Origin of the sequence: Comamonas sp. NLF-1-9 (assembly GCF_019195435.1) — a bacterium.
Classification (GTDB): Bacteria; Pseudomonadota; Gammaproteobacteria; order Burkholderiales; family Burkholderiaceae_C; genus Comamonas_C.
Window position 1 is genome coordinate 720,964 of sequence record NZ_CP078069.1, and the last position, 110,717, is coordinate 831,680.

The window sequence follows — 110,717 nt, forward strand, 5'->3', positions numbered from 1 at the left end:
GAATGCGTTCGGCCGCGGTCTGCGCCACACCCAGCAGCGCGTCGAAATAACCCGGGAAGGTCTTGGCCACGCAGCCCGGCTCCAGGATGCGCAGCGGCAGCCCGGCCGGGTTGAAGGCGGCAAGCGACAGACACATCGCCATGCGGTGGTCGTCGTAGGTGTGGATGCTTGCGGCGCGCCAGTGCGCCGCGTCACGGGGCGGCGTGATGCGCAGATAGTCTTCGCCCGCCTCGCAGTGCGCGCCCAGGCGGCCGAGCTCGGCCGCCATGGCGGCGATGCGGTCGGTTTCCTTCACGCGCCAACTGGCGATGTTGGTGAGCTCGGTCGTGCCCTCGGCATACAGCGCCATCGCAGCCAGGGTCATGGCGGCGTCGGGGATGTGGTTGCAGTCCAGCGAGATCGCCTTGAGCGGCCAGCGCCCGCGGCGCACCTGCAGGCTGTGGGCGTCGCCGGTGATCTGCGCGCCCATGGCCCGGGCTGCGTCGATGAAGCGGATGTCGCCCTGGATGGAGGAAAGCCCCACGCCCTCGATTTTCAAGCCATTTTGGCCTGCATCGCTTGCTGCTATTGCGCCAGCAGCTATGAAATAGCTAGCTGATGAGGCATCTGCCTCCACCTGCAGCACCCCGGGCGAGCGGTAGCGGCTGCCCGCAAGGATGGTGAAGCGTCGGTAGCCATCGCGCTGCAGCGCGATGCCAAAGCGTTCGAGCAGCGCCAGCGTGATGTCGATGTAGGGCTTGGAGATGAGCTCGCCGACCACTTCGATGCTGAGCGCGCGCTGCTGCGCACGCTGGGGCAAGGCCATGAGCAGGGCGGTGAGGAACTGGCTGGACACGTCGCCGCGCACGCGAATCGGCCGATCGAGCGCCAGCGGCGCGGCCGCGTCCTGGCGGATGCGCAGCGGCGGAAAACCGGGCGTGCCCAGGTATTCGATGGCGCAGCCCAGTTGCTGCAGCGCCTGCACCAGGTCGCCGATGGGGCGCTCATGCATGCGCGCCACGCCCGACAGCTCGTAATGCCCGCCGCGCAGGGCCAGCGCCGCTGCCAGCGGGCGCATGGCGGTGCCGGCATTGCCGAGAAAGAGCTTGACGGGCGCGCCGCCGTGCGCCGGAGGCGGACTTGCGCCCAGGCCGCCCAGGCACAGGCGGTCGGCATCGGGCTCTTGCACGGTGCAGCCGAGCTGGCGCAGCGCGTCGAGCATGACGCGGGTGTCGTCGCTGTGCAGCAGGCCGCGGATTTCGGTACTGCCCTCGCTCAGCGCGGCCAGCAGCAGCACGCGGTTGGAGATGCTCTTGGAGCCCGGCAGGCGCACGCAGCCGGCCACGCCCTGCAGCGCGGGAATGTCCAGAAAAGCCGGGTAGCCCATCAGCCGCCCGTGCTGCGCCGCTGCGCGCCCATGCGCCACTTGGCGCGCAGGGTGCTGGCGGCGGTAATCAGGTTTTCCAGCGGCTGGTCGTCGTCTGCCTGCATCGCCTGCTCCAGCTCGCGCAGGGCTTCGCGAAAGAGCGCCGCCTGGCCGAGGATTTCCTCGTGGTTGGAGCGCAGCACGTCGCGCCACATCTTGGGGTCGCTCGCGGCGATGCGGGTGAAGTCGCGAAAGCCCGGGCCGGCCAGCGAGAGGTAGTCGTCCGCCTCGGGCTGCATGGAGATGCTTTGCATCATCGCGAAGGCGAGCAGGTGCGGCAGATGGCTGACTGCGGCAAAGGCCGAATCGTGCGCCTGCGGGCTCATGCGCTTGACGCGGCAGCCCAGCGCCTTCCACAGCTCTTCGGCGCGTTCGAGCTGGTTCAGATCGGTCGCGTCGGTCGGCGTGAGAATGATCTGGCGGCCGCTGTAGAGCTCGGCTTCGGCGTGCTCCACGCCCGAGACCTCGCGGCCGGTGATGGGGTGCGCGGGCACGAAGTTGCTGATGTGCTCGCGCAGCGCGCGCTGCGCGGCGGCGACCACGTCCGATTTGGTCGAGCCCACGTCCATCACCAGCATCCTGGGCGTGATGAGGTGGCGCACCGCCTTGAGCGAGGCTTCGGTTGCGGCCACCGGCACCGCCAGCAGCACCAGGTCGGCGTTGGAGACGGCCATCAGCGCCGAGGGCGCCTGCGCGTCGATCACGCCCAGTTGCTGGGCGCGCTCGGTAGTGGTGGGCGACTTGCTGTAGCCGACCACGCGCTTGACCAGGCCGGCGCGCTTCATGGCCAGGGCGAAGGAGCCGCCCATCAGGCCGCAGCCGATGAGCCCGAGTTGTTCAAACATGCATTGCCTTTATTGCGCGACGGGGTAGGTGCCCAGCACCTTGTAGAAGGCGCACAGCCGCGCCAGCTCGGCCAGCGCCGCCGCCACGTGCGGCTCCGCCGGATGCCCTTCGATGTCGATATAAAAATAATAGTCCCACTGGCCGTTGCGCGCGGGGCGCGACTCGATGCGCGTCATGGATACCGCGTGCTGCTTGAGCGGCACCAGCAGGTCGTGCACCGCGCCGGGGCGGTTGGGCACCGAAACCACCATGCTGGTGCAGTCGCGCCCGCTGGGCTGGGGCGTGGGCATGGTCTGCGGCAGGCAGATGACGGCAAAGCGGGTGCGGTTGTGCGCATCGTCCTGGATTGCCTGGGCCAGCAGGTGCAGGCCGTACTTCTGCGCCGAGCGCTCACTGGCGATGCCGGCCCAAGCCGGGTTGGTCGCCGCCAGGCGTGCGCCCTCGGCATTGCTCGAAACCGGCCGGCGCTCGGCCTGCGGCAGGTGGCGCGAGAGCCAGCCCTGGCACTGCGCCAGCGCCTGCGGGTGGGCCAGCACCGCCTCGATGCCGTCCAGGCCTTCGCTCGCGCGCAGCAGGTGGTGGCGCACCAGCAGGCTGATCTCACCGACGATGTGGCAGGGCGTGCGCAGGAACATGTCGAGCGATCGCGTCACCGCGCCCTCGCTGGAATTCTCCACGCCGACCACGCCAAACTCGGCCGTGCCCGCGGCCACCGCGTGGAAGACCTCGTCGAAGTTGCCGCAATAGACGAAGTCGGCGCTGCTGCCGAAGTATTCGATCGCGGCCTGCTCGCAGAAGGTGCCCTCGGGGCCGAGCAGTGCCACGCGCTGCGGGGCTTCCAGCGCCAGACAGGCGGACATCAGCTCGCGCCAGATGGCCGCTACGTGCTGGCTCTTGAGCGGCCCCGGGTTGGCCGCCTGCACGCTGTTTATGACCTGGGCCACGCGGTCGGGGCGAAACAGCGGACTGCCTTCGCGCTTCTTGACCTCGCCCACCTGCTCGGCCAGGCGCGCGCGTTCATTGAGCTGGATCAGCAGCTGGCGATCGATCTCGTCAATCTGCTCGCGCAGGCGCGCCAGAGCGGGAGAGGTTTGGGGTTCAGACATGGGCCTCGTCATGGATGGTGTTTGCCGCGCCGGCGGCGGGCGCCGTGCGTCGGTGGCGCGCCGCCCTGGCGCTCATGCGTGCTCGCGCTCGAAGGCCGCCATGTAGTCCACGAGCGCCTGCACGCCCGCGATCGGCATGGCGTTGTAGATGCTCGCGCGCATGCCGCCGACCGACTTGTGGCCCTTGAGCTGCAGCAGGCCACGCTCACGCGCGCCGGCGAGAAAGGCGTCGCTGCGCGTGTCGTCGGCGAGCAAAAAAGGGATGTTCATGCGCGAGCGGCAATGGGGCGCAACCTTGTTCAGGTAAAAGCCCGAGGCGTCGATGAAGTCGTAGAGCAGGCGCGCCTTGGCGATGTTGCGCGCCTCGATCGCGGCGATGCCGCTGAGCTCGCCCTCGCGCTGGCGCTTGAGCCACTGGAAGGTGAGCCCGGCGATGTAGATGCCCCAGGTGGGCGGGGTGTTGTAGCGTGAGTCGGCCTCGGCCACGTTCTTGTAGTCGAAAGCGCTGGGGCAGATGGGCAGCGCGTGCCCTGTCAGGTCTTCGCGCACCACGACCAGGGTCACGCCCGCCGGTCCCAGATTCTTTTGCGCGCCGCCGAAGGCCAGGCCGACGCGGCTCCAGTCCACGGGGCGGGAGGCCACGTGCGAGGAAAAATCCACGACCAGTGGCGCATCGCTGCCCAGGGCCTTGAGGTCGGGCAGTTCCTGGAATTCAACGCCATGGATGGTTTCGTTGCTGCAGATGTGTACGTAGCTTGCGCCGCGCGAGAGCTGCCAGCCGGCGGGGTCGGGCACGGTGGTGAAGCCCGAGGCTTCGGCGCTGGCGGCGGTGTGCACTTCGGCGGCGTACTTGAGCGCTTCCTTGCGCGACTTCTGGCTCCAGCTGCCGGTGAGGACAAAGTCCACGGTGCCCGCGCGCGAGAGGTTCAGCGGCACGATGGCGTTCTCGGCCACGCCGCCGCCCTGCATGAAGAGGATGCGAAACTCCTCAGGCACCGCGAGCAGCTCGCGCAGGTCGGCTTCGGCCTGCTCGCAGATCGCGACGAATTCCTTGCCGCGGTGGCTCATCTCCATCACGCTCATGCCGCTGCCGTGCCAGTCGAGCATTTCGGCGGCAGCGGTTTGCAGCACTTCTTCGGGGATGGCGGCGGGGCCGGCAGAAAAATTGTAGGGGCGATTCATTTGAATAAAATTCGGCTCTAGCGCTTTACCAGCATACGCTGACAGCTATCAAATCAGGAGATTTCTTCGGGGGCTTCATCGCCGGCGTCGTTCTCCACGATGCGCTGCAGGCCCGACAGGCGCGCGCCTTGGTCCAGGTTGATCAGCGTCACCCCTTGGGTGGCGCGTCCCAGTTCGCGGATCTCCGCCACGCGCGTGCGCACCAGCACGCCGGTGTCGGTGATCAGCATGATCTCGTCGTCGGCATGCACCAGCGTGGCGGCCACGACGCGGCCGTTGCGCTCGCTTTGCTGGATCGCGATCATGCCCTTGGTGCCGCGGCCGTGGCGCGTGTATTCGGTGATGCTGGTGCGCTTGCCATAGCCGTTTTCTGTGGCGGTGAGTACGCTTTGCGATTCGTCCTGCGCCACCAGCATGGCGATCACGCTCTGACCTTCTTCCAGCGTCATGCCGCGCACGCCGCGCGCATTGCGGCCCATGGGACGCACGTCGTTTTCGTCAAAGCGCACCGCCTTGCCGCCGTCGGAGAACAGCATCACGTCGTGCTGGCCGTCGGTCAGCGCCGCGCCGATCAGGTAGTCGCCTTCGTCCAGGCCGACGGCGATGATGCCGACCTTGCGCGGGTTGGAAAACTCCGACAGCGCGGTCTTTTTCACCGTGCCCATGCTGGTCGCCATGAAGACGTAATGGTCCTCGGGGAAGTGGCGCATCTCGCCGGTGAGCGGCAGCACCACGTTGATCTTTTCGCCGTCCTGCAGCGGGAACATGTTGACGATGGGGCGCCCGCGCGCGTTGCGCGAGCCGGCAGGCACTTCCCAGACCTTGAGCCAATACAGCCGTCCGCGGTTGGAAAAGCACAGGATCCAGTCGTGCGTGTTGGCAATGAAGAGCTGGTCTATCCAGTCGTCTTCCTTGGTTTGCGTGGCCTGCTTGCCGCGCCCGCCGCGGCGCTGCGCGCGGTATTCGGACAGGGGCTGGCTCTTGATGTAGCCGGTGTGGCTGAGCGTGACCACCATGTCGGTGGGCGTGATCAGATCTTCGGTGGAGAGGTCTTGCGCGCTGTACTCGATGGTGGAACGGCGCGCGCCCAGCCTGGTCTGGCCGAATTCGTTCTTCAGCGCGGTGAGCTCCTCGCCAATGATGGTGGATACGCGCTCGGGCCGGGCGAGGATGTCGAGCAGGTCTTCTATCACCGCCATGATGTCCTTGTATTCGGCGACGATCTTGTCCTGCTCCAGGCCGGTGAGGCGCTGCAGACGCATTTGCAGGATTTCCTGCGCTTGCGTCTCCGACAGGCGATACAGCCCGTCCGTTTGCAGGCCGTAATGGCGCTCCAGCCCCTCGGGGCGGTAGTCGTCGGCGTTCACCACTGCGCCGTCCGCCCGGGTGCGCGTGAGCATCTCGCGCACGAGCGCGCTGTCCCAGGAGCGGTTCATCAGCTCGGCCCGTGCCACGGGCGGCGTGGGCGATTCGCGAATGATGCGAATGAACTCATCGATGTTGGCCAGCGCTACCGCCAGGCCTTCGAGTACATGGCCGCGCTCACGCGCCTTGCGCAATTCGAACACCGTGCGCCGCGTCACGACCTCGCGGCGATGGCCGATGAAAACCTCGATCAAGTCCTTCAGATTGCACAGCTTGGGCTGGCCATCGACCAGCGCCACCATGTTCATGCCGAAGGTGTCCTGCAGCTGGGTCTGCTTGTACAGGTTGTTGAGCACCACCTCGGGCACTTCGCCGCGCTTGAGTTCAATCACCAGGCGCATGCCCGACTTGTCGGACTCGTCCTGGATGTGGCTGATGCCCTCGAGCTTTTTCTCGTGCACCAGCTCGGCCATGCGCTCTTGCAGCGTCTTTTTGTTCACTTGGTAGGGCAGCTCATCGACGATGATGGCCTGGCGTTGGCCGCGGTCGATGTCCTCGAAATGCACCTTGGCGCGCATCACCACGCGCCCGCGCCCGGTGCGGTAGCCGTCTTTGACGCCCTGGATGCCGTAGATGATGCCGGCCGTGGGAAAGTCGGGCGCGGGCACGATTTCCATCAAGTCGTCTACTGTTGCGTCTGGACTGCGCAGCAAATGCAAACAAGCGTCAACGACTTCATTGAGGTTGTGCGGCGCGATATTGGTCGCCATGCCCACGGCAATACCTGCGCTGCCGTTGACCAGCAGATTGGGCAGGCGCGCGGGCAATACCAGCGGCTCTTTCTCGCTGCCGTCGTAATTCGGGCCGTAATCGACGGTTTCCTTGTCGATGTCGGCGAGCATTTCGTGGGCGATTTTCGAAAGGCGAATCTCGGTGTAGCGCATGGCCGCGGCGTTGTCGCCATCCACGCTGCCGAAGTTGCCCTGGCCGTCGACCAGCATGTGGCGCAGCGAAAAGTCCTGCGCCATGCGCACGATGGTGTCGTAGACCGCGCTGTCGCCGTGCGGGTGGTACTTGCCGATCACGTCGCCGACGATGCGCGCCGACTTCTTGTACGGGCGATTCCAGTCGTTGTTCAGCTCATGCATTGCATAGAGCACGCGCCGGTGCACGGGTTTGAGGCCATCGCGCGCATCGGGCAGGGCGCGGCCGACGATCACGCTCATCGCGTAATCGAGGTAGCTGCGGCGCATCTCCTCTTCCAGGCCGATGGGCAGGGTTTCCTTGGCGAACTCAGGCATTTCGTACGATCCGGACACGGGAAAGAAGGGCCATTTTAGGTGCAAGGGTTTGTTGCCATATGGCAACAGCTTGGGTCTCATCCGGGTGGCATGCACCGCCGGCGCGCACCGATTGCCACACTATTGGTAGCGCCTGTGGCACAATCTGGTCAACGTTTTTAGTGCGGTTCACTGACGACGTCTTGTTTTCGCAGCGCGGCTGCGGTTTTTAATTTCCCAAGAGGAGAACCATGAAAAAACTGAACCAAGTGGCAGTGCTGTTGGCCTCTGCCGTGCTGGCTGCTTCGGCCACTGCCCAGGTAAAAGCGGCTGATGGCGGCAAAACCATCGACAACTGGGTGAATGGCACGGGTGAGCTGGTCTGGAAGAACGGCACCAATGAACTGTGCTGGCGCGATGCGTCCTGGACGCCCGCCACCGCCGCTGAAGGCTGCGACGGCGCGCTGCAAAAGACCGCCGCTGCTCCGGCACCCGCCGCCGCTCCCGCGCCGGCCGCTGCTCCGGCACCTGCCCCCGCACCCGCACCCGCCGTGGCCAGCAAGGTCACCTACGGCGCCGACGCCTTCTTCGACTTCGACAAGTCTGTCCTGAAGCCCGAAGGCAAGGCCAAGCTCGACGATCTGGTCTCCAAGATCAAGGGCATCAACCTTGAAGTCGTGGTTGCCGTGGGCCACACCGACTCGATCGGCACCAACGCCTACAACCAGAAGCTGTCGGTGCGCCGCGCCGAGTCCGTCAAGGCTTACCTGGTGTCCAAGGGCATCGAAAAGAACCGCATCTACACCGAAGGCAAGGGCGAAACCCAGCCCATCGCCTCCAACAAGACCAAGGAAGGTCGCGCCAAGAACCGCCGCGTCGAAATCGAAGTGGTCGGCACCCGCGCCAAATAAGCACTCGCAGTGCCATTCAAAAAGCCCCGCTAGCGGGGCTTTTTTTATGCTTGTTGTGTTGCGGAGTTGGGGAAAATGGGTGACGAGCCTTACCCCCGGCACTGGCTCCACAGTTGGGGCTGCTTGGTTCCCCACCTGACCCGATTGGCTGCTTCACCATGCGGGGAGGCCCGTCGCCTTGCATTGTAAGGGCCTGCCGCGCGCTCGCGACCGCACTGGCCACATAGAATCACCCACCATGTCTTATCTCGTGCTCGCCCGCAAGTACCGCCCTCGCAATTTTTCGCAGATGGTAGGCCAGGAGCACGTGGTCAAGGCGCTGGCCAATGCGCTCACGCAGCAACGCCTGCACCACGCCTATCTGTTCACGGGCACGCGCGGCATAGGCAAGACGACGGTTTCGCGCATCCTGGCCAAATCGCTCAATTGCGTGGGGGCGAACGGGCAGGGCGGCATCACCGCCACGCCCTGCGACGTCTGTCCGGCCTGCACCGCGATCGACGCGGGGCGCTTTGCCGATTACGTCGAGCTCGATGCTGCCTCCAACCGCGGTGTGGACGAGGTGCAAGGCCTGCTGGAGCAGGCGGTGTACAAGCCGGTGCAGGGGCGCTTCAAGGTCTTCATGATCGACGAAGTACACATGCTCACGAACACCGCGTTCAACGCCATGCTCAAGACGCTGGAGGAGCCGCCGGAGTATCTGAAGTTCGTGCTCGCCACGACCGATCCGCAGAAGGTGCCGGTGACGGTGCTCTCGCGCTGTCTGCAGTTCAATCTGCGCCCCATGGCGCCGGAGGTGATCGCGCAGCACCTCGCCCAGGTGCTCGGCACCGAATCGATTGCCGCCGAGGGCCAGGCCTTGCGCCTGATCGCGCATGCGGCGCGCGGCTCGATGCGCGATGCGCTCAGCCTGACCGACCAGGCGATCGCTTTCGGCGGCGGCGCCTTGCAGGAAGAGGCGGTGCGCCAGATGCTGGGCAGCGCCGACCGCGCCCACGTGTTTGCGCTGATCGATGCGCTGGCGCAGGGCGACGGCCAGCGCGTGGTGCAGACCAGCGAGGCCTTGCGCGTGCAGGGCTTGTCCGCCGCTGCCACCTTGCAGGACATGGTGGCGGTGCTCCAGGGCGTGGCGACCGCCCAGGTGGCGCCCGACGCCGCACTGCTCGCAAGCGAGAGCGGGCCGGACGCGGCCGAGATGCTGCGCCTGGCGCAGGCCATGCCGGCCGACGAGGTGCAGCTGCTCTACAGCATCTGCCTGCACGGCATGCAAGAGCTTGGCCTTGCGCCCGACGAGTACGCGGCGCTGACCATGGTGCTGCTCAGGCTGCTGGCCTTCAAGCCTGCGGGTCCCGGCGCAGAAAAAAAAAAGCTGAAGCCGGCTGAGGCTGCCAAAGCGCGCCCGCCTGCAGCGCCGTCGCCGCAGCCTGCACAGGCCCCGGCGGCGGATTCGGCGCCGGGCGCTCGGCCGGCTTTGCAGCAAACGCCTGCCCTTGCATCGTCGCCATCCTCGGCACCAATACCCACACCCACACCGACACCGACACCGGTGCCCGCATCGGCGCGCGCCGTGCCGACCGCGCACGACAGCGCGGCCTCAGACGTTGCGCAGAGCGCCGTCCCGGGCGATCTGCGCCTGCCGGTGCGCACGCCCGAGAGCTTGAAGGAAAAACCCTCGCAAACCCTTGTGCCGACTGCGCAAGCTGCTACGCAAACCATGAGCGTTCCGGTACGCGACTTGCCCCAGGGGGAGGACACCACCGCGATGGCAACGGAGCTCGCGCCCACGCCCGAGGGCGACGTCTGGCATGCGCTGGTGCAGCAGCTCGTGGCGCAGCAGAAGATAGGCGCGCTGGTGCGCGAGCTGGCGCTGCAGTCGCAACTCGTGGCGCGCGACGCCGACCACTGGCATCTGCGTGTGGAAAACGCTTCGCTCAACCAGGCGACGACGCGCGAGCGTTTGCGCCTGGCGCTGCAGGAAGCGGGGCAGGCGAGCCAGATCAGCGTCGAAGTCGGCGCCGTGAGCGACAGCCCGGCGCGGCGCAACGCGGCCGCCGAAGTGGCGCGCCAGCGACGGGCCGAAGCCATCGTGCATGGCGATCCGCAGGTGCAGCGGTTGATGCGCGAGTTCGGGGCGAGAATCGTCCCTGGCAGCATCCGGCTGGCATGATTGAAGTATTGCGGCGGCAGTGGCAAAACACCGCGCCTGCGTGGCGCAAGAGTGGTCTTGCTCTTGCGGCCGCTGGCCCTGCCATCTCAGGCGGGCCGTGCGACGAATCGGTGTGCGCGCACGCCGCATGCCCTGGCCAGAAGAGCGTCTCTTAAACATTTTCAGGACCACAAGGAAACATCGATGTTCAACAAAGGACAGCTTGCCGGCCTCATGAAGCAGGCCCAGGCCATGCAGGACAACCTCAAGAAGGCGCAAGACGAGCTCGAGCGCATCGAGGTCGAGGGCGAATCGGGCGCCGGCATGGTCAAGGTGCTCATGACCTGCAAGCACGACGTCAAGCGCGTCACCATCGACCCCGGCCTGCTGGCCGAGGACAAGGACATGCTCGAAGACCTCGTGGCCGCGGCCTTCAACGCGGCCGTGCGCAAGGCCGAGGAGACCTCGCAGGAGAAGATGGGCAAGATCACTGCCGGCATGCCGGGCCTGCCCGGCGGCATGAAGTTTCCGTTCTGATCTGGGGGCAGCGCTCAGTGTCCGATGCCGGCAGCCTGCAGGCGCTGATCCAGGCGCTGCGCCGCCTGCCCGGGGTGGGCGTGAAGTCTGCCCAGCGCATGGCCTACCACATGCTGCAGCACGACCGTTCAGGCGCGCAAATGCTGGCGCGGGCGCTGCAGCAGGCCTGCGAGCACCTGGGCCATTGCGAGCGCTGCCACACCTTTTCCGAGCAGGCACTGTGTGCCATCTGCCGCGACGGCGGGCGCGACGCCACCCGCCTGTGCGTGGTCGAAACCCCGGCCGACCAGGCTGCGATGGAGCGCACCGGCGCCTTCAATGGCCTGTACTTCGTGCTCATGGGGCGGCTGTCGCCACTGGACGGCGTCGGGCCGGCAGACATCGGCATGCAGCAACTGCTGCAACGCGCCGCCGACGGCGTGGTGCAGGAGGTGATTCTGGCCACCAGCTTCACCGCCGAGGGTGAAGCCACTGCCCACGCCTTGTCCGAGGCGCTCAAGCGCCTGGGGGTGCGCGTGACCCGGCTGGCGCGCGGGGTGCCGGTGGGCAGCGAGCTGGAATACGTCGATCTGGGCACCATCGCCCATGCGCTGGCGGACCGACGCTAGCGCCAGCCGCGAACAAGCCGCTGCGATGGCGCAAGCCCTGCGCGTGTTCGGGCTTTGGGGCGCAACACGCAGCACTGTCCGAGGACGTTGAAAGGACTTGCCGAGCCGCAGACCGGCACCGAGCGGGATGCGCCACGCGCCTGGAGTGCCTTGCGCCTTGCCTCAGCTTTTGAGCAAGGCCTTGAGCTGGTAGAGCGCATCCAGCGCATCGCGCGGGCTGAGCTGGTCGGGGTTGAGCTGCGCAAGCGCAGCCTCGGCCGCACTCGGCGCGCTGGGCGGCGGCGCCGGCGGGGCGGCAAACAGGTCGACCTGGCGCTGCGCTTCCTGAGCGCGCGTCTGCAGCGCCTCCAGCGCATGGCGCGCATGGTGCAGCACGCTGGCGGGCATGCCGGCCAGTTTGGCCACCTGAATGCCGTAGCTGCGGCTGGCCGGCCCGGGCTGGATCTCGTGCAGAAAGGCGATGTCCTGGCCGCTTTCCACCGCGCTCACATGCAGGTTGATGGCGTGGCGGGCACTTGCGGGCAATTCGGTGAGTTCGAAGTAGTGCGTGGCAAACAGCGTGAAGGCCTGGCTCTTGTCGTGCAGATGGCGGGCAATGCTCGACGCCAGTGCCAGGCCGTCGAAGGTGCTGGTGCCGCGGCCGATCTCGTCCATCAACACCAGACTTTCGGGCGTGGCAGCGTGCAGGATTTGCGCCGCTTCCACCATCTCCAGCATGAAGGTCGATTGCGCGTTGGCCAGGTCGTCGGCCGCGCCGATGCGGGTGTGGATCGCGTCGATCGGCCCCAGGCGGCAGCTTGTTGCCGGCACGTGGCTGCCCATGCTGGCCAGCAGCACGATGATGGCCACCTGGCGCATGTAGGTGGATTTGCCGCCCATGTTGGGCCCGGTGATGATCTGCATGCGCTGCCTGGCGTGCAAGCGCGTGGGGTTGGGGATGAAGGCGCCGCTGGAAGCCTCGGCCAGGCGTGCTTCCACGACAGGGTGGCGGCCGGCCTCGATGTCGATGCAGGGGTCGGTGGCAAAGCTGGGCGCGCACCAGTTCAGCGTCAGCGAGCGCTCGGCCAGGCAACAGAGCACATCGAGCTGCGCCAGCGCCTGGGCGACGCGGATGAGCTGCGCTACCTCGGGCTGCAGTCGATCGAGCACCTGCTCGTACAACCACTTTTCGCGCTGCAGCGCGCGCTCCTGGGCGGACAAGGCCTTGTCCTCGAAAGCCTTGAGCTCGGGCGTGATGAAGCGCTCGGCATTCTTCAGCGTCTGGCGGCGGCGGTAGTCGCCCGGCACCTTGTCCAGATGGCTGGTGGTGACTTCGATGTAGAAGCCATGCACCTTGTTGAACTGCACGCGCAGGTTGGGGATGCCGCTGCGCTCCTTCTCGCGCGCTTCCAGCTCGAGCAGAAAGCCGTCGCAATTGCTCTGGATGGCGCGCAGCTCGTCGAGCTCGGCGTCAAAGCCGTCGGCAATCACGCCGCCGTCGCGCACCAGCGCTGCGGGCTCGGGGGCGATGGCCGAGCGCAGCAGATCGAGCGCCGTGGCAGGAGGACGCAGTTGCGCAAAAATATCGGTCAAATAGGGTTCTGACGCTTGTCCAGAAAGCGCGAGCAGCTCCTTTTTTTCTAGCGTATGCGCCAAGGCCAGCAGCTCGCGCGGGCGCACTTGGCGCAGCGCAATGCGCGCCGTGATGCGCTCCACGTCGGCGACGCCCTTGAGCTGCTCGCGCAGCACCTGCCAGGCCCCGCCGCGCAGCGCCTGGGTGGCGGCCAGGCGCTGGCGCGCTGCCCCGCGGTCGCGCTCGGGCTGCAGCAGCCAGGCGCGCAGCAGGCGGCTGCCCATGCCGGTCATGCAGGTGTCCAGCAGCGACAGCAGGGTAGGGCTGCTTTCGCCGCGCAAGGTTTGCACCAGTTCCAGGTTGCGCACCGTGCTCGCGGGCAGGGTGATCAGCGCGTCGTCGCGTTGCACCTGCACGCTGTGCAAATGGGTGAGCGTGCGCCCCTGGGTGTGTTCGGCGTAGTGCAGCAAGGCAGCGGCGGCGGCGTGGGCCTCGTGCAGGTTCTCCGCCTGCCAGGCGGCCAGGCTTGCGGCACCGAGGTGCTCGCACAGGCTGCGCTCGCCCAAGGGGCCGTCAAACTGCCAGTCTGGGCGCGGCGTGAGCGGACAGGCCAATGCACCCCGGTGTTGAAATTGCTGCAATTGCTGCTCAAAGCGCTGGGTCACACCGGCGCTGTAGATCAGCTCGCTGGGCGCGATGCGCGTGAGCCAGGCCGCGAGCTCATCCGGCGCGCATTCGGCCAGAAACACCCGTCCCTGCGTCACCGACAGCCAGGCCAGGCCGCAGCGCGCACGCGGCCCCTGGTGCAGCGCCAGCAGCAGCGCTTCGGCCTTGTCGCTCAGCAGCTCGCTGTCGGTGATGGTGCCGGGCGTGACCACGCGCACCACCTTGCGTTCGACCGGCCCTTTGGCGGCGGCCACGTCGCCCACCTGCTCGGCAATCGCCACCGATTCACCCAGCTTGATGAGCCGCGCCAGGTAATTTTCAAGCGCATGAAAAGGCACTCCGGCCATCACCACCGGCTGCCCGCCCGACTGCCCGCGCTGCGTCAGCGTGATGTCGAGCAGCCGCGCGGCCTTCTCGGCATCGGCGTAGAACAGCTCGTAGAAGTCGCCCATGCGGTAGAGCAGCAGCGTCTCGGGGTACTCGGCCTTGAGCGCGAGGTACTGCGCCATGACCGGTGTGTGTGGCAGTGACTCGGTTTTTTCCATGAGGAGCAGGGGGCGGGGTGACCCGGCGATGAAAAAACCGCCCGAAGGCGGTTTTCGGCTGGTCGTCGGCTGAGCTTACAGCACCGCCGCAATCGCCTTGGCCACGTAGTCGACGTTGCGCGTGTTCAGCGCGGCCACGCACATGCGCCCGCTGTCGGTGCCATAGACGCCGAACTCGCTCTTCAGGCGCACCATTTGATCCTTGGAGAGGCCCGAATAACTGAACATGCCGACCTGCGTGGTGATGAAGGACATGTCCTGCGTGACGCCCGCAGCCTTCAGGCCGTCGACCAGGGCGCGGCGCATGCTCTGGATGCGGGTGCGCATCTCGCCCAACTCCTTTTCCCACAGCGCGCGCAGTTCGGTGCTTTGCAGCACGCTGGCGACGATGCTCGCGCCGTGCGTGGGCGGGTTGGAGTAGTTGGTGCGCACCGTGATCTTGAGTTGTGACAGCACGCGCTCGGTTTCGTCCTTGCTTTGCGTCACGACCGACACCGCGCCCACGCGCTCGCCGTAGAGGCTGAAGCTCTTGGAAAATGAAGTGGAGACGAAGAAGCTCAAACCTGAGGCGGTGAATTTCTCGATCGCCGTCGCGTCTTCCTTGATGCCCTGGCCAAAGCCCTGGTAGGCCATGTCCAGGAAGGCGACGAGCTGCTTTTCGCGCACCACGTCCACGACCTGGTCCCACTGCGCGGCGCTCAAGTCGTAGCCCGTGGGGTTGTGGCAGCAGGCGTGCAGCACCACCACGGTGCCGGGCGCGGCGGCGCGCAGGTCGGCGAGCATGCCGTCGAAGTCGACCTTGCGGCCGGCGGCGTCGTAGTAGGTGTAGTTGCCTACCTGAAAGCCCGCGTGCTGAAAGATCGCGTTGTGGTTCGCCCACGTGGGGTTGGACACCAGCGCCTTGGCGCCGGGCTGGAGCTGGTGCAGAAAGTCGGCGCCTATCTTCAGCCCGCCGGTGCCGCCCAGGCTTTGCACCGTGGCGACGCGCCCGGAGCGCACCACTTCGGATTGCGCGCCAAACACCAGGGCCTTGACGGCGGCGTCGTAGGCGGCGATGCCGTCCATCGGCAGGTAGTTGCGCGCCTTGGGGGCCTGCAGCATGGCCTGTTCCGCCTGGCGCACGCATTCGAGCAGGGGCAGCTTGCCTTCGTCGGTGAAGTACACCCCCACACCCAGGTTGACCTTGTTCGGATTCGCGTCTTTGGCGAATTGGTCGTTGAGGCCGAAGATCGGGTCGCGCGCTGCCATTTGCACGGCGGAAAACAGAGACATGATGTGTCCTGGAAGTTGAACAGGGTGGACACCGTCACCAGCTAGGATGGCGGAACAGCAAATTTTAACGAGCGCCTGCGCGCCGCCGTTGACCCACCGCATGCAAGACCTTGTCGCCCCCGCACCCGCTGCCCAGGGTGAATTCGTGCAGTTTCCGGATTCGCCCTTCCAGCTTTTCCAGCCCTATCCGCCCGCCGGCGACCAGCCCGAGGCGATAGACAAGCTGGTAGAGGGCGTGCGCGACGGCGAGGCCTTCCAGACCCTGCTGGGCGTGACCGGATCGGGCAAGACCTTCACCATGGCCAACGTCATCGCGCGGCTGGGGCGGCCGGCGATGGTGTTTGCGCCGAACAAGACGCTGGCGGCGCAGCTCTACAGCGAATTTCGCGAGTTCTTCCCGAAAAACGCGGTCGAGTACTTCGTCAGTTACTACGACTACTACCAGCCCGAGGCCTATGTGCCGCAGCGCGACCTGTTCATTGAAAAAGACAGCGCGATCAACGAGCACATCGAGCAGATGCGGCTTTCTGCCACCAAAAGCCTGCTCGAGCGCCGCGACGTGGTCATCGTCGGCACCGTCTCGGCGATCTACGGCATAGGCAATCCCGAGAGCTACCACCGCATGGTGATGACCCTGCGCGCCGGCGACCCCATGGGACAGCGTGACGTGATCGCCCAGCTCGTGCGCATGCAGTACCAGAGAAGCGACATGGACTTCGCGCGCGGACAGTTTCGCGTTCGCGGCGACACCATCGACGTCTTTCCCGCCGAGCATTCGGAGCTTGCCGTGCGCATAGAGCTGTTCGACGACGAGGTGGAAAGCCTGCAACTGTTTGACCCCCTGACCGGCCAGGTGGTGCAGCGCATCCCGCGCTTCACCGTGTATCCGCGCAGCCACTACGTGACGCCGCGCGACGTGGTGCTCTCGGCCGTCGAGACCATCAAGCAGGAACTGGTCGAGCGGGTGAAATTCTTCGTCGACCAGGGCAAGCTGGTGGAAGCGCAGCGTCTGGAGCAGCGCACCCGCTTCGACATCGAGATGCTCACGGAAGTGGGCCACTGCAAGGGCATCGAGAACTACTCCCGGCATTTGTCGGGTGCGGCACCGGGCGAGCCGCCCTCGACGCTGACCGACTACCTGCCCAGGGACACGGTGATGTTCCTCGACGAGAGCCACCAGATGATCGGGCAACTCAACGCCATGTACAACGGCGACCGTTCGCGCAAGACCACGCTGGTGGAATACGGCTTTCGCCTGCCTTCGGCGCTGGACAACCGACCGCTCAAGTTCGAGGAGTTCGAGCGCCGCATGCGCCAGGTGGTCTTCGTCTCGGCCACGCCGGCAGACTATGAAAAAGAGCACTCGGGCCAGATCGTCGACCAGGTGGTGCGCCCCACCGGCCTGGTGGACCCCGAAATCGAGGTGCGCCCGGCGACCAGCCAGGTGGACGACGTCTTGCAGGAAATCCGCGAGCGCGTGAAGGTGCACGAGCGGGTCTTGATCACCACGCTGACCAAGCGCATGGCCGAGCAGCTCACCGAATACCTGGCGGAAAACGGTGTCGCGGTGCGCTACCTGCACTCGGACGTCGATACCGTGGAGCGCGTGGAGATTATCCGCGACCTGCGCCTGGGCACGTTTGACGTGCTCGTCGGCATCAACCTGCTGCGCGAGGGTCTGGACATCCCCGAGGTCTCGCTGGTCGCGATTCTGGACGCCGACAAGGAAGGCTTTCTGCGCGCCGAGCGCAGCCTGATCCAGACCATTGGCCGTGCGGCGCGCAATCTGCATGGCAAGGCCATTCTGTACGCCGACCGCATCACCGATTCGATGAAGAAGGCCATCGACGAGACCGAGCGGCGCCGCGCCAGACAGACCGCGTACAACCAGGCCCGTGGCATAGCGCCGCGTGCCATCGTCAAGCAGGTGCGCGACCTGATCGATGGCGTGTACAGCGAAAAGGCCGGGCGCGACGCGGAAAAAGCGGCCCAGGCACAACTGCAGCGCGCCCGGGTGGAAGACATGGACCAAAAGGATTTGGCGCGCGAAATCAAGCGCCTGGAGCAGGCCATGTACGAACACGCACGCAATCTGGAGTTCGAGCAGGCGGCGCAGGCGCGCGACGACTTGGCGCTACTGCGAGGCGCCCTGTTCGGTTCTTGACAAAAATCAAGTACCGTGCAAATTACCCGAGAAAATTACTGGAGATTAATGGTATAGTCGTACAAATCAGTCGGGTAATGCGGGCATTCGGGCAATCGCTTGCCGCCTTCCATCCCGGGTTGCTGCTGGCTGTTTGTCTGGTGCTTACTTACAGGAGCCGTTCATGCGCCTCACTACCAAAGGCCGTTTTGCCGTCACCGCCATGATCGATCTGGCCTTGCGCCAGAACAGTGGTCCGGTGACGCTGGCAGCGATCAGCCAGCGTCAGCAGATCTCGCTGTCCTATCTGGAACAGCTCTTTGGCAAGCTGCGCCGCCATGAACTTGTGGAATCCACACGCGGCCCGGGCGGCGGCTACACGCTGGCGCGCAAGGCCGGCTCCATCACCGTGGCCGACATCATCGTGTCGGTGGACGAACCGATCGACGCGACGCAATGCGGCGGCAGCGAAAACTGCATGGGTGGCGGCAAGTGCATGACGCACGACTTGTGGACTGCGCTGAACCAGCGCGTGGTCGAGTTCCTCGACTCGGTCACGCTGCAAAAGCTCGTTGACGAGCAACTGGCGCGCGGCATCCGCATTGAAGACCGCCCGGCCACGCGGCGCGCGATCTCCACCGTGCCGGTGGTCAAGCCCATCCGCGTGAACGCGCCCAATTCGGTGTTTGCGCTGGGCAGCGCGGCGTTTGCCAAATAGCGGAGCAAGTTCGAGAATCGGCCGCATCCATGGCCGTTTCTCCCCCCATCTATCTCGACTATGGCGCGACCACCCCGTGCGACACGCGGGTGGTCGACGCCATGCTTCCCTGGCTGCGCACGCGCTTTGGCAACCCGGCGTCCAGTTCCCACGCCTGGGGCTGGGAGGCGCAGGAAGCGGTACAGCGCGCGCGCGAGCAGGTGGCCGCGCTGGTCGGCGCCGATGCGCGCGAGATCGTCTGGACCAGCGGCGCGACCGAGTCGATCAATCTTGCGCTCAAGGGCGTAGCCGAGAGCTACCAGCACAAGGGCAGGCATTTCATCACCCTCAAGACCGAGCACAAGGCGGTGCTCGACACCATGCACGAGCTGCAGCAGCGCGGCTGCGAGGTCACTTGCCTGGACGTGCAGCCCGATGGCTTGCTCGACCTGCAGCGCCTGGCCGACGCGCTGCGCGAGGACACCGTGCTGGTCAGCGTGCTGTTCGTGAACAATGAAATCGGCGTGGTGCAAGACATCGCCGCGATCGGCGCCTTGTGCCGCGAGCGCGGCGTGCTGCTGCACGTGGATGCGGCCCAGGCCACGGGGCGGGTGGACATCGACCTGGCCAGTCTGCCGGTGGACTTGATGAGCATGACGGCGCACAAAACCTATGGCCCCAAGGGCGTGGGCGCGCTGTATGTCCGGCGCAAACCCAGGGTGCGGCTGAGCGCGCAGATACACGGTGGCGGGCACGAGCGCGGGCTGCGCTCGGGCACGCTGCCCACGCACCAGATCGTCGGCATGGGCGAGGCCTTTCGCATCGCCGGGCGCGAGATGCACGAGGACAACGCGCATGCGCGCGCATTCCAGCAGCGGCTGCTCGCGGGCCTGCTGCCGCTGGGCGAGATACTGGTCAATGGCAGCTTGGACCAGCGCGTGCCGCAGAACCTGAACCTGAGCGTGCCTTGTGTGGAAGGCGAGGCCTTGATGAGCGCGATCCGCGGCGTGGCGCTGTCCTCGGGTTCCGCCTGCACCTCGGCCAGCGCCGAACCCAGCCACGTGCTGCGCGCGCTGGGGCGCAGCGACGAGCTCGCGCACAGCAGCCTGCGCATTACCACCGGACGCTTTACCACCGAGCGCGAGATCGACCAGGCGGTGCAGGCGATACGCGAGGCGGTGCTGCGCCTGAGGGCAATCAGCCCCCTGTGGGAGATGCACCAGCAAGGCGTGGACGTCGACGCGCTGCAATGGGCGCCGGCGCTGAGCGACCGCTAAACTCGCCGCAATGGCGTATTCGCAGCAGGTCAACGACCATTTCGAGAACCCGCGCAATTGCGGCTCGTTCGACGCCGCCGAGCCGGGCGTCGCCACCGCCATGGTCGGTTCGCCCCGAGCGGGCGAAGTGATACGGCTGCAGCTTCGCCTGCACGCCGACGGCGTGCACATCGAAGAAGCGCGCTTCAAGGCCTACGGCGCGGCGCCGGCCATAGCCGCCGCTTCTTTTGTCGCACAGTGGCTGGGTGGCAAGAGCCTGGAGCAAGCCCTGGCGCTGGGCCACGCCGATGTGTCCCAGGCCCTGGCGCTGCAGCCGTCGCAGCTGCACAGTGCCATCCTGGCCCAGGAGGCGGTGCGGGCCGCGGTCGCTGCGCTGTCTGGCGGAGCGTCACGAGAGGAGAACAGCAAACCATGACGAGCAACGCCGTGCGCCAGATCGTGCTGGATACGGAAACCACCGGACTGTCGGCCGAGCAGGGCGACCGCATTGTCGAGCTCGGCTGCGTGGAGCTGGTGGGCCGACGCCTGACGGGCAACAACCTGCACCTGTACTTCAACCCCGAGCGCGAGAGCGAGGAAGGCGCGCTGCGCGTGCACGGCCTGAGCAGCGAATTCCTGCGCGACAAGCCAAAGTTTGCGGAATGCGCCGAGCAGATTTTTGGTTACCTCCAGGGTGCGGAGCTCATCATCCACAACGCCGCCTTCGACATGGGCTTTCTGGAGATGGAGTTCGCGCGTCTGAAGCGCCCGCCGCTTGCCGCTGCGCTGGCGGGCGTGCTCGACACCCTGATGTTGGCGCGCGACCTCTATCCGGGCAAGCGCAACACGCTCGACGCGCTGTGCGACCGTCTGGAGGTGGACCGCTCGGACCGCACGCTGCACGGTGCGCTGCTCGATGCGGAGCTGCTCGCCAGCGTCTACATCCAGATGACGCGTGGCCAGGAATCTCTGCTGGTTGCGCCCGGTGTCGTGGACAGCCCGCAGGCGATCGCTGCCGCGGCGCTGGACCTGAGCGGCTTCGATCTGCCGGTGCTGCTGGCCGACGCCCGCGAGCTCGCCGCCCACGAGGCCGTGCTGCTGCAGATCGACAAGGCAAGCGCAGGCCAGACGGTGTGGAAACCTGCCCGGGATGCGACGCAAGCTGTGCCATAATCGCGCTCTTCGCAAAACGCGATCCGGGTGATTAGCTCAGCGGTAGAGCACTGCCTTCACACGGCAGGGGTCAGTGGTTCGATCCCACTATCACCCACCACGGACTACGCAGCGCCTTGGCATTCAAAGTGCCAAGGCGTTTTTTTGTGCGCGCACCGCGCTGGCTGCGGCCCGTGCCCTTGCGGGCGCGGGGCTGCAGACACCTGCCTGGCCTTGTTCTCCCTGCAAAGCTTGCAGCGGAAAAACCGCGCCGCCGCTGCAAAAGCTAGGGTTTTCATGGCCCGACTTTGCCTTGACAGTGGCCGCCGAGGCCACCCACAATGGCCGGTCAGGGGTCCAGCTCGCGATCCTGTCCGACAGCAACGATTTCAAGGAGACACAATGAACAAGGCACTGACTCTGCTGGCCGCCGGCGTGGCTATGGCATTTGCCAGCACGGCCGTCCAGGCGGGGGACACCTACAACGCGGTCAAGAAAAAGGGCTTCGTGCAGTGCGGCATCAACCCGGGTCTGCCGGGGTTCTCGCTGGCCGACAGCAAGGGGGTCTGGAAGGGCCTGGACATCGACATGTGTCGCGCGATTGCGGCCACGGTCTTCGGTGACGCGTCCAAGTTCAAGGTGACGCCGCTGACCACGCAGCAACGCTTCACCGCTCTGCAGTCGGGCGAGGTGGATGTGCTGACGCGCAACTCGACGGCGACCATCGTGCGCGACACCACGCTCGGATTGATGAGCACCGGCACCAACTACTACGACAGCCAGGGCGTGATCGTCAAGAAGAGCCTCGGCGTGAAGAGTGCCAGCGAGCTCGACGGTGCCTCGGTCTGCGTGCTGCAGGGCACGACCACCGAGCTGAACCTGGCCGACTGGTTCCGCTCGCACAAGATCACCTACAAGCCGGTGGTGATCGAGACTTCCGAAGGAGGCTTTCGCACCTTCGAGGCCGGCCGCTGCGACGCCACTACCAGCGACAAGTCGCAACTGGCGGCGCTGCGCGCGTCCTCGTCGGCGCCGGACGACTTCGTCATCCTGCCCGAAGACTTCTCCAAGGAGCCGCTCGGCCCCATGGTGCGCCAGGGCGATGACGAATGGTTCATGGTGGTGCGCTGGACGCTCAACGCCATGTTGGAGGCCGAGGAGTACGGCATCACCTCCAAGAACGTCGAGCAGATGCTCAAGAGCGACAACCCCAATGTGCAGCGCATCCTGGGCGTGAACGGCGAGATGGGCAAGGGCCTCGGCGTGGACAACCGCTGGGCCTACAACATCGTCAAGCAGGTGGGCAACTACGGCGAATCCTTCGATCGCAACGTCGGCAAGGATTCCCCGCTCAAGCTCGACCGCGGCCTCAATGCCCAGTGGACCAAGGGCGGCGTGATGTACGCCTGGCCCATCCGCTGATCGCACGCCTCTGAGCTGAAGACCGGGGTGCCACGCACGGCGGCGCTCCGGTTGCCGGTATGGCTGGACAAGATTTAGCACCGTCGCCGCGGGCCCCGGGGGCGCGGCGTGCGCGGCGTTGGTCGTGGAACGACCCGACGACCCGCGCCATCATCTACCAGGTAGGTCTGCTGCTGCTGGTCGGCCTGCTGATCTGGTATCTGGCGCACAACACGCTGCGCAACCTGGCGGCGCGCAACATCACCACGGGTTTCGACTTCCTGCAGCAGCAGGCGGGCTTCTCGATCGGTGAGAGCGCGATCGACTATTCCCCGACCGACAGCTATGGCCGTGCGGTGCTCGTCGGCCTGCTCAACACCTTGATGGTGTCGGTCGTGGGCATCATTGCAGCCACTGTGCTCGGTACCTTGCTGGGCATAGGGCGCCTGGCCAGGAACTCGCTGGTCTCTGGCCTGTGCAGCATCTACATCGAGGTGATGCGCAATATTCCGCTGCTGCTGCAGCTGTACTTCTGGTATGCGCTGGTGACCGAGGTGATGCCCAGCGCGCGCAAGGCCTTCTCGCCGCTGCCCAGCGTCTTCATCTCCAACCGCGGGCTGCGCCTGCCCTGGTTGCAAGGCAATGCGATGGAATGGATGCTCGGCGGTCTGGCCGTGGCGATAGCGGCCTGTCTGCTGCTCGGCCACTGGTCGCGTCGCCGCCAGGAGGCAAGCGGGCGCAGCTTTGCGCTCTTGCCGGCTTGCGCGGCTTTGCTGCTGGCGCTGCCGGCGCTGGGCTGGTGGATCAGCGGGGCGGGCTTCGTCGTGGATCGGCCGGTGCTCAAGGGCTTCAACTTCCAGGGCGGCTTTACCGTGACGCCCGAGATGTTTGCGCTGCTCGCGGGGCTCGTCACCTATACGGCGGCCTACATTGCCGAAGTGGTGCGCTCTGGCATCCAGGCGGTGAACAAGGGGCAGTGGGAGGCGGCGGCGTCCATTGGCCTGTCGCGGGCGCGGGTGCTGCGCTTCGTCATCCTGCCCCAGACCATGCGTGTCGTGATACCGCCGATGACCAGCCAGTACCTGAATCTGGTCAAGAACAGCTCGCTGGCGGTGGCCATAGGCTATCCAGACATCGTGGCAGTGACCAATACCATCCTGAACCAGACGGGGCAGGCGATCGAGGGCATTGCCATCATCATGGCGGCCTATCTGGTGGTGAGCCTGTCGATTTCGCTGTTCATGAACTGGTACAACAAGCGCATGGCGCTGGTGGAGCGCTGAGGGATGACGCAAGCGCAAGCCTCCAGCGTCGGCCGCGCGCCGCCCCGCAGCAGCGCGGGCGTGGCAGGCTGGCTGCGCAGCCAGCTGTTTTCTTCGCCGCTCAACGCCGTGCTCACCGTGCTGGTGGTCTGGGTGCTGCTGATGGCGCTGCCCGCGCTGGTGGACTACTTCTTCATCAAGCCGGACTTTGCCGCCACCACCGCGGCCGGTTGCCGCGAAGCGGGCGGCTACTGCTGGGCGCTGGTGCGCGAGAAGCACCGGCTGATCCTGTTTGGTCTCTACCCCTACGACGAGCAATGGCGCCCGCTGCTGGCTTCGGTGATTTTACTCGGCATCATCATCTGCAGTGCGATGCGGCGCTTCTGGCGCCCCGCGCTGGGCCTGGCCTGGGTGGTGGCGCTGGTGGCGGTGGGCGTGCTGATGTGGGGCGGGGTGTTCGGCCTCAGCTACGTGGAAGACGCACGCTGGGGCGGTTTGCCGCTGACGCTGATTCTGGCCACCTTCGGCATCGGCATTGCCTTCCCGTTTGGCGTGCTGCTGGCGCTGGGGCGGCGCTCCGACATGCCTGCAGTCAGGGCTGTGTGCATCATCTACATCGAGCTGATCCGCGGCGTGCCGCTCATCAGCCTGCTGTTCATGTCTTCGGTGATGCTGCCGCTGTTTCTGCCCGAAGGTTTTTCCATCGACAAGCTGCTGCGTGCGCAGATCGCGCTGATTCTGTTCACCGCCGCCTACATTGCCGAGGTGGTGCGCGGCGGCCTGCAGGCCATACCCCGGGGGCAGGTGGAGGGCGCGGATTCGCTTGGCCTGTCCTACTGGCAGCAGATGCGCCTGGTGGTCTTGCCGCAGGCGCTGCGCATCTCCATCCCCACGCTGGTCAGCACCTTCATTTCTCTGTTCAAGGACACGTCACTCGTGGTGATCATCGGCATTTTCGACCTGATGCAGGCGGCCAGGGCGGCGGTGCTGGACTCGGCCTGGCAGGGCTTCAGCATCGATTCCTACATCTTCATCGCGGTGATCTACTTCGTGTTCTGTTTTTCCATGTCGCGCTACAGCCTGGCGCTGGAGCGGCGGCTCAACCAGGGGCAGCAGCGCTGAAGGGCGCGCTGGACCCGTGCACGGTTTGCCTCCATGTCCGAATCGACCATTCAGCTCAAGAACGTCAACAAGTGGTACGGCCAGTTTCACGTGCTGCGCGACGTGAACCTGGAAGTGGCCAAGGGTGAGCGCATCGTCATCTGCGGGCCGTCGGGCTCGGGCAAGTCGACGATGATCCGCTGCATCAACCGGCTGGAAGAGCACCAGGAAGGCCAGATCATCGTGGACGGCGTGGAGCTGAGCAACGACCTCAAGCAGATCGAGGCGATACGGCGCAACGTCGGCATGGTGTTTCAGCACTTCAACCTGTTTCCGCACATGACGGTGCTGGAAAACCTCACTCTGGGCCCGATCTGGGTGCTGAAGAAGACCAAGGCAGAGGCCACGGCCGAGGCGATGAAGTACCTCGAGCGCGTGCGCATTCCGGATCAGGCGGGCAAGTACCCGGGGCAGCTCTCGGGCGGTCAGCAGCAGCGTGTGGCGATTGCGCGCTCGCTGTGCATGAACCCCAAGATCATGCTGTTTGACGAGCCCACGTCGGCGCTGGACCCGGAGATGGTCAAGGAGGTGCTGGACGTGATGATCGAACTGGCTGAGGAAAGCGGCATGACCATGCTGTGCGTGACGCACGAGATGGGTTTTGCCCGCAGGGTGGCCAACCGGGTGATCTTCATGGACTATGGCCAGATCATCGAGCAGAACGCGCCGGGCGCATTCTTCGACAACCCGCAGCACGAGCGCACCAAGCTGTTCCTGCAGCAAATCATCCACTGAACCGGCGGCGGGCGCCGGCGCGCGGGGTTTTTCAGCTTTGCCTTGAGTTTGATCGGTCGGCGCGCAGCGCCCGCGCGGTTTGCAGCACGAGAGAGGGGCCGCGGTAGATCAGCCCGGTGTAGATCTGCACCACGTCGGCACCGGCGCGGATTTTTTCCAGCGCGTCCTTTGCGCGCACGATGCCGCCCACGCCGATGATGGGAAAACCCGCACCCAGGCGGGCGCGCAGCTGGTGGATGACCGCGTTGGAGGCCTGGCGCAGCGGCGCGCCGCTCAGGCCGCCAGTCTCCTGGGCGTGGGGCAGGCCATGCACGCCGGTGCGCGCGGTGGTGGTGTTGGTGGCAATCACCCCGTCCATGCCGTGGCGCTGCAGCGCGTCGGCAATCAAGGTGATCTGGCCGTGCTCCAGATCGGGCGCAATCTTCACGAAGATGGGCCGGCGCTTGCCGTGCTGCGCGGCCAGTTCGTCGCGCCGGCGCGCGAGGGCCGACAGCAGCGCGTCGAGCGCCGCGTCGCTCTGCAGACTGCGCAAGTTGCGGGTGTTGGGCGAGCTGATGTTGATGGTGATGTAGTCGGCGTGCGCATACACGCCTTCGAGCCCCAGCAGGTAGTCGCTGGTGGCGTCTTCGATCGGCGTGGCGGCGTTCTTGCCGATGTTCAGGCCCAGCAGCATGGCGTCGCCGCGCTGGCGCACGCGCGAGCGCTGCACGTTGGCGACGAAGGCCTGCAGCCCGTCGTTGTTGAAGCCCATGCGGTTGATGATGGCCTGGCTGGCGGGCAGGCGGAACATGCGCGGCCTGGGGTTGCCCGGCTGGGCCAGCGGCGTGACGGTGCCCACTTCGACAAAGCCGAAGCCCATGTCGGCGAAGGCGTCGATGCAGCGCGCGTTCTTGTCCAGCCCCGCGGCCAAGCCCACGCGGTTGGGAAATTGCAGGCCGGCCAGCGTGATCGGATCGCTCACGCGCGGGCAGGCCCAGGTGCGCGCCAGCGGCGTGCCGGCGGTCTTGGCCAGCAGCGTCAGCGTGTGCTCGTGCGCCGTTTCGGCGTCCATGCGAAAAAGGAAGGGGCGGGCGAGCAGATAGGGCAGCGGCATGCGGATAATCCGGAAAAGTCTCGCTGGATTTTCCGCCATGAACCAAGCTGCCGCGCTCAGCCAGGATGAACTCAAGCAACTCGTCGGCCGCGCCGCGCTGCAGTACGTGGTGCCGGGCGAGGTTCTGGGCGTGGGCACGGGCTCCACGGTCAATTGCTTCATCGACGCGCTGGCGCAGATCAAGGCGCAGATCCCCGGTGCGGTATCGAGTTCCGAGGCCAGCACGCAGCGCCTGCGCGCGCTGGGCATACCGGTGCTGGAGGCGGCCGCGGTGCAGCGGCTCTCGGTCTATATCGACGGCGCCGACGAGATCGACGGCCAGGGTTGCATGATCAAGGGCGGCGGCGCGGCGCTCACGCGCGAGAAGATCGTCGCGGCGCTGGCCGAGCGCTTCGTCTGCATCGCCGATGCCAGCAAGCGCGTGCAGGTGCTCGGGCGCTTTCCGCTGCCGGTGGAGGTCATCCCGATGGCGGCGGCGCAGCTCGGCCGGCGTTTTGCGGAACTGGGCGGGCAGGCGCGGCTGCGGCTCAAGGACGGCGTGCCGCTGGTGACCGACAACGGCCAGCACATCCTGGACGTGCACGGCCTGCAGATCGGCACGCCGCTGGCCTTTGAAAACGAGGTCAGCCAATGGCCGGGCGTGGTCACCGTAGGGGTGTTTGCCCACCAGCGCGCCAGCGTCTGCCTGCTGGGCAGCGCCAGCGGCGTGCAGACTCTGAGCTTCGGGGCCTGAACATGCTGCCCGAATTCTGGCGCAGCGAAACCACCGCATCCGGCAGCGAGCGGCTGATCTACGCGGTGCGCGGTGGCCGCGCCTTTGTGCCCCTGCTGGTCCTGGGCGCGGGGCTGATCGGCGCTGGCGTGTGGGGTGCGGACGCGCTCGGCTGGGGTGCGGACCTGACCGTGGCGGGCTGGGTGCTCTTCATCGTGGCGCCGGGCGGCGCGGTGCTCGCCGGCGTTTATGTGCTGGACGTGCTGTTCTGGCGCCAGCACAGTTACACCTTTGACGCCAGCATGCTGCGCGTGGCGGAGCGCTCGCTGTTCTTTCGCCGCGAAAGCGAGATCGCGCGCAGCCTGGTGCGCGGCGTGCAACTGGCTTACACGCCGCCGCGCGAGGATGCCGCCACGGGCGACCCCGGCAGATGGGCGACCTTGCTCGAATACCAAAGGCCGGACGGCGAAAGCGCCACTTTGGCCTTGACCGGCATGGGCAGCGAGGAGGAGGCGCACTGGCTGGGCCCGCTGCTGGCCGATTGGGCCCAGGTGAAGCTGGCGCGCGGTTTTGGCGCCGCAGCGGCCGACGAGGCCGACCCCGAGGAACTGCCGGGGAGCAAGCCGCGCAAGGCGCGCAAGCAGACGGCTAAAAAATGATGCCGGCCGGATTCGACGGGCTGGGCGTGCCCGGCGCAGGTGCGGACGCGGGCGGAGCCGGGCGCGCGGCGCGCGGGCTGGCGGCCGGCGCGGCTTCAGCAGGCTCGGCCTCGGCCGGTGCTTGTGCGCGCGCCGGGGCCAGCGGGCTGGGTGCGGGGCGCTGGTAGCCGGGCGGCAACTGGCCGGTCTTGGGGTAGCCGGCAGCGTCCAGATACTGGCTCCACTCGTCGTCGGCAAAGCCTTTGATCTGCTGGCTGCCTATGGTGAGCAGCGGCAAATTGGCCTCGCCAGCCAGGCGCTGGTAGGCCTGCAGGTCTTGCTGCGTCGTCACCGTGCGCTCGGTAAAGGGAATGCCGCGGTTGATCAGCAGGTTGCGCCCGTTCACGCAGGGGCCGCAGTTGTCACCGCTGTAGAGCACCACCGGGTAGCGCGTGGCGGCCTGGCGCAGCGCGTAGGGCAGGGCGTCGAGCCGATTGCCGGCCGCAGGGCTCGCGTCGCTGGCGGCGCGGCCGACCGTGCTGCCCTGGGCGGCGGCTGCGGGCGGGCGGTCGCTGAAGGTGACGCGCCCGTCGGGCCCGACGATGCGGTACACCGTCTGGGCCTGCGCACCGCCGGCAAGCAGCGCGGCCAGGCTGGCGGCAAGAACGATGGAGTGCGTGGGTTTCATCGGAATCTCTCCTTGTGCTTCCAAGGAATTGATAGCTGCTTGCGCTTGCTGCACATGGGTTTCAATGGCAAAACATGCTGAAAACCTTGCGGTGTCTGCGCTGGCAGCTCCTGTTTTTCAGGCCATGCCCTGGTGGCGCAGCAGCGCGTCGAGCTGCGGCTCGCGCCCGCGAAAGGCCTTGAAGGATTCGATGGCAGGGCGGCTGCCGCCGCTCTCCAGGATGGCCTGGCGGTAGCGCCGGCCGGTCTGGGTGCTGGGCATGCCGTCGGGGCCGCGGGTTTCCTCGAAGGCGGCGTAGGCGTCGGCCGAGAGCACTTCGGCCCATTTGTAGCTGTAGTAGCCGGCCGCGTAGCCGCCGCTGAACACGTGGCTGAAGCTGTTGGCAAAGCGGTTGAAGGCGGGCGGCTGCAGCACGGCCACTTCGGAGCGCACCTCGCGCAGCAGCGCCTGGATGTCTTCGCGCGCCTCGCTGCGGGTGTGCGCGAGCATGTCGAAGAGCGCAAATTCGATCTGGCGCAGGGTCTGCATGCCGGCCTGGAAATTCCTGGCCGCCAGCATCTTGTCGAACAGCGCGCGCGGCAAGGGCTCGCCCGTGTCCACATGGGCGGTCATGTGCCTGAGCACCTCCCACTCCCAGCAGAAGTTCTCCATGAACTGGCTGGGCAGCTCGACCGCGTCCCACTCGACGCCGCTGATGCCCGAGACGTCGTGTTCATTGACCTGGGTGAGCATGTGCTGCAGCCCGTGGCCGAATTCATGGAACAGCGTGATCGCGTCGTCGTGCGTGAGCAGCGCCGGCTTGCCGTCGACACCCTCGGCGAAGTTGCACACCAGGTAGGCCACGGGCGTCTGCAGCGTACCGGTGTCCGGGCGCAGCCAGCGGCTGCGCGCGTCGTCCATCCAGGCGCCGCCGCGCTTGCCTGCGCGCGCCGGCTGGTCCAGATAGAACTGGCCGAGCAGCCGGCCCTCGCGCTCGATGCGGTAGAACTGCACCGCAGGGTGCCAGACAGGGGCCTGGTCGGGCGCGATGCGCACCTCGAACAGCGTCTCGACGATGCGAAACAGCCCGGCCAGCACCTTGGGCGCGGGGAAGTATTGCTTGACCTCTTGCTCGTTGTAGGCGTAGCGCGCCTCCTTGAGCTTTTCCGACACGTAAGGCCAGTCCCAGGCCTGGGGGTCGGCAAGGCCGAGCTCAGCAGCGGCAAAGGCGCGCAGATCGGCCAGGTCTTTTTCTGCGTAGGGGCGCGCACGCGCGGCCAGGTCGCGCAGAAAGTGCAGCACCTCCTCGGGCGAGTCGGCCATCTTGGGCACGAGCGAGACCTCGCCAAAATTGGCGTAGCCGAGCAGCGCCGCTTCTTCCTCGCGCAGTGCCAGGATTTCGCGCATCAGCGGTGCGTTGTCGAACTGCGTGCCCGCGTCCGCCGCCTGGTCCGAGGCGCGCGTGGCGTAGGCGGTGTACAGCTTCTCGCGCAGCGCGCGGTCCTGCGCAAACTGCATCACTGGCAGATAGCAAGGCATCTGCAGCGTCAGGCGGTAGCCTTCCAGCCCGCGCGCCTGGGCGTCGGCGCGGCAGGCCTGGATCAGGTCTTCGGGCAGGCCGGCAAGCTCTTCGCGGCGCGCCAGGTAGCTGAAGGCGTCGGTCGCGTCGAGCACGTTTTCGCTGTACTTCTGCTGCAATTGCGCCAGGCGCTCTTGCACCTGGGCAAAGCGCTCGCGCGCGGCGCCCGTGAGCTCCGCGCCCGAGAGCCGAAAGCCGCGCAGTGCGTTGGCAAGCGCCTGGCGCTGCTCGGCGTTGAGCGCCGCCGGGTCCATGGCCTTGTACTTGGCGTAGAGGCGCTCATCCGCCCCCAGGCGCGTGAGGAAGGCGGTGACCAGCGGCAGCGCGGCGTTGTAGGCGGCGCGCAGCGCCGGCGTGTCCATCACGCTGTTGAGATGGCTCACCGTGCCGAAGGCGCGGGTCAGCCGCTCGGTTGCGACGTCCAGCACGCGCGAGATCGCGCTCCAGTCGGCCGGAAAGTTGTCGGCCGTGACTTCGGCCAGCGCCGCCTCGCAGCGCTGCAGCAGCTCGGCGATGGCCGGCTGCACGTCCTCGGGGGTGATGCGATCGAAGGCGATGGCACCGGAAAAGTCGAGCAGGGGATTGTTCATGGTGCTCAGAATGGCGCCGCGGGCGCGAAGTTCAAGCGCCGCTGGCGCGTTCGGCCGCCTCGATGGTGTTGACCAGCAGCATGGCGCGCGTCATCGGTCCGACTCCGCCGGGCACCGGGGTGATCCAGCCGGCGACTTCCTTGACGCGCTCGAAATCCACGTCGCCGCAGAGCTTGCCCGCATCGTCGCGGTTCATGCCCACGTCGATGACTACCGCGCCGGGTTTGACCATGTCGGCCGTGAGCACGCCGCGCTTGCCCACGGCGGCGACGATCACGTCGGCCTGCAGCGTCAGCGCCTTCAGGTCTTTCGTCCGCGAGTGGCAGAGGGTGACCGTCGCATCCTTTTGCAGCAGCATCAGCGCCATCGGCTTGCCGACGATGTTGGAGCGCCCGATGACCACGGCGTGCCTGCCCCGCAGGTCATAGCCTATGGATTCGAGCATCTTCATGCAGCCGTGCGGCGTGCAAGGCCAAAAGCCAGGCAGCCCGGTCATCAGCGCGCCCGCGTTTTGCAGGTGAAAGCCGTCCACGTCCTTGGCCGGATCGATCGCGCGGATGACCTGGTGGGCGTCCATGTGCGCTGGCAGGGGCAGTTGCACCAGGATGCCGTGCACCGCGGCATCGGCATTGAGCTGGGCGATGCGCGCGAGCAAGTCCGCCTCGGCCATGTCCGCCGGGTAGCGCTCCAGCGTCGCGGCCAGGCCGGTTTCGGTGCTGTCGCTCACCTTGTGGCGCGTATAGACCTGGCTGGCCGGGTCGTCGCCGACCAGGATGATGTGCAGTTGCGGCTGCGCCCCGCGCGCCTTGAGCGCGGCCGTGCGGTGGCCTACCTGCGCGCGGATCTGGCGCGCCAGGGCGTTGCCGTCGATGAAGGTGGCAGTCATGTATCAGTGGTGAAATATGCCGCAAACGCCCTGTACACGGGCGCTGGAAGCTATCAAAAATATCAGGCCTTGGCGGGCGTGGAGCCTAGGGCAATCTTGAGCAGATCGGCCACGGTGTTGGCGCCGAGCTTTTCCATGATGTTGGCGCGGTGCGCCTCCACCGTCTTGATGCTGATGCCCAGGTCGTCGGCGATCTGCTTGTTCAGCCGGCCCGCGACGATGCGCTCGAGCACCTGCGATTCGCGCCCGGTGAGCTTGGCCATCAGCGCCTCGTGGCTGGCGGCGAGCTGGTGGTCGGCAAAGCTCTCGCGCGCGTGCACCAGCATGCGCTCGACGAGTTCGGACAGCTCCTTCTCGTTGAAGGGCTTCTGGATGAAGTCCAGCGCCCCCTTCTTCATGGTGTCCACCGCCATGGGCACGTCGCCGTGGCCGGTGATGAAGACGATGGGCAGCGGCGACTTGCGCTCGATCAGGCGGTCCTGCAGTTCCAGGCCGGTCATGCCGGCCATGCGCACGTCGATGATCAGGCAGGCCACCTCGCGCGGGTCGTAGCGCGAGAGAAAGGTCTCGGCCGACTCGAAGCAGCGCACGCGGTAGCCCTTGCCCTCGAGCAGCCACTGCAACGAATCGCGCACCGCCTCGTCGTCATCGACGACATAGACGGTGCCTTTTTTCGGAGACATCAGATTCATGCACATGCCTTTCACGTCGTTATCGCTTCGAAATTGCTAGTAGCATTCTCAGCGCCGGCCAGCGGCAACCAGAAAGTGAACAGGCACCCCGTGACCTCTTTTCCATTGTAGAGGTTCTGTGCCTGCAGCCTTCCCTGGTGCGATTCGACGATGCTGCGGCACAGGTTCAGCCCCATGCCCATGCCCTCGCTCTTGGTGGAATAAAAGGCTTCGAAGAGGTGGTCCAGCACCTCCTGGGGCAGGCCCGGGCCGCTGTCTTCCACGCTGAACTGGATCACGTCCACGCCGTCGACCTGGCGCGGCACCACGCGCAGCTCCACGCTGCGCCGCGCGGGGGCGCAGCCGGCGTGGGCAATCGCCTCGGCGCCGTTCTTCATCAGGTTGATCAGCACCTGCTCGATCAGGATGCGGTCGGCCATCACCGGCGGCAGGCGCGCGGCCACGTAGTGCGTCAGGCGCACGTTGTGGCGGCGCAGCTCTATGGTGGCCAGCTCCACCGCCTCGGCCACCATCTCGGTCACCTTGGCCAGTTGGCGGTTGGGTTCGCTCTTTTTCACGAAGGCGCGGATGCGCTGGATGATCTGGCCCGCGCGCTGCGCCTGGTGCGCCGTCTTGTTGAGGGCCCCCAGCAGCGCGTCCTCGCTGATCTGGCCGCTTTGCACGCGCGAGATCATGCCGCTGCAGTAGTTGCTGATGGCGGTGAGCGGCTGGTTGAGTTCGTGCGCGACGCTGGAGGCCATCTCGCCCATGGTGATCAGGCGGCTGACCGACTGGGTGCGCTCGGCCTGGTGCGCGGCCAGCTCCTGGGCGTTGCGCCGCGCGGTGATGTCGGTGGCAATCACCATCTGCGCCAAGCGCCCGTCCACCCAGTGCAGGTAGCGTGAGCGCACCTCCAGCCAGCGGCCCAGCTCGCTCTGGTAGATCTCCACGTTGTCGGAATTGGCCTGGGTCATGGCGTGGCTAGGCAGGCCCATCAGGCCGTCCTCGTCGTCCTCCTCGGGCGCGTGCACCACGCCGGCCTGCATCACCAGCTGCAGATGGCCATCGGTCTGCGAGCCGAACCACTGGCGATACAGCCGGTTGGCAAACAGCAGCTCCTTGCTGCCCAGCGGCGCGACCGAGACCGAGGCGTCGAGCGACTCCATGACGATGGTGAAGCGCTCGTGCGAGGCCACGAGCTGCTCGCGCACGCGGTTGGGCTCGGTGATGTCGGTCATCGAGGTCATCCAGCCGGTGTGCCGTCCATGCCCGTCGATCAGCGGCGAGACGTACAAGCGCGCATCGAATACCGTGCCGCTCTTGCGCTGCACGCGCACCTGCAGGCCGCCGGGCAGGGCGCGCCCCGACAGCTCTTCGTGCAGCTTGCTCTGCTGGGAATTGCGTTCGGCCTCGGGCCAATAGCTGTAGGGCGGGGTCTGGCCCACGAGCTCTTCGGCCGACCAGCCGGTCATCTGGCAAAAGGCGGCGTTCACGTAGGTGATGCGCCCCTCCAGGTCGAGCGCGCGCATGCCGGTGAGGATGGAGTTTTCCATCGCGCGGCGAAAGTTGGTTTCCGCTACCAGCGCCTCTTGCGCCTGCATGCGCTTGCGCGTGTGGCGCCAGGTGCCCAGCAGCAGCCAGGCGGTCATGATGGAGAGCGCGCCCACGAGCCAGAACAGGCCGCTGCCGATCACGCCAAGCGAGGTGCGGTAGGCCTGCGCGCGCAGCACCAGCGTGAGGCCTGGCAGCACGATGGGCGCGTCGTAGGCATTGCTTGCGCGCGCCCAGGGCAGCAGCGGGCGTGCGCGCGGCTGCAGCGCCGAGCCCGCCAGCAGCTGATGGCGCACGTTGAGCAGCGTCACCGCGTAGCGCGACAGCACCTCGTTCGGTGTGCCATAGCGCAGCAGGCTGTCGGTGGAATATTCGGCCAGCAGCACGCCGGCAAAACGTTCGTCCCCGCTCAGCGGCACCAGCAGTTGCAGCAGCGGCGCCGGCCCTTCGGCGCGCGGCGCCCCCTGCTGGTAGCTCGCCTGTTCGAGCTGCTGCACCTGGTGAAAGCCCTCCAGCGTTGGCCCCGGGCGCAGGATCTCGCCGGCCAGGCGTATCTGGCTGCTGGTGAGCGTGGGCGCCGACTGGCTTGCGCGTACCCGCCCGGTCTCGTCTATCCAGCTGAGCGCCTGCACCTCGGGGTATTGGGTGATCAAGAGGTCAGCGAGCGTTGCGAAGTCGGTTTCGTTCAGGCCCTGGCCGGGCAGGTCGCGCGCGATGCGCATGACCTGCTCCTGGCGCTCGGACAGACGCAGGCGCAGGCGCTGCTGGGCGTACTCCACGTCGCGCTGCAGGGCTTCGCGCTCACGCTGGATTTCCTCGGAGTGCAAATACCAGAACGAGGCGACGATGGCCAGAAAGAACAGCAGCACCGCCGCAAGCGGCGCCAGCGCGGCAAAGCGGTCCTGCCGATGCGGCGCCAGACCACGCCACCAGCGGCGCCAGTGGCGCGACGGCGACTGCACCGACAGCGGCAGCGCGGAGGCTCGGGAACCGGGGGAAACCATGAGTGAAGTTTATAGACAGCCGCTGGGCGACCCCCCGGAAATCTGAGGGTTTTCCTCAATAAATCTCATATTATGAAACCTACTCGTGCTATTTGAAAAATACCAAAAATATGCGACACTGCGGCATCTATCCTGACATTCACTGCGTAAAGGAGACCAGAGATGAGTGACGCCATCCCAAGCCAGGCGCTGACAGACACGGACGAGCAGGAAACACGCGAATGGATGGACGCGCTGGCCGCGGTCATCGACAAGGAAGGGCCGGAGCGCGCCCACTTTCTGCTTGAGCAACTGCTCGAGCACGCGCGCGAGCACTCCATCGACATGCCGTTTTCGGCGACCACTGGCTACGTGAACACGATCGAGCCGGACGAAGAGCAACGCAGCCCCGGCAACCTGGAACTGGAAGGGCGTCTGCGCGCCTACATGCGCTGGAATTCCATGATCATGGTGGTGCGCGCCAATCGCGCGCACGTGGACGACGGCGGCTCGCTCGGCGGGCATATCGCCTCCTACGCCTCGGTGGCGCACATGTTCGAGGCCGGCTTCAACCATTTCTGGCATGCCGAGAGCGAAGGCCACGGCGGTGACTGCGTCTATTTTCAGGGTCACAGCTCGCCGGGCATCTACGCGCGCGCCTTTCTGGAAGGGCGCATCACCGAAGACCAGATGCTGCACTTTCGCCAGGAGGTGGGCTACAAGAAGGGGCTGTCCAGCTACCCGCACCCCTGGTTGATGCCCGGCTTCTGGCAGTTCCCGACGGTCTCCATGGGCCTGGGGCCGTTGATGGCCATCTACCAGGCGCGTTTTCTCAAATACCTGCAGGCGCGCGGCATCGCCGAGACCGAAAACCGCAAGGTCTGGGCCTTCATGGGCGACGGCGAGATGGACGAGCCCGAGAGCACCGGCGCGATCCGCCTGGCCTCGCGCGAGAACCTCGACAACCTGATCTTCGTCATCAACTGCAACCTGCAGCGCCTGGACGGCCCGGTGCGCGGCAACGGCAAGATCATCCAGGAGCTCGAAGGGCAATTCCGCGGCGCCGGCTGGAACGTCATCAAATGCCTGTGGGGCAGCAGCTGGGATCCGCTGCTCGCGCGCGACAAGGACGGCGCGCTCAAGAAGGTGATGATGGATACGCTCGACGGCGACTACCAGACCTTCCGCGCGCACGACGGCGCCTACATCCGCGAGCACTTCTTCGGCCGCGATCCGCGCGTGGCCAAGCTGGTCGAGCACATGAGCGACGACGAGATCTGGGCGCTGCGCCACGGCGGCCACGACTCGCAAAAGGTCTATGCCGCGTTTGCCGAGGCGGTCAAGCACACCGGCCAGCCCACGGTCATCCTGGTGCGCACCATCAAGGGCTACGGCATGGGCGCGGCCGGCCAGGCCAAGAACCCCGCGCACCAGATCAAGAAGCTGTCGGACGACGCGGTGCGGGCCTTCCGCGACCGCTTCAACATTCCGGTGCCCGACAGCGAACTGGAAAAGCTCCCCTTCTACAAGCCGGCCGACGACACGCCCGCGATGCAATACCTGCACGCGCAGCGCAAGGCCCTGGGCGGCTATCTGCCGCAGCGGCGAGAGAAGTCCGACGAAAGCTTCACGGTGCCGGCGCTCGAGACCTTCAAGGCGGTGCTCGACCCCACGGCCGAAGGGCGCGAGATCAGCACCACCCAGGCCTTCGTGCGCGTGGTGGTGCAACTGCTGCGCGACAAGGCCCTGGGCCCGCGCGTGGTGCCCATCGTGGTGGACGAGGCGCGCACCTTCGGAATGGAGGGGATGTTCCGCCAGATCGGCATCTACAACCCGCGCGGCCAGCTCTACACGCCGGTGGACAAGGGCGAGGTGGCCTACTACAAGGAAGCCATCGACGGCCAGGTGCTGCAGGAAGGCATCAACGAGCTGGGCGGCATGTCCAGCTGGATTGCTGCGGCCACCAGCTACAGCACCAGCAACCGCATCATGGTGCCGTTCTACGTCTACTACTCGATGTTCGGGTTCCAGCGCTTTGGCGACCTGGCCTGGGCGGCGGGCGACCTGCACGCGCGTGGCTTCCTGCTGGGCGGCACCGCCGGGCGCACCACGCTCAACGGCGAGGGCCTGCAGCACGGCGATGGCCACAGCCAGATGCATGCGGCAAGCATTCCGTCGTGCATCAGCTACGACCCTTCGTTCGCGCACGAGGTGGCGGTCATCATGCACGAGGGCATGAAACGCATGATCGAGCGCCAGGAGGACGTGTACTACTACATCACCATCCACAACGAGAACTACGCCATGCCCGGCCTGACCCCGGGCACGGAAGAGCAGATCCTCAAGGGCATGTATCTGTGTCAGTCGGGCGCGGCCGGCGACAAGCGCGTGCAGCTGCTGGGCAGCGGCACCATCTTGCGCGAATCGCTGGAGGCGCAAAAGCTCCTGGCCAGCGACTGGGGCGTGCAAGCCGACGTCTGGAGCTGCCCCAGCTTTACCGAGCTGGGCCGCGAGGGCGTGGACGCCGAGCGCTGGAACCTGCTGCACCCCGATGAGCCGCCGCGCGTGCCCTTCGTCGCGCAGCAGCTGGCCGAGCACCCGGGGCCGGTGGTTGCCTCTACCGATTGGGTCAAGGCCTATCCTGAGCAGATCCGCGCCCACCTGCCCAAGGGGCGCAGCTTCACCGTGCTGGGCACGGACGGCTTCGGGCGCAGCGACTTTCGCTTCCGCCTGCGCGAGCACTTCGAGATCGACCGCCACTACATCGTGCTGGCCGCGCTCAGCGCACTGGCCGACGAGGGCGCGATCGACCGCGCCCAGGTTTCGGCGGCGATCAAGAAGTACGCGATCAAGACCGAGAAGACCAACCCGCTGTACGCCTGAAGGAGGGACGAGGCCATGGCAATCAAGGAAGTCAAAGTCCCCGACATGGGCGATTTTTCCGGCGTCGGCGTGATCGAGTTGCTGGTGCAGCCCGGCGACACCATCAAGGCCGAGCAAAGCCTGATCACGGTGGAGTCGGACAAGGCGACGATGGAGATTCCCTCCAGCGACGCCGGTGTCGTGAAAGAGCTCAAGGTCAAGCTCGGCGACAAGGTCGACCAAGGCTCGGTCATCCTGCTGCTCGAGGTAGCGGATGCAGAGCAGAAACAGGCCCAAACGCCTGCTGCGCCTGCGCCTGCAGCTCCTGAACCTGCAGCAGCGCCGGCCCCGGCCGCCACCCAGCCCGCAGCCGCCCCAGCCGCCGCCACGCGCGTCGAGGTGCGCGTGCCCGACATCGGCGACTTCAAGGACGTGGGCGTGATCGAGCTGCTGGTAGCCGTGGGCGATACGGTCAAGACCGAGCAGTCGCTGATCACCGTGGAGTCGGACAAGGCGTCGATGGAAATTCCTTCCTCCGCCTCGGGCGTGGTCAAGGAGCTCAAGGTCCAGCTCGGTGACAAGCTCAATGTGGGCGACGTGATCGCGGTGCTTGAAGGCGCGGCTGCCCCTGCCGCGGCACCGACGCCCGCAAGCGCCAGCGCTCCGGCGCCGGCTGCGCCCGCTCCTGCGCCCGCAGCGGCGCCTTCATCCAGTGCTTCGCCAGCACCTGCAGCCGCTGCCACGCCCGCACCCAGCGCCCCCGCACACCAGCCGGGCGGCTCCACGGCCGGTCTGCCGCACGCTTCGCCCTCGGTGCGCAAAGCCGCGCGCGAGCTTGGCGTGCCGCTGGCCGAGGTCAAGGGCAGCGGCCCCAAGGGCCGCATCACCCTGGAAGACGTGCAGGCCTTCACCCGCGCCGTCATGCAAGGCAGCACGCGCACCCAGGCGCAGGCTGCGGCTGGCACGGGCGCCGCCTCGGGCGTGGGCCTTGATCTGCTGCCCTGGCCGCAGGTGGACTTTGCCAAGTTCGGCGACATCGAGGCCAAGCCCTTGAGCCGCATCAAGAAGATCAGCGGCGCCAACCTCGCGCGCAACTGGGTGATGATTCCGCACGTCACCAACAACGACGAGGCGGACATCACCGAGCTCGAAGCCTTCCGCGTGCAGACCAACAAGGAGGCGGAAAAGGCCAAGAGCGACGTGAAGGTGACCATGCTTGCCTTCGTCATCAAGGCGGTGGTCTCGGCACTGAAGAAATTCCCCGAGTTCAACACCAGCCTGGATGGCGACAACCTGGTCTACAAGCACTACTACCACATCGGTTTTGCGGCGGACACGCCCAATGGCCTCGTGGTGCCGGTGCTCAAGGACGCGGATCAGAAGGGCATCCTGCAAATCAGCCAGGAAATGTCCGAGCTCGCCGCCAAGGCGCGCGGTGGCAAGCTGGGCATTGCCGACATGCAGGGCGGGTGCTTCTCGATCTCCTCGCTCGGCGGCATCGGCGGCACGCACTTCACGCCCATCATCAACGCGCCCGAGGTGGCCATCCTTGGCCTCTCTCGCAGCGCGATGAAGCCGGTGTGGGACGGCAAGGTGTTTACGCCGCGCCTCATGCTGCCGCTGTCGCTGTCCTACGACCATCGGGTGATCGACGGCGCAGCCGCCGCGCGCTTCAACGCCTATCTGGGCCAGGTGCTGGCGGACTACCGCCGCATCCTGCTGTGAAAGGGGCCTGAGATGGCAGTGATGGACATCAAGGTGCCCGACCTGGGCGACTTCCAGGACGTGGGCGTGATCGAGGTACTGGTGGCCGAGGGCGAGCACATTCGCGCGGAGCAAAGCCTGGTCACCGTCGAGTCGGACAAGGCTTCGATGGAGATCCCGTCGAGCCACGCCGGCGTGGTCAAGGAGCTCAAAGTCAAGCTCGGCGACAAGGTCAGCCAGGGCAGCGTGCTGCTCACGCTGGAGGTGGCCGACGCCGCGCCGGCCCCGGCGCCCGCACCGGCCGCCGCCGAAACTTCAGCATCAAAACCCGCTCCAGCGCCCGCCAGCCAAGCGCAAGCAGCTCCTGCTTCTGCAGCATCCAGCTACGCTGGCGGCGCCGACGTGGATTGCGACGTGCTGGTGCTGGGCGGCGGCCCCGGCGGCTACAGCGCGGCCTTCCGTGCGGCCGACCTGGGCCTGAAGGTGGTGCTGGTGGAGCGCTACGCCACGCTGGGCGGCGTGTGCCTGAACGTCGGCTGCATCCCGTCCAAGGCGCTCTTGCACGTGGCCGCGGTGATGGACGAAGTCGGCCATCTCAAGAGCGCCGGCATCGATTTTGGCGCGCCGCAAATCAATATCGAGCAGCTTCGCGGCCACAAGGACAAGGTGGTGGGCAAGCTCACCGGGGGCCTCGCGCAAATGGCCAAGATGCGCAAGGTCACGGTGCTGCGCGGCTTGGGCAGCTTTGTCGGCGCCAAGCATCTGCGGGTGGAGGAAACCGGCGGGGCAGGGCATGAGAAGAGCGGCAAGCAGCAGGTGGTGCAGTTCAAGCGCGCCATCATCGCCGCCGGCAGCGAGGCGGTGCATCTGCCCTTCATGCCCAAGGATCCGCGCGTGGTCGATTCCACTGGCGCGCTGGCGCTGGCGGGTGTTCCCAAGCGCATGCTGATCCTGGGCGGCGGCATCATCGGCCTGGAGATGGGCACGGTGTATTCCACGCTGGGCGCGCGCCTCGACGTCGTGGAAATGCTCGACGGCCTGATGCAGGGCGCCGACCGCGACCTGGTCAAGGTCTGGCAGAAGATGAACGCCAAGCGCTTTGACCACATCATGCTCAAGACCAAGACCGTCGCGGCCGAGGCCACGCCCGAAGGCATCAAGGTCACGTTTGCACCGGCCGAGGAGGGCGGCAGCGCCCCCGAGCCCCAGACCTACGACCTGGTCTTGCAGGCCGTGGGCCGCAGCCCCAACGGCAAGAAGATCGGCGCCCAGCAGGCCGGCGTCGCGGTCACCGATCGCGGCTTCATCAGCGTCGACATCCAGATGCGCACCAACGTAGCGCACATCTTCGCCATCGGCGACATCGTCGGCCAGCCCATGCTGGCGCACAAGGCGGTGCACGAGGCGCACGTGGCCGCCGAGGTCATCGCCGGCGAGTTGCTGGGCGACGAAAAACTCGCCAAGGCCGCGTTCAACGCGCGCGTGATTCCGAGCGTGGCCTACACCGACCCGGAAGTCGCCTGGGTCGGCCTGACCGAAGACCAGGCCAAGGCCGAAGGCATCAAGGTGACCAAGGGCCTGTTCCCCTGGGCCGCATCGGGGCGGGCGATCGCCAACGGGCGCGATGAAGGCTTTACCAAGCTGCTGTTCGACGCCGAAACCCAGCGCATCCTGGGCGGCGGCATCGTCGGCACGCATGCGGGCGACATGATTGGCGAAATCGCCCTGGCCATCGAGATGGGCGCGGACAGCGTGGACATTGGCGCCACCATCCATCCGCACCCGACGCTGGGCGAAAGCATAGGCATGGCGGCCGAGGCCGCGCACGGCGCCTGCACCGACCTGCCGCCGCAGCGGCGCTGAGCGCGGCCTCGCCCTGCCAGGCTTTGCCGCGCGGGCCGGCTTGCGAGGGCAGGGCGGCGGCGGGGCTCAGACCAGATCGTCGCCGTTGGCCTGCGCCTTCCAGTCGATCGGGTCTTGCTGCAGCACGGTGTCGATGTCCATGTCCAGCACCACGCCGACCTCGCCCGGAAAGGTCGCGGCCAGTTCGCGCTCGCCCAGGCCCCCTTCACGTGCGCGGGCGCGCCAGGCCGCCAGGTGCAGGATGGCCGCCAGCGGCTCATAGACCTCTTCGTCGAACGGCGCGCAGTGGTAGCGCAGCGCGTCGACCAGCACGGCCGGCAGGCGCCATTGGCGCGCCAGGCGCGCGCTCACGGCGGCATAGCTGTAGCCCCACAAGCGGCTCTCGTGGCGCGAGCGGCGCAAGTCCAGCGGCGCCACCGTGCGGCTGAGCGCATGGCTTTGCGCGGGGTTGCGCAGGTGCAGCACCAGCTCACCTAGACCATGCAGCAGGCCAGCGCTATAGGCCAGCGTCTGGTTGCGGTGCACGATGCCGGCGAGCGAGCGCGCCAGTCGCGCGGTATTGAGGCTGTAGCGCCAGAAATGCTGCAGGTTGATGCCAGGCACCGAACCCGCCGTCGTGCCGAGGAAGGCCTGGGTCACGAAGGCGCGCAGCTGCGGCAGATCGAGCAGCACGATCGCTTCAGGCACGCTGCCCACGGTGCCCGACAGCGGATGCGAGCGCACGTTCACCTCGCGCAGCAAGCGAGCCGCCAGCGCCGGATCGGTCAGGAAAAACTGGTTGATGCGCCGCAGACTCGGCTCTGGGCGCGCCAGCTCCGTCGTCAGCAAGGCCACTGCCCGCGGCAGACTGGGCAGCGTGCATTCGGTCTGCAGCAGGTCGTTCAAGTCCATCCGGGCAATCCGAGGCGCTGATCCATTGCGGGCATTGGTCGAGGGCATTATCCCCAGTCTGGACAACGACGACGTGCGTCGCCGAGCACGGCGGGCAGCTGCCAGCGCGACGATCACGACGATCGCGAAGGCAGCCTAGCGCGCCGGAAACCAGAAGTCGCGCATCCTCCGCAGTCCATTTAACATAATATACATTGTATAAAACATGCCAGGCGGTCAGTTGCATCCTTGCAACTTCGTCGCAACGCCGCGCATTCGGGCGCACCGGGGTGTTCATGAGCCGCCGTGCCGGCACGCCCGGAGGTTCGCGCTCAGCGCCGGCGCAGGATGTGGATGAACTCCTCGCCCTCGGTTTTCTGCTCGACGAGTTCGTTGCCGGTCTGGCGGGCGAAGGCCTGAAAGTCGCGCAGCGAGCCGGGATCGGTCGCGACGACCTTGAGGATCTGGCCGCTGAACATCTGGGTCAGCGCCTTCTTGGCCTTGAGGATGGGCAGCGGGCAGTTCAGGCCGCGCGCATCGAGTTCGCTGTCTATGTTCATCTTGCTTCCTTGCTTCAATCCAGGCCGCGCCGGCGTTCGGCGTTTTCCTCGTCGGTGAAGAACACCGGCTCGTGGCCTTGGCTGCGCAGCCAGTCGGCCAGCGCATAGCCGGTACCGGCCGGCCAGCATTTGAGTTCGCGCGGCTCCATCAGGCGGTAGTCCAGCAGCTCGGGCGACAGGCGGACCTCGCCCTGGGCGTGCACGTGGTAGGCAATGATGACCTGGTTCATGCGCAGAAACTCGTAGACGCCCACGAGCCGGATCTGCAGCGCGTCCAGGTTGGTTTCTTCCTTGAGCTCGCGCGCGATGCCTTGCTCGGGGCTTTCGCCGGCTTCCATGAAGCCGGTGATCAGCGCGAACATCTTGGGCGGCCAGGCGGCGTTGCGCGCCAGCAGGATCTTCTCGCCCACTTGCACGATGGCAGCCAGCACCGGCACCGGGTTGTTCCAGTGCGTCCAGCCGCAGGCGGCGCAGCGCAGCCGCACCTTCTCGCCGCTGTCTTCCAGCTGCGCAATCGGCGCCAGCGGCCCGGCGCATTGCGGGCAAAAGCGCATCTCGTCAGGCATGATTTTCAGGCGGGAAAGACGCCGGTGGAGAGGTAACGGTCGCCGCGGTCGCAGACGATGAAGACGATGGTGGCGTTTTCCACGCGGGCCGCGATCTGCTGCGCGACCCAGGCGGCGCCGGCCGAGGAAATGCCCGCGAAGATGCCCTCTTGCGCGGCCATCTGGCGCGCCATGTCTTCGGCGTCGCTCTGCGATACCGACACCAGCTCGTCGACCAGCTCCGGGCGGTAGATGCGAGGCAGGTACTCCTCGGGCCACTTGCGTATGCCCGGAATGCGCGAACCCTCGGTCGGCTCGGCGCCGATGATGTGCACTGCGGGGTTTTTCTCGCGCAGATAACGCCCGACGCCGGTGATGGTGCCGGTCGTGCCCATGGCGCTGACGAAATGGGTGACGCGCCCGGCGCTCTGCTGCCAGATCTCGGGGCCGGTGGTTTCGTAGTGGGCGCGCGGATTGTCTTCGTTGGCGAACTGGTCGAGCACCCTGCCCTTGCCCTGCTCGGCCATCTGCTGGGCCAGGTCGCGCGCGTATTCCATGCCGCCACTCTTGGGCGTGAGCACCAGCTCGGCGCCGTAGGCCTTCATGGTCTGGGCGCGCTCTACCGACAAGTCTTCGGGCATCACCAGCACCATGCGGTAACCCTTGATCGCGGCGACCATGGCGAGCGCGATGCCGGTGTTGCCCGAAGTGGCCTCGATCAAGGTGTCGCCGGGCTCGATCTCGCCGCGCTGCTCGGCGCCGTCGATCATCGCAAACGCCGCGCGGTCCTTGACCGAACCTGCGGGGTTGTTGCCCTCGAGCTTGGCCAGCAGCGTGTTGCCGCGCTCGCGCCAGACTGCGGCGCCCAGGCGCCTCAAGGCCACCAGAGGCGTGTGGCCTATGGTGCTTTCTATGGTCGGATGGTCTGTCATATGTGGCTACTGTGCCATAATTTGCGGCTTCCCGAAAATGGCCCGGGTGGTGAAATTGGTAGACGCAGGGGACTCAAAAATAGGGACTTCTACGTAGGTCTTGCTTGAGTCTACCGTCTGCAAAGTCGCGTGGGATAAGGAATTGAGGGATAAATCGGCTCTTGAGCGAAATGCCAGCATTTTGAACCAGGAGCCAGCTAGGAGCTAGGACGATGTAAGCTAGCTCCAAGCGAAGAGTAGTAGGTAGTTGAAGTAGCATCGCGTCATGCCCGAGTGGTGAAATTGGTAGACGCAGGGGACTCAGACCAAATTTGAGCCCTCCGGGGGAAACCCCAGAGGTGAAGCCCGTCAAACTCGGCGAAGGCCCTGGACGCAAGTCCGAGCTAATACCGAGCCAAGCCCTGGAGCCGAAAGGCTCCTCGGAAGGTGTAGAGAGCAGACGGCGGGCACCTAAGGCCGAAAGGCTATGGTGAAGGCGTGCTCCAGCCCACGAACGTCGTTTCTTCGGAAATGGCGGCGGCGAAAGCCGAAGTGGGAAGAAAATCCCCCGCCGCAAGGCGTGCCGGTTCGATTCCGGCCTCGGGCACCAATCCAGAAGAGCCGCCTCTGTTCGCAGAGGCGGCTCTTTCATTTCCTGCCTACTCGCTTGAATCCTCGATCCCCCGCCATGAACGCCTCCAGCATGTGCGGAATCAGCGTCGCCGCATCGACCGCCTCACCGTAAGTCTGCGCGTGCAGCGCAGCGTAGCGGTCAAGGTCAGCCTTCAAACCGGCCGGGCACGCGAAGGTCAGCTTCGTGGATTCCAGTTTCGGCAGCGGTCCGAGCCGCAGCTTCCTAATCGTGCTCATCGCATTGCTCCCCGGTTGAAGAACAGCGGCTGGTACGGTCGCAGCACCAGATCGCGGTTGACGATGATGCGAACCGGCAGGCCGGGCCGCTCGGTCAGCGTTGGCTGGATGTTCATGTTGCGTCGGGTCAACTCCTGCCCCACGTGGTTCACGCTGTCCTGCAGACTGCCTTGACCGGCAATCACGATGCGATTGCCGTCCTGCCGGTTCTGCGGCGCGGCCAGTTCGGCGCCCACGCCCAGCAGCGTGGTCAGCGCCGCGCCGGCAAAAACACGATCCCAATGCCAATCGACCCCATCCTCCAGGCCGGCATAGCCGGCCGGATCGGCGCCCGCGAGGTTGTCGAGCTTCAGCGAAGACGTGTCGGGCAGGATGATGCGGTTCCACACCACCTGCACGCGGCTCTGCCCATAGCTCACCTGGCTGTTGTACTTGCCCAGGATGCGCGAGCCTTGCGGGATCAACAGGAACTTGCCCGTGGCAGTGTCGTAGACTGGCTCCGTCACCGTGCTGATCACGTCGCCCGGCAGGTCGGACTTGATGCCGGTCACCAGCGCGCCGGCGATCACAGTGCCCGCCATCACCTGGTATGGCGAGGTAGGCAGCGCCAGATTCCCGGAATTGCGGGTTTCCGTAGAACCGCCTTTCAGGAAAGCCTCTTTCTGGTCTTGCCGGTTTTGCACAGCGGTCGGGTCAGACGCGGACTGTTGAGTTTGTGCCGCCGTCGAGGCCGGCCCGGCGGCGAGCGGATCGAAACCCGCCAAGGCCGATACCGGGCCTGCCGCCGCGACTTGCGCAGTTGCCGGCGCACCGGCCTTGCCCTGCTGACTCGAACGGAAGAACACCGACGAAGCCGCCGCGGCATCGGCTTCCTTGCGCCGTGCATCATCCGGGTCATGGCCTGGCGGCGCATAGGTGGGTGTGGCCGGCTGCTGCGAGGCCACGATGGCCGGGCCGAGGTCGCCCGGCAGGGGCGGCCCCAGTTCCGGCACCTTCGCCGGCAGCTTCGAGTAGTCCGACGGCAGGCCATCCAGCCCTTCGGACTTCGAGACGCGATCCACGTTGTAAAGCTCGGTCTGCTCGCCTACGCCACGCCGATGCGGTTGCAACGACCACATCAGCGCGCCGAGCACGGCAACCGACAGGCTGCCGGCGAGGATGGCCAGCGTGCGCCGGTTCAGGCGCGTAACCGGGCGCGGCTGGGCGCGCAACGCCACCGCCTCGGGTGCCACCTTGTCGGCCTGCGGGGCGGCATGGTCGGAAATGTCATCCTGGCTCATGGTCAGTTCCTCCGCGTGCCGCTCGAAACGCCGTCCGTGCGCTCGATCCGCACCACGTCGCCGCCATCACCGCCCAGGCGCAGTTCGGCTGCGCCGAACAGCCGATCCACGATGTAGTACGGCGAGCGGAAACGGTAGTTCACCAGTTGCCCATCGCCCTGCGCGCCAATGACAAACAGCGGCGGCAGCTCGCCTTGCGCGATGCCCGGCGGAAACTGGATGTAGACCTTCTCGCCATCATCGAAGGCGCGCAGCGGCTTCCACGGCGGGGTGCTGCCGCTGACCGCATAGCGGAAGCGGATCTTCTCCAGCGACAGCCCGGTATCGACCGGCGCGGCGCTGCTCGCCGCCTGTGCCTGGCGCTGCAAGGCCAGCATCTTGTCCTTGGGATACTCCCAGGACACCGACGCCATCCACGTTTTCTCGGTCGATGTCAACTCCAGCAGATACGTCCTGCGGCTGGTGGTGATGACGAGATTGGTCTTCAGGCCCGAGCGGATGGGCTTGACCATCACGTTGACGCGCAGCGCCTCGCCGCTGCCGCTCGCGGTATCGCCCACGATCCAGCGCACGGTATCGCCAGCGGCCACCGTCACCAGCTCCTCGCCCGGCTGGAGCGCAACCACGGTCACGCGGCCCACGGCCGCATAGACCTGATACAGCGCGCCATCGGTGAACGGCCACACCTGAATCGCATTGACGTAGCCCTCGCGCGTGGGAGCGACACGCGCCTCGGCATTGGCACGCGAAACGCGCACCGTCTCATCAGTAGGCTCCGGCGTGGGCTTGGCATCCGCTGTTTCTGGTGCGGGCTTCAACTGCGCCGGCATCGGCAACACCTGGGGCACTGCGACAACCTCTACCGGCTTCGGCGGCTCGGGCAAGGGGGTTGCCTGCACCGGCTCATCGAGCGAGATGGTCGGCGGCGGCTTGCCCTGCGTGGCGCAGCCCGAGAACAAGACGCTGGATGCCAGCAAGATCAGCGGCAAGGCGGATCTACGGAAAATCGCATTCATGGTTTTGCTCCTTCGTTTCCTTCCAGTTCGCGGCTCCACGACAGCCCGTTGACGTAGATGCCCAAGGGGTTCTTGCGCAGGCGCTGCTCGGTGCGCGGGGTCTGCTGCACGATGGAAATCACCGCGTTCCAGCGTTCGATGCGGTCCAGCGCGCCGTTGACGTAGCGCGTCTCCGTCCAGCGCACGTTGAAAGACGTGTCGCTGGCACGGGTCACGCTGGTGATCTGCACCGTCACCGACTCCTTGCCGATGCGCGCGAACGGATCGTTCACGCGGGCGTAGTCGTTGAGCACCACGGCGCCCTTGTCGGTGGTGTAGTTGTAGGCATCGAGCCAGTTCTGCCGCACCACGATGGGGTCGATGGAGAGCGATCGCACCAGGCCGATGAAGCGGCCCAGGTGGTAGGCCACCTGGGCATCGTTGGGCCGGTACGGCGTAGCGGCTTCGCCGACCGCGCGCACCTGGCCCGCGTTGTCTACCTCCACCACGTAGGGCGTGACGATGGACTGCGCCGAGCGCCAGACCAGGCCACCGGCCATCAGCAGCGCGAGTGCGAGGCAGCCGAAGGCCATCAAGCGCCAGTTCTTCGCCTGCACGCGGGACGAGCCGATACGCTCGTCCCACACTTGGGCAGCAGATTGATATGGGGTCGCAGGCTGCGGGGTATCGGCATAACGCACCTGTGGGCGTTTGAATCGCATGGGTGTTCTCCTTGAAGATCAGGAATCGAAGGTCATCCGTCGTCGCGCAAGCTCGGCCCCTGGCTGGAGCTGCCGCCATCGCCACCGCGCAGCGTGTGGGCGGCGGTCGTCGCGGCATGGGTGAGTTGCTGTCGTCGGTGCAGGCGCTTGGCCCAGGCTGGTTGCTCCGGTGCCTTCGGGCTGGCGGCTTCGCCAGAAGCGGCGGCATTGGCAGCGCCTTCGTCGGCTGTAGAGCCGTTCCATCCGGCACGGAAGGAATCGGCCACCTTCTGGCCGGCGGTGGAGGCGCGGGACGTCACACCGCGCCCGGCCGATTGCGCGCCGGTCTTGGCGACGTTGCCCATGCCGGCCATCGCGCCCTTGGCACCGCCACCGGCTGCAGCGGAGCCGGCCTGGAAGGCCGACCGGGCGCTGCTGGCCGCCGACGTGGCGGCACGCGCGCCGCTGCCGGCCAGCTTGGCGGCAGCCGGCGCCATGCGTGCCCCGGCCGCGACCGCGCCACCGACACCCGTGGCCGCTGCGCCCACGGCAACCGCAGCGCCGGCCGCGCCCAGCGCGGCACCGGCCATCGCGCCCGCGCCGAGCTGCGGGCCGCCCGACACCAGCCCGGTCGCAATGCCCGGCCCGAAGATGCCCAGCGCCAGCAGGGTCAGCGAGGCCAGCATGACGACGACCGAATGGTCGATGGACGGCTCTGCCGGCTGCACCTGGAACTCGGCGAACAGGCCCGAGCCGATGCCGACGATGACGGCCAGCACCAGCACCTTGATACCCGACGACACCACGTTGCCCAAGACCTTTTCGGCGAGGAACGCGGTCTTGTTCCAGAGGGCGAACGGCACCAGCACGAAGCCCGCGAGCGTCGTCAGCTTGAACTCGATCAGCGTGATGAAAAGCTGGATGGCCAGCACGAAGAAGCACAGCAAGACGATCAGCCAGGCGAGGAACATCACGACGATGGGCGTGATGTTCACGAACACCTCGGGGAATCCCGCCATGTCGCCGATCTGCTTGAGGATCGGCGCCCCGGCGTCGATGCCGACCTTGGCCAGCCTGCCCGGTTGCAGGAAGTTCTCCATACTCAAGGTCGAGCCGCTGGCCGTCAGGCCCAGGCCCGCGAACGAGCGGAACACGATGCCGGCCAGCCAGTTGAAGTTGCCGATGATGTAGGCGAAGGCACCGACGTACAGGACCTTGCGCAGCAGCTTGGCGATCACGTCCTCGCCCTGCCCGCTGGCATGCCCCATCGCCCAGAACAGCCCGGCCAGGGTCATGTCGATCACGATCAGCGTGGCGGTCAGAAACGCCACCTCCCCCTGCACCAGCCCGAAGCCCGAGTCGATGTAGCGCGAGAAGGTGTCGAGGAAGCGGTCGATGACCGTCACGTCGTTCATGACCCGGCCGCGTCAGTTGCCGTAGAAGTTGACGCTCGTGGGCGTGTATGCGGTGCCGTTGCCAAGGAATCGGCGCGTCACCTCCCTACCCCGCTCAGTCGCCGCCGCTTGCCGCGCCAGCTCCAGCGAGGCCGCCCGGTCCTGCGTGATCTGCAGCCGCTGCGTCTGGATCGACTGCTTGGCCTGCAGGGCCAGCAGCTGGTTCATGGACTGCATCGCCTGCAACGCGCCTTCCGCCGACTGGCTCTTGCCCACAAGGTCGGCCAGCACGCTTTCGTCGTCGCTCAGGTTCTGCGACGCCTGCGCCTGCATCTGCATGGTGGTCTGCAAGCCGTTGAGCGTGTTCTTCCAACGCTCCTGCGTATCGAGGTACATCTGATTGCCGCTTACCATAGCGGTGTACTTTTCGGGATACAGGCGCGCGAACTCGCGGTCGATGCTCGTCACGTCGTAGGCCAGACCCTTGGCCTGCGCGATGAGGCGCTGGGTGGTCGCCAGGTTCGCGCGCAACTGGCCCACCACGCTGGACGGCAGGCTGGCCAGGTTGCGCGCCTGGTTGATGAGCATCTGCGCTTCGTTCTGGAGCTGGCGGATCTGGTTGTTGATTTGTTCCAGCGTGCGAACGGCAGTGAGCGTGTTCTGCACCAGATTGGTCGGGTCGAGCACGATGTCGCCGACGCCGAACAGCGCGTGCGCGGGCTGCGCGATGCCGAAGGCGAGCACGCAGGCGGCGGTCAATGCTGCGAGCTTGGGAGCATGGGTTTTCATGGTTGGTTCTCCTGCGGATGGGTGGGGATGGGCGGCGTGCCGGGGAAGTCACGCAGCAGCTCGGCCGCCCAATCGAGGCTGCGATGGCGCAGCCACGCGGCTGCGAACGGGGAAGAAGCGGAGTCGGCATCGACCGCAGCGAGCACCGCGTCCATGTCACGCTGGTCTTGCGGCGTGGAAGCGCCCGCGAAGGCCAGCGTTGCCGGCCCCAGGTCGAGGTCGAACAGGCGATTGCCGAGACGGGATTGGTAGTAGTGGTCGCGCTTGGGCTGCGCGGTGGCGACGATTTCGATCTGCCGTGAGTTCAGGCCGAAACCTTCGTAGATCGTGCGAATCTGCGGCTCGGTCGCCTGCGGGTTGGGCAGGAAGATGCGGCTCGCGCAGCTTTCGATGATGGCCGACGCGATGCTCGAATCCTTGATGTCGGCAAGGCTCTGCGTGGCGAAGATGACGCTGACGTTTTTCTTGCGCAGCGTCTTGAGCCACTGCCGGATGCGCGCGGCAAACACCGGGTCATCAAGGAACAGCCATGCTTCATCGAGGATCAGTAGCGTGGGCGCACCGTCAAACCGCTCGTCGAAGCGCGCAAAGAGGTAATGCAGCACGGCCATGACGGCGGCCTTGCTGTGCATCAGCTCCTCCATCTCGAAGCACTGCACGTCGGCCATGCCCAGCCGGTCGTGGTCGGCGTCCAGCAGCTTGCCGTGGGCGCCGCCGAGCACATAGGGCGCGAGCGCCTGGCGCAGCGCATTGCTCTGCAACAGCACGGACAGCCCGGTCATCGTGCGCTGCTCCACCGGCGCACCGGCAAGGCTTTGCAGCGCCGACCAGATGGCCGCCTTCTCGTCCGGGCCGACTGCCACGCCTTCGTGCCGCAATCGGCCTTCGATCCATTCGGCGGCCCAGGTGCGGTAGCCGTCACGGTCGATGCGTGCCAAGGGCTGGAAAGCGATCTCGCCATCCAGCCCAAGGTCGTAGTGCTCGCCGCCGAGGCCCAAGATCGTGGCGCGCATCGAGCGCCCCATGTCGAAGGCAAAGATGCGCGAGCCCCGATAGCGGCGGAACTGCATCGCCAGGGTGGCAAGCAAGACCGACTTGCCCATGCCAGTCGGCCCAGCGACCAGCGTGTGGCCCACGTCGCCGATGTGCGTCACCAGCCGGAACGGCGTGGCGCCATCGGTGCGCGTGACGATCAACGGCGGGCCGTCGAGGTGATCGTTCTTCTCCAGTCCAGCCCACACGGCGGACACGGGCATCAGGTGCGCCAGGTTCAGCGTCGAGACGATGGGCTGGCGCACATTGGCGTAGGCGTGGCCCGGAAGCGAGGACAACCACGCATCCACGGCATTGAGCGTTTCGGGGATGGTGACGAAGCCGCGCCCCTGGATGGCGCGCTCCACCATGCGCAGCTTCTCGTCGGCCACGGCGGGATCGGCATCGAGCACCGTCACCGTGGCGGTGACGTAGCCGAAGGCCACCTGATCGCTGCCCAGTTCCTGCAGGGCGGCATCGGCATCCGCCGCCTTGTTGCTGGCGTCGGTATCGACCAGCGGGCTTTCCTGCTGGAAGATGGTTTCGCGCAGCAGCGCGATGACGTTCTTGCGCTTGGCGAACCACTGGCGGCGCAGGCGGGCAAGCTCTTTTTCTGCATCGGCTTTGTCGAGGCAGAGAAAGCGGGTGCTCCAGCGATACGCGAAGCCCAGGCGGTTGAGGTCGTCCAGAATCCCCGGCCAGGTCGAGGTCGGGAAGCCCCGCACCGTCGCCACGCGCAGGTGCTCGTCGCCCAGCATGGGCGCCAGGCCGCCGATCAGCGGTGCATCGGCCAGCAGCGCATCCAGGTGAAATGGCACCTCCGGCACGTTCACCCGATAGCGCCGCGTGGAAACCGTGGCGTGCAAGTAGGTCAGCGTCTGCCCGTCATCGAGCCACGCGATTTCCGGCATCACGCCATTGAGCAGGTCGAAGACACGATCCGTTTCCGCCTGGAAGGCTTGCAATCGCTCGCGCCAGTCCACGCCTTCGGTTGGCTTGTTCTCGTACAGCATCCTCGCTGCGCGGGCGCGGGATTCCTCCGCAGGCAGGCATTGCAGCGTCAGGTGGTAGCCGCTCTCGAAGTGGTTGCCCGATTCCTCGAAGGCGGCGCGGCGCTCTTCATCGACCAGCCACGACAGCGGCTCGGGGAACTCCGAGTGCGGATAGTCAGCGGCAGCGCGGCGCTCGGCTTCGATGAACAGCGCCCAGCCCGAACCCAGCCGGCGCAGCGCGTTGTTCAAGCGCGCCGACGTGGCGATCAACTCGCCTTGCGTGGCACTGTCGAGGTCAGGTCCGCGAAACCGCGCCGTGCGCTGGAAGCTGCCGTCCTTGTTCAAGACGACACCCGGCGCGACCAGCCCGGCCCAGGGCAGCCAGTCGGCCAGCAGCGCGGGCCGCTGGCGGTATTCGGCAAGGTTCAGCATGGCGTCATCCCCCTACACGTCCAGCAGCGGCCGGTGCTTGATGTGGCGGGCAAAGACCTGCATGAACTGCGGATCGACGCGCGCGCCCCAGACTGCCAGCGCGTGGCCGGCGATCCAGAGCACCACGCCCGGAATCCACAGTTGCAGGCCCAGCCCGACGGCGGCGGCCAAGGTGCCGTTGGCAATCGCCACCGTGCGCGGTGCGCCACCCAGCAAGATCGGCTCGGTGAGCGAGCGATGCAGCGGCACCTCGAAGCCCGCCGCGAAGTTCTGCACTCCATCATGGGCCGCGTTCATACGACGGCCCCGCCGGAGAAGCTGAAGAAGGACAGAAAGAAGCTCGAAGCCGCGAACGCGATGGACAGGCCGAACACGATCTGGATCAGCTTGCGAAAGCCCCCCGAGGTATCCCCGAAGGCCAGCGCCAGACCCGTGGCGATGATGATGATGACCGCGACGATGCGCGCCACCGGCCCTTGGATCGACTCCAAGATCGACTGCAATGGACCTTCCCAAGGCATCGACGAACCTGCGGCCTGCGCGGTGCCCACGAGCAGCAGCATCAGCGCCGCGAGCATCAGGCCCTGCATGGCCGGGCGGGTCAGGCCATCCAGCCGAGCCGAACTGGAACGGCCGGGAAGCGCATTTGCAGAAATACGGAAAGCAGGAACCTGCATCATGAAAGTTCTCCAGAGTGGTCAGGGGACAGGGAGGAAAGGTCGGACGGCAGCAGCAGCTCCGGAAACGGCGTTTCCGGCGTTTCCGGCGCCTCTAGCGCATCCACCAGGCGGTAGCCCACGCCGTCGAAGCCGACGACGCGGGCGATGCTCTCGATGCGGCGCTTGCGCCCGCGTCCGGCGATGTGGATCACCACGTTGACCGCCTCGGCGATCAGCGCACGGGGCGGGTTCACCGCCACTTCGAGAATCAGTTGCTCCAGGCGCAGCAGCGCGCCCAGCGCGGAGCCGGCATGGATCGTGGCGATGCCGCCGGGGTGGCCGGTGCCCCACACCTTGATGAGATCCAGCGCCTCGGCGCCGCGCACCTCGCCGACCACCACGCGATCCGGCCGCAGGCGCATGGACGAGCGCACCAGCTCGGTCATGGACACGACGCCCGCGCGGGTGCGCAGCGGCACGTGGTCGCGCGCCGCGCATTGCAGCTCCACCGTGTCTTCGAGCACCAGCACGCGGTCGCCGGTGGCGGCGATCTCGGCCAGCAAGGCATTGGCCAAAGTGGTCTTGCCCGTGCTGGTGCCGCCGGCGATCAGGATGTTCTGGCGCTCGCGCACGGCGCGCGCCAGTAGGCCCGCCTGTTCGGCGGTCATCATTGCATCCTCGATATACCGCGACAGTGGGATCACACCCACGGCGCGCTTGCGCAGCGCGAAGGCCGGGCCCGGCGCTGCGGGCGGCAGGATGCCCTCGAAGCGTTCTCCCGTCTCGGGCAGCTCCGCCGTCAAGAGCGGCTGGCCGCGATGGACTTCCGCGCCGACATGGGCCGCGACGAGCCGGATGATGCGTTCGCCATCGGCCTCGGACAGCTCCACGCCCATCGGGGAGCGGCCCGTGGAAAGCCGGTCGATCCACAAGGTTCGATCCGGGTTGAGCATGATCTCCACCACGTCCGGGTCTTCGAGCGCGGCGGCGATCAGCGGCCCCATCGCCGTGCGCAGCATCTGGATGCGACGGTCCAGTGACGTAGCCGCGAAAGAGGAAGAAACGGCGCTCATGAAGCACGCTCCTGCGCTTCGGCCGTGGCCGCCATTCGCGCTGGATCGGGATGCAGTTCCTCCACCACGTCGCGCACCAGGCTGCGCCCGCGTAGCAGGTGGCGACCGAGCTGCTCGACGAATTGCTCGAAGCGCGCCTTGCCCTGGGCACGCGCGGCATCCTGATGGACCTCGGGCACGGGCGTGCTGACGGTCAGGAAATAGCGGATGAACAGCGCCAGCGTCTCGATCTGGATGTTCTGGTCGCGCTCCATGCGTTCGGCCTGGCGCGACAGGCGATCCAGCCGCTTGGCAATGGCTGCCTCGCGCTGGTCGGCCGCATCCGGCGACAGCCAGGACGCCAGCGCCGCCGCGACGATGCTGGACTTGGACACACCTTTCTTGGCGGCCAGCTCATCGAGCCGCTTGGCGTGCTCGGGCTGGATGAAGAGATTGAGGCGATGCTGGCTCATAGCTCGATTCCGTCGTCAGGGTCGAGGGATGCCAGCCGGGCCATGCGTTGCAGGGCCGGGTCGAGCTGGCGCGGAAGGGGAAGCGGCAGGTCGTCGTCATCGAGCAGCGCGAGGTCGGCTGCGGGCGCGGCCTGCTCGGGGTCGTAAGTGACGGTTTCAGAGAGTTCGGGCTGGCGGCGTAGGCCGCCGTCGTCGGCACTGCCCATGCCATCGACGGCTTCGGTAACCGGTGCCGCCGGAACGGCGGGAATCGCCAAGCCGCGCCAGTCATCGGCGCGCGCTGGCGGCGCGTCGGCATAGCTGCCAGCGGCGAGCACAGGCGGCGGCAGCACGCGCTGCTTGAAATTGCTGTCCGCGTAGTAGCGCAGCTTCTTGGCCTTAATGGGTGCCACGCTGGAGACCATCACCACCGCATCGTCGGGCGGGAGCTGCATCACCTCACCGGGCGTCAGCAGCGGGCGCGCCGTCTCCTGGCGCGACACCATTAGGTGCCCCAACCACGGCGCAAGCCGATGGCCTGCATAGTTGCGCTGCGCACGCAGCTCGGTCGCGGTGCCCAGGGTTTCGGAAATGCGCTTGGCGGTGCGTTCGTCGTTGGTGGCGAACGTCACGCGCACATGGCAGTTGTCCAGAATCGAATGGTTCTGCCCATACGCCTTGTCGATCTGGTTGAGCGACTGCGCGATGAGGAAACTGCGGATGCCATAGCCCGCCATAAAGGCCAGGGCCGTCTCGAAAAAGTCCAGGCGCCCCAGAGCCGGGAACTCGTCGAGCATCAGCAGCAGCTTGTGGCGGCGGGCTATGCCGTCCGAACCATCGAGTGATTCAGTAAGCCGCCGCCCGATCTGATTGAGGATCAGGCGGATCAACGGCTTGGTGCGGCTGATGTCCGAAGGCGGCACCACCAGATACAGCGATACCGGATGCTCGGCCGCGATCAGGTCGGCAATGCGCCAGTCGCAGCGCGACGTGACTTCGGCCACCGTAGGGTCGCGGTACAGGCCGAGGAACGACATGGCCGTGGACAGCACGCCCGAGCGCTCGTTGTCCGACTTGTTGAGCACTTCGCGCGCCGCAGAGGCCACCACCGGATGCGGGCCCCTACCCTCCCCGTCCGCGAGATGCGGTGTGGTCATCATCCGGTGCAAGGTCAGCTCGAATGGGCAGGCCGGGTCGGAGAGGAAGTTGGCGACGCCGCGCAGCGTCTTGTCCTCGCCTGCGTACAGCACATGCAGGATGGCGCCCACCAACAGCGCGTGCGAGGTCTTCTCCCAGTGGTTGCGCCGCTCCAGCGCGCCTTCGGGATCGACCAGTATGTCGGCGATGTTCTGCACGTCGCGCACCTCGTGCGCGCCGCGCCGAACCTCCAGCAGCGGGTTGTAGGCGGCCGACTTCGCATCCGTCGGGTTGAAAAGCAGGCAGTGCGAGAAACGCGAGCGCCAGCCGGCGGTGATCTGCCAGTTCTCGCCCTTGATGTCGTGGATGACGGCGGACGCGGGCCATGAAAGAAGCGTCGGCACGACCAGGCCGACGCCCTTGCCCGAGCGCGTGGGCGCGAAGGTCAGGACGTGTTCCGGGCCTTCGTGCCGCAGATACTGGCCGTGGTGCTGGCCGAGGAATACGCCGGCCGGCTGCGTGAGGCCCGCCTTGCGAATATCCTCCGCGTTCGCCCAGCGTGCCGAGCCGTAGGTGGTGACGAGGCGTGATTGGCGCGAGCGCCAGATCGACATGCCAATGGCGACCAACACGGCGACAAGGCCGCTGCCGCCGGCAATCGCACCGCCAATGTCGAAGACACGCGGCGCGTAAGCGTCGAAGAAGAACCACCACTCAAACAGCCGCCACGGGTGGTAGACCGGCGTGCCCAGGAAATCAAACCAGGGCGAGCCAAGGCGTATTTGATAACCAAGGGCCGCTGCCGTCCATTGTGTGGCTGCCCACACGCCGGCGATCACGATGCCGAATACGACGGCAATCTGACCGAACAGCACGTTCGCCCCTTGCATGACCTTGCCTCCAATCACGGCACACGGAGGTGCCGCAGCACTGAGGATCAAGGCGCGTGCGCAGGCCGGTCAAAGGCCGTTATGGCGGCAATTCAGGCTGAAAAGGCCAGATTTCTGGCAAGGGCGAAGGCAATAAAAACGCCGCGAACGCGGGCGCGTTGCGGCGTATGGAGGTAATAGCGAGAGCTTCGTCGCAGCGATACGACAGCAGCGGACGTTACTTCGTCTTTTGCTCCGGCCGATCACCGAAGAAGCGCCGATTGGCGGCTTCGGCCGCGCGCACGCAGAGTTCATCGCCGACCTTTGTGCGATCCTCCTTGCATTGGCGCTGGAGTTCCTTGATGCGATCTGGATGGGCCACAAGGTAGTCCACGGTTTCCGACGGTTGAGATTGACCACATGCCGCCAAAGCGGTGGCGATCATCATCAGCGGCAGCACTTTGTTCATGGTTCCAGTCCTTTCATGGGGTGGGTCAGGAATCTTCGGTAATGGTCAAGTCATCCACCGAATCAATGAAGGTCACTCGCTCGATGAACCGGGCCAGCATCTCGGAAGGTTCCGTGTCGCGGCGCAGCAGATAGGTGGCCAACATCGTTGGTCTGCCGGCCACGGGCCGGCCCACGACACCCGGCTCCCGGCTGGATGCGATATGCGCAGCGCCCGCCAGCCCCAGAGCAAAGCCGGCGGAAACCAAGGTCATCATCACGTCGAAGGTTGCTACGCGCTGCGTGATCAAAGGCTCTTGATCGAACTTGCGAAGAAAGCGATCAACTTGGCGCGCGTGGCCTTCGCATACCTCAGGGTCGCCCAGCACTAGGGGATAGCGCAGCACCTCCTCCAGAGGAATCCGCTTGAAGGCCAACACCGGATGACGGGCCGGCACGGCCACCATCAACTCGTCCTCCCATGCAGGGCTGACCAAGATGCCATCGCCCGCGTCTTCCGCCATCGAGAAACCAGCGTCGTACAAATCGTCGTGCAGGCCCTTGATCTGTTGCTCCAAGGGCACCTCAAACAGCCGGATCTCGACCTCGGGATCTTCCTCGCGGCTGCGCGCCAGCAGGGCCGGCAAGCGCGATGGCGTGATGCCGTCTGACAGGGCAATGCGCAACTGCCCGTGATAGCCATTAGTGGCGGATTTGACACTGTCACGCGCTTGCTCCAGCGCAGCGAAGATGCGCGGTACGTGCTCCAGGAGCAGCCGGCCAGCGCGAGTCAATTGCGTGCTGCGGGTAGTGCGAACGAACAGGCGCGCACCAAGTTCCTCTTCCAGTTCTTTGATGGTACGGGACAACGGTGACTGGTCGATGTGCAGCCGCTCGGCTGCGCGGGCAAAATGGAGTTCTTCAGCCACGGCCAGGAAGCAGCGGAGATGGCGCAATTCCATGAGTCAATGTCTCCCTGAAAATCGATTGTCGGAATTGCAAAATCATTATTCAAACGCTTCCTGACAAAGCGATGAGCGCATGATTACTTTTTTGTCAGCAGCTTTTCATCCATGAGCCGCTGCAGCCCATTGATCTTTCTGACTTGGCCGGAATGGCTGGCCGTTGAAACAGGGCAGAGTTTCCCAGCGAAGCCCTGCCCTTCACTCATGACTAACGCGGCTTGCGCATCAACACATAGGCCGCAGGAATCACGAACAGCGACAGCAACGGCGCGGTGATCATGCCGCCGAGCATGGGGGCCGCGATGCGGCTCATGACCTCGGAGCCCGTGCCGCTGCTCCAGACGATAGGCACCAGGCCCGCCAGGATGACCGCCACGGTCATGGCCTTGGGCCGCACGCGCAACACCGCGCCGACGCGTATGGCCTCCAGCAGTTCTTCCCTCGTCGGCCTTCGACCGTCGGGGCAGCGTTCATCCAGTGCATGCTTGAGGTAGATGAGCATCACGACGCCGAACTCCGCGGCAACGCCCGCCAGGGCAATGAAACCCACGCCGGTGGCAATCGACAGGTTGTAGCCCAGCAAGTACAGAAACCAGATTCCACCCGTCAGCGCAAACGGCAGCGTGGCCATGATCAGGAAGGCCTCGTCCAGGCGCGAGAAGGTCAGGTACAGCAGCACGAAGATGATCAGCAGCGTGGCTGGCACCACCACCTTGAGGCGCGCATCGGCGCGCTCCATGTACTCGAACTGCCCCGAGTAGGCGATGCTGACGCCCGGCTCCAGCTTGACCTCGCGGCCCACCGCAGCGCGCAGTTCGTTGGCGACCGAGGCCAGGTCGCGCCCGCGCACATCGACATACACCCAGCCGGACGGGCGCGCGTTCTCGCTCTTAAGCATGGGAGGGCCGTCGGTGATGGCCACGCTGGCCACCGTGCCCAGCGTGATCTGCTGGCCATTCGGTGTCCAGATCGGCAACTGCACCAGTCGCTCGGGCGAGTCCCGCCATTCGCGCGGATAACGCACGCTGATCGGAAACCGCGCCAGGCCCTCGACGGTCTCGGAGACGTTCTCGCCGCCCACCGCGCCGGCCACCACCGACTGGATGTCCGCCACGTTGAGCCCATAGCGGCCCGCGGCCGTGCGGTCGATGCGCACGTCCACGTAGCGGCCGCCGGTCAGACGCTCCGCCAGGGCCGAACTGACGCCCGGGATGCCCTTGGCGACATGCTCGACCTGCAGTGCGATCTGGTCGATCACGCGCAGGTCGTTGCCGGTGACCTTGACTCCGATCGGGCTCTTGATGCCGGTGGCCAGCATGTCGATGCGGTTGCGGATCGGTGGAATCCAGATGTTGGCCAGCCCAGGGATCTTGACAGCCTTGTCCAGCTCCTCGACCAGCCGCTCGGGCGTCATGCCGGGGCGCCACTGCTCCCTGGGCTTGAGTTTCACGGTGGTCTCGAACATCTCCAGCGGCGCAGGGTCGGTCGCGGTTTCTGCGCGGCCGGCCTTGCCGAACACACGCTCGACCTCGGGTACGGTCTTGATCATGCGGTTGCTGATTTGCAGCAGTTCGGCGGCGCGTTGGGCCGACAACCCCGGCAGGGCAGACGGCATGTAGAGCAGGTCGCCCTCGTCCAGCCGGGGCAGGAATTCGCCACCAAGCCGCGCCAGCGGCCATGCGGTGGTCGCCAGAGTCAGCACTGCGATCAGCAGCGTCGTCTTGGGCCGATGCAGCACCCACTCCAGGCTGGGCCGGTAGACCGCGATCAGCGCACGGGTGATGGGGTTCCTCTGCTCGTCGGGGATACGTCCGCGAATCCAGTAGCCCATGAGCACCGGGATCAGTGTCACCGACAGCCCCGCCGCCGCCGCCATGGCGTAGGTCTTGGTGAACGCCAGCGGCCCGAACAGGCGGCCCTCCTGCGCCTCCAGCGTGAACACCGGGATGAACGACAGCGTGATGATCAGCAGCGAGAAGAACAGCGCCGGGCCGACTTCCTGCGCGGCCAGCGTGATCACGCGCCATCGCTCCTCGCCCTGCAAGGACTCGCCCGGGTGTTCGTGCTGCCAGGCCTCCAGCTTCTTGTGCGCGTTCTCGATCATCACCACGGCCGCGTCCACCATGGCGCCGATCGCGATCGCGATGCCCCCCAGCGACATGATGTTGGCGTTGATGCCCTGGTAGCGCATCACGAGGAACGCCGTCATCACACCCAGCGGCAGGGAGATGATGGCCACCAGCGCCGAGCGCAGGTGCCACAGGAAGATCGCGCAGACCAGCGCCACCACCAGAAACTCCTCGCCCAGCTTGAACGTGAGGTTGCGAATGGCACGCTCGATCAGCGCGCTGCGGTCATAGGTCGTGACGATCTCCACGCCCGGCGGCAGGCTCCCCTTCAACTGCTCCAGCTTGGTCTTGACGGCGGCGATCGTCTCCTGGGCGTTCTTGCCCGAGCGCAGGATGACCACGCCCCCGGCGACCTCGCCCTCTCCGTCGAGCTCGGCGATGCCGCGCCGCATTTCGGGGCCGATCTGCAGCGTCGCCACGTCGCCCAGGCGCACTGGAATTCCGCCGCGCGCCGCCAGCGGAACCGCCCGGAAGTCGTCCAGGCTTTGCAGGTAGCCGTTGGCGCGGACCATGTATTCCGCCCCCGACAGCTCCAGCACCGATCCGCCCGTTTCCTGGTTGGCGTTCACCAGCGCATCGCGCACCTGGCCCTGGCTGATGCCAAGCGAGGCCAGCTTGAGCGGATCGAGCACCACCTGGTACTGCTTGACCATGCCGCCGACGGAGGCCACCTCGGCCACGTTGGGCAGGCTCTTGAGCTCGAACTTGAGGAACCAGTCCTGCAGCGCGCGCAGCTGCGCCAGGTCGGTCTTGCCGGTGCGGTCCACCAGTGCGTACTGGAAGATCCAGCCCACCCCCGTGGCATCGGGTCCCAGGGCTGGCTTGGCCGTGGCCGGCAACCGGCCCTGGACCTGATTGAGGTACTCCAACACCCGCGAGCGTGCCCAATAAAGATCGGTGCCGTCCTCGAACAACACGTAGACGAACGAATCGCCAAAGAACGAGAAGCCACGCACCGTCTTGGCGCCCGGCACCGACAGCATGGTGGTGGCCAGCGGATACGTCACCTGGTTCTCGACGATCTGCGGCGCCTGGCCGGGGTAAGTGGTGCGGATGATGACCTGCACGTCGGACAGGTCCGGCAAGGCATCCACGGGCGTGCTGCGCACGGCCCACACGCCCCAGGCCGTCAGCATAGCCGTGGCCAGCAGCACCAGGAAGCGGTTGACCACCGACCAGCGGATCAGTTTCGCTATCATGGCTTGACCCTTTCGATGGCGGTGATCACGTAGTCCTCGCCCTGTTTGGCGAAGGTGAAGCGCACGGCCAGCCTGGGTGCGAGTCCCGCAGCCAGCTTGGGATCAGCCAGCTTGAAGCCCATGGTCATGGCCGGCCACTTGAGGGCCGGCACGGCATCGTGGGCCAGCGTCAGTTCGGTCGGTGAAACCTCCTCGATCACGCCGCGCACCGTGAAGGCGTTGGCCGCGGCGGCCGATGGCCCTGCGGCGCCATGCGCGCCATGCTCCTGCGCCGGGGTGGAGGCACCGGCCTGTGCGGGAAGCAAGCCGCGCAGGCTGGCCTCCGAGTCGATCAGGAACTGTGCCGACGCAACCACCTGCTGCCCTGCCGCCAGGCCGCTCTTGACGACCAACTGGTCGCCAATCTCTGCCCCCAACTGCACCTCGACGGGGTGGAACTTGCCCGGACTATCGACCACATAGGCCAGCGCGCGCCGGCCGGTACGGACCACGGCCTCGCTGGGCACCAGCAGCGCACTCTGCTCGTTGCCCTTGAGGGTGACCTGGCCCGACATGCCCGCCTTCAGGCGCTGGCCTGGGTTGGGCAGTTCCAGGCGCACGCGCACCGTGCGTGTGTCGCGGTTGGCCTCCGGCAGGATGGCGACGATGCGCGCCCGCAAGGACTCGCCGGGGAAGGCCGCCAGGCGCACCTGGGCGGTCTGGCCCAGCTGCAGCGGGCCGCTTTGCGCCTCCGGCACCGCCACCTCGACCCAGACCGTGGACAGTCCGTTCACGCGCGCCAGGCTCGCGCCGGCGGTCACGGTCATGCCCTGGCGCACCATGAGTTCGGCCACCAGCCCGCCCTGGGGCACGGTCACGGTATAGAGCCCGCGCGGTTCGCCACTGCGCTCCACCTGGGCCACCAGGCCCCCGGGCATGCCCAGCAGCAGCAGGCGCTGCCGGGCCGCCTCGGTCAAGGATTCGTCTTTGAGCGCGCGCACCGCGAGAAATTCGCGCTGCGCCGCCACCCACTCGGGCAGCAGCAGGTCCGCCAAAGGCGCGCCTGCGGCGATCACGTCGCCCGGTGCCCGCGCATAGACCCGCTCCACGAATCCTGCGGCACGCGCCTGCACGATGCTGACCTCGCGGTCGTTGAGCAGCACGGTGCCTACGACATCCACATCGGCGCTGACGCTGCCCTGTACGACCTCAGCCGTGCGCAGGCCCAGCGACTGCACCGTTTCCGGGGAAACACTGAGGCCGGAACCGTCCGGCCCATCCTCATCGGCGTACTTGGGCACTAGGTCCATGTCCATGAAGGGCGACTTGCCGGGCTTGTCGAATTTTTGCGTCGGCGACATGGGGTCGTACCAATACAGCACCTTGCGCTCGGTGGTCGCGCCGGCGCCCGCGTGCGCGCCGGACGCATCGGCCACTTGGGCGGTACCCGCGCGCCATTGGGCTAGGCTCCAGCCGGCGGCGATGCCCATGGCGATCAGGGTCAGGCCGAGCAGGCTTTTTTTTATCGAGTTGTTCATGTGAATGGCTCCCATCAGTCGGCAATGAGGTTGTTCAGGCGCACCACGAGGCCGTCGCGCTGGGCCTGCAGGTCGATCAGGCGCATGCGCGCTTCCAGCACCTGGGCGCGCGTGACGAGCACGGCGCTCAGGTCGCCCTTGGCGGCGCGGTAGTTGGCCAGCGCCAGGTCGGCGCGCTCCCGGGCCAGGCGCAGGCCCGTGCCGTTCAGGCGCTCCAGTTGGCTTTGCAGCGCCTGCAGTTCGGCTGCGTTGTCGTCAAGCTCCTGCAGGTGCCGACGCGCCACGTCGTCCTGCTCCGCCTCCAGGCGTTCCAGTTCACGCTGTTTGGCCTCGATCATCGGCACCTGGCGGCGCTCCTTCTGCCAGGGCAGGTCGAACGTGACCTGGAAGGAAACCATGTCGCCCCATTGGCGCCCGCGCCGGTTGTAGGCAACCTCCCACGACCAGTCGCCACGGGATTCCGCCTCGGCCTCGTGGGACTCGGCACGCGCCATGCGCTGCATCGCCGGGTACAGCTGCAGTTCGGCGTGATCCGCAAGGTTGGTGCGCAGTTGCTCGACGGGCCGCGTCAGGGCGCCGGGGCCACCGCTCAGCGCTTCGTCCGCGCGCGGACCGACCCAGCGGCGCAGCATGGCGCGGGCCTTGGATCGGTCGCGCTGCAGGTCGTCACGCCGGTCGGACAGCGCCAGCGCCTCCTGCTGCGCCGCCAGCAGGTCGCTGGCCTGTGCCAAACCGCCCGCCACCCGGGCGGGCAGGCTGTCCTGCAGGCGCTGGTTCTCTGCCAACAGCTCGGTGAGCAGTTGCTCGCGCTGCTCCACGGCCTGCGCAGCTACCCAAGCCAGGCCCACCTCCTGCCTGATCTGCAGGCGCTGCAGGGTTTGCGTCGCGCGCTCGCGCTCCACGCGGGCCTGCGCGCTGGCGACCTTGGCGTCGCGCTTGGCCTGGTTGGGCACCTCCTGCATCAGGGCGATGCGCTGCGAGGTCATGGAGTCGCGCGTCAGGCTCCAGCGGTCCATGCCGCTGATGGGCAGGCTTTCCACGCCCACGGCAAGCTTGGGGTCGGGCAGCGTGCCGGCCGCCTTCTGCGCCGACTCGGCCGCATCGATCTGCAGCCGCAACGCGGTTGCGCGCGGGCTTTGCTGCTCGGCGATGGCCAGGGCCTCGGCAAAGCCCAGGGCGTGGGCCTGTCCGGCGGCCAGCGCCGCGCCGGCCAGCAACAGGCCCAGCCGATGCAGCCTGGGGCCGCGGGTATTCGTGCGGGGCATGCCGCCGGCCCGCGCGGGGCGGTGCTCGCTGTGAGCACCGGAAGAATGGATAGACATGAGAATCCTCGAAATGAACGGCCATACCAACATCTGCTGCACTGCGTCGGGACGCAGCGCGCATGGGGTGGCAAGTCAATTCCGAAGGACCAGGAGCGTCAGATAGAGCGGGGGCGCGCCCGCGCGGGAGTCGGGCTGCGCCTGGCGGGGGCGGGAATCCACCACCTGCAGCGCGTCGATCACCGTCGGGAGCACATAGGCGATCCAGGCCGCGTGCGCCGCGAGTGGCTGTAGATCCACACCGTATGACGAAGGTGCAGGCTGGCCATCGCCGCTGCAATGGGCCCGGCACAGGTGCGGCGCCTCGTCGTCCATCGTCCCTGGCATGGCGTGGCAGTCCGGCATGGAAGGCAGGCCCGCCGCGTCTTCCATCACCATGCCGGCCGCCTGCATCGAGGCGATATGTCCCGCAGAGTCGAGCTTGGGGCAGGCATACGTCGCCAGCGCCATCTGCGAGAACAGCAAGGCCACGACGAGGCCGCCGACGATCCGGCGGCCCCATTGCGTGACGATGCGTCGGATGGAAACCATGGTGGGATGTTCGCTGTGCTGGGTGTGTGGCAACTTGCCTCGGATCAGAAACGCATCGCGGGAAAGAAGTGCCGCATCGGCCTATTGACCGCAACCACCTGCTCTACGCGCATGGAAGTCATTGAGGGTCCGGCCCAATTGCACCGTGATCCGGCTGACCCACGCGCTTTGCGATCGGCCAGTCCGAGAACGCCAGCACGTACAGCGCGATCAGGTTGACCATCGGAATGATCATCAGCAGGCCGAGCCAGCCGGAAAACCCCGCCTTGGCAAAGATCTTCCAGAACGGCAGCACGATCACCACCGCGCCCAGCAGCATCGTGAGCCAATGCATGCCGAACCACCAGGCCATGTCGCTGGTACCAATTCGATTCATCATGTAGCAACCCCATTCATTGAAAGTTTCGAAGCCAGTGGCCCGCCCTATGCATTCCGCAGCCGCAGCGCGTTGAAGATGACCGAAGCCGAACTCAGACTCATCGCCAGCGCCGCGATTAACGGCGACAGCAGCCAACCGGTGAACGGATACAGCAGGCCTGCGGCGATCGGCACGCCGATGCCGTTGTAGAGAAAGGCGAACAGCAGGTTCTGACGCATGTTGCGCACGGTGTCGGTGGAAATCTGGCGCGCCGCCGCGATGCCGCGCAGGTCGCCCTTGACCAGGGTGACCTGGCCGCTGTTCATTGCCACGTCGGTGCCGGTGCCCATGGCCACGCCCACGTCGGCCTTGGCCAGCGCAGGCGCATCGTTGATGCCATCGCCGGCCATGGCGACCACATGACCCTCCTGCTGCAGCTTCTCGACCAGGGCCAGTTTGTCGGCGGGTTTGACCTCGCCATGCACCTCGTCGATGCCCAGCTTGGCACTCACGGCGCGGGCGGTGGTGAGGCCGTCGCCCGTGGCCATGACGATGCGCAGGCCGCTGGCGTGCAGGGTGCGGATGGCCTCGGGCGTGCTGGACTTGATGGGATCGGTCACGGCCAGCAGGCCGGCCAGGCGGCCGTCGACCGCCAGATGCATGACGCTGGCGCCCTCGCCGCGCAGGCGCTCGGCGTCAAGCTTCAGCGCCGCCACGTCGACGCCCTCTTGCTCCATCAACGCGGTATTGCCCAGCGCCAGGCGCCGGCCCTCCACCATGCCGCGCACGCCGATGCCGCTGCCCGACTCGAAGTCATCCGGCTTGGCCAGTTGCAGGCCTTCCTCGCGCGCCGCACTGACGATGGCATCGGCCAGCGGGTGCTCGCTGCCCTGGTCCAGACTGGCCGCCAGGCGCAGCACTTCGCCGGGCGTGAACTCGGGCATGGCAATGGCCGTCTCGAACGCGGGCCGGCCTTCGGTGAGCGTGCCGGTCTTGTCCACGATCAGCGTATCGACCTCGCGCATCTTCTCGATGGCGGCGGCATCGCGGAACAGCACGCCCTGCGTGGCCGCGCGGCCCGTGGCCACCATCACCGACATGGGCGTGGCCAAACCCAGCGCGCAAGGGCAGGCGATGATCAGCACCGCCACCGCGTTGATCAGGCCGAACACCCAACTGGGCTCGGGGCCGAACAGCCCCCAGACGAAGAAGGTGGCAACGGCGATCGCCACCACTACCAGGACGAACTGGCCCGCCACCACGTCGGCCATGCGCTGCATGGGCGCCTTGGAGCGCTGGGCGATGGCCACCATCTGCACGATCTGCGCCAGCATGGTGGCCGCGCCGACCTTCTCGGAGCGCATGACCAGCGCGCCGCTGGTATTGAGCGTGGCGCCGATCAGCGCGTCGCCCACGCGCTTGGACACGGGCACGGGCTCGCCCGTCAGCATGGACTCATCGACCGCGCTGCGCCCCTCGGTCACCACGCCATCGACGGGCACCTTCTCGCCGGGGCGCACGCGCAGCAGGTCGCCCACATGCACGTGGGCCAGCGGCACGTCCTCCTCGCTGCCGTCGGCGTTGATGCGCCGCGCGGTCTTGGGCGCCAGGCCCAGCAGCGACTTGAGCGCGGCCGAGGTCTGTGAGCGCGCCTTCAGCTCCAGCATCTGCCCCAGCATGGTCAATGAGATGATGACCACGGCCGCCTCGAAATACACCGCCACGCGGCCCATGGCCACGAACGAGGCGGGGAACACCTGTGGCGCCAGCGTAGCGACGACGCTGTAGACGAATGCCGCTCCTGTGCCTAGAGCGATCAGGGTCCACATATTGGGGCTGCGCTGCACAACGGACTGCCAGCCGCGCACGAAGAAGGGCCAGCCCGTCCACAGCACTACCGGCAGCGACAGCACCAGCTCGATCCAGCTCTGCGCCGCCATGTCGAACCAGCCCAGGCGATGGCCGAACATGCTCAGCACCGTGACGATCACCGTGAGCGGCAGCGTCCACCAAAAGCGGCGCTGGAAGTCCTTGAGCTCGTGGTTGTCTTCCGCATCCAGCGGAATGATGGGCTCTAGCGCCATACCGCACTTGGGGCAGTTGCCGGGGTGATCCTGCTGCACCTCGGGATGCATGGGGCAGGTGTAGATGGTGCCGGCCGGTACCGCCACCGGGGCGGCAGCAGGCTCGGGCGATGGCTGGCCCGTACCACCGCCATGCCCATGCTGGTGGCCGGCGTGCACTTCGTCCTCGGGCACCAGGTGCATCTGGCATTTGGGGCAGCGGCCCGGCTGGTTCTGGCGCACCTCGGGGTGCATGGGGCAGGTGTAGATGGTTCCCGCCGGAGCTTGTCCGCCGTCGGCGTGGCCGTGGTTATGCGGGTGATGATTCATGTCCATGCCTTTTATTTGGGAGTTGACTCGATTCTTGACCTTGCCATCATGGAAAGGTCAAGCGGCGTTTCAGGCAGACGCATCCAGCGCGCGCTCGGCCGCCTATCGGGACAAAGATTTGCGGTACTGGACATTGATCTCATCGTGGCGCTGGCGGATCTCGGGCGGCCATTGCGCCTTGATCCAGGACAGCACGGCCACGATCTCGGCGTCGCTCAGCACGCCGCCGTAGATGGGCATGGCCGTGCGGTAGTCGGGTTGATTGATCAGTTGGGCCAAGCCCTGCTTGGTGATGGCGAACAACTGCTCGTCTGGATGGTGCCAGGTGTGGCCGCTGGGATCGTGGGGCGGCGCCGGCAGAAGGCCATCGGACCCGATGTCACGCCAGTCGGGCTGACCCTCGCCCTTGGCGCCATGGCAAGCCGCACACTGCTGCGCGTAGATGCGCTCGCCGACGCGCAGCACCTGCGGATCATCGGGACGCAGGCTGTGCTGCGCCGCCGCTGCCGGCCGGTCAGTGGCGCGCAGGAAAAAGTAACCCACCCCTGCGACCAACAACGCGAGCAGCAATCCTGCCGCCCACAGGACCAACGGTTTCGACGTCATCGCGGCCTCCCCGGTTTCATGTTCGCGGCCATATTCCTGTCGTCCTATGCATGATTCAAGCCTGCGTCCTTGCGCCCCAATGCGGAATGAAGCGCGGCACCTGCTGCGCGTACTCTGCCCAAGCCTGTCCAAAACGGCGTGCGCTTTCCTGCTCCTCGTTGTGCGCCAGGCGGGCATACATCACCACCAGCACCGGGAACATCAGCAGCGTCAGCAGCGTCGGCCACTGCAGGAGAAAGCCGAACATGATCAGAACGAAGGCGATGTACTGCGGATGTCGCACCCGGGCGTAGACACCGGTGCGCGCCAGCAGCCCTTGCCGCTGGGCCTCGTAGAGCACGGGCCAGGCAACGGCCAACAGCCAAAAGCCGCCGCCAAGAACCAAGTAGCTGAGAAGGTGGAAGGGTCCCAGGTGCGGATCCCCGCCCCAGCCGAACAGCAGCTCCAGCAGATGGCCGGAGTTGTGGTTTAGCAGATCCACACCGGGGAACCTTTGCCCCAGCCAGCCCGACAGGAAGTAAATGGTCAGCGGGAAGCCGTACATCTCCACGAACAGCGCAACGATGAAGGCAGTGAACGCCCCGAAACTGCGCCAATCGCGCGCGCTGGCCGGCTTGAAGAAGCTGAAGGCGAACATGACGAAGATCGCCACGTTGACCACCACCAGAGGCCACAGGCCATATGACGGTCCCGCATGCTCCATGGTCTTAGCTCCCGTTGGAATCCTGGCCGGTGCGCCGGTCGGGCGCACCGGAGCCACCACCATGCCCACCATGGCCCTTGTGCATGAAGACATGCATCAGCGGGCAGGCCAGCAGCAGGGCATAGGGCCACCATTGCGCCAGGTGGGCGCGGTGCTCGGTCCACAGAAAGTAACCGGCGACGGCGCCGAGCACGAACAGGCCGACGGCGTAGCGCGAACGCCAGAATCCGACGGGCTGCTCGCCCTGCACGCCCTGCGGATGGGATGCATGGTCGTGGGTCATGACGGCCTCCTTACTTGGTACCAGGGGTCGAGGTTTCCGGCATGGGCATCCGATCCATCATCATCTGCATCATCGACTCCATCATGGACATGCGCTTGTCCATCATCTGCGGATCGCATTGCATATTCGCCGTGCCTGCCGATGACATGCCCGATGCCATCTTCCCGTGCATAGCCCCCATCATGCGCATGCCGTCCTGCATGGTCTTCATGTGTTCGGCCATCAATGCCTGGCGCTCCTGCGGCGTCTTGGCGGCGGCCATCTTCTCGTGCATGGCCTGCATTTGCCGGTTTATCGCGGCCATGTCGTCCGAGCCCATGGCCTGGCCCGGCGATGGCAGTGCCGCTGCCGGCGCTGGCGCTGGCGCCGCGCTTGCCGCAGGGGCGGCAGCGTCCGCCGGGTGGTGATCCTTGTGCTCGTCCGTGCCTTGTGCCAACACGCCTACGGAGGCGACGGCGATGCAAAGGCCAATCAAAGAGTGGCGAATGTGAATCATGGTGTTTCCTTCCTGCTGTGAGCAGTGGACTCAGGTTGCCGCAGCCGGCGGCACGGTGCGGTTGCGCCTTGCTCAGCGCACGGGCTGGATGTCGGTGACGACCATCTTCCCGCCTTCCTGGACGACCACGAACTGCACCTTGTCGCCGGGCTTGAGCTTGGCAAGCTGGCTCTTGTCGCGGACGGTGAAGACCATGGTCATGCCGGGCATGTCCAGGTTCTTGATGTCCCCATGCTTGAGGGTGACCTTGCCGTTGTCCGCGTCGATCTTCTTGACCTCGCCGTCGGTCATGGCGTCCGATGGTTGGGACATATCCATCTTTCCGCGATCCATCGTTGCTTGAGCAAAACTGCTGACCGGCATGGCTATGCCCATGGCAAGAGCGGAGATGGCAAGAATGTTTTTGATGGTGTTCATGGTGGCCTCTGTGTGAATGGATGGATCTATGGGCTGGCGCGCTGCACTCAGGCCATCACTTGCGGCCCACCTGGATGGCGCCCTTCATGCCCGCTTCGTAGTGGCCCGGTATCAGGCAGGCGAAGTTCACGGTGCCCGCCTTGGTGAACTGCCAGACGATCTCACCCTGCGTGCCGGGTGCCAGGGTCAACTTTCCGGGTTCGTCGTGCTCCATGTCAGGAAACCTCTTCATCTGCTCCAGGTGCTCCAGCAGTTCCTTCTCGGTGCCCAGGCTGAGCTCGTGCTTGACCTGCCCGGCGTTCTTGACGAGCAGGCGCACGGTCTCGCCGCGTCGAACCTGGATGTTCGACGGCGTGTAGCGCATGTTGTCGCCCATCTCGATAGTGATCGTGCGGCTTGCCTTGGCAGCCACGCCGGGTTTGCCTATGGCGGTCTCACCACCATCGTCATGACCGTGGCCACCTGCGTGGTTTCCGCTGGCAAACGCGGCCCCTGATGCGGCAAGCGCAGTCATGGCCAAGAGTTGAGAAACAGTGAACCGGGTGAACTTCATGGACGATCTCCAGTTGAAAATTGATGAGAGAGCTCAATGCTCGCCGTGCGATGCCGGCTTGCGCACGTTGACTTCGGTCGGTGTTGCCGACTTGCGCGCGCGCGGCATGGACTGCCCGCCCTCGGCGCTGAAGCGCGCGGGCTCGGCCAGATTTCCGGTGAACTTGCGCGCCACCGTTCCTTCGGGGTGTTTGAACCATCCTGGGTCTTTGTAGTCCCCGGGCTTTTGATCGCGGCGCACCTTGAGCACGCTGAACATGCCGCCCATTTCCACCGAGCCAAATGGCCCCTGGCCAGTCATCATGGGGATGGTGTTGTCCGGGATGGGCATTTCCATCTCGGCCATGTCCGCCATGCCACGCTCGCCCATGGCCATGTAGTCGGGGATGAGGTTGTTGATCTTCTTGGCCAGGCCGCTGTGGTCCACGCCGATGAGCGTGGGCACGTTATGGCCCATGGCGTTCATGGTGTGGTGACTCTTGTGGCAGTGGAAGGCCCAATCGCCCTCCTCGTCGGCCACGAACTCGATCTGGCGCATCTGGCCCACCGCCACATCGGTGGTCACCTCGGGCCAGCGTGCGCTCTTGGGCGTGGGGCCGCCATCGGTACCCGTGACAACGAACTCGTGACCATGCACATGCATCGGATGATTGGTCATGGAGAGATTGCCGATGCGGATGCGGACCTTGTCATTGAGACGGACATTCAAGGAATCGATGCCCGGAAAGATGCGGCTGTTCCACGTCCACATATTGAATTCCGTCATTTCCGCGACCTTGGGCGTCGCGGCTCCGGGCTCAATGTCATAGGCGCTGAGCAGGAAGCAGAAGTCCCGCTGCACCTCGTCGATCAACGGATGCCTGGCCTTGGGGTGCGTAACCCAGAAACCCATCATGCCCATGGCCATCTGCACCATCTCGTCCGCATGAGGGTGGTACATGAAGGTGCCGGGCCGGCGCGCCACGAACTCATAGACAAAGGTTTCACCTGACTGGATGGTCGGCTGAGTCAAGCCGGCAACACCATCCATGCCATTGGGCAGGCGCTGCCCATGCCAGTGGATGCTGGTGTGTTCAGGCAGTTTGTTGGTGACGAAGATGCGCACACGATCGCCTTCCACCACCTCGATCGTGGGGCCAGGGCTCTGGCCGTTGTAACCCCACAGGTGGGCCTTCATGCCCGGCGCCATCTCACGTACCACGGGCTCGGCCACCAAGTGGAACTCCTTGACACCCTGGTTCATGCGCCACGGCAGGGTCCAGCCGTTGAGCGTCACCACGGGGTTGTACGGCCGACCGGAATTGGGCACGAGCGGCGCCATGGTGTCCGGGCTGGACTGAATCACCGGTTCGGGCAGGGCCGCCATCGCCACGCGGCTGACCGAGCTGGCAGCCACCGCGCCACCGGCGATGCCGGCGAACTTGAAAAAATCTCTTCTAGATGTCATTGCAATCTTCTCCGTATCACTGGCCGGCATCGCCGCCGGCTGCGGCGGAAAGACGGGTGCCGGTTGGGCGCCCGATCAGCGAAGCCTGCAAGGCCGCATCGGCCAGCCAGAACTGCTGCTGCGCATCCATGGCAGCGACAACGGCGCTGACCTGATCGCGCGCATCGGCCAACAACTCGAAGGTGCTGATCAGCATGCCGTTGTAGAGGAGCTGGTTCTCCTCCGAGATCACCTTGCGCAGCGGCACGACTTCATCGCGGTAGTGGCGCGCCACGTCGTAGGCGGTGCGGTAGGCGGAATAGCTCTCTCGCAGGTTGGAACCTGCGGAGCGCACCGTGGCTTCGAGATGGTTGGCCGCCGCCAGGGTGCGCGCGTTCATGGACGCGCGTTGCATCCCGCCCCAATCAAAGATGGGCAGGCGTACCGCGATTTCCCAGCCGCGCGCGGTAGAGCGGGTTCCACCGGCATTGCCAAAAGTCGTATTGCGCCGCCCGGTGAGCTCGATATCGGTGAAGCTGGTCACCATGTTCAAGCCCTGAGCCTTGGCTGCTACGTCCAGAGTAGCCTGTGCCAGGCGTATGTCCAGGCGCGCCCTGGTGGCCTGCGATCCGATCTCCTGTGGATCCAGTGGCCGCTTGGGCAGATCAGGCAAGCGCTCGGGTAGCTTGAGCGCCTGCGCCTGCTCTTCATCCAGTCCCAGCAAACGAACCAGTTCCTCCCGGCTGGCAGTGACCTGGTGCTGGGCCGCGCTCAACCGGGTGGCGGCGTCGGCATAGAAGGCCTGCTCGCGTGCTCGGGTGATGCGGTTGAAGTTCCCGACCGCTTGCATGCGCTTGGCCAGCTCCGCGCCCGCCTCCGCGCTGGCATAGACCTGCCTGGCATACTTGAGCGACTGTTGTGCGGCGACGGCACGGACCCACGCCTGGCGCACCAGGGTGACCTGATCCACGACTTCGCTGCTCAAACGCAGTTGGGACTGCTCAATGAACTGGTTGGCAATACCGATCCGCGACGGCAGCGTCAGCAGATCCAACAAACCAAAGGAAAGCGCACGCGCCAAGGCCAGCTCCGGGCCTGACGTCATGCGCTCAAAGCTGAAAATGGGGTTGGCAATCCGACCCACCTGTGCGGCGTCGGCGGACTCCGCCCAGCCTTGCGCCAACAACACCTGCAAGGACGGGCTGTTCACCAGCGCCAACTGGACGGCCTGCGTTTGTCCCAGAGGCTGAGCAAGCAGGGCGTGGGCCGCCTGTGCACGCTGGTTGCGCTCATCCTGGGTCCGAGCCAAGGTGAGCTTGCCCCCAGTGAAACTGCCCGCTTCGTCGTTCACACGAGTGATGTTCTGGTCAAGGCTGACGCTGGCGCAGCCCGTCAGCACTGCGAGGCCGATGGCGGACAACGCCAGCTTGGCATGTGTGGCACGCCAGCGCATCATGGTTTGCCTCCGCTGTGATGCCCGGTGTGCGGTTCGTTCGCAGGAGCAGCCTCCCGGGCGGACGCAGGCACGCCCGTTTTGATCTCCTTGGCATAGGCGCGCCAACCGCCAATCTGGCCCACGCGGTCATTGGCTTGTTGCCAGGACTGAACCGGCTGATCCGTGTAGACCTGGTAGCCGCCGATGGCGGACGAATACCGCAACTGCGTCGGCAGTGCCGCCTTGGAGGCCTCGGCATCCGCCGGGGTTTGCGCAAAGGCGGCTGTGGCAAGCAACGCCAATGTCCACGGCATGAACGCCCTGGGCGATGGCAGTGGGTAGGAAATGGCCATGGTCTCCTCTTGATGAGTCTCAAGTTTCACGATGGGGAGATTCTGGAAGGCCCATGCTTTCATCCAGGTGTTCTGAAGATTACTTTTTTGTTATCTCCATGCCAGGCGGCCTCCAAGTCGGCACACTCTCGTAACAGCACACCGAAGGAGCGCGCACGTGAAGATATTGATCGTTGAGGACGAACCCAAGACCGGGGCCTACCTGCGCCAGGGATTGAGCGAGGCGGGCTACAGCTGCGACCTGGTGCCCAATGGCGCGGATGGTCTGCACATGGCCATCCACGGCCAGTACGACCTGGTGATCCTGGACGTCATGCTGCCGGGCCTGAACGGCTGGCAGGTGCTGCAGTCCCTGCGCGATCGGGGCCTAGAAATGCCCGTACTGTTCCTGACTGCCCGCGATCAGGTGGAGGATCGGGTCAAGGGCCTGGAGCTGGGGGCCGACGACTATCTCGTCAAGCCGTTCTCGTTTGCCGAGCTGCTAGCCAGGGTGCGGATCATCCTGCGGCGTGGCCATGTCGGCAGCGAAGGCAGCACACTGCGCGTGGCCGATCTGGAACTCGATTTGCTGCGCCGCAGGGTGTCCCGCAATGGCAGGCGCGTGGATCTGACGGCCAAGGAGTTCGGACTGCTGGAGCTGCTGATGCGCCGCCATGGCGAAGTACTGCCGCGCTCGCTCATCGCATCCCAGGTGTGGGACATGAACTTCGATAGCGACACCAACGTCATCGAGGTCGCCATGCGCCGCCTGCGCGTGAAAATCGATGAAGGCCATCCGGTCAAGCTCATCCAGACCGTGCGCGGTATGGGCTATGTGCTGGACGTGCCGGAGGAGGCCTGAGTGCCGGCGCGCGCCCGCTGGGGCAGGCTCCCGCTGACACAGCGCCTGACCCTTTTCTTCACCGTGGTGGCCGCAGCGGTTGTGCTCGGCCTGGGCGTCATGTTCCTGATCGCAACCGGGCAGCATTTCGTGGCACTCGATCGCATCGCGCTGCAGGACAAGCAGCACCTGATCGAAGAAATCCTGCGCAACGCCCATTCGGCGGAGAACGCAGGCTGGCGCCTGGGCGAGGCCTTGAGTTATCACCACGGCCTCTATGCCCGGGTCACGGATGCACAGGGAGAGCTTGTCTTCCAATCACAAGGCTTCGCCCCGGATACTCAAAGCGCGCCGGCAGGGCCTGCGATGGGAACGGAGCTGTTCGGTACCTGGGAGCACGGCGGCAGCATCTATCACACCTTGCGTTTCGAGGCCGCACCTGCCTATTCGCAGACGGCATTGCGCGTGCTGATTGCGACCGATACGGATCACCACGCACAGTTTCTGCGGGACCTGCGCCGCGATCTGGCTCTTTACGTGGCCGCCGCCATCGTGGTGTGTGGCCTCTTGTCCTGGCTCGCTGCGCGCCAGGGACTGGCCCCGCTGCGCGAGATGCGATCCCGCGCAGCCGCGGTCACCAGCCAGAAACTGACTGAGCGTATGCCCGTGCAGGTCGTGCCAGTGGAGATGGCCGATTTGGCACAAGAACTCAACCGCATGCTGGACCGGCTGCAAGAGGATTTTCAGCGCCTGACCGATTTCTCATCGGATCTGGCGCATGAATTACGCACCCCCATCAGCAACTTGCTAACGCAAACCCAGGTGGCCCTGACCACCAAGCGCGATGCCGCCACCTACCGCGACATCCTGGCGTCCAACGCCGAGGAGTTCGAGCGGCTGGCGCGCATGGTGGCCGACATGCTCTTCCTGGCCAAAACCGAGCGCGGTGTAGACCTTCCGCACAAGGAACGATTTTCGGCCCGCCAAGATTCCCTGGCCTTGCTGGAGTTCTATGAGGCCGTCGCAGAGGAAAAGCGCATCCGCTTTCGGCTGGAAGGGGACGGCGACATAGAAGGCGATCGACTAATGTTTCGCCGCGCCCTCAGCAATCTGCTGTCCAACGCGCTGCGCCACACGCCCGAAGCCGGCACCATCACGGTCTGCATAGCGGGCACCGCGCAATCCACGGTGGTGTCTGTGGAAAACACAGGCCCCGACATTGATCCCAAGATGCTGCCTAGGCTGTTCGACCGCTTCTACCGGGCCGACCCCACCAGGGCGCATCCCGATGCCGAAGGCAGCGGACTGGGCCTGGCCATCACCCGTGCCATCGTCCAAGCCCATGGCGGCCATGTCACTGTGACGTCATCCCATGGGCATACATGCTTTGCCCTGGTGTTTCCACACCGCGCGACCCAGGCATGACGCTGGCGGCGACGAAAGCTGTCAGAGATGTCATCCGGCTGTCTAGCTTTTGTTGGGCAAGGGTTTCTACCATGAACACATCTCCTCAGCGCTGCATCAAAGCGCTGGAGATGCACACCTCAGAGACCCTAGAAAGGATATTGATCATGACTCAACGTCGCCTCTCCCTCTCCGCCGTGATCGCAAGCGTAGCCGCCGTGGCGGCCCTCGGTCTGCCGGGAATGGCATCGGCGGAATACTGGCACCCTGCCAACAACGAAGCTGGCGTGGTCGTTCACCCCGAACACTTCAAGAGTGAAAAGACCCGCGAGCAAGTCAGGGCGGAAACCGAAGCCGCGATGCGTCAAGGCCGCTTGTCTTATGGCGAAAGCAATTACCCGCGCGGTGCAGAAGCAGCACCAGCAGCGTCGAGCAAGACGCGCCAGCAGGTGATCGACGAGATGCGCAACGAGACCGCCGCGCAACGCGAGGCGCGGCGGCTGCTGTATTCGGCCGGTTAATCGAAAAGTCTGCTCGACAATATCGTTGGGCATCTCCGGTCTCCCATGACACCCCGTCGCCGCGCACAGTCGCGGCGATTTGCTTTCCGAACCGCAGTACGGGCTTTGATGCCGTAGGGCGCCAGCCGTGCCACGCATGCGCGTCAGCTCCGTTATCCATGCGGATGCCGATGGTGAATGTCCGGGTAATGGGGATGGCGATGGGTAATCAGCTCATGACGGTGCCAGTGCTCGTGTGGCTCGCGCCCGTCCCAGTCGGGGTCATGGTCATGCTGATGGTGCTCGTCATGCACATGGCGATGGCTGTGCTCCTGCGGCTCGTGCGTGTGCAGGTGCTCATGGCGCTCGGTCAGATGCAGCCAGACGCCCACGGCCATCAGTGCGCACGCGGGCCAGAACCATGGTGACGGTGTTTCACCCAGAAAGACCAGCGCGGCCGCGGCTCCGACGAACGGGGCGGTGGAGAAATAGGCTCCCGTGCGCGCCGTCCCCAGACCGCGCAGCGCCAGCACGAACAGCACCAGGCTGACGCCATAGCCGAGCCAGCCAACGACCATGGACTCGGCGACGGTGCCCCAGGCCGGAAGTGCTGCCCCCACCGATAGCGCCACCGCACAGTTCACCAGCCCGGCCATCAGGCCCTTGGCTCCGGCGACGAACAGGGCGTCCGTGGCCGAGACCTTGCGCGTCAGGTTGTTGTCGATGGCCCAGCACAGGCAGGCCAGCGCAATGGCCCCGGGGCCAAGCCAGCTCCCGCCTGCGGCTGCACGTTGATCCGGCCAGGACAGGAGCATTCCACCGGCGACGATGGCCACCATGCCGGCGACGATACGGCGACCCGCGTTCTCCTTGAACACCAGCCAGGCCAGTACGGCCGTGAGGACGGATTCGAGGTTGAGCAGCAGCGACGCATCGGACGCGCGGGTGTGCACCAGCCCAAACATCAGTGCGACCGGACCCAGGACGCCGCCGAAGAAGATCGCCCCCAGCAGCCAGGGCCACTCGCCGCGCCCAAGGCCCGAACTCCTCCAGCCCCGATCGCGCACAAGCCGGATGGCCGCCAGGCCGATGCCGCTGCCCATATACAGCAGCCCGCCCAGCAGCACCGGCGAAACCTGGCCCACCAGCAGCTTGGCCAGCGGAGTACTGGCGCCAAACAGGGCGGCCGCCAGCAGGGCGTGCAAGGCACTGATGTTCATGGACGGATCATATGGCGTTCCTTTTTCCTTACCACACGCGGCCATGAGTTGCACGGCGGTTTGCTCGATGGCGCAGATGAATTGAGCGATGTTCCAGCCACCTAACGACCGCGCCAGAACGCACCTCTGAACCTCGCCACGGAACCATACTACGGACGATTGCGCCGCTAACTTAAGGACAGCTTTGGATGACGTCCAATCTCCCAAGACACCCCACTATTGCGCACCGTCGCGGCAAGCTGCTGCCCCAGCCGTTGCTCGATCACCGGCCTCCACGGCACCAAGCTGAAACCGATGCCGTCATCGAGCATCGCGTAGCGCCCACTGGCGAGCATGACGCTGCGCCGGTAGATGCCGGCCACACGCTGCCCGTCGGCCACGGGCCGGTACTCCAGGCCCGTTTCAGCGCCAATGTCCTTGGCGGCCTGCGTCAGCTCCCGGTTGCGCAGCGTGCCCAGCAGGTTGCGCGCCAGGATCACGCGCTGCCCGCGCCGCTCGGCCAGCCCCTGTTCGGCCAGGAAGTCGGCGCGCTGCTGCACCGCCTGCTTGGCCTCCGCACCAAAGCCCAGGTCGCCCAGGCCCGAGCCGCCACCGATCAACTGCTGGTCGAGCCAGGTGGCTCCGATCACGCGCGCCTGCCGCTCGATGGGCAGGTGCGATTTCAGCTCAACGGCCACGCCGCCCAGGCGCCGCGCGTCGTAGCGGCGGCCCTGCTCGGGCAGGTCGCCCGGCACCTTCCATAGCCCGTCGGCCACGCGCTCCACGATGCCGGCCCGGCGCAGGGCTTCCAGGCGGCGGACGTGGGCTGCGACAACCTCCTGCGGCTTGCGGCCCGGCACGGCCTGGCCCTGCGCCACAGCTAGGTGATGGTCGGTGCGGTACAGCCCATCGCTCGCCAGCGCGGCTATGTTCCTGTCGGCCGCGCGCACGTCGGCCGATCCCTTCACCTCCACCACGGCCCCGGTCGGGTAGTTCGCCAGCTCGTCGCGGGCGTTCAGCGCCACGTAGTGGGCCTTGCCGTCCACGCCGTCGATGACCAGATAGCCGCGGTCGTGCAGCTCGTCGGCCAGCCCCTTCGCGGCCACGCGGCCGAGGATGGTTCGGCCACTTCCATCGGCATTCTGGCCCGGCTCGAACACCGCCAGCTCGCGCGGCTCGTCGCGCATGGCCCGCTGCATGGTGCGGATGATGTCGCCACGCTCGCCCAGGGCGCGCAGGGTCTTTTCCGCGTCGGCATGAACGGCCCAGGTGCCCGGCTGCATTTCGTCGGTCAGGCCCAGGCGCTGCAAGCGTTGCAGCCGGCCGATCAGCAGCAGACGCTGGCGTTGCAGCCGCGGCTCGTTGAGCCGTTCGACATGCACCAGACCATCGTCGCCCAGCTCGCGCTTGAGCGTGCGATCCAGGCTCGTCCACCGCTCTTGTTCCACCTCGCGCTGCAAGGTCTGCTGGATCTCCAGCTCGGTGCGTGGCCCCAGCCATTCGGTCGCCAGTTCGGCGGCACGATGGCGGAAGCCATCGGCGATGTAGTCGCCCGCGATGATGAGGTCTTTGCCGGTGTCGTCGCGCCCGCGCACGACGATGTGCGTGTGCGGGTTGTCGGTGTTCCAGTGGTTCACGGCTACCCAATCGAGGCCTGTTCCCAGGTCGGCCTCCATGCGGCCCATGAGGTGTCGTGTGTAGGTGCGCAGGTCTTCCAGCTCCGCGCCATCCTCGGGCGAGAGGATGAAGCGGAAATGGTGCCGGTCGTCGGCGCAGCGCTCCTTGAAGGCGTCGAGGTCGGCGGCGTAGGTCTGCGGCCCGTAGGCTTGGCCCGGCTCGCCGTCGCGGCCCACGCCGTCGCGCTCGATGTAGCGCAGATGCTTGGCGAGCGACTGCGGGCTGGCTTGGCGCTGGTTGACCAGCAGCGTTTTGATGGTCACGCGCCGCGACATGGGCGTCAGCTTCGCCCCAGCGAAGCGCGCTGCGGTGTGGCCCCGCCCGAGGCGCAAGCCGGGCCGCTGGCCGGTGCCTCGCGCCGATGCCGGACGGCGCACCGCCGACTTGCCGCTGCTGGCCTTGCCCGCCTGCTTGAGTACCTTGGAAACGAAGCTCTGCCCCTGACCCTTGCCCCGGTTCTTCGGGGGGCTGGGGCGCACGCGGAAATCGTCGTCGCGGCGGTCGGTCATGGCTGCGCTCCCTGAAAGCTGGGGCGTGCGCCGGCGTGCGAAGCACGCGGGCAGCCCTGTCTTGGCGCGGGCTTCACGCCACAAGCGGCACGGCGGCGAAGCCGCGCCGTGCCGCGCCAACCCCATGTGCAGACTGGCTTTCGACGCGGCCCCGTGCCGCGTCCTTTTGTCTTGCCTTCCGCCTTTGCCCCTCGCTGGCGCTCCGGGCAGCGGCGGCCCGGCGGCGCTGCTGCGCGAGCAGCCAGCGCGCCGGCGAACGCGGCGACGGCCATAGGCCGGGCGCGTTCGAGGCAAGACGCCTGCACATGGGAAGGCAGCGCGAAGTGCGGCGCCCGATATGAAGGATCGGCGATCGCACTGCACGCGCGACGACATGCGGAACGCCACCGGATCGACATGCCTGATAGCACGATGATGCGCAACGAATCGGCGGCGATCATGGGCGTTTCTCCAGCCAGACCGGGTGCGCGACGCCGATCACGGCGGACGCGCGCACCGGCCCGAAGTACCGGCCATCGAACGATGCCGGGTTGGTCACGCTCAACAGGAACAGCTCGCCCGGTTCGAGGCGGCGGCATTGCTGCCAGGACGGCAGCGGTCGGCCCCAGCGGTCGGCGCGTAGCACGGCGGCCGAAGGCACGCCGTCGATGCGGACGATGCCGCCAGCGATGCACACCTCCTGCGGCGCGACGGCCCCCACGCGCTTGAGCAGCGGCACGCCGGCCGGCAGGTAGCCGCGTCGCGCGGCCAGCGCGGCGGCATCTGGCGGCAGCGAGGCCAGGACGATGCTGCCTACCGGCAAGGCCGGAGGCAGCGAGTCGGCACGATGGTCGAGCAGATCGACGCGATACCAGCCGACCGCCACGCTGTCGGACGGGTTGTAGATCAGACGCGGCAGCGGATGCACGAAGGACGCCCAGGCCAGCGCAGCGAGGCCGCAGGCGGACAGGCCCGCGAGCACGATGCGAGCGCGCAGGTGTGAGCGAGAACGCAGCACGGTGTCGGTGGTAAGCGCGGCGGTCATGGCAACGCGCTCCCGGCCAGCCAAGCGGCGTGCCGCTCGGCGCTGTAGTCGGGCAACGGCAAGCGCGCAGCGAGCCGATTGCCGAGCGTGCGCCAGTACGCGGGCGAAGCGTCGGCGGGCGCGATGCCCAGCGCCTCGATGGCGTCGATGCGTTCCAGCACGGCGCGCACTTGTCCGTCGCCTTCAGCGTGCAGCAGCAGGCGTGCGCCCGGCTGCACGCCGGGGATGCGCTGCGCGCCGTCCAGCGGCGTGCAAGCCTGCATCACCATGAGCTGCCAGCGGATCGTGCCGTAGTCGTTGGACTGCCAGCGGATGCGGCAGAACACCGCGCCTGGCAGGAACACCGCGCTGCGCCGCCAGCGGTCGAGCTGGTGCGTGCGCGCGGGTTCGCCGAAACGCAGGTAGAGCTTGAAACGGGCCTCGATGTAGGCCAGCGCCACGCGCGTCAGCGGCGCGTTGGCGGGCTGGCCGGAAGGCGCTACGGGCGCAGCCGTGGCCGCGAAGACGGCAGGCGCGGAGACAGGCGAAGCAGATGCGGTCATGGTGTGTTCTCCCTGCGGTGTTCTGGAAACTCCCGCTCCAGCAGGCCGCGCAGCAGGTCGGCCACGGTCACGCCTTGCGTGAAGGCCGACACCTTGATGCGCGCCCGCATGGCGGGCGTGATGTCGAGCGTGAGGCGAGCCGTGTAGAGGTCGCCCCTGCCCAGCGCATCGGCATCGCCTTGCCGAATCCACGCCTCGGCGTGTGGATTCGCAGGCGGGCGCGCGCCGATGCCGACGCGCCTTGCGCGAGGTAGTGGCTTCGTGGTCATGGCGTCCACCGCAGCAGTTCGTCCACCAGGGCAGTGATTTCCCGCGCGGCGGCGCTGTCTGGTGCCGTCTCGCGTGCAAGCCGGCCAGCGGCCACGCTGTCGGCGAACACGATGCGCTGATGCACTTCCGCGCACAGCGCAGGAAGTGGCTGGTCAGCGAGCGCCTGGCGCGCTTCGCGCCCGATCACGGTGGTACTGACGCGCCGATTGATGACGAAGGCCGCGCGCAGCGCAGGCCGAAAGACTTGCGCCTCGCGGATCAGTGCGACCATCTCGGCGCTGGCCCACAGGTCATACGGGCTGGGCTGCACCGGGATCAGCACGCGCTCGGCCGCCAGCAGCGCGGAGCGCGCCAAGGCGGCGATGCGCGGCGGCCCGTCGATGACGACGTGATCGGCGCGGCGTGCCAGCTCCGGGGCTTCCTGATGCAGCGTTTCGCGTGCGAGGCCCACGGCGCTGAAAAGCCGTGGCAAGCCCTGCTGGCTGCGTCGCTGTGTCCAGTCCAGCGATGAGCCCTGCGGATCGGCGTCCAGCAGCATGACGTGCTGGCCGCGCATCGCCAGCTCGCCGGCGATGTGCGTGGCGAGCGTGGTCTTGCCCACGCCGCCTTTCTGGTTGAGCAGCGCGACGATCATGGCCTAGCCCTCCCTGCTGGAAAGCCCGGCTGTTGCTGCTGCGTTTCGTGCCGCGTGGCGGTTGTCCACCGTGGCGCGGCGCTTCTACTACCAGTTAGAGGTTTTAAGTTAGGGAAGTTAAGAGAGGCCGAAACCCGCGCCGTTATTGGGTTTGCGGGCGATCCGTACTCCTGATAGCACGATAGTCGTACTCCCGATAGCACGATACCCCGTACTCCTGATAGCACGATCCCGTCCACCGCTTTTCCCGCAGTTATCCCCGTGCCGTGAACGGCACGGGCCGGAAGGTCAGCAGCTCGACCCCATCGCCCGGCATCCGCTCGATGCCCAGGACGTAGCCGGGCAGCGACTGCCGCGCGACGAGCGCGCGCAGGTCGTAGGCAAAGTCCGAGAAGCGCGTGGCGCTGCCCGATTTCCGATACAGGTGTCGGAAATCGAACTGCCAGCCGTGTTGCTGCCGCCCGCCGTGCTTGCGCACCAGCCGGTACAGCCACCGCTCGATGCCACCGGTCAGCCGGAAATATGCTGGGTCGATGGTTAGCACCAGGGCGGCATCCATCACCCCTCCAAAGAACCAGTCCGGCAAGATCAGCTCCAGCCCCAAGGGTGTGCCCTTGGCATCGGCCAGTTCCTTCCATTCGTTGATCCACGAAAACCGATGCAGGCGCCGCCCGGTCGTCTCGCGGATGGACGTGGCCACCGTGGTCGATTGCAGGCGATCCAGGGCCGCTTTGAGGCGCTGGTAGTCGCGCAGCGACGTACCGCGCCCGATGAAGCGCAGGATCTCGTAGGGCGTGGCCTGCATCAGCCGCGACGGGCGCAGGCCCGCGTCGCGGGCTTCCACGATCTGCGAGGCCGCCCAGATCAGGATGTCGGCATCCCAGATCGTGGCGATGCCATGCTCCTGCGTACCTTCCACGCGGATCGTCACATTGCCCGCGCGAAAGTCGATCGGCGCCGTGCGCCGCGACTTCGCCAGCGAGAAGAACGGAAAGGCCATCAAGTCCTGGCTGTCGCGCGGCGCCATGTCGCCCGGCAAGGCACGGAACAGGTCGAGCTGTTCGCGTTCTTGCGAAGGCCGCTGCCGGGACGGCAGCGCGGGACTGGACATGGCGATGGCCTGGCGCGTGCCAGCGATCAGCGCGCACGGCTGTCCGCCGCATGGTGCTCGGCGTATTCGGGATCGGAAGTCGTCTCGAAGCTGCGATCCGCAGCCCAAGCATCGAGGTCGGCCACGGCGTACATGACGCGCCGGCCGAACTTGCGAAAGCGCGGGCCGCCGCCGATCACGCGCTGCTTTTCCAGCGTGCGCGGCGACAGGCGCAGGTACTCGGCGGCTTCGTCGTTGGTGAGGTAGCGCTGCGGTTGTGCGGCAGCGGTCGAGACAGTGGCGGCAGGCCGCAAGGGAGCGGGACGCATGGTGTGAACCTCCATAGCTTTCAAAGCTCCGGCCACACAGCGCAACCGGATGGAGGCAGTCTCAGAAAACGAAGCTCCGCTGCTCAGGGACGTTTTGCATCCCCATCAAAACGTCCCTTCTCAAGCGGCGGCAGTTGTGCTAAGCGGCGATAGCCGCCGCGCATCAACGCATTGCCCCGGCGCACCAGGCGACGCACGCGGGCACGCAAGTCGCCGTCGGCGTGCCAGTCGGCCGCCACGGCGTCAGCGCCGAATAGTCCTTCGGCCACGTCGCGCAAGGACGCGCCCGCCAGGGTCGCGTCGAGCGCTTGCAGGGTGTGCAGCTCCAGCATCGCGGCCGGTGTGGGCCGGGGCCTGGCGATGGCCTGCGTCGCGCTGCGCGCAGGCGCGGGCGCAGCAACGCCGCCGCCACTTCCGCGATTGGCATAGGCCACCGCCATGCCGTCTTCAAGGCCCGGCGCCAGCGCGAAGCGCGCGCAATGGCCGGGGCTGCGCGCGATCAGCGCCAGCCCTTTGCCGTCGTGCAGCAGTTGTTTGTGACCGGGGATGTGCCAGAACGCGAATACCGCCGCATCGGGCGGCGGATCGGCATCGGGATGGAGTTGCACCACGGCATCGTGGCCGGGAAGCCAGGCCGGATGCGCATCGCGCGCATCCAGGGCCGGGTCTTCCAGCAGACGCAAGCCCCAGCGAAGCGCCGCCTGTTGCGCCGCTTGCGGCCGGCGCTGGTGGCGCAGCCAGTCGAGCCGGTAGTCGGGATGACGGCGCAGGTACTCCCAGGCCAGTGCGAGCGTGTCCAGGCACAAGATGTAGAGGTACGCGGCGGTCGGATACCAGTGCGCGATATGGTGAGGATTGACCATGACGCAAGCTCCCGTCGAACAGCAGGAACGTCGTCACGGGCGTTCGAACGGAGCTACCGCGTCCACATCAACACATCATCCGAACCTGTTTGAGCTGTAACATCAAGTGTCAAGACCGATTGGCTCCGGGTTTTGCGCGATGCGTCCGAATACGACGGCCGCGCAGTCCAAAAACGTCACGCGGCACGAATCAAGGTGCCGTAACCCGCGCCAAAGATCGTGGCCGTTTCCGTCTCAAATGCCCTGTTCGGTGCAAGAGTACGAATTGAGACCGGGCAAATCCGAATTCCGACGGAAATAGCCTCAATACGTCCGGCTGCGCCGTCGCGCGATTGGCTTAATCGACAATGCCGCCGTTCTCCTGGGCCAGCCGGGCATATTCCGACAAGGGACGCGCCGCCTGGAAATACCGATCCCGCATCACCGGCAGCTTGCGCGGCCCGACGATGGAGGCCAGGTCAGACAGTTTCACGGTGCCCAGCTCGGGCATCCCCAGCCCCAGGTCGATCAGGCCGTAGGCCGTATCGCCGTCGGCCGAGTCGAGCGAAGCGAGCAGCCAGGTGAGATGTGCGTCCGGTGTGAACAGGCGCACCACGGGCAGCGGGTCGATGGCCTGACCGTCAGCACGGGCCTGGCCGTGGGCCAGCAGGCGCTGGCGCTCGTCCTCAGTGATGAGTGGCTTCATGGCGGTCTATTCCCAAGTCACAAATCTGCCCAAGCCTGAAAACGCAAAGCCGCATCGGCAGATTTGGGAAAAAGCACGATTGTGATTCCGTGGCTTTGCGCCTTTGTGCAAATCCGCGGAGGCACGGATGCGGATTTCCGTAAAAACACAAAACAGTGAGGCGCCGATGAAAGAGTTAAAGATAACGTGGTTTTAATTGTGCCGCGACTTGACGCTTCTGTCTATGCAGAAGCGATCCATTCAGCGCGGCCGACCGGCCGGCGCCACCACCTACGATGCCGAGTTGGCGCAAGCCTTCGGCGCGGCGGTGCGCGCGTTGCGGACGGAACGCGGCATAGCGCAGGAATCGCTGGCGCACCTGGCTGGCATCGAACGCTCGCACATGGGCAAGGTCGAGCGTGGCGAGCACATGCCCACGCTGGCGATCATCTTCAAGATCGCCGGCGCGCTCGAATGCAGCACGGCCGTGCTGATGAGCGAGGCTGAAAGCCAGCTCGCGGCGGCGGCCCAGCCGTAGGCGCTGGCCCGGCCGATCCGGCACAGCCGGTTCGGTGGTATCGAGGGGTGCCAAGCATCGCGCGGCGGGGATAGCCCGCAGGGCTTTCCCCCGGAGGCAAGCGAAGCGCGCAGCGCCGCAGGCGCGAAGGCGTGAGCAACTGTCTTGGAAGTCAAGCCTCGCGAGCTTGCAGGCTTGATCCAGCCTAAGGGATTTTTCCATTTATTCAATGATTGTTGTATCCTTGAATAATGAATGAAGCCCAAGCTGTCTCTGCCCTAAGCGCACTGGCCCATGCCCAGCGTCTGCGTGTGTTCCGAGCCCTGGTCGTCGCCGGCACCGAGGGCCTCACCCCCAGTGTCATGGCCGAGCAACTCGACGTAGCGCGCAACGCGCTGTCCTTCCACCTGAAGGAGCTGGCCCATGCCGGCCTCGTCACAGTTGAGCAGCAGGGCCGCAACCTAATCTACCGCGCTGACTTCTCGCAAATGAACGGGCTGCTCGGCTATCTGACCGAGCACTGCTGCCAGGGCAGCACCTGCGAAGTCCTCGAATCCCCCGACTCTTCCCGCGCCTGCACCTCCTGCTGAAAGGATTCCTCCATGAAACGCTTCCACGTCCACCTGCACGTCGATGACCTGAACCAGAGCATCGGCTTCTATTCGAAATTGTTCGCCGCGCAGCCGGCGCGCATCGAGAGTGACTATGCCAAATGGATGCTCGAAGACCCGCCGGTGAACTTCGCCATCTCCACGCGCGGCAGCAAGCCGGGCATCGACCACCTGGGCATCCAGACCGACGACGCCGAAGAACTGGAGACCCTGAAGGCCCGCGCCGAAGCGGCCGACATGGCGCTGCTCGATGAAGGCACTACGACCTGCTGCTACGCGCGCAGCGAGAAGCACTGGATCACCGACCCGCAGGGCCTGGCCTGGGAGCATTTCCACACGCTGGGCAACATCCCGGTCTTCCATGAAGCCGCCCCGCCCAGTAAGTCGGCGTCTGCTCCAGCTTGCTGCCCTGTCTCCTCCCGCTCTTCCTGCTGCTAACTGCTGACGAAAGCCGCCCATGACCACCAACACCGTCTACAACGCACTGTTCATCTGCACGGGCAATTCGGCCCGTTCCATCCTCGCCGAAGGCATCCTCAACGATCTGGGTCAAGGCCGCTTTCGCGCCTACTCGGCGGGCAGCCACCCCAAAGGCGAAGTGCATCCACTAGCACTCGCCACGCTGGAGCGGCTGCACATGCCGACCACCGGCTACCGCAGCAAGAGCTGGGACGAGTTCACGACATCGGACGCCCCGGTGTTCGACTTCATCTTCACCGTATGCGACAACGCCGCCGGCGAAGCCTGCCCGCTCTGGCCCGGCAAGCCGGTGTCCGCACATTGGGGCGTGCCCGATCCCGCAGCGGTCGAAGGCTCCAAAGAGCAACGAAATAAGGCTTTCAAAGATGCCGCGCTGACCTTGCGCCGCCGCATCGAGCTGTTCCTGTCGCTGCCGCTGGCGCGGCTGGACGCCATGTCCTTGCAGCGCGAACTGCGTGACATCGGCAAACAGTGAGGTACCCATGACCGCAGCGACTGAATCGGCCCGCTCCATGCCGGCCTCCCCGACCATGAGCGTGTTCGAGCGCTACCTGACGGTGTGGGTTTTCCTGTGCATCGTTGTCGGCATCGCGCTGGGCCAGTTCGCGCCCGGCGTGTTTCAGGCCATCGGCCACATGGAAGTAGCCCAGGTCAACTTGCCGGTGGGCCTGCTGATTTGGGTCATGATCATTCCCATGCTGCTCAAGGTGGACTTCGGCGCACTGGGCCAGGTCAGGCAGCACTGGCGCGGCATCGGCGTCACGCTGTTCATCAACTGGGCCGTCAAGCCCTTCTCGATGGCGCTGCTGGCGTGGATATTCATCCGCCACGCCTTCGCCGACGCGCTGCCCGCCGACCAGCTCGACAGCTATGTCGCCGGCCTGATCCTGCTGGCCGCCGCACCCTGCACGGCGATGGTGTTTGTCTGGAGCCGGCTCACGGGCGGCGACCCCGTGTTTACGCTGTCGCAAGTGGCGCTGAACGACACCATCATGGTGTTTGCCTTTGCACCCATCGTCGGCCTGCTGCTGGGCCTGTCGGCCATCACCGTGCCATGGGATACGCTGCTGGTGTCGGTGGCCCTTTACATCGTCATCCCCGTCATCCTCGCGCAGGTCTGGCGTCGCGCCTTGCTGCGGCGAGGCCAGGCCGTGTTTGACCGCACCCTGGAGCGCATCGGCCCGCTGTCCATCGCGGCGCTGCTGCTCACGCTGGTGCTGCTGTTCGCCTTCCAGGGCCAGGCCATCCTGCAGCAGCCCCTGGTCATCGCCATGCTGGCGGTGCCGATCCTCATCCAGGTGTTCTTCAACTCCGGGCTGGCGTACTGGCTCAACCGCAAGGTGGGCGAGAAGCACAACATCGCCTGTCCTTCGGCGCTGATCGGCGCGAGCAACTTCTTCGAGCTGGCCGTGGCCGCCGCCATCAGCCTGTTCGGCTTCCAGTCCGGCGCGGCGCTGGCCACCGTGGTCGGCGTGCTGATCGAGGTGCCCGTCATGCTGCTGGTCGTGCGCGTGGTCAACCGCTCGCGCGGCTGGTACGAGGCCGGCCCGAACCCATCAACCCGATAACCACGACATGCCCATGAGCACTATCACGATCTATCACAACCCCGCCTGCGGCACGTCGCGCAACACCCTGGGCCTGATCCGCAACAGCGGCGAAGAGCCCACGGTTATCGAATACCTGAAGTCACCCCCCGATCGCGCCACGCTGGTCAAGCTGCTGGCCGATGCAGGCCTGAGCGTGCGCGATGTGCTGCGCGAAAAAGGCACACCCTATGCCGAACTTGGCCTGGGCGATCCGAAATGGACGGATGACCAGTTGCTCGATTTCATCGAGCAGCACCCCGTTCTCATGAACCGGCCCATCGTGGTCACGCCGCTGGGCACGCGCCTGTGCAGGCCATCGGAAGCGGTGCTGGACATCCTGCCGCAGCCGCAGCGCGGCGCGTTCAACAAGGAAGATGGCGAAGCCGTGGTGGATGCGCAGGGGCGCCGCGTCTGAATACTTATTGCGCGCACGGCCAGGCGATGTGATGCTGATATCATCGAATTTCGTTATCGTTATTCGATATGAAAGAAAAGCCAACACCCCGCGCCCTGGAGCACCACGACCTGCTGTCGGGGCTGATCCGCCTGCATGTGCTGCACCACGCGGCCGAGCAGGAGATCTACGGGCAATGGATGATCGACGAATTGGCTCATCACGGCTATCGCCTGTCCCCAGGAACGCTGTACCCGATGCTGCACAAGATGGAGCGAGACGGCTACCTCATCTCGCGCCAGGAGCGTGAAGGGCGCACCGTGCGCAAGCTCTACTCGATCACGACCAAGGGCAAGGAAGGCTTGGCACTGGCCAAGGAGCGCATCCGGGAGTTCACCGGGGAGGCGATGCACAAATGACCGATTCCACCAACAACCCGCCAGGCGAAGCCGCTGCAGCACACGGTTCTCCCGCCGAAGTCTTTGGCGCCTTCCTCAAGCTGGGGCTGACCTCCTTTGGCGGGCCGATCGCGCATCTGGGCTATTTCCGCACGGAGTTCGTCGAACGCCGCCGCTGGCTGGATGACCGCAGCTACTCCGATCTGGTCGCCCTGTGCCAGTTCCTGCCGGGGCCGGCCAGCAGCCAGGTCGGCATGACACTGGGGCTGGGCCGCGCGGGCTGGCCGGGGCTGCTGGCCGCATGGGCCGGATTCACCTTGCCATCGGCGATTGCGCTGATCCTATTCGCTCTCGGAATCGCCCAGTACCAGGGGCTGGCCCAGTCCGGTTGGGTGCATGGGCTGAAGGTCGTGGCCGTGGCCATTGTGGCGCAAGCCGTATGGGGCATGGCCAAGTCGCTGTGCCCGGATCGACCGCGTGCCGCCCTGGCCATTCTGGCGGCGCTGCTGACTATGGTCCTGCCCTCGTCTGCGGGACAGGTCGTCGCCATCGCGGTAGCTGGAGTGCTGGGCTGGTGGAGGTTGGAGATTGCACAGCCCAGCGGCGGTCTGGCCCATAGCTACCCAGTCTCGCGCAAGCTGGGCACCGTGACGCTGCTGCTGTTCGCCACGCCGCTCGTCGGGCTCCCCCTTTGGGCCGCAGCCACGGGCTCGTCCACGATCGCACTGCTGGAGGGGGTGTACCGCTCCGGCGCACTGGTCTTTGGTGGCGGGCACGTCGTGCTGCCGCTACTGCAAGCCACCGTGGTGCCCAGCGGCATCGTGAGCAATGCAGACTTCCTGGCCGGCTACGGTGCGGCGCAGGCCGTGCCAGGACCGCTATTCACATTCTCGGCCTATCTCGGCGCCATCGCCCAGGGGCCGCTGCACGGCTGGACAGGCGGTCTGGCGCTGCTGGGCACCATATTCCTCCCGGCCTTCTTCATGCTGGTAGGCGCGCTGCCGTTCTGGGAGGGGCTGCGCCACCGCGCGGGCATCCAGACGGCCATGGCGGGCATCAATGCAGGCGTGGTCGGCATCCTGGTGTCCGCGCTGTATGACCCGGTGTGGACGGGTGCTATCCTCGGCAAGGGGGATTTTGGGCTGGCGTTGCTCTCGTTCGGATTGCTGACGGTGGGGCGCGTGCCACCAGCGCTGGTGGTGCTGCTGGCCGGCCTGTTGGGCTGGATCATGGCGATGGGTTTCTGAAGCCCATCGGCCGGGCCCGAGCCAGGACATAGTGACGCCACCTACCATCTAGAAAGTCATGTCGGCGCAAGCGGCTCATTCTGTGGCTGCCCGGTTTTGACCATGGCATTCGTGATGACCAGCAACTTGCTCATGCAAGCCACGATGGCAACCTTTTTCGGCTTGCCAGCCTCGAGCAGATGCTCATAGCAATGCCGTATCACAGCGTTGTAGCGCATGGCGACGATGGCAGTCATGTGCAACGCACTCCTGATCGTGGCCCGCCTACCGCAAATAATGCGTTTGCCGCGAGCCTGACCTGAGTCCAGATTCATCGGTGCGACACCCACCAGTGCGCAGATCTGCTTGGCCTTGAGCTGGCCAAGCTCCGGCAGCTCGGAAATCAGCGTCGCAGCCGTCGCTGGGCCGACGCCCTTGACGCTCTTGGGCAAGGTGGCCAGATTGAACTGGTGTTGAGCCAGGTGTTCCACAATCTTCCGATCCAGCGTCTCAAGCTGCGGCGAGAGCACATCCACTTCCGCACTCGGATTTGCTTTTCACCGCGCCCAGGACGGAACGGCTTGGACGCGGTGCTGATCGCGGTTATTCCTTCGTCTCGATGAGCCACCACACGGCACGCGGCAGGCGCGGCCCGTGATGGGGTGAATGTCGGTCAGGTCGGCGCGGGCTGACCAGCCCGAGGACGGGCGGTAGCCGCGCACGTCGCCTTCGCCGTGCCAGCGGCGGGCGCGCACCGTACCCGGGGCATAGGTCGCCGCCATGCGTGGGCGGCTGGTGGTGATGCGGGTCATGGGGTGTTCTCCTTCCAGCGAAGTGCCCCGGTCGAGGCCGGGGCGCGTGCTGTCGGCGCGGGTCAAGCGGCCAGCGCCTGCGCGGGTTCATCCGCCATTGCTTCGGCATCCTTCGGCGCGTCGTCCTGCTCCTGCATGGCTTCCGGCGTTTCGGCCTTGAAGATGGCAGGCATCCAACCCGTACCGTTCGCCAGCTGTTCCGCTTCGCTGGCAATGTCGGCCTTCTTCAATTTCGCCAGCCGGTTGACGTGATCGGGCGCGTACTCGCCTACGGCTTGCAGGATCGCCGCCTTCGGAACGTGCTTGAAATAACCCTCCGCGCTCGGCGTCCACCATGCCGCCATGTCGAGGCCCACGGCCTGCGCCAGTTCCGCGCCGGGTTGGTGCGGCGTGGCGCGAGGCATCACCACGTCCACCGTGGAGGCTACGCACACGGCCAGTAGCTTGACGAGTTCGTCTTGCGACTTCGCAAGCAGCGCGGCGAACAGTTCGGTGCTGTCCTGCGGCAAGGCTTCGCCTGCCACCTGTTGCAGTTCGCGCAGCGCCACGGCAGCAGACGATTCCGACCAGTCCGAGGCCATGCCTTCCAGCCGGTCTTGCACTTTCAGGCTCACGCCCAGCGGCAACGCATCATGACGGGGGCCGTAGTGCCTGCCGCGCAAAACGGTCTGCACCATGCCATGCACCAGCGCGGCCAGCGCCACTTGCGGATGCCGTGCCACTTCGATTTGCAGCGCGGCGGTGCGGTGAGCGCTCAACCGCTGCGCCAGCTTGTCGGACATGGCGGCGGTCTTGGGCTGCTCGTCGTCCTCGCCTTCGTCGTCGTTCCCAGCATCCTCGCCGCTGAAACCCTGGCGCAAGCGTTCCAGCGTGCGCAGCGCCTTCGCTTCGGCTTCGCGCATCAGCCCGCGATGAATCACGGCCCGCCCGTTGCCATCGATGGTGACGATGGCACCGGCTGCGGCCTTCACGGTCGGGCTGTAGTCCTGCAAACCATCTTCCAACGCCTGCAACTGCTCGCCCACGGCTTCGCCTTCCTCTTGCAGCGCGTCGGCCTTGTCCTCGTCCTCGGCTTCCAGCGCATCATCGAGGGTTTCGCCAATGGCTTGCACCTTGGCTTGCAGCTTTTCGATGCGCTGCGCTTCGCGCTTGGTCGGTTCGCGCCGCTCCCTCGGCGCACGCTGGAAGGCGTGCAGATCGGCATGGGTCACGCCCGGCGTGGCATCCACCCATGCCCAGCCTTCGGCCTTCACCTCGGCGGCGATGCCTGTCAGCCGGTCTTGCGCCAGCCTGTCCAGCAATGCGGCATCGGTCAGATACACGCCCGCGTCACCTTCCGCGAACAGGTCACGGCGCACGCCACCGCCTGCGGCTTCGTAGGCGCCCAGCCCGACGAAGCGCACCAGCGGATGCCGGTAGGCGTCGATTTCGCGCTCGGTGAGGCGGTCGCGCAGCGCGGACGGCTGGCGCTGCCACGTTGGCGCATCGTAGAAGGCGCTTTCCTGCGCCGCGTGGTCATCGGTGATGGAAAGCGCCATCAACTGATCGAGCGTGACGGCATCGGCCCGGTAGTCGGCCATGAGGCGCGGCGAGACATTCGCCAGCTTCAAGCGGCGCTGCACCACCAGCGGCGTGACGCTGAAATCCGCCGCAATGTCCTCGATGGGTCGGCCTTCGGCCACCAGCGCGGCGAAGGCTTCAAACTGGTCTGCCGGGTGCATGGCTTCGCGCTGCACGTTCTCGGTGAGGCTGGCCGTGCGGGCCGTGCCATCGGCTACCTGCAAGCAAGGCACCTCCCAATCCTTGGCGATGCGGTGCTTTTTCGCCAGCAGCTTCAACGCGGCCAGCCTGCGGCCACCGGCCACGACTTCGTAGTGCTCACCATCGGCGGATGCAATCACGATCAGGTTTTGCAGCAGGCCCACGCGCTGAATGCTCGCGGCCAGTTCAGGGATGGACATGCGCGGGGTCTTGCGCACGTTGCGGCCCGTGGGGCGCAGCACCAGCCGCGACAGTGGAACCAGAATCAAGTTCTTGGTCGGGTCGGCGGCTTCCAGCGGGATAGCGGCGGCGGCATTGACGGCGCGGGCTTCGGTGTAGGTGATGGCGTTCATGGTGGTTCTCCAATCGAGTGAAACAAGGAATGGAGGGGAAACCGCCCCTCCTGCGGGGGACGGGTCAGGCTTTCAACTGGCGCAGGCCATCGGCCAGCATCCACAAGGCGCGATTGAGGCGCACATCGGAATCAATGCCCTGTATCGGGCGGGTCTGCTGGCGGCGTCCGTTGGCGCTGCGGCCATGCAATCCGCCTTTGGTCAGGTTTTCTTGGGTGCGGTTGAACACGCTCCACAAGTCCGGGCGGCGGTCGTCGAACCGGCGCGGCATCAGGATTTGCGATTCGGTGATGGGCGCGGGCTTATTGTCGGTGGGGTCGTATTTGAGGGCCAGCGCGGCGCGTGCGAAGACTTCGGCCTCGCCATCGTCCAAGGTGATGCCGCGCATCAGGTCGCGGGATTCCTTCACGCGGTCGAAACCGCGCAGCACCTCGAACGCGCCTTCGATAACTTGGCCCGCCACGTCGCCCTTATGGGGTACGCGCACGTCCGCCACGGTGTCACCGCAGACAAGGCCATTGCTGCACACGAAGCGGAACATTCCGGCCAGCATCTGATAGCTGCTCGTGCCATCGTGCGAGTTCAGCAGGATGATTTCATTGGCTTCCGCGCCGTTGATCTGGCTGGCATGGCGCAGGCGCAGCATGTGTTTCGTGTGCTCGCGCTTGCCTTCATCGCGCACGCGGGTTTGCGTCACCATGAAAGGCTGAAACCCTTCCTTGCGAAGCTCGGTCAACACCGCTGCCGTAGGGATATAGGCGTACCGCTGCGAACGGCTCTCATGCGGGGCATCCGCGAAGATGGACGGCGCTACACGGTGAATCTGGTCATCGGACAGCGGGTAGTCGCTGCGCAGCGCGGGGGAGTGGGAAGCGAAACGGGTTGCAAGCATGTCGTTCTCCTGACTTGGCTGTTGAAGAAAGCGCACACCGGATTCCTAGATTCGGAGCCCAGCCTTTCGGCTGTTCGGTGCGGTCGGCACGAAGAACCCGGTTGGCCCTGTTGCCACCGTCTTTCCTGAGTTCATCGCCCGCGACGGTCAGGAGCGCGCGGACGGGGCCGTCAAGGAGGAAAGCGCAGGGTTGGTGCGGCCCGCAGGCGCAGCCGAGGACACGGCCCTGCGCGCCTTGATGGCACACGGGAGCGGGCTACAGTCGCGGACAAGGTGATGAAGTCAGGGAAGACGGCTGGACAAGGCAACAGGCACCTTCCCGCCGACCGCACGGCAAGCGAAGCGCGCAGGCCCGAAGCTGGAAGCCGGGCCGGAGGCGTCAGCCGAGCGGAGCGAGGGAACGATGGAAGCCCAGCAGGGGCGAGACGCCGCAGGCGGCTCGATGCGCAGCACGACAGCGCGACCGGCCATCTCCCAGGTGGCCGGGGACGCCCAGACTTCAAATCCGAATGGATAACAGGGTCAGGACGAGCGCACGCAAGGCATCGTGGATCTGCTGCGGATGCTGTCTGACCGATCCGGCGCACCCGGGTCGGCGGTGTTCAGGGGCGCCAAGCCTTGCGCGGCGGGGATAGCCCGCAGGGCTTTCCCCTGGAGGCAAGCGAAGCGTGCAGCGCCCCGGAAGGGGCGCGAAGGCATCAGGCCGAGTCTTCAGGCCGCAGGCAGGATTGCGCAACCGGCACCCACGGCGAAGTCGAGTTCAGCAGATAGCGCGCTCCACGCGCGTAGTGACCCGAAAGCCCGATGGGCCGGTAGAACCTTGTGATGCGGCGATGGAACTGCACTCCGTATTCGTTGGTGTAGATCACCGCATCGCCGATCTTGAAGCGCAGCGGCTGGCCGTTCTCCGGCGCAAAGGGCTTGAGCGCATCGTGCTGCGCAGTGATTTCGATGATGTAGTCGTGATGGCTGCTCATGGCATTGATCTCCTGTGATGATCGAGAAAGCGCAAGGAGCGCCTTGCGGCGCTCCAAGAGCGAGGTCAGACGACGATCCGCCCGGCCAGCCGCGCATCGTGCGCGTAGGCGCTCAAGCGCTTCTCTGGGCGAAAGTGAAGATCGCGCTCGATCGGCAGGCCCAGCCTGCCGCGCACGCTCGCCAGCTCGCTCAAGCTGACCCAGCCGATTTCCGGCATCCCCAGTCCCAGGTCGCACAGCCCGAAAGCGTGGTCGTGGTCATCGGGATCAATCTCGGTCAGCAGCCAGGTCGCGCCGGCATCCGGCGTGAACAGCTTGACCACGGGCGCCGGATCGAAATCCGGGCTCTCCAAGGATTCGCGGCCGTTGGCCAGCAGCACGATGCGCTGCTCGTCGGTGATGAATGCGTGGTTCATGGTGAACTCCTGAAAGGTTGCCGGGCGGAATTGCCCAGCCCTTCCGGGGCACGGCGCAGCGCAAGCAGTCAGGGGTCGCAGACGGCCGGCAGGACGCAAGCGCCATTGGCGCGCAGCCCTTGACGGCGAGAACGCCGTGATACGGTGAAGGAAACAGCAAGACCGCCTACACCCCGCCCACTGCACAGACTCGGTTTTTGCGGCGAACGCAGCGCGCAGGCCCGGCACCAGCCGGGCCGCAGGCGTCAGCGATGGAAGCCCGAATGGGGCGAGACTCGCATGGCGAGGCTCAATGCGCAGCACGAGAGCGCGACCGGCCGATTCATCGGCCGGGGACGTGCCATTGCATTTTTTTGCCTGAGATTGCCCAGGCCGCACAGCAGAGAATTTGTTGAGATAGCTACAGCATTACAGCAATCGTGACAGCCACCTTAAGCCTGCTGCCGCGCCTCTCCTCTCCGATTCCTGGCTGGCCCTCATCGTCAGCCTCCCATCCACCAGTGCCACGCCCCGCATGCGAATCTGGCGTGCCGTCAAAGCGCCGGGCTGTGCCGCCCTGCATGACGGCGCCTACTTGTTGCCAGCGCACACGGAGCAGGCCGCGCAGTTGCAGGCCTAGCCGACGACGCCCTGCAGGAAGGCGGGCAAATCTGGCTGCTGCAGGTGCAGGCCATGCGACATGGCCGAACAAAGCACCATCCAGGCCCTGTTCGACAGGACCACCGACTACACCCTTTGGCTGGAGGAACTGGCGCAAGCACGCGTGCGCCTACGAGGCCATTGCCTTCGCCGTGACCTTGCTTCCCACGCTGGCACGGCTGCGCAACACCCTATAAGTGCGGCTTGAGTCCCCACCAACCTGCAGCGACCACGCCCAGCCATATCAACACGATGAGCCCTATCCCGAACCGGCTCCTGGGCTTGGCACCGTTGGCTTGCATCCATGCGTCTGCCTGGCTGCGGCACGCCGCAAGGATGTCTGGAGGCAATAGTTTGACGGCCAGCCAGATCAGCGCGGGTAATAGCAGCATGTCATCCACGTAGCCCAGCACAGGAATGAAGTCCGGGATCAAGTCGAGAGGACTCAGCGCATAGGCCACCACAAAGACCCCGAGGGCCTTCGCGTACCAGGGGGTGCCGGGATGTTTGCCCGCAAACCACAGCGTCACGCCATCGCGCTTGATCCGCTTGGCCCAGGTTTTCAGGGACGTGCCGATACTCATGCGGCCTGCCGCTGCACCTCGACCGTGACATGCGACAGCTCATGGATATGCGCGAGCAGTGCCTTGTAGTACGCAGGTTCCTGGGGCTCCTGAGCGATCAGCGAAACAATGGCCGCGAAATGCCCCGGTCCGACCTGCCACACATGCAGGTCGGCGATCTGACTCCCTGTCGGCTCCGTAGCTTCCCGGATCTCCTGTCGCACTTCCTCGCCTTCGGCCGCAGCATCAAGCAGCACGCTACCGGAATCCTGAATCAGCCCCCATGACCAGCGAGCGATCACCAGCGCGCCGACCACGCCCATGACCGGATCGGCCCACAGCCAGCCGTAGTTGCGGCCGACCAGCAGCGCGACGATGGCCAGCACGGAGGTCAGCGCATCGGCCAGGACGTGGATGTACGCGGCGCGCAAGTTGTTGTCTCGGCTGTGGCCATGCGCAGCATGATGAGCATCGTGCCCTTGGTCATGGCCGTGCTCATGATCATGGTGGTGGTGATGGCCGTGATCATGACCATGGTGCGCATGGTCGTCTTTCAGCAGCCAAGCGCAGATCAGGTTGATGATCAGGCCCACGGCAGCCACGGCGATCGCCTGGTTGAAATCAATGTGGATCGGCTGGGTCAGCCGCACCAGGCTCTCCCAGGCGATCAGCAACGCGATCAAGGCCAGGACGATCGCGCTGGCGAAGCCGGCCAGATCGCCAAGCTTGCCGGTGCCGAAGGTAAAGCGCGGATTGCCCACCTGCTTGCGCGCGAAGCGGTAGGCCAGTGCGGTGATCAGCATCGCGCCGGCATGAGTGGACATGTGCCAGCCATCAGCTACCAGCGCCATCGAGCCGTAGATCGTGCCGGCAACGATTTCCACCAGCATCATGCTGGCCGTCAGCGCGATCACCAGCCACACCTTGCGCTCATTGCGCTGGTGGTCAGTGCCAAGGAAGAAATGGTCGTGTGCGGACTCGGCGAGTGGAGCGGTCGTGGCGTTGGTCATGCATGATTTCCTGAATGGGGGCGCTCTGCGAGCGACAAGTTCATCTCATGTAAGCCCGAATGACTTCGATCATTTCCTCCCCGCCCTGGTGGCGCTCCTGGTCGTTCGACGGTGCCAGGACGTGTTCACGCAGATGATCTTCCATCACCTCGGCGGTCAAACCGCTGACCGCGCCGCGGACGGAAGCGATCTGGCGCAGTACCTCGACACAGGCCGCATCCGCCTCCAGGGCGCGCTCGATGCCTTCGAGCTGGCCCTTGATACGGCGGACACGCGCGATCAGCTTGGCTTTCTCACGGGAGGTGTGGGACATAGCGACAGGTGATTTATAGACTAGTGGACTATATTATATTAAGAAGGAGGATAGGTTGAAACCAATGCCCTTAAGACATGGGCGAGGCACCCGCCGCAGCCGAGAGATCAAGCCGAGAGATCAAAACGCACCGGATTACAATCGCGGCGTCATTGGGGAGTAGCTAACCGCCGTCCTGGCGGGGCTGATGTCAACACACTTGACCCGCAGGTCATGGCGTCAGCAGTTTCCGAACCCGGCAAGACCTTTGACCACAACGCCTCCGACTTGGCCGGGGATGCGTGGTGGTCAATCGTCAGTACCCGGCCAGGGAACCAACATGGAATCGCTACTCGTCTCCACCGGAGTCGTCGCCCTCGCAGAAATCGGCGACAAGACCCAACTCCTCGCCTTCATCCTCGCCGCACGCTTCAAGAAGCCCGTGCCGATCATCCTTGGCATCCTGGCCGCGACGATCGTGAACCATGGTCTCGCGGGTGCGCTGGGCGCCTGGATTACTGGCGCCGTGAGTCCCGCGATTCTTCGCTGGGTGCTGGGCGCTTCGTTCATCGGTATGGCGATCTGGACGCTGATTCCAGACAAGATCGAGGAGGAAGAAACCCAAGTCGCCAAGCGTTTCGGCGTCTTCGGGGCGACGCTGATCACTTTCTTCCTGGCCGAGATGGGCGACAAGACGCAGATTGCCACCGTCGCGATGGCCGCCCATTACGCAACGCCGCTGCTGGTGGTGATCGGCACGACCCTGGGCATGCTGATCGCGGACGTGCCCGCCGTGTTCGTGGGCGATAAGCTGGCCAACAAAATCCCAATGAAGCTGGTGCATTCGATCGCCGCGGGCGTCTTCGCGGTGCTGGGCATTGCAACCCTGCTGGGCGCGGGCGCCAAACTGGGCCTCTGAGCAATTCAGCCCCGCGCGCAGGGCAAGTGCGCTCGCAGAAAACGAACTTTCAGTTATGAAGTCGTGGTTTTTTAAATTATTTCCTTGAGAGCCGATTCACGCACAGGAGAAGGCGCCGTGCAATCCGGCGCTGCATCCGGTCGATCGCTACGGCAAGCGCAAGGACAGGCTCAACTACGAATCGAGGAACAGCACCGCGAACACCTCATGCGCGAAGCCGGCCAGCTTGGCGCACAGATACTCCTTGACCGCCGCCGGCGAAGTGAACTGACGCACCTCACTGCAACTTGCGCTTGATAGTCTGGCGCACGACCTCCAGGATCTGGTCGGTGGTCGCCAGCAGGTAGCGGCCCTGTGCGTCACGCACCATCAGCGATGGCATCGAACGAGGAAAAGGACAGTTGCGACATATCGTGCTCCGGTTGCTCGGGCGGAATTGCCCGGAACCATGGCCAGCGCAGCGCAAATAATCAAAGATCGAAGACGGCCGCCAGCCGCAAGCGCGCCTGCACGCGCAGCCATTGACTGCGAGAACGCCGTGATACGGTGAAGGTGACAGCAAGACCACCCACACCCCACCCGTTGCATGCACTCGGTATTTGGTGTCGCAGTAAGCGCAGCGCGCAGGCCCGGATCAACGAACCGGGCCTGAGGCGTCAGCCGAGTGAAGCGAGGCAACGATGAAAGCCCGACAAGGGCGAGACGCCGCAAGCGGCTCGATGTGCGCAAGCGCGACGATGGCGGGACGCCCAGGTTCGGGCGGGAAACAGTGTGAACCGGGGGATTGTCGTAACGGTGATACGAGAATCGTCGGGCGTTTCCCTGCCTCGGCCTTCAGGCCGCATGCACGGACGGCGACGAGGTCAACGGCTGCACCGCTAGGCGCAGGCCCATCGCCTTGAGGATGGCGGTCAGGCTGTTCAGGGCCGGATTGCCCTTCGGCGACAGCGTGCGGTAAAGCTGTGTCGGATTCAGGTGCGCCTGTTCCGCCACCACCTGCACGCCACCGACCGCCTGCGCGAGCTGGCGCAGCACGATCATCAACTCGGCCTGGTCGCCATCGGCCAGGATGCCGTTGATGACTTCGAGCGCCAGCGCCGGATCGCTGCGGTACAGCTCAGCCATCGCCTCGTCATGGGGTCTGCTTCTCATCATCCAATCTCCGTTGCCAGTCCTGCCAATAGCCTACCGCCCGGTCGATGTCTGCATCCTGTGTGCGCTTGTCGCCGCCGCACAACAGCAACACCAGCCGCTGGCCCGCCAGCCCGTAATACACCCGGTAGCCCGGCCCCAAGTCGATGCGCAACTCCCACACGCCATCACGACAGAACTTGTGATCGCCGAAGTTGCCTTGCTCGACGCGGGCCACGCGCCGGATGACCGCCACCTTGGCCTGCATATCGCGCAAGCGGCGCAACCAGTCGGTGTAGAGATCCTTCTGCCCGTCCGCCGTCAGGTAATGCTCGATTCGGTACATGATCATTTTCGTTTATAGACGAATACGGGTCAAGAGGTGTGAAAACGTCGGGATGGGATGCCCGGCCCGGCTTGGCAGCGTTATGACAGGCCGGGCACCGCCGTTCAAGCGGTAGGCGCCGGCGTGTCAGCCCGCTTCGTGCCAGGAGGTACGGCGCGCGTCGGAGCCTTGCGATGGCGATAGGGACGGTAGTTGCCCTGGCTGGTACGAGTCTTCTCGCCGACTACGATGGCGGAGGTCGGGGTCGCGGCTGCTTGCACAGGCGTTGGCGCCGGCACCGGAGCGGGAGCCGCGTCCGTCGGCACAGGAGTCGGCGTAGCCGGCGCCTGGCCGCCAATGGCACCCCTGCGCAAGGTTGCCACTTTCTCGGCTGCGGCACGCAACGGATCATCCTCCGTATGTACATATGTCATGAACTGCGTGACTGTCTTGTGCGCGGTCAGCGCCATGCCAACCTTGATGGGGATACCGGAGTTGGCAATGTCGGTAGCCGCGCGATGGCGAATGCCGTGCGTTCCGACGTGCGGCACTTCCGCACGGCCCAAGATCCGCTTCCACCCGTTGTAGTACGTGCTGTCGGGCAAAGGCTGCTTGGCATCGAAGATTGCCGGGCACACATAGGGCGAGTCGTCGATGCGGGGCGCATTGGACAGCAGTTGATAGGCCGCTTCGCTCATCGGCTTGGACATATCGCCGGTCTTGCTGTCGGGCCACGCGACGCGGCGATTCTCGAAATCGACCCAGGCCCATTCCAGCGTGCGGATTTCCGTCATGCGTGCAGAAAATTCGAATTGCAGACGAACCGCCAACGTCACGGTTGGATGTTCAAGCCCCTCGGCATCTGCGCGGTCGAGATAGGCATAGAGACGCGCCAACTCATCATTGTTGATATACCGCGTCTCGCCGTCTTCCCGGTACTTGGGGACATGGCGGCACGGATTGGAGCCGTCGGGCCGGTAGCCCCACACCTCGGCCATGTTGAACATTTTGCGCAGACAGGCCAGAACCCGATTGGCCGTGACGCCGATCTTCGCCTTGTCCTTCATCAGTGCCGTGATGTGCACCCTCGTTACGTCGGGCACCTTGAGCTTGCCCAGCGCAGGCAGGATGTGACGGTCGATGTAGCCTTGGTACGAGTCCACCGTCCGGGGCTTGTTGCGCGGCTTGGAGTATTCCTCGATGAACTGTCCACACAGTTCCTTGACCGTGGGAGCCATGCGCGCGGCCAGCTTGGCAGCGCTTGGGTCGTCGCCCTTGCGCACATCGGCCAGCCAGTCCTGGGCAATCGACCGGGCCTGCTCGACAGTCAGTTCGCCAAATTGGCCGATCTTCGGCTTGCGGCGCTCGCCCCAGTTCGTGCGGTACTGGAGCATGAAGACCTTGCGGCCGTGAGCGGTGACCTTGCAGAGGAAGCCGGGGACAATGGTGTCCCGCAGTTCGTAGTCCTTGCCGGTGACTCCAGCCGCATCAACGGCGGATTTGGTGAGCTTGATCTTAGCCATGACGCCTCCTAGTTCGAGATCGAACGCAGGAACCAGCCAAGAGCCACGGCATCGGAAGGTGTGCCGCAATCGGTCTGGTCTAGGCGTAAGGTTAAACGGGACTAACTCCCCGGAAAACCAAGCGCAGCAAGGCTATGCAGGTTCCAGCGTAGTCTTATGCTAGTCTCGGGAGTCAATCTCAAAATCCCCCGCCGCGAGGCGTGCCGGTTCGAGTCCGGCCCCGGGCACCACAAAGCTGCAAGACTGCACCTGCGCGCGCACGTGCAGTTTTTTTGTGCCCGTTTCGTGCCCGTCGCATGCCCTTGTCCACGCGGGCGTTTGCTGCGTAAGATGTAGCTGTCTACGCAAGCTGGATCAACGATGGAGCCCGATTTGTCTCAAAACTCCGCGCCGGGTGCCCTGGCAGGCATCAAGGTGCTGGATTTGTCGCGCGTGCTGGCCGGCCCCTGGTGCACCCAGATTCTTGCCGACCTCGGGGCGGACGTGGTCAAGATCGAGCGCCCCGGCGTGGGCGACGACACGCGCCACTGGGGTCCGCCCTTCCTGCGCGACGCAGACGGCCAGCCGACCGGGCAGGCAAGCTACTACAGCGCCTGCAACCGCAACAAGCGCTCGGTCACGCTCGACATCGCCCAGCCGCGGGCGCAGCAACTGCTGCGCGACTTTGCGGCCCGGGCCGACGTGCTGGTGGAAAACTTCAAGGTCGGCGGGCTGGCGCGCTACGGGCTCGATTACGACAGCCTCAAGGCGCTCAATCCGCGGCTGATCTACTGCTCGATCACCGGCTTCGGTCAGGACGGGCCTTACGCCCGCCGCGCCGGCTACGACCTGATGGTGCAGGCCGCCTGCGGCCTGATGGACATCACCGGCCAGCCCGACGGCGCGCCGGGCGGCGGGCCGCTGAAGACGGGTGTGGCGGTGGTCGACTTGTTCACCGGGCTGTATGCAAGCAACGCCATCCTGGCCGCACTGCATGCACGCGCGCGCACGGGCCTGGGCCAGTACATCGACACCGCCTTGCTGGACGTGGGCGTGGCCATGCTTGCCAATCAGGCGGCGGGTTTTCTGGCCACGGGCGAGACGCCGCTGCGCGCGGGCAACGTGCACCCGAGTCTTGCGCCCTACCAGGACTTTGCGACGCGCGACGGGCGCGTGCTGCTGGCCATAGGCAACGACGGGCAGTTTGCGCGCTTTTGCCAGGCTGCGGGGCAGCCCGCCTGGGCGCGCGACGCGCGCTTTGCCACCAATACCGCGCGGGTGCACCACCGCGCCGAGCTGCTGGCGCTGCTGCAACCTTTGCTGCGCACCCGTGGCACCGACGAATGGATTGCGCTGCTGCAGGACCAGGCCGTGCCCTGTGGGCCGATCAATTCCGTCGCCCAGGCCTTTGCCGACCCGCAGGTGCGCCACCGCGGCTTGCGCGTGGATCTGCCGCGCCAGGCGCCGGGCGACGCCGTGTCCGTGGTTTCGACCGTCGCCAGCCCCATGCGCCTGTCGCACACGCCGGTGCGCTACCACCGCGCGCCGCCGGTGCTCGGCGAGCACACTGAAGAAGTGCTGGCCGAATGGGGTCTGGACGCGGCCGAGATTGCCCGGTTGCGCGCACAAGGTGTGCTCTGATGCGCCGCTTCAGGTAAAGAACTGGTAAAACCTGGCTCGGCGCGTCAACTTTTGGCGCGCCCGCACGTCAGACACCCATGCCCTACCCTGTCTTCACCCGCTTTGCCCGTCCGCTGTCCGCGATCACGGCGGTGCTGTTTGCACTGCTGGCGAGCGCTTGCGCGGTTCCCGTCAACGACGGCTACGCTTACGGCTACGGCTATGACCCCTACGGCGGCTATGCAACCACCTACCCGTCCACCGTGTACGACCCCGGTCCGGCCGTGGTCTACGGCGCGCCGCCCGTGGTATTTGGCAGCCAGATCTGGCTGAGTTCGAGCGAACGCCAGGGCCGGCGCTGGCAGCGAGACGGCTGGAGGGATCGCGACGGCCAAGGCGGCAGATGGCAGGGCCACGGGCGTGAGCACGACCGCGGCCAGGACCGCGGGCCAGGCCGCGGGCAGTGGAACCACGACGCCGGCCGCGGGGATCGCGGCCATGCGCGCCCCGCGCCGCCAGCGCTGCAGCGCCAGCCTTCCTGGAGGCCAGAGGGCCGCCAGGACTGGCAGAACGGCCACCGGGGCGACGGCCCGCGCGCTCCCGGCAGCATCATGCGCGAGATGCCCTGAGAGGTCTGAACCATGCGCCGGCCTGGCTGCTGGAGCTCTCGCGCCCTGCTGTGCGGGGCCGTGCTGGCATTGTGGTCACCGCTTGCTTCATCACAAGTGCTGCGCTGCACCGACCCGGTGAGCGGCAAGATCAGTTACACCGACGGCAGTTGCGACCCCGGCCAGGCGCGCAAGGAAGTCGCGCCCAAGCCCAGCGACGAAGAGCTTGCGCGCCAGAACGCCCAGGCCGAAGAGGCCTTGCGTCTGCGCCGTGCCCGGCAAGAGAGCGACGACGCTGCCGCGCCCGCCCGCAGCCTGCAAGCCCCCGCGGCCACGGCGCCGGACCCGGCGCAGTCACCGCAATGCGCGCAGGCCAAGGCCGAACTGCAGGCGGCGCTGGCGCGCGACATCACGCTCTACGACACCAACACCCGCATCGCCCAGGCGCGCCAGGCGATGGAGCTCGCCTGCCTCACACCCGATGAATACGCCCGCGCCCAGGCGCGCCACGGCAACCGCGCGGTGTATGAAGTGCCCGCTTATGCGCCGCCGGTGATCGTCGTGCCGCCGGCGCGCCCGCACCGCCCGCACCAGGAGCCGCCGCGCCCCAAGATGCTGCGCTGCGACGTGTTTCGTTGCTACGACCAGCAGGGCAAGACCTACCCGCGCTGAGCGGCGGCGTCGGCCTGCAGGCCGTCGCGCACCGTCGGGTAGCGCAGCAACAGGCCCAGCTCGCCGCGCATGCGCCGGGTGTCGAGGCGGCGCGACTGCGACAGAAAATCCAGCAGTGACGCCGGCAGTTGCCGCGCCGCCTGCGCCCGCTCGACGCGCGGCACACGCGCCAGGCCGTAGAGCTCGGCGACGAGGTCCAGGTATTCGCCCATGCGCAGGCCGCTGTCGTCGGCGACGTGGTAGATGCGCTGCGCCCCGCCCTGCCACAGCGCGCGTACGCAGGCACGCGCCAGGTCGTCGGCGTGGATGTGGTTGATGAAAACGTCGTCTTCAGGGCGCAGCGTCGGGCTGGCCTGGGCGACGCGCTCGCGCGGGGTGACGCCGCGCCGGTCTGGCGCATAGATGCCGGGCACGCGCAGCAGGCTCACACGGCCGGTCTGGCGGCCCCAGGCGCGCAGCGTGGTTTCGGCGTCCAGGCGGCGCCAGGCGCGGTCGCTGGCCGGCGCGGGGGTCCGCACCTCGGTGACCACGGCGCCGGCGCAGTCGCCATACACCCCGGTAGTCGAGATGTAGACCAGCGCCTGCAGCGCGCCGCGCCGGCGCAGCGCCTGCACCAGCGCCCGGGTGCGCGCGTCCCGCCTGCCGCGCGGCGCGGGCGGCGCCAGGTGCAGCACGCGCGTGGCCAAGCCGGCCAGGCGCGCCAGGCTGGCCGCGTCGTCCAGATTGCCCGCAAGCGGCACCACCCCTGCGGCGCGCAGCGCCTGCCGGCGCTCGGGCGATGCGCTGAGCGCCAGCACCCTTGAGCCGCGAGCGAGCAAGCGCGCGGCGCGCAGCCCGATGTCGCCGCAGCCGACGATGAGCACGCGGCTGCGCCGAAAGCGCGAGGGCAGGCAACCCAGAGGGTATTGACGCACAGGCAAAATCGATCATCCCGCAGTCAGACAACTGTCCCACAGCATAGCCGCCCATGTCCGCATCCGATTCCGTCTTTCAGGTCCACGTCCAGCCCAGCGGGCGCAGTTTTGCGGTCCAGGCCGATGAAACCGTGCTGGCCGCCGCCATCCGCCAGAACATTCCCATGCCCTACGGCTGCAAGGATGGCGCCTGCGGTTCGTGCAAATGCCGCCTGGTCAGCGGCCAGACGCAGATGCGCGAGCATTCCAGCCACGCCCTCGGCGCCGACGAGGCCGCGCGCGGCCTGGTGCTGGCCTGCAGCACCTTTGCCCAATCGGACCTGGTGATCTACAGCGAGCAGGTGACGGACGCCAACAGTTTCCCGGTGCGCAAGTTCCCGGTGCGGGTAAATGCGCTGCAGCGCGTGACGGATGACGTGATCATCGCCCGCATGGGTCTGCCCAATGGCGCCAACTTTGGCTACTTTGCCGGGCAGTATGTGGAGTTCATCCTGCGCGACGGCAGCCGCCGGGCCTATTCGATTGCCAATGCGCCGCACACCCAGGAGGCCGCGCCGGGGCTGGAGCTGCACCTGCGCCACACGCCCGGCGGGCGCTTTACCGACCATGCCTTCAGCGCGATGAAGGAAAAAGACATCCTGCGCATCGAAGGGCCCTTCGGCAGCTTTCGCCTGCACGAAGACAGCGACAAACCCATGGTGCTGCTGGCTTCGGGCACCGGCATGGCGCCGATCAAGGCCTTGATCGAGCATCTGCAGTTCAGCGAAAGCCGGCGCCCGGCCACGCTCTACTGGGGCGTGCGCCGACCGGCAGACCTGTACCTGGATGCCTGGGTGCGCGAGCGGCTGGCGCAAATGCCGCAGCTGGCCTACGTTCCCGTGGTCTCCGACGCCCTGCCCGAAGACGCCTGGAGCGGGCGCGCCGGCCTGGTGCACCAGGCGGTGCTGGACGACTTTGCCGATCTTCGCGGCCACGAGGTCTATGCCTGCGGCAGCCCGCTGATGGTGGACGCCGCGCGCGCCAGCTTTACCGCCGAGCGTGGCCTGCCCGAGGGCGCCTTCTTTGCCGACGCCTTTCTTACCGAAGCGGACAAGCAGCGCGGTTGAGACGGCGGGCCTGCGCTTTCGTCTTCAAAACGATAGCTGGTAGCGCCTGTCAGCGAACGGTTCGAGATGCATTTATATCTGAAAACGTTTTAGCTAGTGCGCTAGCAGCTATTTATTTTGCTGTGGCTCCTGCATCCACTCCGCGGGCGCCGCGAGCTTTTCGATGCGCTGCCCGGCCAGCTCGGCCAGGCGCGCGGCGTCGACCGCCTGCGGCGCCAGCTCGGCCAGCGGCAGCAGCACGAAGGCGCGCTCGTTCATGCGCGGGTGCGGCAGGCGCAGCTCTTCGGTATCGAGCCGCAGAGCGTCATAGAGCAGCAGATCGAGATCCAGCGTGCGTGGAGCGTTGCGGTAGGGGCGCTCACGCCCGGCGGCGTTTTCCAGCGCCTGCAGCGCGTGCAGCAGCGCCAGCGGCTGCAGGGCGGTCTCCAGCAGGACGACGGCGTTGAGGTAGTCGGGCCCGCCCGCATCCACTGGCGCGCTGCGGTAGAGCGAGGAGACGGCCAGCAGCCGCGTCTGCGCCAGCGCCGCGAGCGCCTGCACCGCGCGGCGCAGGCTGGCCCGGGCGTCGCCCAGGTTGGCGCCCAGGCCGATGCAGGCCTTCACGGCTCGCGCGGGCTGCCCTGGCTGCCGTCGGCGCCTGCGGGCTTGCGCCGGCGTCGGCGGCGCTTTCTGGGCGCGGACGCGGGCTCTGCATCGCCCTCGGCGCCGGCGTCGGGCTCGGGGGCGTTGCTGGCGCTGCGCTGCGGGCCGCTCTTGCGCTGGCGCGAGCGCTGGCGCTGCTCTTCGCGCAGCTGGTCGAGCATGTCGTTGCGCCGCTCTTCGTCGGCCAGCGAGAACTGCTGCCACCAGCTCACCAGTTCTTCGGCCACCTCGCCGCTGTCGGCGCGCAGGCGCAGGAAATCAAAGCCCGCGCGAAAGCGGATGTGCGCCACCATGCTGTGCGCGCCGTGGCCGGTGCGCCGTTCAAAGCGCGGCTGCATGACCCAGATCTCGCGCATGTCGGCGGCCAGCTTGCCGCGCCCGGACACGTCGCCTATGCGCTGGGCAAACACCTCGTCGATCGCCGCCTGCAGCGCCGGAAACGGGTGCTCGCCGGCCGCCAGATGGCGCTCCCAGCCGGCCTTGACGTCGGGCCAGAGCACGCACGAGAGCAGAAAGCTCGGCGCCACCGCCTTGCCTTCCTTCACGCGCCGGTCGGTGTCTTGCAGCACGCCGCGCACCAGGGGCAGCTCGGCGCGCTCGACGACGATGTCCAGCAGCGGATAGATGCCCTTTTCCAGCCCCAGCTTCTTGAGCTGCGCCACCGACGCAAGCGCGTGCCCGGTCTGCAGCAGCTTGAGCATCTCGTCGAACAGCCGGCTCTGCGGGACTTCGCGCAGCAGGTGCTCGCAGGCCACCAGCGGCCTGGCGGTGCGCGGCTCCAGCGTGAAGCCGAGCGCGTCGAGCTTGGCGGCAAAACGCGCGGCGCGGATGATGCGCACCGGGTCCTCGTGGTAGCGCAGCTCGGGGTCGCCGATCATGCGCAGCACGCGCTTTTGCGCGTCCTGTATGCCCTTGTGGTAGTCGACCACGATCTGCGTCTGCGGGTCGTAATACATCGCGTTGACCGTGAAGTCGCGCCGCGCCGCATCCTCTTCCTGCGGCCCCCAGACGTTGTCGCGCAGCACCCGCCCCGACGCATCCACCGCGTGGCGCATGCCCGAGAGCTCGGCCTTGCTGGTCTTTTCGTTGCCCTGCACGTGTTCGGCCGCCGCATGGTCGAGGTAGGCGCGAAAGGTCGACACCTCGATCACCTCGTGCTCGCGCCCGCGCCCATGCACCACGTGGACGATGCGAAAGCGCCGCCCGATGATGAAGGCCCGCCTGAAGAGCGCCTTGACCTGCTCGGGCGTGGCGTCGGTGGCCACGTCGAAATCCTTGGGCTTGAGGCCCAGCAACAGGTCGCGCACCGCGCCGCCGACGATGTAGGCCTCGTGCCCCGCCTTCTTGAGCGTGCTCACCACCTCAAGGGCCCGCCGGTCCACCAGCGCCGGGTCGATGTGGTGCACGCTGGCCGGCACCTCCTCGCGCTTGCCGAAGCGGTGTTTCGCGCCGGCGCGTTTGCCCAGCAGTTTGTCTATGAAGGTCTTGATCATGGGGTTTCGTCGAACAAATCCAGTATGGGCCAATGGCGCTCGCGCGCAATCGCGCGCAGGCGCTCGTCGGGGTTGGTGGCCACGGGGTGGTCCACGCGCTCGAGCAGCGGCAAGTCGTTGATCGAGTCGCTGTAGAAGGTCGATTCGGTCTGCGCGAGGCTCAGCCCGCGCTCCTGCAACCACTGCTGCAGGCGCACGACCTTGCCTTCGCGCATCGAGGGCACACCGAGAATCTCGCCGCTGTACCAGTCTTCGGCATCGCGCGCCAGCTCCACCGCAATCAGGTGCTCCACGCCCAGCGCCTGCGCTATGGGGCGCGTGACGAACTCGTTGGTCGCGGTCACCAGCACCACGGTGTCGCCCTGCGCGCGGTGGCGCGCCAGCAGCGCCAGCGCAGCGGGGCGGATGGCCGGCGCGATCACCGTCTGCATGAACTGCGCACGCGCCGCCTCGGCCGCCGCGCGGCCGCGCTGGCGCAGCGCTTCGGTGGCAAAGCGCACGTAGTCGTGCACGTCCAGGCGCCCGGCCTGGTAGGCCTCGAAAAAGGCCTGGTTGCGCCGCCCGAAGGCCTCGCGCTCGCACCAGCCCAGACGGATGGTGAACTCACCCCATTCGTAGTCCGAATCCAGCGGCAGCAGCGTGTGGTCCAGGTCGAACAGCGCCAGGCGCGGTCGGGGCGTGGGTGTGGCGATTGCGGCGGTCAAGGGGTTTGTGCCATGGTGGGTTCGTCCTGCAGCATGGCGCGCAGCAGGGCCAGCGTGATCAGGCGCTGGGTGCGCAGCGCAAAGCGGTCCAGGCGTTCGAGCAGCCGCACCTGGCTGCCCAGGTCGCGCGCAAAGTGCACCCGCATGTAGTCGAGCACTTCCGCGCTCAGCGCGATGCCTTGCTGCGCCGCTTGGCGCTGCAGCACTTGGCGGCACTGGGCCTCGTCCAGCGCCTCGAGCCGAAACACGTGGCCCCAGCCCAGGCGGCTGCGCAAGTCTTCGCGCAGCGGCAGGTCCGCGGGCGGCAGGCGCCCGGCGGCCAGCACCGGCCGCGCCGCGCCGCTGGCGGGGTTGCCGGCGTTGATGAACCAGTTGAAGGCGGCGGCCTGCTGGCGCGCGTCGTAGCGGTGCACATCATCGAGCGCAACCGCGTCCCAGCCCTCGTTGAAAGCGCCCGGGTCGCTGCTTTTTGCATCCATCCAACCTACCCTGGCACCGGCATTGCCCAGCGCCAGCACCGCCGCGCGCAGCAGGTGCGACTTGCCCGTGCCCTGCTCGCCCCAGAGGTAAACGGGGGCGGTGGGCTGCGCCGGCGCCTGCAGCATGCCCTGGATGTGCTGCCACGCCTGGCGGTTGCCCGCCACGAGGAAGTTCTCCATCGTCGGGCCGGCGGCCACGCCGATATCCAGCACCAGCTGCTTCATGGCAGAGGCCGTCTGCGGTTCGGGACCGGGGTGATGTGCATGAAAAAGGCGGGCGCTGCGCCGCGGCAAGTGCCTGCGGGGGTTCGGGTTTTGCTGAAACGGCGATTCTAGGGCGCTGCCGCCTCGCGCCCCAAGCGGCGCTGCGCCAGCGTGGCGCACGGGCGCAGCGCCCAAGGCGAAGCGCGCGGGGCTTGTTCAGCCTTGTCCTAGAATTGCGCCCTTC

At 66.3% G+C, this 110,717-nt stretch carries 106 protein-coding genes, 1 tRNA gene, 1 other RNA gene, 3 pseudogenes and 1 riboswitch (1 of these 112 running past the window's edge); of the genes and pseudogenes, 36 read left to right on the forward strand and 75 right to left on the reverse strand.

Annotated features, from left to right (window positions below):
- The 5 genes from KUD94_RS03540 to gyrA form a co-directional block, all read right to left on the reverse strand.
- On the reverse strand, nt 1–1,366 hold the 5' portion of the coding sequence (locus KUD94_RS03540; protein WP_218238505.1) for a bifunctional 3-phosphoshikimate 1-carboxyvinyltransferase/cytidylate kinase. The gene continues 665 nt to the left of window position 1, outside the view; the window shows 1,366 of its 2,031 coding nt (coding positions 1–1,366); it begins with the start codon at nt 1,364–1,366; its stop codon lies off the left edge, out of view.
- Nucleotides 1,366–2,250 carry a prephenate dehydrogenase/arogenate dehydrogenase family protein gene (locus KUD94_RS03545; RefSeq protein ID WP_218238506.1) on the reverse strand — a complete coding sequence of 295 codons (885 nt, stop codon included), beginning with the start codon at nt 2,248–2,250 and terminating at the stop codon, nt 1,366–1,368. The genes KUD94_RS03540 and KUD94_RS03545 overlap by 1 nt, the downstream gene beginning before the upstream one ends.
- 9 nt (nt 2,251–2,259) lie before the next feature.
- Nucleotides 2,260–3,357 carry a prephenate dehydratase gene (pheA, locus tag KUD94_RS03550; RefSeq protein WP_218238507.1) on the reverse strand — a complete coding sequence of 366 codons (1,098 nt, stop codon included), beginning with the start codon at nt 3,355–3,357 and terminating at the stop codon, nt 2,260–2,262.
- A gap of 72 nt (nt 3,358–3,429) precedes the next feature.
- Nucleotides 3,430–4,539: a 3-phosphoserine/phosphohydroxythreonine transaminase gene (gene serC / locus KUD94_RS03555; RefSeq protein ID WP_218238508.1), complete on the reverse strand. Its 1,110-nt coding sequence runs from the start codon at nt 4,537–4,539 to the stop codon at nt 3,430–3,432.
- A gap of 53 nt (nt 4,540–4,592) precedes the next feature.
- On the reverse strand, nt 4,593–7,205 hold the full coding sequence (gene gyrA / locus KUD94_RS03560) for a DNA gyrase subunit A (RefSeq protein WP_218238509.1): 2,613 nt from the start codon (nt 7,203–7,205) through the stop codon (nt 4,593–4,595).
- A 230-nt stretch (nt 7,206–7,435) separates the two neighbouring features.
- On the opposite strand from gyrA, the gene ompA reads away from it, so the two are divergent.
- On the forward strand, nt 7,436–8,095 hold the full coding sequence (ompA, locus tag KUD94_RS03565) for an outer membrane protein OmpA (protein WP_218238510.1): 660 nt from the start codon (nt 7,436–7,438) through the stop codon (nt 8,093–8,095).
- Between the two features lie 78 nt (nt 8,096–8,173).
- On the opposite strand, the gene ffs is transcribed toward ompA, so the two are convergent.
- Nucleotides 8,174–8,270, reverse strand: an RNA gene (gene ffs, locus KUD94_RS03570) — signal recognition particle sRNA small type.
- A 63-nt stretch (nt 8,271–8,333) separates the two neighbouring features.
- Between ffs and dnaX the strand changes: the two genes are divergently transcribed.
- The 3 genes from dnaX to recR all read left to right on the forward strand — a co-directional run bounded on the left by dnaX (nt 8,334) and on the right by recR (nt 11,386).
- Entirely contained in the window at nt 8,334–10,262 is a 1,929-nt protein-coding gene (dnaX, locus tag KUD94_RS03575; RefSeq protein WP_218238511.1) for a DNA polymerase III subunit gamma/tau, read from the forward strand.
- Between the two features lie 183 nt (nt 10,263–10,445).
- Entirely contained in the window at nt 10,446–10,778 is a 333-nt protein-coding gene (locus KUD94_RS03580) for a YbaB/EbfC family nucleoid-associated protein (protein ID WP_218238512.1), read from the forward strand.
- A gap of 17 nt (nt 10,779–10,795) precedes the next feature.
- Nucleotides 10,796–11,386: a recombination mediator RecR gene (gene recR, locus KUD94_RS03585; RefSeq protein ID WP_218238513.1), complete on the forward strand. Its 591-nt coding sequence runs from the start codon at nt 10,796–10,798 to the stop codon at nt 11,384–11,386.
- Between the two features lie 162 nt (nt 11,387–11,548).
- Here recR and mutS read toward each other — a convergent pair whose 3' ends face one another.
- Together mutS and KUD94_RS03595 are read right to left on the reverse strand one after the other, a co-directional pair.
- Nucleotides 11,549–14,113, reverse strand: coding sequence for a DNA mismatch repair protein MutS (gene mutS / locus KUD94_RS03590; RefSeq protein WP_370625885.1), 2,565 nt, complete (start codon nt 14,111–14,113; stop codon nt 11,549–11,551).
- Nucleotides 14,114–14,224: 111 nt separating this feature from the next.
- Nucleotides 14,225–15,421: an amino acid aminotransferase gene (locus KUD94_RS03595; RefSeq protein WP_218238515.1), complete on the reverse strand. Its 1,197-nt coding sequence runs from the start codon at nt 15,419–15,421 to the stop codon at nt 14,225–14,227.
- Between the two features lie 100 nt (nt 15,422–15,521).
- Here KUD94_RS03595 and uvrB point away from each other — a divergent pair, with 100 nt between their 5' ends.
- From uvrB to KUD94_RS03645, 10 genes are all read left to right on the forward strand, one after another.
- Nucleotides 15,522–17,585 carry an excinuclease ABC subunit UvrB gene (gene uvrB / locus KUD94_RS03600; protein ID WP_218238516.1) on the forward strand — a complete coding sequence of 688 codons (2,064 nt, stop codon included), beginning with the start codon at nt 15,522–15,524 and terminating at the stop codon, nt 17,583–17,585.
- 163 nt (nt 17,586–17,748) lie between these two features.
- Complete coding sequence (iscR, locus tag KUD94_RS03605) at nt 17,749–18,282, forward strand: Fe-S cluster assembly transcriptional regulator IscR (RefSeq protein ID WP_146911103.1); 534 nt, start codon at nt 17,749–17,751, stop codon at nt 18,280–18,282.
- Between the two features lie 29 nt (nt 18,283–18,311).
- The gene (locus KUD94_RS03610; protein ID WP_218238517.1) at nt 18,312–19,538 is read left to right on the forward strand and encodes an IscS subfamily cysteine desulfurase; all 1,227 of its coding nucleotides are present in this window, start codon (nt 18,312–18,314) and stop codon (nt 19,536–19,538) included.
- 10 nt (nt 19,539–19,548) lie between these two features.
- Nucleotides 19,549–19,953: an iron-sulfur cluster assembly scaffold protein gene (locus KUD94_RS03615; RefSeq protein WP_218238518.1), complete on the forward strand. Its 405-nt coding sequence runs from the start codon at nt 19,549–19,551 to the stop codon at nt 19,951–19,953.
- A complete protein-coding gene (gene dnaQ / locus KUD94_RS03620; protein WP_218238519.1) occupies nt 19,950–20,690 on the forward strand; it encodes a DNA polymerase III subunit epsilon in 741 nt (246 codons plus the stop codon). Before KUD94_RS03615 ends, dnaQ begins: the two co-directional genes overlap by 4 nt.
- Nucleotides 20,691–20,715: 25 nt before the next feature.
- A tRNA-Val gene (locus tag KUD94_RS03625) sits at nt 20,716–20,790 on the forward strand.
- Nucleotides 20,791–21,071: 281 nt separating this feature from the next.
- Complete coding sequence (locus KUD94_RS03630; protein WP_218238520.1) at nt 21,072–22,091, forward strand: amino acid ABC transporter substrate-binding protein; 1,020 nt, start codon at nt 21,072–21,074, stop codon at nt 22,089–22,091.
- Between the two features lie 59 nt (nt 22,092–22,150).
- On the forward strand, nt 22,151–23,353 hold the full coding sequence (locus KUD94_RS03635; RefSeq protein ID WP_218238521.1) for an amino acid ABC transporter permease: 1,203 nt from the start codon (nt 22,151–22,153) through the stop codon (nt 23,351–23,353).
- Nucleotides 23,354–23,356: 3 nt separating this feature from the next.
- The gene (locus tag KUD94_RS03640) at nt 23,357–24,454 is read left to right on the forward strand and encodes an amino acid ABC transporter permease (protein WP_218238522.1); all 1,098 of its coding nucleotides are present in this window, start codon (nt 23,357–23,359) and stop codon (nt 24,452–24,454) included.
- 33 nt (nt 24,455–24,487) lie between these two features.
- A complete protein-coding gene (locus KUD94_RS03645) occupies nt 24,488–25,228 on the forward strand; it encodes an amino acid ABC transporter ATP-binding protein (RefSeq protein ID WP_218238523.1) in 741 nt (246 codons plus the stop codon).
- A gap of 31 nt (nt 25,229–25,259) precedes the next feature.
- Here KUD94_RS03645 and KUD94_RS03650 read toward each other — a convergent pair whose 3' ends face one another.
- Nucleotides 25,260–26,321, reverse strand: coding sequence for a quinone-dependent dihydroorotate dehydrogenase (locus tag KUD94_RS03650; protein ID WP_218238524.1), 1,062 nt, complete (start codon nt 26,319–26,321; stop codon nt 25,260–25,262).
- A 37-nt stretch (nt 26,322–26,358) separates the two neighbouring features.
- On the opposite strand from KUD94_RS03650, the gene rpiA reads away from it, so the two are divergent.
- Together rpiA and KUD94_RS03660 are read left to right on the forward strand one after the other, a co-directional pair.
- Nucleotides 26,359–27,054 carry a ribose-5-phosphate isomerase RpiA gene (rpiA, locus tag KUD94_RS03655; RefSeq protein WP_218238525.1) on the forward strand — a complete coding sequence of 232 codons (696 nt, stop codon included), beginning with the start codon at nt 26,359–26,361 and terminating at the stop codon, nt 27,052–27,054.
- Nucleotides 27,055–27,056: 2 nt separating this feature from the next.
- Nucleotides 27,057–27,692 carry a hypothetical protein gene (locus KUD94_RS03660; protein ID WP_218238526.1) on the forward strand — a complete coding sequence of 212 codons (636 nt, stop codon included), beginning with the start codon at nt 27,057–27,059 and terminating at the stop codon, nt 27,690–27,692.
- Here the strand turns inward: KUD94_RS03660 and KUD94_RS03665 are convergent.
- The 5 genes from KUD94_RS03665 to KUD94_RS03685 form a co-directional block, all read right to left on the reverse strand.
- Nucleotides 27,682–28,359 carry a glutaredoxin family protein gene (locus KUD94_RS03665; RefSeq protein WP_218238527.1) on the reverse strand — a complete coding sequence of 226 codons (678 nt, stop codon included), beginning with the start codon at nt 28,357–28,359 and terminating at the stop codon, nt 27,682–27,684. The genes KUD94_RS03660 and KUD94_RS03665 overlap by 11 nt on opposite strands.
- 117 nt (nt 28,360–28,476) lie before the next feature.
- Nucleotides 28,477–30,507, reverse strand: a complete 2,031-nt coding sequence (locus tag KUD94_RS03670; RefSeq protein ID WP_218238528.1) for a M3 family metallopeptidase — start codon at nt 30,505–30,507, stop codon at nt 28,477–28,479.
- 31 nt (nt 30,508–30,538) lie between these two features.
- A complete protein-coding gene (locus KUD94_RS03675) occupies nt 30,539–31,393 on the reverse strand; it encodes a bifunctional methylenetetrahydrofolate dehydrogenase/methenyltetrahydrofolate cyclohydrolase (protein WP_218238529.1) in 855 nt (284 codons plus the stop codon).
- Nucleotides 31,394–31,455: 62 nt separating this feature from the next.
- Nucleotides 31,456–32,085 carry a response regulator transcription factor gene (locus KUD94_RS03680; RefSeq protein ID WP_304516290.1) on the reverse strand — a complete coding sequence of 210 codons (630 nt, stop codon included), beginning with the start codon at nt 32,083–32,085 and terminating at the stop codon, nt 31,456–31,458.
- A gap of 11 nt (nt 32,086–32,096) precedes the next feature.
- Complete coding sequence (locus KUD94_RS03685; protein WP_218238530.1) at nt 32,097–34,619, reverse strand: PAS domain S-box protein; 2,523 nt, start codon at nt 34,617–34,619, stop codon at nt 32,097–32,099.
- 162 nt (nt 34,620–34,781) lie between these two features.
- Here KUD94_RS03685 and aceE point away from each other — a divergent pair, with 162 nt between their 5' ends.
- The 3 genes from aceE to lpdA are packed head-to-tail and all read left to right on the forward strand — an operon-like array spanning nt 34,782 to nt 41,027.
- Nucleotides 34,782–37,481 carry a pyruvate dehydrogenase (acetyl-transferring), homodimeric type gene (gene aceE, locus KUD94_RS03690; RefSeq protein ID WP_218238531.1) on the forward strand — a complete coding sequence of 900 codons (2,700 nt, stop codon included), beginning with the start codon at nt 34,782–34,784 and terminating at the stop codon, nt 37,479–37,481.
- A 15-nt stretch (nt 37,482–37,496) separates the two neighbouring features.
- On the forward strand, nt 37,497–39,185 hold the full coding sequence (aceF, locus tag KUD94_RS03695) for a dihydrolipoyllysine-residue acetyltransferase (RefSeq protein WP_218238532.1): 1,689 nt from the start codon (nt 37,497–37,499) through the stop codon (nt 39,183–39,185).
- Between the two features lie 12 nt (nt 39,186–39,197).
- On the forward strand, nt 39,198–41,027 hold the full coding sequence (gene lpdA / locus KUD94_RS03700) for a dihydrolipoyl dehydrogenase (RefSeq protein WP_218238533.1): 1,830 nt from the start codon (nt 39,198–39,200) through the stop codon (nt 41,025–41,027).
- A 66-nt stretch (nt 41,028–41,093) separates the two neighbouring features.
- On the opposite strand, the gene KUD94_RS03705 is transcribed toward lpdA, so the two are convergent.
- From KUD94_RS03705 to KUD94_RS03865, 33 genes are all read right to left on the reverse strand, one after another.
- Nucleotides 41,094–41,918, reverse strand: coding sequence for an HDOD domain-containing protein (locus KUD94_RS03705; RefSeq protein ID WP_218238534.1), 825 nt, complete (start codon nt 41,916–41,918; stop codon nt 41,094–41,096).
- A gap of 311 nt (nt 41,919–42,229) precedes the next feature.
- Nucleotides 42,230–42,457, reverse strand: a complete 228-nt coding sequence (locus KUD94_RS03710; protein WP_146911083.1) for a sulfurtransferase TusA family protein — start codon at nt 42,455–42,457, stop codon at nt 42,230–42,232.
- Nucleotides 42,458–42,471: 14 nt separating this feature from the next.
- On the reverse strand, nt 42,472–43,023 hold the full coding sequence (locus KUD94_RS03715; protein ID WP_218238535.1) for an NUDIX domain-containing protein: 552 nt from the start codon (nt 43,021–43,023) through the stop codon (nt 42,472–42,474).
- Nucleotides 43,024–43,028: 5 nt separating this feature from the next.
- Nucleotides 43,029–43,934, reverse strand: coding sequence for a cysteine synthase CysM (gene cysM, locus KUD94_RS03720; RefSeq protein ID WP_218238536.1), 906 nt, complete (start codon nt 43,932–43,934; stop codon nt 43,029–43,031).
- A 627-nt stretch (nt 43,935–44,561) separates the two neighbouring features.
- A complete protein-coding gene (locus KUD94_RS03725) occupies nt 44,562–44,783 on the reverse strand; it encodes a DUF2274 domain-containing protein (RefSeq protein ID WP_094437501.1) in 222 nt (73 codons plus the stop codon).
- Nucleotides 44,780–46,063, reverse strand: coding sequence for a TrbI/VirB10 family protein (locus KUD94_RS03730; protein WP_094437502.1), 1,284 nt, complete (start codon nt 46,061–46,063; stop codon nt 44,780–44,782). The genes KUD94_RS03725 and KUD94_RS03730 overlap by 4 nt, the downstream gene beginning before the upstream one ends.
- A 2-nt stretch (nt 46,064–46,065) precedes the next feature.
- Complete coding sequence (gene trbG, locus KUD94_RS03735; RefSeq protein ID WP_094437503.1) at nt 46,066–47,079, reverse strand: P-type conjugative transfer protein TrbG; 1,014 nt, start codon at nt 47,077–47,079, stop codon at nt 46,066–46,068.
- The gene (gene trbF / locus KUD94_RS03740) at nt 47,076–47,780 is read right to left on the reverse strand and encodes a conjugal transfer protein TrbF (RefSeq protein WP_094437504.1); all 705 of its coding nucleotides are present in this window, start codon (nt 47,778–47,780) and stop codon (nt 47,076–47,078) included. Before trbF ends, trbG begins: the two co-directional genes overlap by 4 nt.
- Nucleotides 47,781–47,812: 32 nt before the next feature.
- The gene (gene trbL, locus KUD94_RS03745; protein ID WP_094437505.1) at nt 47,813–49,174 is read right to left on the reverse strand and encodes a P-type conjugative transfer protein TrbL; all 1,362 of its coding nucleotides are present in this window, start codon (nt 49,172–49,174) and stop codon (nt 47,813–47,815) included.
- 12 nt (nt 49,175–49,186) lie between these two features.
- The gene (gene trbJ / locus KUD94_RS03750; RefSeq protein WP_094437506.1) at nt 49,187–49,942 is read right to left on the reverse strand and encodes a P-type conjugative transfer protein TrbJ; all 756 of its coding nucleotides are present in this window, start codon (nt 49,940–49,942) and stop codon (nt 49,187–49,189) included.
- Nucleotides 49,939–52,398, reverse strand: coding sequence for a conjugal transfer protein TrbE (trbE, locus tag KUD94_RS03755; RefSeq protein ID WP_094437507.1), 2,460 nt, complete (start codon nt 52,396–52,398; stop codon nt 49,939–49,941). The genes trbJ and trbE overlap by 4 nt, the downstream gene beginning before the upstream one ends.
- Nucleotides 52,399–52,410: 12 nt before the next feature.
- Nucleotides 52,411–52,695, reverse strand: coding sequence for a VirB3 family type IV secretion system protein (locus KUD94_RS03760; RefSeq protein WP_094437508.1), 285 nt, complete (start codon nt 52,693–52,695; stop codon nt 52,411–52,413).
- Nucleotides 52,692–53,078, reverse strand: a complete 387-nt coding sequence (locus tag KUD94_RS03765; protein ID WP_094437509.1) for a TrbC/VirB2 family protein — start codon at nt 53,076–53,078, stop codon at nt 52,692–52,694. The genes KUD94_RS03760 and KUD94_RS03765 overlap by 4 nt, the downstream gene beginning before the upstream one ends.
- On the reverse strand, nt 53,075–54,130 hold the full coding sequence (trbB, locus tag KUD94_RS03770) for a P-type conjugative transfer ATPase TrbB (protein WP_094437510.1): 1,056 nt from the start codon (nt 54,128–54,130) through the stop codon (nt 53,075–53,077). Before trbB ends, KUD94_RS03765 begins: the two co-directional genes overlap by 4 nt.
- Nucleotides 54,127–54,582: a ribbon-helix-helix protein, CopG family gene (locus tag KUD94_RS03775; RefSeq protein WP_094437511.1), complete on the reverse strand. Its 456-nt coding sequence runs from the start codon at nt 54,580–54,582 to the stop codon at nt 54,127–54,129. Before KUD94_RS03775 ends, trbB begins: the two co-directional genes overlap by 4 nt.
- Nucleotides 54,579–56,588, reverse strand: coding sequence for a conjugal transfer protein TraG (locus KUD94_RS03780; protein WP_094437512.1), 2,010 nt, complete (start codon nt 56,586–56,588; stop codon nt 54,579–54,581). Before KUD94_RS03780 ends, KUD94_RS03775 begins: the two co-directional genes overlap by 4 nt.
- 217 nt (nt 56,589–56,805) lie before the next feature.
- The gene (locus tag KUD94_RS03785) at nt 56,806–57,036 is read right to left on the reverse strand and encodes an EexN family lipoprotein (protein WP_094437513.1); all 231 of its coding nucleotides are present in this window, start codon (nt 57,034–57,036) and stop codon (nt 56,806–56,808) included.
- 25 nt (nt 57,037–57,061) lie between these two features.
- A complete protein-coding gene (locus tag KUD94_RS03790) occupies nt 57,062–57,976 on the reverse strand; it encodes a LysR family transcriptional regulator (protein ID WP_094437514.1) in 915 nt (304 codons plus the stop codon).
- 211 nt (nt 57,977–58,187) lie between these two features.
- On the reverse strand, nt 58,188–61,307 hold the full coding sequence (locus KUD94_RS03795) for an efflux RND transporter permease subunit (RefSeq protein WP_094437515.1): 3,120 nt from the start codon (nt 61,305–61,307) through the stop codon (nt 58,188–58,190).
- Nucleotides 61,304–62,824: an efflux RND transporter periplasmic adaptor subunit gene (locus KUD94_RS03800; protein WP_094437516.1), complete on the reverse strand. Its 1,521-nt coding sequence runs from the start codon at nt 62,822–62,824 to the stop codon at nt 61,304–61,306. Before KUD94_RS03800 ends, KUD94_RS03795 begins: the two co-directional genes overlap by 4 nt.
- Nucleotides 62,825–62,838: 14 nt before the next feature.
- A complete protein-coding gene (locus KUD94_RS03805) occupies nt 62,839–64,146 on the reverse strand; it encodes a TolC family protein (protein WP_094437517.1) in 1,308 nt (435 codons plus the stop codon).
- 75 nt (nt 64,147–64,221) lie between these two features.
- Entirely contained in the window at nt 64,222–64,677 is a 456-nt protein-coding gene (locus KUD94_RS03810; protein WP_094437518.1) for a hypothetical protein, read from the reverse strand.
- A gap of 118 nt (nt 64,678–64,795) precedes the next feature.
- Nucleotides 64,796–65,056, reverse strand: coding sequence for a hypothetical protein (locus tag KUD94_RS03815; protein WP_255569030.1), 261 nt, complete (start codon nt 65,054–65,056; stop codon nt 64,796–64,798).
- A gap of 44 nt (nt 65,057–65,100) precedes the next feature.
- Entirely contained in the window at nt 65,101–67,428 is a 2,328-nt protein-coding gene (locus KUD94_RS03820; protein ID WP_218239175.1) for a copper-translocating P-type ATPase, read from the reverse strand.
- 102 nt (nt 67,429–67,530) lie between these two features.
- On the reverse strand, nt 67,531–68,034 hold the full coding sequence (locus KUD94_RS03825) for a cytochrome c (RefSeq protein WP_094437520.1): 504 nt from the start codon (nt 68,032–68,034) through the stop codon (nt 67,531–67,533).
- A 55-nt stretch (nt 68,035–68,089) separates the two neighbouring features.
- A complete protein-coding gene (locus tag KUD94_RS03830; RefSeq protein WP_094437521.1) occupies nt 68,090–68,737 on the reverse strand; it encodes an isoprenylcysteine carboxylmethyltransferase family protein in 648 nt (215 codons plus the stop codon).
- Between the two features lie 4 nt (nt 68,738–68,741).
- Nucleotides 68,742–69,020: a DUF2933 domain-containing protein gene (locus KUD94_RS03835; RefSeq protein ID WP_094437522.1), complete on the reverse strand. Its 279-nt coding sequence runs from the start codon at nt 69,018–69,020 to the stop codon at nt 68,742–68,744.
- Nucleotides 69,021–69,030: 10 nt separating this feature from the next.
- Nucleotides 69,031–69,516 carry a hypothetical protein gene (locus KUD94_RS03840; protein WP_094437523.1) on the reverse strand — a complete coding sequence of 162 codons (486 nt, stop codon included), beginning with the start codon at nt 69,514–69,516 and terminating at the stop codon, nt 69,031–69,033.
- 72 nt (nt 69,517–69,588) lie between these two features.
- Nucleotides 69,589–69,933, reverse strand: coding sequence for a copper-binding protein (locus KUD94_RS03845; RefSeq protein WP_094437524.1), 345 nt, complete (start codon nt 69,931–69,933; stop codon nt 69,589–69,591).
- Nucleotides 69,934–69,988: 55 nt separating this feature from the next.
- The gene (locus tag KUD94_RS03850; protein ID WP_094437525.1) at nt 69,989–70,486 is read right to left on the reverse strand and encodes a plastocyanin/azurin family copper-binding protein; all 498 of its coding nucleotides are present in this window, start codon (nt 70,484–70,486) and stop codon (nt 69,989–69,991) included.
- Nucleotides 70,487–70,519: 33 nt separating this feature from the next.
- Complete coding sequence (locus KUD94_RS03855) at nt 70,520–71,932, reverse strand: multicopper oxidase family protein (protein WP_094437526.1); 1,413 nt, start codon at nt 71,930–71,932, stop codon at nt 70,520–70,522.
- Nucleotides 71,933–71,948: 16 nt separating this feature from the next.
- Nucleotides 71,949–73,367, reverse strand: coding sequence for a TolC family protein (locus tag KUD94_RS03860; RefSeq protein ID WP_218238537.1), 1,419 nt, complete (start codon nt 73,365–73,367; stop codon nt 71,949–71,951).
- Nucleotides 73,364–73,699 carry a hypothetical protein gene (locus KUD94_RS03865; protein ID WP_255569032.1) on the reverse strand — a complete coding sequence of 112 codons (336 nt, stop codon included), beginning with the start codon at nt 73,697–73,699 and terminating at the stop codon, nt 73,364–73,366. Before KUD94_RS03865 ends, KUD94_RS03860 begins: the two co-directional genes overlap by 4 nt.
- Before the next feature lie 157 nt (nt 73,700–73,856).
- On the opposite strand from KUD94_RS03865, the gene KUD94_RS03870 reads away from it, so the two are divergent.
- The 3 genes from KUD94_RS03870 to KUD94_RS03880 all read left to right on the forward strand — a co-directional run bounded on the left by KUD94_RS03870 (nt 73,857) and on the right by KUD94_RS03880 (nt 76,444).
- Complete coding sequence (locus tag KUD94_RS03870) at nt 73,857–74,540, forward strand: heavy metal response regulator transcription factor (protein WP_094437528.1); 684 nt, start codon at nt 73,857–73,859, stop codon at nt 74,538–74,540.
- Entirely contained in the window at nt 74,541–75,944 is a 1,404-nt protein-coding gene (locus tag KUD94_RS03875) for a heavy metal sensor histidine kinase (protein WP_218238538.1), read from the forward strand.
- 146 nt (nt 75,945–76,090) lie between these two features.
- On the forward strand, nt 76,091–76,444 hold the full coding sequence (locus KUD94_RS03880; RefSeq protein ID WP_094437732.1) for a DUF4148 domain-containing protein: 354 nt from the start codon (nt 76,091–76,093) through the stop codon (nt 76,442–76,444).
- Between the two features lie 152 nt (nt 76,445–76,596).
- On the opposite strand, the gene KUD94_RS03885 is transcribed toward KUD94_RS03880, so the two are convergent.
- The 10 genes from KUD94_RS03885 to KUD94_RS03930 all read right to left on the reverse strand — a co-directional run bounded on the left by KUD94_RS03885 (nt 76,597) and on the right by KUD94_RS03930 (nt 85,245).
- Nucleotides 76,597–77,643, reverse strand: coding sequence for a DMT family transporter (locus KUD94_RS03885; RefSeq protein WP_094437530.1), 1,047 nt, complete (start codon nt 77,641–77,643; stop codon nt 76,597–76,599).
- Between the two features lie 167 nt (nt 77,644–77,810).
- Complete coding sequence (locus KUD94_RS03890) at nt 77,811–79,808, reverse strand: relaxase/mobilization nuclease and DUF3363 domain-containing protein (RefSeq protein WP_094437531.1); 1,998 nt, start codon at nt 79,806–79,808, stop codon at nt 77,811–77,813.
- A gap of 436 nt (nt 79,809–80,244) precedes the next feature.
- Nucleotides 80,245–80,832: a S26 family signal peptidase gene (locus KUD94_RS03895; RefSeq protein ID WP_094437533.1), complete on the reverse strand. Its 588-nt coding sequence runs from the start codon at nt 80,830–80,832 to the stop codon at nt 80,245–80,247.
- Nucleotides 80,829–81,374, reverse strand: coding sequence for a DUF2840 domain-containing protein (locus KUD94_RS03900; RefSeq protein ID WP_094437534.1), 546 nt, complete (start codon nt 81,372–81,374; stop codon nt 80,829–80,831). The genes KUD94_RS03895 and KUD94_RS03900 overlap by 4 nt, the downstream gene beginning before the upstream one ends.
- Entirely contained in the window at nt 81,371–81,643 is a 273-nt protein-coding gene (locus tag KUD94_RS03905; RefSeq protein WP_094437733.1) for a chromosome partitioning protein ParB, read from the reverse strand. The genes KUD94_RS03900 and KUD94_RS03905 overlap by 4 nt, the downstream gene beginning before the upstream one ends.
- Nucleotides 81,640–82,278 carry a ParA family partition ATPase gene (gene parA / locus KUD94_RS03910; RefSeq protein WP_094437535.1) on the reverse strand — a complete coding sequence of 213 codons (639 nt, stop codon included), beginning with the start codon at nt 82,276–82,278 and terminating at the stop codon, nt 81,640–81,642. The genes KUD94_RS03905 and parA overlap by 4 nt, the downstream gene beginning before the upstream one ends.
- Nucleotides 82,279–82,531: 253 nt before the next feature.
- Complete coding sequence (locus KUD94_RS03915) at nt 82,532–83,389, reverse strand: replication initiator protein A (RefSeq protein ID WP_094437537.1); 858 nt, start codon at nt 83,387–83,389, stop codon at nt 82,532–82,534.
- A 26-nt stretch (nt 83,390–83,415) separates the two neighbouring features.
- Nucleotides 83,416–83,697, reverse strand: coding sequence for an AlpA family transcriptional regulator (locus KUD94_RS03920; RefSeq protein WP_043376313.1), 282 nt, complete (start codon nt 83,695–83,697; stop codon nt 83,416–83,418).
- Nucleotides 83,698–83,780: 83 nt separating this feature from the next.
- The gene (locus KUD94_RS03925; protein WP_094437538.1) at nt 83,781–84,560 is read right to left on the reverse strand and encodes a DUF2285 domain-containing protein; all 780 of its coding nucleotides are present in this window, start codon (nt 84,558–84,560) and stop codon (nt 83,781–83,783) included.
- 337 nt (nt 84,561–84,897) lie between these two features.
- Nucleotides 84,898–85,245: a DUF2958 domain-containing protein gene (locus tag KUD94_RS03930; protein ID WP_094437539.1), complete on the reverse strand. Its 348-nt coding sequence runs from the start codon at nt 85,243–85,245 to the stop codon at nt 84,898–84,900.
- Between the two features lie 223 nt (nt 85,246–85,468).
- On the opposite strand from KUD94_RS03930, the gene KUD94_RS03935 reads away from it, so the two are divergent.
- From KUD94_RS03935 to chrA, 8 genes are all read left to right on the forward strand, one after another.
- Entirely contained in the window at nt 85,469–85,762 is a 294-nt protein-coding gene (locus KUD94_RS03935; protein WP_046196319.1) for a helix-turn-helix domain-containing protein, read from the forward strand.
- 230 nt (nt 85,763–85,992) lie between these two features.
- On the forward strand, nt 85,993–86,331 hold the full coding sequence (locus KUD94_RS03940) for a helix-turn-helix transcriptional regulator (protein WP_094437541.1): 339 nt from the start codon (nt 85,993–85,995) through the stop codon (nt 86,329–86,331).
- 12 nt (nt 86,332–86,343) lie between these two features.
- Entirely contained in the window at nt 86,344–86,790 is a 447-nt protein-coding gene (locus KUD94_RS03945; protein ID WP_094437542.1) for an ArsI/CadI family heavy metal resistance metalloenzyme, read from the forward strand.
- A 19-nt stretch (nt 86,791–86,809) separates the two neighbouring features.
- The gene (locus KUD94_RS03950) at nt 86,810–87,307 is read left to right on the forward strand and encodes an arsenate reductase ArsC (RefSeq protein ID WP_094437543.1); all 498 of its coding nucleotides are present in this window, start codon (nt 86,810–86,812) and stop codon (nt 87,305–87,307) included.
- A 7-nt stretch (nt 87,308–87,314) separates the two neighbouring features.
- Nucleotides 87,315–88,400 (forward strand): ACR3 family arsenite efflux transporter, encoded by a 1,086-nt coding sequence (gene arsB / locus KUD94_RS03955; protein WP_094437544.1) that lies wholly within the window; start codon nt 87,315–87,317, stop codon nt 88,398–88,400.
- Between the two features lie 13 nt (nt 88,401–88,413).
- A complete protein-coding gene (gene arsC / locus KUD94_RS03960) occupies nt 88,414–88,836 on the forward strand; it encodes an arsenate reductase (glutaredoxin) (protein ID WP_094437734.1) in 423 nt (140 codons plus the stop codon).
- A 95-nt stretch (nt 88,837–88,931) separates the two neighbouring features.
- Complete coding sequence (locus KUD94_RS03965; RefSeq protein WP_218239176.1) at nt 88,932–89,234, forward strand: PadR family transcriptional regulator; 303 nt, start codon at nt 88,932–88,934, stop codon at nt 89,232–89,234.
- Nucleotides 89,231–90,460 carry a chromate efflux transporter gene (gene chrA / locus KUD94_RS03970; protein ID WP_094437549.1) on the forward strand — a complete coding sequence of 410 codons (1,230 nt, stop codon included), beginning with the start codon at nt 89,231–89,233 and terminating at the stop codon, nt 90,458–90,460. Before KUD94_RS03965 ends, chrA begins: the two co-directional genes overlap by 4 nt.
- 56 nt (nt 90,461–90,516) lie before the next feature.
- Here chrA and KUD94_RS03975 read toward each other — a convergent pair whose 3' ends face one another.
- The 6 genes and pseudogenes from KUD94_RS03975 to KUD94_RS04000 form a co-directional block, all read right to left on the reverse strand.
- Complete coding sequence (locus KUD94_RS03975; protein WP_255569035.1) at nt 90,517–90,975, reverse strand: transposase; 459 nt, start codon at nt 90,973–90,975, stop codon at nt 90,517–90,519.
- A 67-nt stretch (nt 90,976–91,042) separates the two neighbouring features.
- Nucleotides 91,043–91,251 (reverse strand): annotated as a pseudogene (locus tag KUD94_RS03980) (hypothetical protein).
- Nucleotides 91,252–91,313: 62 nt separating this feature from the next.
- Nucleotides 91,314–93,365 (reverse strand): ParB/RepB/Spo0J family partition protein, encoded by a 2,052-nt coding sequence (locus tag KUD94_RS03985; protein WP_094437550.1) that lies wholly within the window; start codon nt 93,363–93,365, stop codon nt 91,314–91,316.
- Nucleotides 93,366–93,429: 64 nt separating this feature from the next.
- Entirely contained in the window at nt 93,430–94,257 is an 828-nt protein-coding gene (locus tag KUD94_RS03990) for a DUF932 domain-containing protein (protein WP_094437551.1), read from the reverse strand.
- Between the two features lie 698 nt (nt 94,258–94,955).
- Complete coding sequence (locus KUD94_RS03995) at nt 94,956–95,234, reverse strand: hypothetical protein (protein ID WP_094437552.1); 279 nt, start codon at nt 95,232–95,234, stop codon at nt 94,956–94,958.
- Between the two features lie 65 nt (nt 95,235–95,299).
- Nucleotides 95,300–95,650: a DUF2958 domain-containing protein gene (locus tag KUD94_RS04000; protein WP_094437553.1), complete on the reverse strand. Its 351-nt coding sequence runs from the start codon at nt 95,648–95,650 to the stop codon at nt 95,300–95,302.
- A 469-nt stretch (nt 95,651–96,119) separates the two neighbouring features.
- Here KUD94_RS04000 and KUD94_RS14665 point away from each other — a divergent pair.
- Nucleotides 96,120–96,422, forward strand: a pseudogene (locus KUD94_RS14665) (Chromate resistance protein ChrB); the annotation flags it as partial.
- Between the two features lie 58 nt (nt 96,423–96,480).
- Here the strand turns inward: KUD94_RS14665 and KUD94_RS04005 are convergent.
- The 3 genes from KUD94_RS04005 to KUD94_RS04015 are packed head-to-tail and all read right to left on the reverse strand — an operon-like array spanning nt 96,481 to nt 98,175.
- Nucleotides 96,481–96,873: a YkvA family protein gene (locus KUD94_RS04005; RefSeq protein ID WP_094437554.1), complete on the reverse strand. Its 393-nt coding sequence runs from the start codon at nt 96,871–96,873 to the stop codon at nt 96,481–96,483.
- A complete protein-coding gene (dmeF, locus tag KUD94_RS04010) occupies nt 96,870–97,862 on the reverse strand; it encodes a CDF family Co(II)/Ni(II) efflux transporter DmeF (protein WP_094437555.1) in 993 nt (330 codons plus the stop codon). The genes KUD94_RS04005 and dmeF overlap by 4 nt, the downstream gene beginning before the upstream one ends.
- A 40-nt stretch (nt 97,863–97,902) precedes the next feature.
- Nucleotides 97,903–98,175: a metal/formaldehyde-sensitive transcriptional repressor gene (locus KUD94_RS04015; protein WP_094437556.1), complete on the reverse strand. Its 273-nt coding sequence runs from the start codon at nt 98,173–98,175 to the stop codon at nt 97,903–97,905.
- A 138-nt stretch (nt 98,176–98,313) separates the two neighbouring features.
- Nucleotides 98,314–98,491, forward strand: a riboswitch (yybP-ykoY riboswitch).
- Between the two features lie 3 nt (nt 98,492–98,494).
- Here KUD94_RS04015 and KUD94_RS04020 point away from each other — a divergent pair.
- A complete protein-coding gene (locus KUD94_RS04020) occupies nt 98,495–99,073 on the forward strand; it encodes a TMEM165/GDT1 family protein (RefSeq protein ID WP_094437557.1) in 579 nt (192 codons plus the stop codon).
- A 177-nt stretch (nt 99,074–99,250) separates the two neighbouring features.
- Here the strand turns inward: KUD94_RS04020 and KUD94_RS04025 are convergent.
- The 4 genes and pseudogenes from KUD94_RS04025 to KUD94_RS04040 all read right to left on the reverse strand — a co-directional run.
- Nucleotides 99,251–99,483, reverse strand: a pseudogene (locus KUD94_RS04025) (DNA repair protein RadC); the annotation flags it as partial.
- Between the two features lie 424 nt (nt 99,484–99,907).
- Entirely contained in the window at nt 99,908–100,225 is a 318-nt protein-coding gene (locus KUD94_RS04030; RefSeq protein ID WP_094437558.1) for a DNA-binding protein, read from the reverse strand.
- Nucleotides 100,206–100,556 carry a type II toxin-antitoxin system RelE/ParE family toxin gene (locus KUD94_RS04035; RefSeq protein ID WP_094437559.1) on the reverse strand — a complete coding sequence of 117 codons (351 nt, stop codon included), beginning with the start codon at nt 100,554–100,556 and terminating at the stop codon, nt 100,206–100,208. The genes KUD94_RS04030 and KUD94_RS04035 overlap by 20 nt, the downstream gene beginning before the upstream one ends.
- Before the next feature lie 98 nt (nt 100,557–100,654).
- Nucleotides 100,655–102,052, reverse strand: coding sequence for a site-specific integrase (locus tag KUD94_RS04040; RefSeq protein ID WP_094437560.1), 1,398 nt, complete (start codon nt 102,050–102,052; stop codon nt 100,655–100,657).
- A 360-nt stretch (nt 102,053–102,412) separates the two neighbouring features.
- On the opposite strand from KUD94_RS04040, the gene KUD94_RS04045 reads away from it, so the two are divergent.
- The 3 genes from KUD94_RS04045 (at nt 102,413) to KUD94_RS04055 (ending at nt 104,931) form a co-directional block, all read left to right on the forward strand.
- The gene (locus KUD94_RS04045) at nt 102,413–103,672 is read left to right on the forward strand and encodes a CaiB/BaiF CoA-transferase family protein (RefSeq protein WP_218238539.1); all 1,260 of its coding nucleotides are present in this window, start codon (nt 102,413–102,415) and stop codon (nt 103,670–103,672) included.
- 77 nt (nt 103,673–103,749) lie between these two features.
- Nucleotides 103,750–104,280 carry a hypothetical protein gene (locus KUD94_RS04050; RefSeq protein WP_218238540.1) on the forward strand — a complete coding sequence of 177 codons (531 nt, stop codon included), beginning with the start codon at nt 103,750–103,752 and terminating at the stop codon, nt 104,278–104,280.
- Between the two features lie 96 nt (nt 104,281–104,376).
- Complete coding sequence (locus KUD94_RS04055; protein ID WP_218238541.1) at nt 104,377–104,931, forward strand: DUF4124 domain-containing protein; 555 nt, start codon at nt 104,377–104,379, stop codon at nt 104,929–104,931.
- On the opposite strand, the gene KUD94_RS04060 is transcribed toward KUD94_RS04055, so the two are convergent.
- The gene (locus KUD94_RS04060) at nt 104,919–105,851 is read right to left on the reverse strand and encodes an NAD-dependent epimerase/dehydratase family protein (RefSeq protein ID WP_218238542.1); all 933 of its coding nucleotides are present in this window, start codon (nt 105,849–105,851) and stop codon (nt 104,919–104,921) included. The two genes, KUD94_RS04055 and KUD94_RS04060, sit on opposite strands and share 13 nt — an antisense overlap.
- 47 nt (nt 105,852–105,898) lie before the next feature.
- Between KUD94_RS04060 and KUD94_RS04065 the strand changes: the two genes are divergently transcribed.
- A complete protein-coding gene (locus KUD94_RS04065) occupies nt 105,899–106,951 on the forward strand; it encodes a CDP-6-deoxy-delta-3,4-glucoseen reductase (RefSeq protein WP_218238543.1) in 1,053 nt (350 codons plus the stop codon).
- 108 nt (nt 106,952–107,059) lie between these two features.
- Here the strand turns inward: KUD94_RS04065 and folK are convergent, their stop codons facing one another.
- From folK to KUD94_RS04085, 4 genes are read right to left on the reverse strand one after another with little or no spacing between them, the layout of a single operon-like run.
- Entirely contained in the window at nt 107,060–107,554 is a 495-nt protein-coding gene (folK, locus tag KUD94_RS04070) for a 2-amino-4-hydroxy-6-hydroxymethyldihydropteridine diphosphokinase (protein WP_218238544.1), read from the reverse strand.
- A complete protein-coding gene (pcnB, locus tag KUD94_RS04075) occupies nt 107,551–109,086 on the reverse strand; it encodes a polynucleotide adenylyltransferase PcnB (RefSeq protein ID WP_218238545.1) in 1,536 nt (511 codons plus the stop codon). Before pcnB ends, folK begins: the two co-directional genes overlap by 4 nt.
- A complete protein-coding gene (locus KUD94_RS04080) occupies nt 109,083–109,790 on the reverse strand; it encodes an HAD family phosphatase (RefSeq protein ID WP_218238546.1) in 708 nt (235 codons plus the stop codon). Before KUD94_RS04080 ends, pcnB begins: the two co-directional genes overlap by 4 nt.
- Nucleotides 109,787–110,494: a DnaA ATPase domain-containing protein gene (locus tag KUD94_RS04085; RefSeq protein ID WP_218238547.1), complete on the reverse strand. Its 708-nt coding sequence runs from the start codon at nt 110,492–110,494 to the stop codon at nt 109,787–109,789. Before KUD94_RS04085 ends, KUD94_RS04080 begins: the two co-directional genes overlap by 4 nt.
- Nucleotides 110,495–110,717: the final 223 nt, after the last annotated feature.

What these genes read in the sequence shown, in the direction of transcription:
- KUD94_RS03545 (WP_218238506.1), bottom strand. Translation starts at nt 2,250, where the DNA reads ATGTTTGAACAACTCGGGCTCATCGGCTGCGGCCTGATGGGCGGCTCC.
- pheA (WP_218238507.1), bottom strand. Translation starts at nt 3,357, where the DNA reads ATGTCTGAACCCCAAACCTCTCCCGCTCTGGCGCGCCTGCGCGAGCAG.
- serC (WP_218238508.1), bottom strand. Translation starts at nt 4,539, where the DNA reads ATGAATCGCCCCTACAATTTTTCTGCCGGCCCCGCCGCCATCCCCGAA.
- gyrA (WP_218238509.1), bottom strand. Translation starts at nt 7,205, where the DNA reads ATGCCTGAGTTCGCCAAGGAAACCCTGCCCATCGGCCTGGAAGAGGAG.
- ompA (WP_218238510.1), top strand. Translation starts at nt 7,436, where the DNA reads ATGAAAAAACTGAACCAAGTGGCAGTGCTGTTGGCCTCTGCCGTGCTG.
- dnaX (WP_218238511.1), top strand. Translation starts at nt 8,334, where the DNA reads ATGTCTTATCTCGTGCTCGCCCGCAAGTACCGCCCTCGCAATTTTTCG.
- KUD94_RS03580 (WP_218238512.1), top strand. Translation starts at nt 10,446, where the DNA reads ATGTTCAACAAAGGACAGCTTGCCGGCCTCATGAAGCAGGCCCAGGCC.
- mutS (WP_370625885.1), bottom strand. Translation starts at nt 14,113, where the DNA reads ATGGCGCAGTACCTCGCGCTCAAGGCCGAGTACCCCGAGACGCTGCTG.
- KUD94_RS03595 (WP_218238515.1), bottom strand. Translation starts at nt 15,421, where the DNA reads ATGTCTCTGTTTTCCGCCGTGCAAATGGCAGCGCGCGACCCGATCTTC.
- uvrB (WP_218238516.1), top strand. Translation starts at nt 15,522, where the DNA reads ATGCAAGACCTTGTCGCCCCCGCACCCGCTGCCCAGGGTGAATTCGTG.
- iscR (WP_146911103.1), top strand. Translation starts at nt 17,749, where the DNA reads ATGCGCCTCACTACCAAAGGCCGTTTTGCCGTCACCGCCATGATCGAT.
- KUD94_RS03610 (WP_218238517.1), top strand. Translation starts at nt 18,312, where the DNA reads ATGGCCGTTTCTCCCCCCATCTATCTCGACTATGGCGCGACCACCCCG.
- KUD94_RS03615 (WP_218238518.1), top strand. Translation starts at nt 19,549, where the DNA reads ATGGCGTATTCGCAGCAGGTCAACGACCATTTCGAGAACCCGCGCAAT.
- dnaQ (WP_218238519.1), top strand. Translation starts at nt 19,950, where the DNA reads ATGACGAGCAACGCCGTGCGCCAGATCGTGCTGGATACGGAAACCACC.
- KUD94_RS03630 (WP_218238520.1), top strand. Translation starts at nt 21,072, where the DNA reads ATGAACAAGGCACTGACTCTGCTGGCCGCCGGCGTGGCTATGGCATTT.
- KUD94_RS03635 (WP_218238521.1), top strand. Translation starts at nt 22,151, where the DNA reads ATGGCTGGACAAGATTTAGCACCGTCGCCGCGGGCCCCGGGGGCGCGG.
- KUD94_RS03640 (WP_218238522.1), top strand. Translation starts at nt 23,357, where the DNA reads ATGACGCAAGCGCAAGCCTCCAGCGTCGGCCGCGCGCCGCCCCGCAGC.
- KUD94_RS03645 (WP_218238523.1), top strand. Translation starts at nt 24,488, where the DNA reads ATGTCCGAATCGACCATTCAGCTCAAGAACGTCAACAAGTGGTACGGC.
- KUD94_RS03650 (WP_218238524.1), bottom strand. Translation starts at nt 26,321, where the DNA reads ATGCCGCTGCCCTATCTGCTCGCCCGCCCCTTCCTTTTTCGCATGGAC.
- rpiA (WP_218238525.1), top strand. Translation starts at nt 26,359, where the DNA reads ATGAACCAAGCTGCCGCGCTCAGCCAGGATGAACTCAAGCAACTCGTC.
- KUD94_RS03660 (WP_218238526.1), top strand. Translation starts at nt 27,057, where the DNA reads ATGCTGCCCGAATTCTGGCGCAGCGAAACCACCGCATCCGGCAGCGAG.
- KUD94_RS03665 (WP_218238527.1), bottom strand. Translation starts at nt 28,359, where the DNA reads ATGAAACCCACGCACTCCATCGTTCTTGCCGCCAGCCTGGCCGCGCTG.
- KUD94_RS03670 (WP_218238528.1), bottom strand. Translation starts at nt 30,507, where the DNA reads ATGAACAATCCCCTGCTCGACTTTTCCGGTGCCATCGCCTTCGATCGC.
- KUD94_RS03675 (WP_218238529.1), bottom strand. Translation starts at nt 31,393, where the DNA reads ATGACTGCCACCTTCATCGACGGCAACGCCCTGGCGCGCCAGATCCGC.
- KUD94_RS03680 (WP_304516290.1), bottom strand. Translation starts at nt 32,085, where the DNA reads ATGAATCTGATGTCTCCGAAAAAAGGCACCGTCTATGTCGTCGATGAC.
- KUD94_RS03685 (WP_218238530.1), bottom strand. Translation starts at nt 34,619, where the DNA reads ATGGTTTCCCCCGGTTCCCGAGCCTCCGCGCTGCCGCTGTCGGTGCAG.
- aceE (WP_218238531.1), top strand. Translation starts at nt 34,782, where the DNA reads ATGAGTGACGCCATCCCAAGCCAGGCGCTGACAGACACGGACGAGCAG.
- aceF (WP_218238532.1), top strand. Translation starts at nt 37,497, where the DNA reads ATGGCAATCAAGGAAGTCAAAGTCCCCGACATGGGCGATTTTTCCGGC.
- lpdA (WP_218238533.1), top strand. Translation starts at nt 39,198, where the DNA reads ATGGCAGTGATGGACATCAAGGTGCCCGACCTGGGCGACTTCCAGGAC.
- KUD94_RS03705 (WP_218238534.1), bottom strand. Translation starts at nt 41,918, where the DNA reads ATGGACTTGAACGACCTGCTGCAGACCGAATGCACGCTGCCCAGTCTG.
- KUD94_RS03710 (WP_146911083.1), bottom strand. Translation starts at nt 42,457, where the DNA reads ATGAACATAGACAGCGAACTCGATGCGCGCGGCCTGAACTGCCCGCTG.
- KUD94_RS03715 (WP_218238535.1), bottom strand. Translation starts at nt 43,023, where the DNA reads ATGCCTGACGAGATGCGCTTTTGCCCGCAATGCGCCGGGCCGCTGGCG.
- cysM (WP_218238536.1), bottom strand. Translation starts at nt 43,934, where the DNA reads ATGACAGACCATCCGACCATAGAAAGCACCATAGGCCACACGCCTCTG.
- KUD94_RS03725 (WP_094437501.1), bottom strand. Translation starts at nt 44,783, where the DNA reads ATGAGCACGATTAGGAAGCTGCGGCTCGGACCGCTGCCGAAACTGGAA.
- KUD94_RS03730 (WP_094437502.1), bottom strand. Translation starts at nt 46,063, where the DNA reads ATGAGCCAGGATGACATTTCCGACCATGCCGCCCCGCAGGCCGACAAG.
- trbG (WP_094437503.1), bottom strand. Translation starts at nt 47,079, where the DNA reads ATGAATGCGATTTTCCGTAGATCCGCCTTGCCGCTGATCTTGCTGGCA.
- trbF (WP_094437504.1), bottom strand. Translation starts at nt 47,780, where the DNA reads ATGCGATTCAAACGCCCACAGGTGCGTTATGCCGATACCCCGCAGCCT.
- trbL (WP_094437505.1), bottom strand. Translation starts at nt 49,174, where the DNA reads ATGAACGACGTGACGGTCATCGACCGCTTCCTCGACACCTTCTCGCGC.
- trbJ (WP_094437506.1), bottom strand. Translation starts at nt 49,942, where the DNA reads ATGAAAACCCATGCTCCCAAGCTCGCAGCATTGACCGCCGCCTGCGTG.
- trbE (WP_094437507.1), bottom strand. Translation starts at nt 52,398, where the DNA reads ATGCTGAACCTTGCCGAATACCGCCAGCGGCCCGCGCTGCTGGCCGAC.
- KUD94_RS03760 (WP_094437508.1), bottom strand. Translation starts at nt 52,695, where the DNA reads ATGAACGCGGCCCATGATGGAGTGCAGAACTTCGCGGCGGGCTTCGAG.
- KUD94_RS03765 (WP_094437509.1), bottom strand. Translation starts at nt 53,078, where the DNA reads ATGATGCAGGTTCCTGCTTTCCGTATTTCTGCAAATGCGCTTCCCGGC.
- trbB (WP_094437510.1), bottom strand. Translation starts at nt 54,130, where the DNA reads ATGAGCGCCGTTTCTTCCTCTTTCGCGGCTACGTCACTGGACCGTCGC.
- KUD94_RS03775 (WP_094437511.1), bottom strand. Translation starts at nt 54,582, where the DNA reads ATGAGCCAGCATCGCCTCAATCTCTTCATCCAGCCCGAGCACGCCAAG.
- KUD94_RS03780 (WP_094437512.1), bottom strand. Translation starts at nt 56,588, where the DNA reads ATGCAAGGGGCGAACGTGCTGTTCGGTCAGATTGCCGTCGTATTCGGC.
- KUD94_RS03785 (WP_094437513.1), bottom strand. Translation starts at nt 57,036, where the DNA reads ATGAACAAAGTGCTGCCGCTGATGATGATCGCCACCGCTTTGGCGGCA.
- KUD94_RS03790 (WP_094437514.1), bottom strand. Translation starts at nt 57,976, where the DNA reads ATGGAATTGCGCCATCTCCGCTGCTTCCTGGCCGTGGCTGAAGAACTC.
- KUD94_RS03795 (WP_094437515.1), bottom strand. Translation starts at nt 61,307, where the DNA reads ATGATAGCGAAACTGATCCGCTGGTCGGTGGTCAACCGCTTCCTGGTG.
- KUD94_RS03800 (WP_094437516.1), bottom strand. Translation starts at nt 62,824, where the DNA reads ATGAACAACTCGATAAAAAAAAGCCTGCTCGGCCTGACCCTGATCGCC.
- KUD94_RS03805 (WP_094437517.1), bottom strand. Translation starts at nt 64,146, where the DNA reads ATGTCTATCCATTCTTCCGGTGCTCACAGCGAGCACCGCCCCGCGCGG.
- KUD94_RS03810 (WP_094437518.1), bottom strand. Translation starts at nt 64,677, where the DNA reads ATGGTTTCCATCCGACGCATCGTCACGCAATGGGGCCGCCGGATCGTC.
- KUD94_RS03815 (WP_255569030.1), bottom strand. Translation starts at nt 65,056, where the DNA reads ATGATGAATCGAATTGGTACCAGCGACATGGCCTGGTGGTTCGGCATG.
- KUD94_RS03820 (WP_218239175.1), bottom strand. Translation starts at nt 67,428, where the DNA reads ATGAATCATCACCCGCATAACCACGGCCACGCCGACGGCGGACAAGCT.
- KUD94_RS03825 (WP_094437520.1), bottom strand. Translation starts at nt 68,034, where the DNA reads ATGACGTCGAAACCGTTGGTCCTGTGGGCGGCAGGATTGCTGCTCGCG.
- KUD94_RS03830 (WP_094437521.1), bottom strand. Translation starts at nt 68,737, where the DNA reads ATGGAGCATGCGGGACCGTCATATGGCCTGTGGCCTCTGGTGGTGGTC.
- KUD94_RS03835 (WP_094437522.1), bottom strand. Translation starts at nt 69,020, where the DNA reads ATGACCCACGACCATGCATCCCATCCGCAGGGCGTGCAGGGCGAGCAG.
- KUD94_RS03840 (WP_094437523.1), bottom strand. Translation starts at nt 69,516, where the DNA reads ATGATTCACATTCGCCACTCTTTGATTGGCCTTTGCATCGCCGTCGCC.
- KUD94_RS03845 (WP_094437524.1), bottom strand. Translation starts at nt 69,933, where the DNA reads ATGAACACCATCAAAAACATTCTTGCCATCTCCGCTCTTGCCATGGGC.
- KUD94_RS03850 (WP_094437525.1), bottom strand. Translation starts at nt 70,486, where the DNA reads ATGAAGTTCACCCGGTTCACTGTTTCTCAACTCTTGGCCATGACTGCG.
- KUD94_RS03855 (WP_094437526.1), bottom strand. Translation starts at nt 71,932, where the DNA reads ATGACATCTAGAAGAGATTTTTTCAAGTTCGCCGGCATCGCCGGTGGC.
- KUD94_RS03860 (WP_218238537.1), bottom strand. Translation starts at nt 73,367, where the DNA reads ATGATGCGCTGGCGTGCCACACATGCCAAGCTGGCGTTGTCCGCCATC.
- KUD94_RS03865 (WP_255569032.1), bottom strand. Translation starts at nt 73,699, where the DNA reads ATGGCCATTTCCTACCCACTGCCATCGCCCAGGGCGTTCATGCCGTGG.
- KUD94_RS03880 (WP_094437732.1), top strand. Translation starts at nt 76,091, where the DNA reads ATGACTCAACGTCGCCTCTCCCTCTCCGCCGTGATCGCAAGCGTAGCC.
- KUD94_RS03885 (WP_094437530.1), bottom strand. Translation starts at nt 77,643, where the DNA reads ATGAACATCAGTGCCTTGCACGCCCTGCTGGCGGCCGCCCTGTTTGGC.
- KUD94_RS03890 (WP_094437531.1), bottom strand. Translation starts at nt 79,808, where the DNA reads ATGACCGACCGCCGCGACGACGATTTCCGCGTGCGCCCCAGCCCCCCG.
- KUD94_RS03895 (WP_094437533.1), bottom strand. Translation starts at nt 80,832, where the DNA reads ATGACCGCCGCGCTTACCACCGACACCGTGCTGCGTTCTCGCTCACAC.
- KUD94_RS03900 (WP_094437534.1), bottom strand. Translation starts at nt 81,374, where the DNA reads ATGACCGCATCTGCTTCGCCTGTCTCCGCGCCTGCCGTCTTCGCGGCC.
- KUD94_RS03905 (WP_094437733.1), bottom strand. Translation starts at nt 81,643, where the DNA reads ATGACCACGAAGCCACTACCTCGCGCAAGGCGCGTCGGCATCGGCGCG.
- parA (WP_094437535.1), bottom strand. Translation starts at nt 82,278, where the DNA reads ATGATCGTCGCGCTGCTCAACCAGAAAGGCGGCGTGGGCAAGACCACG.
- KUD94_RS03915 (WP_094437537.1), bottom strand. Translation starts at nt 83,389, where the DNA reads ATGTCCAGTCCCGCGCTGCCGTCCCGGCAGCGGCCTTCGCAAGAACGC.
- KUD94_RS03920 (WP_043376313.1), bottom strand. Translation starts at nt 83,697, where the DNA reads ATGCGTCCCGCTCCCTTGCGGCCTGCCGCCACTGTCTCGACCGCTGCC.
- KUD94_RS03925 (WP_094437538.1), bottom strand. Translation starts at nt 84,560, where the DNA reads ATGGTCAATCCTCACCATATCGCGCACTGGTATCCGACCGCCGCGTAC.
- KUD94_RS03930 (WP_094437539.1), bottom strand. Translation starts at nt 85,245, where the DNA reads ATGAAGCCACTCATCACTGAGGACGAGCGCCAGCGCCTGCTGGCCCAC.
- KUD94_RS03935 (WP_046196319.1), top strand. Translation starts at nt 85,469, where the DNA reads ATGCAGAAGCGATCCATTCAGCGCGGCCGACCGGCCGGCGCCACCACC.
- KUD94_RS03940 (WP_094437541.1), top strand. Translation starts at nt 85,993, where the DNA reads ATGAATGAAGCCCAAGCTGTCTCTGCCCTAAGCGCACTGGCCCATGCC.
- KUD94_RS03945 (WP_094437542.1), top strand. Translation starts at nt 86,344, where the DNA reads ATGAAACGCTTCCACGTCCACCTGCACGTCGATGACCTGAACCAGAGC.
- KUD94_RS03950 (WP_094437543.1), top strand. Translation starts at nt 86,810, where the DNA reads ATGACCACCAACACCGTCTACAACGCACTGTTCATCTGCACGGGCAAT.
- arsB (WP_094437544.1), top strand. Translation starts at nt 87,315, where the DNA reads ATGACCGCAGCGACTGAATCGGCCCGCTCCATGCCGGCCTCCCCGACC.
- arsC (WP_094437734.1), top strand. Translation starts at nt 88,414, where the DNA reads ATGAGCACTATCACGATCTATCACAACCCCGCCTGCGGCACGTCGCGC.
- chrA (WP_094437549.1), top strand. Translation starts at nt 89,231, where the DNA reads ATGACCGATTCCACCAACAACCCGCCAGGCGAAGCCGCTGCAGCACAC.
- KUD94_RS03985 (WP_094437550.1), bottom strand. Translation starts at nt 93,365, where the DNA reads ATGAACGCCATCACCTACACCGAAGCCCGCGCCGTCAATGCCGCCGCC.
- KUD94_RS03990 (WP_094437551.1), bottom strand. Translation starts at nt 94,257, where the DNA reads ATGCTTGCAACCCGTTTCGCTTCCCACTCCCCCGCGCTGCGCAGCGAC.
- KUD94_RS03995 (WP_094437552.1), bottom strand. Translation starts at nt 95,234, where the DNA reads ATGAGCAGCCATCACGACTACATCATCGAAATCACTGCGCAGCACGAT.
- KUD94_RS04000 (WP_094437553.1), bottom strand. Translation starts at nt 95,650, where the DNA reads ATGAACCACGCATTCATCACCGACGAGCAGCGCATCGTGCTGCTGGCC.
- KUD94_RS04005 (WP_094437554.1), bottom strand. Translation starts at nt 96,873, where the DNA reads ATGAGTATCGGCACGTCCCTGAAAACCTGGGCCAAGCGGATCAAGCGC.
- dmeF (WP_094437555.1), bottom strand. Translation starts at nt 97,862, where the DNA reads ATGACCAACGCCACGACCGCTCCACTCGCCGAGTCCGCACACGACCAT.
- KUD94_RS04015 (WP_094437556.1), bottom strand. Translation starts at nt 98,175, where the DNA reads ATGTCCCACACCTCCCGTGAGAAAGCCAAGCTGATCGCGCGTGTCCGC.
- KUD94_RS04020 (WP_094437557.1), top strand. Translation starts at nt 98,495, where the DNA reads ATGGAATCGCTACTCGTCTCCACCGGAGTCGTCGCCCTCGCAGAAATC.
- KUD94_RS04030 (WP_094437558.1), bottom strand. Translation starts at nt 100,225, where the DNA reads ATGAGAAGCAGACCCCATGACGAGGCGATGGCTGAGCTGTACCGCAGC.
- KUD94_RS04035 (WP_094437559.1), bottom strand. Translation starts at nt 100,556, where the DNA reads ATGATCATGTACCGAATCGAGCATTACCTGACGGCGGACGGGCAGAAG.
- KUD94_RS04040 (WP_094437560.1), bottom strand. Translation starts at nt 102,052, where the DNA reads ATGGCTAAGATCAAGCTCACCAAATCCGCCGTTGATGCGGCTGGAGTC.
- KUD94_RS04045 (WP_218238539.1), top strand. Translation starts at nt 102,413, where the DNA reads ATGGAGCCCGATTTGTCTCAAAACTCCGCGCCGGGTGCCCTGGCAGGC.
- KUD94_RS04050 (WP_218238540.1), top strand. Translation starts at nt 103,750, where the DNA reads ATGCCCTACCCTGTCTTCACCCGCTTTGCCCGTCCGCTGTCCGCGATC.
- KUD94_RS04065 (WP_218238543.1), top strand. Translation starts at nt 105,899, where the DNA reads ATGTCCGCATCCGATTCCGTCTTTCAGGTCCACGTCCAGCCCAGCGGG.
- pcnB (WP_218238545.1), bottom strand. Translation starts at nt 109,086, where the DNA reads ATGATCAAGACCTTCATAGACAAACTGCTGGGCAAACGCGCCGGCGCG.
- KUD94_RS04085 (WP_218238547.1), bottom strand. Translation starts at nt 110,494, where the DNA reads ATGAAGCAGCTGGTGCTGGATATCGGCGTGGCCGCCGGCCCGACGATG.